Source organism: Tsukamurella sp. M9C, assembly GCF_020169415.1.
Classification (GTDB): domain Bacteria; phylum Actinomycetota; class Actinomycetes; order Mycobacteriales; family Mycobacteriaceae; genus Tsukamurella.
In genome coordinates this window covers 1-101,932 of record NZ_JAIULG010000009.1, presented here as the reverse complement: position 1 = coordinate 101,932, position 101,932 = coordinate 1, and the positions used below count along the sequence as shown (strand labels likewise).

Sequence of the window (101,932 nt, the reverse complement as noted above, 5' to 3'; positions counted from 1 at the left end):
CCGGTGCCGCGCCCCACGCCCGCCCCGGTGCTCGCCGCGACCGGCCGCTGAACGCCGGGGTGCGATAGTGCTGGGGTGACCTTCGACGAACTCGTCAGCTACAACGCCTCCCTGCCGTTCAACCGGTGGGCCGGAATCGAGGTGCTCAGCGCCGACCTCGACGAGGTCGTGCTCCGGCTCGAGCGCCGCGACGACCTGTGCCAGAACGTCGGCGGCCTGCACGCCGCGCTCATCGCCGGCGTCCTGGAGAACGCGTGCGGCTACGCGCTCGCGATGCACCCCGGTGCGGGTGGCCTCGTGACCCAGATGGACACGCAGTTCCTGCGTCCCGCGCAGGGCGAGGCCTTCCTCGCCGTCGGCCGGGTGATCAAGCCCGGCAGCAAGCAGAGCTTCTCCGAGGCCGACTTCTTCATCGAGGTCGACGGTGCGCGCGGGCCCCGGTTCGCCACGGCCCGCGCGCTCGTCGTCCCCTCCTAGCCGCTCAGGAGCGGGGCCGGAACCGGCGCACCGCCCGGTAGAGGCCGTACAGCACCAGCAGCACCGCGGCCCACGGCAGCACCGCGCCCACGATCACCAAGAGCCACCGTCCGGCGGCGAGGAGTGCGTCCCAGCCGTTCTGCAGGCCGCCCGTGAATCCCGACCGGTCGGCGGTGACGGTCGGCTTCTCGATGGACACCGTCACCGTCGAGAGGGAGACCCGGTCGCCGATCGACGCGCGCCGTGACTGCAGGGATTCGAGCTCCTGCTGGCGCGACGTGAGTGCGGACTCCGCCGCGATCACCTGGTCGGTGGTGTCGGCCCTGGCGAGGATCGCCGTCAGCCGGTCGACGGAGACCTGGGTCGCGCGGATGCGCGCCTCGAGATCGACGACGGTGCCGGTCACGTCCTCGTGCTCCAGCTGCACGGAGCCGACGTCGCCGAGCCCGCCGATCTTCTCCACCAGCTCGTTCACCTTGTCGTTCGGCACCCGCAGCGTGAGCTTCGCGCGGGCCTTCTCGCCGCCGGTCTCGGTGCGCGCGTCGACGCGTCCGCCGAGGCGCTCCGCGGTCGCGGCCAGCTCCCTGGCCGCCGACGCCGGATCGGCGTTCGTCACGTCGACGGTGCCGGTGGTGATCACCTGACGGTCCGCCGGCGCGTTCGCCGGGGTCGACGGCGCGGCGGGCCCCGTCGTGGGCGCCGCCTTCGGCGCGGGGGCGACCGCGGCCTGGCCGCCCGTGATGGGCGCGGACTCCGCGGCCCCGCGGCCCCCGGCCTGGGGTGCAGGTGGCTGGTAGAAGGCCGAATCGCTCGTGCCCCCCTGGAACTGGCTCGCGACGACGCCGCCCACGGCGACGACCGCGATCGCCGCGGCCGCGGCGATACCCATCGTCCGGTGCTTGCGACGGCTGCGGCGCGCCTGCAGGTCGTCGCCGACCTCGGTCATGACGGCGGCGCGCATGGCGGAGAGCCGGTCGTCGGTGAGGATGTCGTCGGGGGTGATCCGGGTGGTCATGACTGCTCCCTCAGGGTGCTCAGGTCGGCGCGCAGGCGGCCGCGCAGCCGGGAGACGCGGTTGCGCACGGCGGCGTGGGTCACGCCCACCTCCGCGGCGGCCCGCTCGTAGGTCTGTTCGTCCTCCACGCACAGGCGGTAAAGACGCTGGTCGGTGGGGGACAGGGCGCTCACCGCGCCGGCGATGAGCGCGCGGATCTCGGCGGCGAGCACCTCGTCCTCGGGCGACGGAGCCGCCCCCGGTGGCTCGGCGTCGTCGAGCGGCGCCGATCTGTCCCGGACCGCGGAGAGTCGTCTCCCCGCGTTGAGCGCGGTGTACCGCGCGGTGGTCAGCAACCACGGGAGCACCGACTCGTCGACGATCCGCACCGAGTCGATGCGGCGCCAGAGCGTGAGGAAGGTGTCCTGGGCGACTTCCTGTGCGGCGTCGGCGTCGCGCAATACGGTGTACGCCTGCCAGTAGACGGGGCGCACGTGGCGGTCGTGGATCGCCGCGAACGCCGACCCGTCGCCGCCCGCGGCGCGGGCGAGGAGGGTCCGGTCCGCGGACTCGTCGGTTCTCATCGTGGACGTCACACCCCTCTATGTCGCCGGGGCGGCCGACCGTCTCACCCGGATCCGACGGTGCCGGTCAGAGCGTCAGGTGGATGCCCTCGTCGTCGACGGTGACCGCGACCTTCGTCAGGTCGTCGACCTGCGCGTCGGGGGAGAAGCGGGCCGCCCCCGGGCCCACCCCGACCACCCGCATCCCGGCGGCCTTGCCCGCGGCGATGCCGGCCTCCGAGTCCTCGAAGACGATGCAGTCGGCGGGATCGATTCCGAGGAGCGCGGCGCCGCGGAGGAAGCCCTCGGGGTCGGGCTTGCTCGCGCGCACGTCCTCGGCGGTCACGCGCACCGCGGGCAGGGGCAGGCCCGCGGCGCCCATCCGCGCCGTCGACAGCGGGACGTCCGCGGAGGTCACCAGGGCGTGCGGCGCACCGTCGAGCGCGGCGAGGAAGGCGGGCGCCCCGGCGACGGGGACGATGCCCTCGGTGTCGGCGGTCTCCTGCGCCAGCAGTTCGCGGTTCTCCGCGAGATTGACCTCGACGGGGCGGTCCGGGAGCAGCTCCGCCATCGTCGCGTGGCCCTGGCGGCCGTGCGCGACGGCCAGCACCGCCGCGGGGTCGAGCCCCTTCTCCCGCGCCCACCGGCTCCAGCACCGTTCCACGACGGCGTGCGAATCCACGAGTGTGCCGTCCATGTCCAGCAGCAGAGCGCGACCGGTGAGCATGCATGTCCTCCTGAGATGGGCGTGTGGGCCCAACGATACGGACGGCGCGGGGAGCGGCGGTGCGGATCAGCGGGGGACGACGAGGTCCGGCGTGAGCTCGTCGAGGCGGACGGCGCCCGCCAGCCCCATCGCGTGCCGGAGCTCCTCCTGCAGGCCGGCCAGAATCGAGCGGACACCGTCGGCGCCGGAGACCGCCAGGCCCCACAGGATCGGCCGGCCCACGAAGACGGCGTCCGCGCCCAGGGCGAGGGCGGCCAGCGCGTCGAGACCGTCACGGACGTCGCCGTCGACGAGCACGGTCGCGTCGGCGCCGACGGCCGCCGCGATTCCGGGCAACGCCTGCGCGGGCGCGACGGTGCGCCCCAGCTGCCGACCGCCGTGATCGCTCACCCACACCCCGGCCGCGCCGGCGTCGACGCACCGTCGGGCCTCGTCGGCGCGCAGCACACCCTTGACGATCACCGGGAGCCCCGTCAGGTCGGCGAGCCGCCCGATGTCCTCGAGGACGGCCCCCGCGTCCTGCTCGATCGCGGCCCACGCGTCGGCCCCGGGCGGCAGGTGCTGCGCGACGTTGACCAGGGCCACGTCGTCGCCCAGCGGCGGCAGCCCGCGGCCGCCGGAGCGGCCCACGTAGGGGGTGTCGCCGGTGAGCACCAGCGCCGTCGCGCCGGCCGCCGCGGCCCGCTGCACCAGCGCGTCGGTGATGGATCGGTCGCGCATGAGGTAGACCTGCTGCCACCACGGGCCGCCCACCGCGGCGGCGACCTCCTCGATCCGGGTGGTCGCGCGTATGGACAGGACGAACGGGGCGCCGCACTCGGCCGCGGCGCGGGCGGTCGCCGCCTCGGCGCCGGGGTGGACGAGGCGGTGGAAGGCCGTCGGTGCGACGCCGATGGGGGAGCGCCAGTCGCCGAGGACGGTGGTCGTGGTGTCGATGGACCTCACGTCGCGCAGCACGCGCGGCGTGAATCGCCATCGCTCCCAAGGGGACTCGCCGACGGTCGCGCCGCGCATCAGGTACGCCCACACGTCGGGCGGGACTACCTGCTCGGCCTGCTGCGCGAGTTCGATCATCCGGTCGTTCCCCCTGATTTGTGGCACTGAGGCCGCGCGGTGTCCGGCACGCTGGCGCGGCCGGGCGGGGCTTCACGATCTCACAGTCGCTTCGAATGTGTTACGGCGCACAGTGTCCCCGATCACACTTTAGGTCATCACTTAAAGATTGGCGGCGCGGCGGCGCGGCCGGGAGACTCTTGGTCATGACCAATTACCGTGATTTCAAGAGCCTCACCGCCGACCCGACCGCCGGCACCGTCTACGCCCGCCTCGCGGACATCCACGAGGACGCCGCGAAGCCCACCGCCGCTCCGCGCTCCGGATTCGCCGCCGCCGGCCTGCGTGCCGCCCTGCAGCGCTTCGTCACCGCCAACCCCGAGTACACCGGCCCCGCCGCGCTGCGCTTCTGATCCTCCCCGCTCGATCTCAGGCGCGGTGGCCGCGTACCAACCGGTCACCGTCCGGCGTGCGCCGATAGAGCACCTCGCGCCCGCTCCGGGCCCGGTCGACCAGTCCGTTCTCGTGGAGCACGCGCAGGCTCTGGGACGCCGCCGACGGCGTGACCTCCAGTCGCCGCGCCAACTCGCTGACCGCCATCGGCTCGACCAGGGCGTGCAGCACGTCCGCCTTCGCTCCGCCGATCAGCCGCCGCAGTGCGCCCGGCGGAACCTCCCGCATCGACTCCATGAGGGTCGCGCTGCCGCGCGCCGGATAGCCGGCGTGCGGCGTCGCCGTCTCCGGTGAATGCGCGCTGACCAGACGTGTCAGGAAGACGCTCGGAATCAGGATGAGCCCCCGGCCCGCGGAGGCGTACTCGCCGGATCGCGTGTATGCCAGATCCAGGCGCAACCGTCCGTCGCGATCCCACGCCAGGTTGGGGTTGAGCGAGGCGAACAGCTGGGTCGGCCCGCCGATCGCCAGCTCCCGCCCGCGGAACGTGATGTCCGACTCCAGGATCCGGTTCACCGACGGCCAGATCGGTGCGATGACCACCCGGTGGTAGCGCTCCAGTGCCCCGGCGATCCGCGGCCCCGCCCGCTCGGGGTCGTCGAGCAGGCGCGCCAGCGCGGGCGACGGATCGTCGCCCTCCCGCAGGTCGTCCAGTTGCGCATGGATCAGCGCCGGATCGGTCGCCGCGATCGCGGCGAGTCCGTCGTCGAGCGACGGCCGCGCGTTGCCGGGCTCCGGCATCGGCGTGAGGAAATCCGGGATCGCGTTCCCCGACGGTGCCACCAGTGCGCTGACGAGCCGGTGGTCGTACCGGTCCCGCTGCGCCTGCGCGTTGCTGCGCCACCGGTTCAGGTGGGCGGAACTCTCGTGCGTCGTGTTCAGGTGGAACAGGCTCAGCGAGGTCTCGTTCATCGGCGCCAGGACGAAGCGCACGTCCGAGAGATCGCGGACGTCCAGCACGTAGGTGAGCATGAGACGCCCAGCTTAGGGTCGCACCGGCCCCGCCGCCCCCGGTTCACGACTTAACAGCGTTAGCCCGGAGGGCTTCCTGGGGATTCGCGGGGAGCGAGTGCGTGCTACTCGCGGGTAACCGCGTTCGTCATTGCGCCCTGCTCATCAGCCGCAGCAGTGCGGGGCCCACGAGCGGCGCCGTCAGCGCTCGGATCATCAGGTTCTGCACGCCGAGATGCAGCCTGCTCGGCGGCGCGAACCGCGCCATCCCGGCGCGCGCCTGTCGCCGGCGCTGCGCGACCTCCGGGCGCAGCCCGGCCTCCCATGCATGCAGTGCCGCGCCGATGTCCCCGGGGTGCTCCGCGAGCGCGCGCCCCAAACGATCGGCGCCCGCGAGGGCGAGGCCGGCGCCGTGGCCGGCGAAGAGGGAGACGCACCACGCGGCATCGCCGACCAGCACCACGCGCCCGCTGCTCCACGCGTCCATGACCACCTGGGACACGGAATCGAAGTAGCCGTCCTCGGCGCCGGCGGCCCCGCGGATCGCCTCGTGCACCGGGCCGGTGAGATCGCCGAAGTGCGCCGCGAGGGCGTCGGCGGGCGAGCCCGCCGCGTCGGCCTCGGCGGTCGGGGTGCGGTAGGTGAAGAAGGCCGACGGTGCGTGCTCACGGGGCCGGAATACCGCCGCGGTGCGGCCCACGTCGATGAAGGTGCTGGCGGTCTGCTCCGGAAGGCCGTTCGGCGCGGCGTCCAGTGGGAAGGCCGCCACGGCGTGCTGTAGATCGCGGACGAACTCGGGCGCCGGCCCGAAGGCGAGGTCGCGGACCCCGGAGTGCAGGCCGTCAGCGCCGACCAGCAGGTCTGCGTCGTGGACGGTGCCGTCGCTGAGCGTGACGCGGAGCCCGTCGGCCTCGTCGGCCCCGGTGACCGTCGTGCCGAACCGGATCTCGACCGCCCCGTCGAGGGCGTCGTGCAGCGCGTCCTCCAGGTCGCCCCGGAAGACGGTGAGCGCGCGGGAGCCCAAGGACTGCTCGGCGAGCGCCGCGGGCATGGTGAGCTTCGTCGAGCCGTCGGCCCGGACCAGGAGCGAGGTGAAGACGCCCTGGTCGCGGGTGCGCAGGGCGGGCACCAGGCCGAGCGCATCGGCCGCGTCGAACCCCGCGCCGAGGAGGTTCACGAGGTAGCCGCCGGTCCGGCGGGCCGGCGCGCGCTCGACGACGACGACGCGGTGCCCGTCGCGGTGCAGCCGGAGCGCGGTCGCGAGGCCGGCGATCCCCGCGCCGGCGATGACGATCCGCAGGGGGCGTTCGATGTGGTCCGGCATGATTCCCTCTCGGTATGAGCGTGCGTTCATACCGAGTATGAGCGATTGTTCATACTCGGCGCAAGGACGCGGGCGCGACTCGTAGAATCGACGCATGCCCAGAGGAGTCGCGATCGACGGCGCGCGCCAGCGCCTGTTCTCGGCCGCCGAGGCCGTGATCCTCCGCGACGGGGTGGTCGGCCTGAAGGGGCGTGCGGTCACCGCGCAGGCGGGCGTCGCCACCGGACTGCTGCACGCCCACTTCGGCGACTTCGAGGGCTTCCTCGCCGCCTATGCGGTCGACCGCAGTTTCCTGCTCGCTGCAGAACTCGGGGATGCGACGCGGTCAGAACCGGAAGCGTCGGTGGCGGAATCGATCTGCGCGCAGCTCGACGCGCTGCCGCAGCCCACCGCCACAGCCTTCGCCCGACTGCTGGCCGCCCGACCGGACCTGCGCGAGCGCGCCGCCGAGGTGCTGGGCGCGGACGCAGCCGGCTTCGAGGGGGTGACGGCGGCGGTCGCCGACGAGCTCGCGGCCGAGGTGCGTGGGGGCCGGCTGCGGGCCGGAACGCACGCCGGCGATCTCGCCTACGTCGCCGTCGGGGCGGCGCTGCGCGCCTGGTGCGCCGGCGACCCCGACGAGCGGTGGCACGCTGCAGTGGCTGCGGTCGTGGCCGCCGCGGTCGAGACCGGGTAGTACGACAGCGGCGACGATCCGGTGGTCCGGATCGCCGCCGCTGCGGGGAGTGCCCCTGTTAGGACTCGCGGAACTCCGCGGAGGTCAGGCCCTGCTCCTCGGCCTTGCGCAGCTCCACGCGGCGGATCTTGCCGCTGATCGTCTTCGGCAGGTCGGCGAAGGCGATGCGGCGCACGCGCTTGTAGGGCGCGAGGTGCTCGCGGCTGTAGTCGAAGATCGACTGCGCCGTCGCCTCGTCCGGCGCGTGGCCGTCGGCGAGCACGATGTACGCCTTCGGCACCGCGAGGCGCAGCTCGTCCGGCGCCGGGACGACGGCGGCCTCGGCCACCGCATCATGCTCCAGCAGAACCGATTCCAGCTCGAACGGGCTGATCTTGTAGTCGCTCGACTTGAAGACGTCGTCGGTGCGGCCGACGTAGGTCAGGTAGCCGTCCGCGTCCTTCGAGGCCACGTCGCCCGTGTGGTAGACGCCGCCCTCCATCACCTTCGCGGTCTTCTCGGCGTCGCCGTGGTAGCCGACCATGAGGCCGAGCGGCCGCGGGTCCAGGCGCAGGCAGATCTCGCCCTCGTCCACGCCCTGCTCGCCGGTGGCCGGGTCGACCAGCACCACGTCGTAGCCGGGGCACGGGCGGCCCATCGACCCGTCCTTGAGCGGCTGGCCCGGCGTGTTCGCCACCTGGACCGTGGTCTCGGTCTGGCCGAAGCCGTCGCGGATCGTCACGCCCCACGCGTTCCGCACGCGGGTGATCACCTCGGGGTTGAGCGGCTCGCCGGCGCCCACGACGACGCGCGGCGGCGTGGCCAGGGCGCTGAGGTCGGCCTGGATCAGCATGCGCCACACCGTCGGCGGCGCGCAGAAGCTGGTGACGCCGGCCCGCTCCATCTGCTTCATCAGGGCGGCCGCGTCGAACCGGTTGTAGTTGTAGATGAAGACGCAAGCCTGGGCGATCCACGGCGTGAAGACGTTGCTCCACGCGTGCTTCGCCCAGCCCGGCGAGCTCACGTTGAGGTGCACGTCGCCGGGGCGCAGCCCGATCCAGTACATCGTCGACAGGTGGCCCACGGGGTAGCTCGCATGCGTGTGCTCGACCAGCTTCGGCGCGCTCGTGGTGCCGGAGGTGAAGTACAGCAGCAGGGTGTCGTCGGCGTGCGTGACGTGCGAGGGGGTGAAGTCCGACGGTGCCGTGTACGCCGCGGCGAAGGACTCCCAGCCCGGCACCGGATCGCCGATGGCGATCCGGGTGACCTGCGCGTCCGCGGGGACGCGCTCGGCGAGCTCGCTCCGCACGATGACGTGCTTCGCGCCGCCGCGGGCGATGCGGTCGGCGATGTCGCCCTCGGCGAGCAGCGTGGTCGCGGGGATGACCACGGCGCCGAGCTTGATCGCGGCGAGCATGACGTCCCAGAGCTCGACCTGGTTGCTGAGCATGAGCAGGATCCGATCGCCCGGATTCACGCCGCGCTCGCGCAGCCAGTTCGCGACCCGGTTGCTGCGCGCGCTCATCTCCGCGTAGCTGAACTTCGACTCGGAGCCGTCCTCCTCGACGATCCACAGGGCGGGGGCGTCGTTGTTCTCGGCCACCCGGTCGAACCAGTCGAGCGCGAAGTTCCACTCGTCGAGCTGCGGCCAACTGAAGCGCTCCCGCGCCGCGTCGTAGTCGTCGGCGAGCTCGACCAGCAGGTCGCGCGCGGCAAGGAAGTCTCGATACCCCTGTGTGCTAGCCACTTTCAGATCCTCCGGTTGATTACTTGGATATCCAAGTATATAGTGATGGGCAACACATCGCGCAAGGGCTTCGCGATGGACCTCGATCGAGAGAGAAGGACACACCATGGCTGACGTGCGCACCATCCCGCATTTCATCGACGGTCGTCGCGTGGAGGGCACGGGCCGCACCGCCGACGTCTTCGACCCGAGCACGGGTCAGGTGCAGGCCACCGTCCCGCTGGCGAGCACCGCCGAGGTCGACGACGTGGTCGCGCGGGCGAAGAAGGCTCAGGTGCAGTGGGCCGCCTTCAACCCGCAGCGCCGCGCCCGCGTCTTCATGAAGTTCATCGACCTGGTCCACCAGAACGTCGACGAGCTCGCCTCGCTGCTCTCCAGCGAGCACGGCAAGACCGTCGCCGACGCCAAGGGCGACATCCAGCGCGGCATCGAGGTCATCGAGTTCTCGATCGGCATCCCGCACCTGCTCAAGGGGGAGTACACCGAGGGCGCCGGCACCGGCATCGACGTCTACTCGATGCGCCAGCCGCTCGGCGTCGTCGCCGGCATCACGCCCTTCAACTTCCCGGCCATGATCCCGCTGTGGAAGGCCGGCCCCGCGCTGGCCTGCGGCAACGCCTTCATCCTCAAGCCCTCCGAGCGCGACCCCTCCGTGCCGGTGCGCCTGGCCGAGCTGTTCATCGAGGCCGGCCTGCCCGAGGGCGTCTTCCAGGTCGTCCACGGCGACAAGGAGTCGGTCGACGCGCTGCTGAACAACCCGGACGTCAAGGCCGTCGGTTTCGTCGGCAGCTCGGACATCGCGCAGTACATCTACGAGACCTGCGCCAAGAACGGCAAGCGCAGCCAGGCCTTCGGCGGCGCCAAGAACCACATGGTGATCCTCCCGGACGCCGACCTGGACCAGGCCGTCGACGCCCTCATCGGCGCCGGCTACGGCTCCGCCGGCGAGCGCTGCATGGCGATCTCCGTCGCCGTCCCCGTGGGCGAGGAGACCGCGAACCGCCTGCGCGAGCGCCTCGTCGAGCGCGTGCAGCAGCTGCGCGTGGGCCACAGCCACGACCCGAAGGCCGACTACGGGCCCCTCATCACCCCGGCCGCGGTCGAGCGCACCAAGAGCTACATCCAGCAGGGCGTGGACGCCGGCGCCGATCTCGTGGTCGACGGCCGCGAGCGCACCAGCGACGAGCTCACCTTCGGCGACGCCGACCTCTCCGGCGGCAATTACCTCGGCCCGACGCTGTTCGACCACGTCACCAAGGACATGTCGATCTACACGGACGAGATCTTCGGCCCCGTGCTGTGCATCGTCCGCGCGAACACCTACGAGGAGGCCCTCGCACTGCCCACCGAGCACGAGTACGGCAACGGCGTGGCCATCTTCACCCGCGACGGCGACGCCGCCCGCGACTTCGTCGCCCGCGTCGAGGTGGGCATGGTCGGCGTCAACGTGCCGATCCCGGTTCCCGTGGCGTACCACACCTTCGGCGGCTGGAAGCGGTCCGGCTTCGGCGACCTGAACCAGCACGGCCCGCACTCGATCCTGTTCTACACCAAGACCAAGACGGTGACCTCGCGCTGGCCCTCGGGCATCAAGGACGGCGCGGAGTTCTCCATCCCGACGATGCACTAGGAGAGGCACGTGCCCTACCCGAACCTGACGGGGGACGACCTCGCCATCGTCGAGATGGCCCGCGACTTCTCCCGCAAGCGCCTCGCGCCCTCCGCGCTCGACTGGGACGCCACCAAGCACTTCCCGGTGGCGGAGATGAAGGAGGCGGGCAGCCTCGGCATGGCCGCCATCTACACCCGCGAGGACGTGGGCGGATCCGGCCTGCGCCGGCTCGACGGCGTCCGCATCTTCGAGGAGCTCGCCAAGGGCGATCCCGTGACCGCGGCGTTCATCTCGATCCACAACATGTGCACGTGGATGGTCGACACCTACGGCTCCGAGGAGCAGCGGCAGGAGTGGATCCCCAAGCTCGCGCCGATGGACGTGATGGCCAGCTACTGCCTCACCGAGCCGGGTGCCGGCTCGGACGCGGCGTCGCTGACCACCAAGGCCGACCGCGACGGCGACGACTTCGTGCTCAACGGGACGAAGCAGTTCATCTCCGGCGGCGGCGCGTCCGACCTGTACGTGGTGATGGCGCGCAGCGAGGGCGAGGGTGCGCGCGGCATCTCGACCTTCCTGGTGGACAAGGGAACCCCCGGCCTCTCCTTCGGGCCGCCCGAGGTGAAGATGGGCTGGCACAGCCAGCCCACCACCCAGGTGATCTTCGAGAACGTCCGGATCCCGGCCTCGCGCATGCTGGGCGGGACCGACGGTGCCGGCAAGGGCTTCGGCATCGCCATGAACGGACTCAACGGCGGCCGGCTCAACATCGCCGCCTGCTCCCTGGGCGGCGCGCAGGCCGCGTACGACCTCGCCCTGCGCTACATGACGGAGCGCGAGACGTTCGGCCGCAAGCTGATCGACGAGCCGACCATCCGGTTCACGCTCGCCGACATGGCCACCTCGCTCGAGGCGTCCCGTCTGATCCTCTGGCGCGCGGCCACCGCGCTCGACGAGAACGACCCCGACAAGGTCGAGCTCTGCGCCATGGCGAAGAAATTCGTCACCGAGACCTGCTACCAGGTCGCCGACCAGGCGCTGCAGCTGCACGGCGGCTACGGCTACCTGCACGAGACCGGCGTCGAGAAGATCGTCCGCGACCTGCGGGTGAACCGGATCCTCGAGGGCACCAACGAGATCATGCGGATGGTGATCGGCCGCGCCGAGGCCGCCCGCATCCAGGGCAAGTAGGAGGCACACCTTCATGAGCACGATCGCATTCCTCGGCCTCGGCCACATGGGCGGCCCGATGGCGAAGAACCTGGTCGCGGCCGGCCACACGGTGCGCGGTTTCGACCTCGTCCCCGCGGCGCAGGACGCGGCCCGCGCGGCCGGCGTCACCGTGATCGACACCGCCGAGGAGGCGGTGACCGGCGCGGACGCCGTGGTCACCATGCTGCCCAACGGCGGCATCGTGAAGGCCGTGTACGAGTCGGTCCTCCCACACGCTGCGCAGGGCACGCTGTTCATCGACAGCTCCACCATCTCCGTCGACGACGCCCGCGCGGTGCACGCGCTGGCCGAGGCCGCCGGGATGAAGCAGGTGGACGCGCCCGTCTCGGGCGGCGTCAAGGGTGCCGACGCCGGCACCCTCGCCTTCATGGTGGGCGGCGACGACGCCGCCTTCGCCGCGGCCCAGCCCGTGCTGGATCCGATGGCGGGCAAGGTGATCCACTGCGGCGGATCGGGCAACGGGCAGGCCGCCAAGGTCTGCAACAACATGATCCTTGCGGTCCAGCAGATCGTCGTGGGCGAGGCCTTCGTCCTCGCCGAGAAGCTGGGCCTGGCGGATCAGGCGCTGTACGACGTGGTCACCGGCGCCACCGGCAACTGCTGGTCGCTGCACACCAACTGCCCCGTGCCGGGGCCGGTGGCGGGGGCACCGTCGGGCAACGAGTTCAAGCCCGGCTTCGCGACCGCCCTGATGAACAAGGATCTGGGGCTGGCCATGGACGCCGTGGCGTCCACCGGGTCGAGCGCGCCGCTCGGCACGCACGCCGCCGAGCTGTACTCTGCGTTCGCGCAGGACAACGGCGGCCTGGACTTCAGTGCGATCATTCAGACGCTGAGGTAGCGATTCACAACGAGGAAGGCGGGCGCGATGGCTGAACCGGACCCCCGGGACCCGATCGCGCGTGCCCGCCGTAACTGGGAGGACGCGGGCTGGGGCGGCGACGTCGCCTCCGGCATGGAGGCGGTGACGTCCGTGATGCGGGCGCACCAGATCCTGCTCGCGCGGATCGAGACGGCCCTCAAGCCCTTCCGCCTGTCGTTCTCCCGGTTCGAGCTGCTGCGGCTGCTCGCCTTCACCAAGCGCGGCGAACTGCCGATCTCGAAGGCGAGCACCCGGCTGCAGGTGCACGTCTCGTCGGTGACCCACGCGATCGACCGGCTGGGCGAGGCCGGGCTGGTCGAGCGCAAGCCCCACCCCACCGACGGCCGCACCACCCTCGTCGCCATCACCCCGGACGGCCGGGAACTCGTGGAGAAGGCGACGGTCGTGCTCAACGACGTCTTCTCCGACATCGGCATGCCCGACGACGAGTCCGCCGCGCTGGTGGGCGCGATCCGCTCGCTGCGCCGCTTCAACGGCGACTTCTGACCGCCGCCGCCGGAACCGGGGCCTCCGTGTCGCCGGTCGACGGTGCGCGGTGCAGGCTCCGCGCACACGCCGCGAAGGCGATCGCGAGTCCCGCGTGCACCAGCAGGATCAGCGCGAAGGCGTACTGCGCCGGCATGCCGCCGGCCAGCGCCGTGTAGCCCGTCCCGAGCGTCGCGACGCCGAGTGCGAACGCCGCCTGCTGCGCCGTCGACACCAGCCCGCCGGTGAGCCCGGCGATCCGGTCGGGCACCGCCCCCATGATCGCTCCGACCAGCGGCCCGAACTGCATCGCCTGGGCGGCGCCCACGAGGATCAGGGCGGGCTGCACCGTCCACGCCCAGACCTGCGGGGCCGCGAGTCCGCTCGCCGCGAGCGCCACCAGCCCCGCGGCGTTGAGCAGTGCCCCCACCGGCATCGTCCGCGCGCCGAGGCGGCGATGGATCCCCGGCTGCGCCAGCGAGACGGCCACGAAGGCGGCGCCGTACGGAACCAGTGCCACGCCCGACGCCAGCGGGCTCATCCCCAGTGCGTGCTCGCTCACCAGCGCGTACTCGAAGACCAGGGCGCCGTAGCCGGAGAAGAACAGCAGCGCCATGAGCAGGCCGACCCGGATCGGCCGGTGCGCGAACACTGAGGGCGGCAGCATCGGCGCACCGCCCGCGGCCTCCCCGCGCCGCTGCGACGACCAGAACGCCGCGCCGGCCCCGACGGCGACGACGAGCAGCACCCACGAGACCGGCGGCCAGCCCAGCGTGCCGCCGACCGAGAGCCCCACCAGCAGCGCGAGCAGTGCCACTGTCAGCAGCGCCGTGCCGCGGTAGTCCAGCGGCAGCCGACGCTCGGCGCGGGTCTCCGGCACCGCACGGGCGGCGGCCGCGGCGAACCAGGCGATGACCGCCGCGGACCACCACACGGCCCGCCAGCCGAGCCCCGCCGGATCCCATGCCAGCAGCGCGCCGCCGAGCACCTGCCCGCCGCAGAAGCCGAGCCCCGCGGTCGCCGCGATCACGGCGATCGCCCGGCGCCGTGCCTCGCCCGCGGCGGTGGCCTGCACCGTCGAGAGAACCTGCGGGGTGAAGGCCGCCGCGCCGATGCCCTGCACCGCGCGCAGCACGATGAGCGAGGTGATGTCCGGCGCGAAGCCCGCAGCGACGGAGGCGATCCCGACGGCGACGAGGCCCGCGACGAAGACCCGTCGCCGCCCGCGGTTGTCGCCGAGGCGGCCGAACAGGATGAGCGCGGTCGCGAAGGTCGCCGAGAACGCGGCCAGGATCAGCGTCTGCTGCGCCGGGGAGGCGGCGAGTCGCCGGGCCACCTCCGGGACCGCCACGTTCGCCGACGCGAACAGGAACGTCGTGAGGAAGTAGGCGACGCCGAGGACGGCGAGCCCCGGGCGGGTCAGGCGGGGGTGGGGAGCGGAGGTCATGGCTCGACGGTGCTCCACCGCCATCCGGGTATCCAGACCGTGCGGATCCTAGTAGTGATACCACCGGGCTGGCGGCGCCGCGACGGCCTCGCGGCGGGGGATACTCGGTGCATGGGCACCCGCAACAACGCCGAGCTGGCGCGCTTCCTGCGCACCAGGCGCGAGCAGGTGACGCCGCAGCAGGTGGGGCTGGCGGCCGGCGGGCGGCGGCGCACGCCCGGGCTGCGCCGGGAGGAGGTCGCGGCGCGAGCCAGCGTGGGTACCACCTGGTACACGTGGGTCGAGCAGGGGCGCGATGTCAACCCCAGCCCGGAGGTGCTGTGCGCCGTCGCCGACGCGCTCCTGCTGGATCCGGGGGAGCGGGACCACGTCCTGCGCCTGGCCGGGCATCAGCCCGGGCCTCCGGCGGCGGATACCGTCGCGGACACCGTCCAGCCCGTCCTCGACGCGCTCCTGCCCAACCCCGCCGTGGTGCTCAACGCGCGCGGCGACATGGTCCGCTACAACCGTGCCTTCCGCTTCCTCATCACCGACGTCGAGGAGTTCGCCCCGGAGGACCGGAACTGCCTGTGGCTCGACTTCACCGACGAGCTCTGGCTCGGCGCCTACGCAGCGGACCGGCAGGAGCTCGAGGCCGTTGTGGCCCGGACTCGCGCGATCTACGCCGGCAGCCACGCCGACCCGTCGTGGAAGCCGCTGCTCGACCGGCTGCAGGCGGCCTCGCCGCTGTTCGCGCAGCTGTGGCATGCGGGCCTGGTGCTCGACGCCGCCGACTGGGAGAAGACGATCCGCAATCCGCTGGTGGGGGAGCTGCGCCTGCAGGTGAGCACGTTCAATCTGCGCGACCGGCCCTCACTGCGGATGCTGACCTACCTCCCGCGCGACGAGCAGACGCGCGAGCGGCTCACGCGGATCGTCCCGCCGCGGTATCGCGATGCATGACGCTCGCGGCTCCGCTCAGCTGAGCTGAGTCGACCTTGGGCGCGTAAGTGGGAGCAGCCCCCTGACGGTGTACTGGGGAGTGTCGTGGTCACAGATCTGCCTCTCGGAGAGAGGTGTACGAAATTTCAAGTGAGTCGGCAGAGTCCGTTGACGATTCCGTTGTGCTGCGCGCAGCGATCCATACGATGACGGACGCCGCGACCGCGATCAGCGATCCGGCCAGCAGGGTCGGCGCCAGTGCGCCTGTCCCGTAGACACCGATGAGTGCTCCGAGGAGAGGCGGGCAGAAGACCGCGCCGGCCATTGCGCCGGCGATGACGTAGGCGAACGTAGATCCCTGGGCGTAGCCGGTGGTCATGAGCCAGTTGAGGCCGTTCGGGAAGATCGGTCCGATGAACAGGCCCGCGAGCAGGTAGGCCCAGATCGTCACTGGATCGTAGAAGGCGAGGGCGACGGCGACGGTCATACCGACGGAGCTGACGATGACCACCGTCGCCGGTGAGACACGGTGCGCGATCGGTGCGACGGCGAAGCGGCCGATGACCATGGCTAGCCAGTAGCCGGATGTAGCCAAGCCGCCGACGGTGGCGCTGTGTCCGAGGTCGAGTAGACGGCTCGGTTCCCAGCTGCCGATACTTGATTGCACCGCGAAGTGCGCGATGTAGAGCACGAGGAGCCCACCGACCACGCCGACGACGACAAGGCGAGGGGCCTTGGCCGCGGCGGTTGGGGAAGCCGACTGGGCGGCGTCTGCCGGTGTGGGCCGCGGCGCCAGACCGCGCATGGTCACAGCCGCACCGAGCCCAAGGACGGCGACGCCGGCGAAGACGAGGCGATAGTTTTCTGCACCGATTCCGGCGATCACCGCTGGTGCGACGACAGTTCCGATGCCGAAGCACGCGTGGGCGACATTGACGAGCGCTGGTCCGCGTTCACCATGTCCGATCAGGAAGAGCTGCGTGATCAAAGCGTCGCAGCCGCCCAAACCGAGTCCGGCGATCACGGCACCGGTCAAGGTCAGTGACCAGGTCGGCGCGCCCGCGATCAAGCACGACCCGACGACAATCAAAAGCAGAGAGCTGGCAACGGCGAACTGGTTTCCGCGACGGCGAAGAACCGGCTGAGCCGCCAGCACCCCCACCACGGCGCCGACGGACTGTACCGCCAGGCCGCTTCCTGCGGCGGCATCAGAGAGTCCGAACTTGTCCTTGAGCTCCGGGATGGCCGGGCCGTAGGCGGCGAGCAGTCCTCCCACTCCGACCATCGCGACGCACGCGCCGGCAGTCGCGGATCTGGTGAACAACTGAGTCATTCATTCCCCTAACATCATGTAACCTTATGAACTTAAGACCTTAAGGACTGCCCTTTGAACCTAAACGATGTCGCCGGTGATGGCGACCTGTGTGGCTCGAGTGACTGGTCCAGAAGTGGGCTCGTCTGGTTGGGTCCCACGGGGTGATACCTTCAGCCGGCGACGACTGCAGGAGGTGGCCAATGACCGCGATGCCGGCAATGCCGCAGCGAACCGCCCTTGTCGGGCAGGTAATCAACATTCTTCGGTCCGAGATCGCCCGCGGCCGTTGGCTCGTCGGCTCCAAGCTCCCGGTCGAGTCGGAACTCGCCACCGAGTACGGGATCAGCAAAGCAACGCTCCGGCAGGCAGTGCAAGCGCTTGTTCACGTAGGTGTGTTGGAGACCATCCAAGGCAACGGCACCTTCGTTCGCGCTTCCGACGAGCTAGGGCCAGTGTTATCGCGATACCTCGCGGAGGAAGACGACGTCACAGTCCTCGAAGTCCGCGAGGCGATCGAAGCCACGGTTGCGGCCCTGGCTGCAACGCGTGCCACTGACGAAGAGATAGCCGCGATGGAAGAGCTGATCGACCGCGCGGATGCAGCGGTCGCTGTGGACGATCTCGAAACATCGAACGCACGGTCCGTGGACTTCCACGCCGCGGTGGTCAGTGCTGCTCGCAATCCGGTCCTCCACCACTTCTACGACGCGATCGAGGCTGCGACTGTGCGGACGATCCGGTCGTGGACTACGACTCAAGCGCCGCAAGACTTCCAGCGGGAACACCGGGCCATCTTGGCCGCGATCAGCGACCGCGACCCTGAGCGCGCACGCGCCCTATCCAGAGAGCACCTGGCTCCGGTGCTTGCGGCAGCGCGCACGTCAACGGAGCAGTTTCACGAAACGTAAACCCCGGCGCTTCACGCCGGTCACCGGTTCCCCGCGCTAGGTGTACTGACCCCGACCGTTGTTGATGCGGTCGATCGGTGAGTGGCCTTCGATGCCGAGGTGGGGTCTGTTCAGGTTGTAGTAGTCGAGCCATGCTGGCAAGGCTTCGGTGCGGGCGGTGTTCGATGTCCAGGTCCTGCTGTAGGCCCATTCGGTGGCGAGAGTGCGGTTGAGGCGTTCAACTTTTCCGTTCGTCCAGGGGCAGTGCGGGCGGATGAACTTCTGCGTGATGTTATGCGCAGCAGCGATTTCCCGGAACGCAGCGCTTTTTGCGGTAGGCGAAGGCGTTGTCGGTGATGACTCGTTCAACGGTGACGCCGAGGCCGCGGTAGAACCTGGTCGCGCGGTCGAGGAACCCGGCGCAGGTGGTGCCCTTCTCGTCGGGGTGGACCTCCAGGTAGGCCAGGCGGGAGTGGTCGTCGATCGCGGCGTGGATGTAGTCGTAACCGGCGCCGCGGCCGCGGACCTTCTCGCTGCGGCCGTGTGCACGCCAACCGCCGCCGTCAGGGATTCGACCGAGCTTCTTGACGTCAACGTGGATCAGTGAGCCGGGATAGTCGTGCTCGTAGCGTCGAGCGGACCGGCGGGCGGAGCGGATCACCGTCCCGGTCACTGGGTCGAGCTCCCGCAGCAGTGGGGCTCGGTGGCGGCGCAGCACACGGCCGACAGTGGAGGCGTGCATGTCGAGCTTGTTCGCGATGAACACCGGACCGCGGCGCGATAGGTGTCGCATAATCCGGACCCTTGTTTCCGCGCATGGGCCGGTCCGTGATGGGTGGGAGTGGGCGACGCTGGAGCGGTCGACCAGACCCGCATTTCCCTGCTCACGGAAGCGTCGCCACCACCTCCACGCAGTCGTCCGCGAGATCCCCATTTCGGCAGCCACATGGGCGACCGCACGCCCGGATTGGATGCGTTGAACGAGTATCAGCCTGCCGGCCGGAGTCAGCCGGGCGTTACCGTGGGACACGAGAGGCCTCCGTGTGTTCGAGCTGAAGAACTAGACAGCTCCAACTCGACCGCGGAGGTCTCTCCTAAGTCAACAACGATCCTGGTCAGTACAGCTAGGGAGCCGACCCGATCGAACGGGCGGTCATCTCCGTTAGTCATCCACAGCCTCGGCGGTCTAGCCGTTGCGGCGTACCTCGGAGGCCTGGACGTGACCTCACACTCGGCGGCTTCCTCGCTGTGGCACTCGCTCTCCGAGCCCTTGTCTACCCCTGTCTCTTGCCTCATGCCCGTGATCTGAATTCAGTGCGCTGCTCGCCGGGTGAGCATGCCGGACAGGTGTTCCCGGCTCAGCCGTGCGGCCGCGGCGGCGTCGCCGCGCTCGACGGCGGCGAGCAGGTCCGCGTGCGATTCCTGGTCGTCGTCCCCGCCGTAGGGCTCGGGCCGGGACCGCAGCATGTCGACCATCGCGCGCCGCAGGTGCGCGGCGATGCCGTCGAACATCTCCAGTAGCACCGGGTTGTGGGCGGCCGCGATGACCGCGCGGTGGAAGTCGGTGTCGGTCTCGACGTGGCGCACCAGATCGGCGCGGTGGGCCGCGCGGATGGCGAGCGCGGCGCGGATCGCGTCCAGGTCGCCCTCGGTGCGGCGCCGGGCGGAGAGGGCCGCGGCCTCCACCTCGACCGCGATCCGCGCCTCGAGCACCGCGTCGATCGCGGCCCCGTCGAGCATCGTGTCGAGGCCGGACGGGGCGTCGAGCCTGGTCACGAACACCCCGGCGCCCTGCCGCGTTGCGAGCACACCGATCCCCGCGAGTCGGCGGATCGCCTCGCGCACCGTCGAGCGCCCGACGCCGAGCTGCGTGGCCAAGGTGGTCTCGCCGGGGAGCTTGTCGCCGACCGCCCACTCGCCGGATCGGACGCGGGCGAGCAGCGCGTCGGCGGCCTGGTCGGCGAGCGAGGTGCGGCTGAGCGGGGGCATGCATCGAGAATACTTCTCAGCTTGTCTGAGGAGTTGTGCTAGGGTCGTCGGCATGACACAGCGGGGCCACCTCCTTCTCCTTCCGCGCCACGGCGGGGCCTGAATCCCGGGCCGGCATCCCGCCGTGGGGAATCCGTGCCGGCCGCCCAGGAACCGACGAAGGAACCGTCATGCCCTTCCCCACGATCGACACGCCCCGCGGCCCCGTCCCCGCCTCCGCGCCCGCCTGGAATCGCCAGCGCGGCTCCCAGATGCCGCACCACCGCTACCGCGACGTCCACGCCCGCGTCGACGTCCCGCTCACCGACCGCACCTGGCCTTCCCGGCGCCTGACCGCGGCGCCGCTGTGGGTCCCCGTCGACCTGCGCGACGGGAACCAGGCCCTACCCGAACCGATGGATCCCGCACGCAAGCGCCGGCTATTCGAGCTCATGGTCGCCACGGGCTACAAGGAGATCGAGGTCGGCTACCCGTCGGCCTCGCAGACCGACTACGACTTCGTCCGGCTCATCGCCGAGACCGACATCGCCCCGGAGGATGTCACCATCGTGGTCTTCACGCCCGCGCGCCGCGACCTGATCGAGCGGACCGTCGAGTCCGTGCGCGGGATCCGCAACGAGGTGGTGATCCACATGTACACCGCGACCGCGCCGACCTGGCGGGACGTGGTGCTCGGCCGGGACCGCGCGGAGCTGCGCTCGCTGATCCTCGACGGCGGCCGCGACCTGCTCGCCGCCGCCGGCGACCACGACGGCGTGCGGTTCGAGTTCTCGCCCGAGGTCTTCAACCTCACGGAGCCCGACTACGTGCTCGAGGTCTGCGACGCGATGACCGCGCTGTGGGACGCGACCGTCGAGCGGCCGGTGATCCTCAACCTGCCCGCGACGGTCGAGGTGGCGACGCCGAACGTCTACGCCGACCAGATCGAGTACATGCACCGCAATCTCGCCCGCCGCGACGCGGTGATCCTCTCGGTGCACCCCCACAACGACCGCGGGACCGGTATCGCCTGCGCCGAGCTGGCCGTGCTCGCCGGGGCGCAGCGCGTGGAGGGCTGCCTCTTCGGCAACGGCGAGCGCACCGGCAACGTGGACCTGGCGACGTTGGCGCTCAACATGTTCGCGCAGGGGATCGACCCGATGGTCGACTTCTCCGACATCGACGAGGTGCGGCGCACCGTCGAGGCGTGCAATGGGATCGCCGTGCCCGACCGGCACCCTTACGTCGGGGATCTCGTGCACACCGCGTTCAGCGGCACCCACCAGGACGCGATCAAGAAGGGCTTCGCCGAGCACCGCATCCGCGCCGCGGCGGAGGGGCTGCCGGAGCGGGCGATCGAGTGGCGCGTGCCCTACCTGCCCGTCGACCCGGCCGACATCGGCCGGACCTACGACGCCGTCATCCGCGTCAATTCCCAGTCGGGCAAGGGCGGCATGGCGTACCTCCTGGAGCGGGACCTGGGCCTGGAACTGCCGCGGCGACTGCAGATCGACTTCGCCCGCCACGTCCAGGCACACGCCGACGAGCACGGCGCGGAGATGGACACCGCCGCGTTGTGGACCGTCTTCGAGCGGGCCTACCGGGCCGCGGGCGGGCGGTTCGAGCTCGTCGACTGCGTCGCGGAGGAGGGCGCGGCCGGCAGCCGGGTCACCGTCGGGCTCCGGGTCGACGGTGCGCCGCACCGCACCGTCGTCGACGGCGTGGGCCCGGTCGAGGCGATCGTCGCGGCACTCGCCGAGCACGACGCGAAGATCGACGTGCTCGCGCTGCACCAGACCGCGCTCGGCCGCGGCGACGACGCGGAAGCGCTCACGCTGATCGAGTACCGGCGCGACGGCGAGGTGCGGTGGAGCATGGGGCGCGACCGTTCCGTGCTGGCCGCGACGGCCGCCGCCGTGATCGGCGCGGCCCAGGCCACGTGACCCGCCGGTAACGTCGCGGGCGGCGCGGGCAGGCAATAGGGTCGGTAGGCGTGCACGCAGAAGGAACCTTCACCGTCGAGCCCGCCTACCCCGAGTCGCTCGCGCCGCTCGCCGACCTCGCGCGCAACCTGCGCTGGGTGTGGCACGGCCCCACCCAGGACCTGTTCGCCACCGTCGCGCCCGAGGTGTGGGCGGCGACCCGTGACCCGCTCGAGGCGCTCCGCGGCGCCGATCAGGCGCGGGTGGCGGCCCTCGGCGACGACGCGGAGTTCGTCGCGCTGGTCCGCGCCGTCCACGCCGACCTGAACGACTACCTCACGCGGCCGTCCTGGGCCGACGAGCTCACGGACGGCGCGAAGGGGATCGCGTACTTCTCGATGGAGTTCGGCGTGAGCCAGACGCTGCCGAACTACTCGGGCGGGCTCGGCGTCCTCGCGGGCGACCACCTCAAGGCAGCGTCCGACCTCGGTCTCCCGCTGATCGCGCTCGGCCTGCTGTACCGGCACGGCTACTTCCAGCAGTCGCTCTCCGCGGACGGCTGGCAGCTCGAGGCGTACCCCGAGCTGGACCCGGCGCAGCTGCCGCTACGGCCCGTGACGCTCTCCAGTGGGCAGCAGCTGGTGGTTTCGGTGCCGCTCGAGGGCCGCGTGCTCAGCGCCGCCGTGTGGCGGGCCGACGTCGGACGGATCCCGCTGCTGTTCATGGACACCGACATCGAGAACAACGACCCCGATCTCCGCGGGGTCACCGACCGGCTCTACGGCGGCGACGCCGAACACCGCCTGCGGCAGGAGATCCTGCTCGGCATCGGCGGCGTCCGCGCCGCCCGCGCCTTCTGCGACCTGACCGGCCACCCCGGCGTCGAGGTCTTCCACGCCAACGAGGGCCACGCCGGCTTCCTCGGCCTGGAGCGGATCCGCGAGCTCATGGCGACCGAGGAGCTCAGCTACGCGGAGGCCCGGACCCTGGCGCGCACCGCCACCGTGTTCACCACCCACACCCCGGTGCCCGCCGGGATCGACCGGTTCCCCGTGGACCTCGTGCGCCGCTACTTCGGCGACGGCAGCCAGATGTGCTCGCTGCTGCCCACGGTGCCCCTCGACGAGATCATCGCCCTCGGCGCCGAGGCCGACGCCGGCGTCTTCAACATGGCCCACATGGGATTCCGGCTCGCCCAGCGCGCGAACGGGGTCTCGAAGCTGCACGGCGCCGTGAGCCGCGAGATGTTCGCCGGCCTGTGGCCGGGCTTCGAGCCGGCCGAGGTGCCCATCGGCTCGGTCACCAACGGCGTGCACCACGGAACGTGGGCCGACCGCCTCGTCGCCGAGCGCGCCGCCGACCCGCTGTCCATGCCTGACGAGGCCCTCTGGCGCCTGCGCACCACGCTGCGCCACCGCCTCGTCGACGAGGTGCGCACCCGCACCCGGGCGGCGTGGCGCGAGCGCGGCGCCGTGGACGCCGAACTCGGCTGGACCGAGCGGATGTTCGACCCCGAGGTGCTCACCATCGGCTTCGCCCGCCGGGTCTCGACGTACAAACGGCTCACCCTGATGCTGCGCGATCCCGAGCGGCTGCGCGCGCTCCTGTTGGACCCGGACCGACCCGTGCAGGTGGTGATCGCCGGGAAGAGCCACCCGCATGACGACGAGGGCAAGCGCCTGCTGCAGCAGCTGCTGCATTTCACCGACGACCGCACCCTGCGGCACCGGATCGCCTTCCTGCCCAACTACTCCATCGGCATGGCCGGGTACCTGTACCACGGCTGCGACGTGTGGCTGAACAACCCGCTGCGGCCCCTGGAGGCCTGCGGGACCTCGGGCATGAAGAGCGCGATGAACGGCGGCCTCAACCTCTCGGTGCTCGACGGCTGGTGGGACGAGCTCTACGACGGGAACAACGGCTGGGCCATCCCGTCGGCCGTGGGCGTGGACCCGGGCCGCCGCGACGACATCGAGGCCGACGCCCTGTACGACCTGCTCGAGCACGACGTGGTGCCCGCCTTCTACGACCGCCGCGACGCGGACGACGCGCCCCCGCGCTGGCTCGCCAAGGTGCGGCACACGTTGTCCGCCACCGCGCCCGAGGTCGCCGCCGACCGGATGGTCCGCGAGTACGCCACCGCCTACTACCGCCCCGCCGCCCGCTCCGCCCGGGCGACCAGGCCCGCCATCGGCGACCTCGTCGAGTACATCGACAAGGTCCGCTCCGGCTGGGACGCGGTGCGCGTCGGCGAGTCCACCGCCACCGTGCTCCCCGAGGGAGTGGAGATCGCCGCCGCCGTCGCGTTGGGGGCGCTGGAGGACGGCGACATCCGCGTCGAGGCCGTCATCGGCGGCGTCGACGAGGCCGGGGACATCGTGGAGGGCAGGGCCGTCCGGCTGCACTTCGACGGCGAGCGCTACCGGGCCGTGCTGCCCGGGCAGGTGGGCCGGTTCGGCTACGCGGTGCGGGTGCTCCCGCAGCACCGCCTGCTCACCGGCCCCGCCGAACTCGGTCTGGTCCGGTACGCGCGATGACCGTCCTCGCGGTGGACCTCGGCGGCACCAAGGTGGCGGCCGGGCTGGTGGAGGCGGACGGCACCGTCGTCGAGGCGTCGCGGCACCGCGCACCCACCGGGCCCGAGGCGACGACCGCCGAACTCGAGGCAGCGATCACCGGCGTCGTGCGCGACGCCCTCGCCGCCGCGGACGGGCCGGTCCAGGGAGTGGGCTTGGCCGCGGCCGGGCCGGTCGACGACGCGGCGGGCACCACCTCGCCGATCAACCTCGAGGCGCTGCACGGCTTCCCGCTGCGCGACCTCGTGGCGGACGCCGCCGGCGGCCTGCCCGTCGAGTTCCGCCGGGACGGCGTCGCGATCGTGCTCGGCGAGCATTGGCTCGGGGCGGCGCGCGGCCATGACGACGCCCTCGGCATGGTGGTCTCCACCGGCATCGGCGGCGGCTTCCTCGTGGGCGGCCGCGCGCTCGTCGGCAACGCCGGGCACATCGGTCAAGTCGAACTGTCGGGGTACACCGGCAGCGAATCCCTCGGCCGCACCACCATGCTCGAGTCCGTCGCCTCCGGTCCGCACACCGTGGAATGGGCGCGCACGCAGGGCTTCGATGGCTCCACCGGAGAGGAGCTGGGGGAGGCGTACCGCGCCGGGGACGCCGTCGCGGTCGCCGCGGTCCGACGGTGCGCCGCCGCCGTCGGCCAGGGGATCGGCAGCGCCGTGGCGCTGGTCCCCGCCTCGGTCGTCGTCCTCGGCGGCGGATTCACCCGCGTCGCGGACGATTTCGTGGACCTCGTGCAGGCCGCGGTCGCCGCGCACCCGCTGCCCTACGTGGCCGCCGCGCGGGTCGTCCCCGCCGGCCTCGGCGCCGACGCGCCCCTCATCGGTGCCGCGGCGCTCGTCTACCGGCGCGCCGTTCTTGCCTGATCGGCGTCGTCACGCCAGGCGGAACGGCGAGCGGGCGCCCGGGGTGGAGGCGAGTCGGGCCAGCAGCTCGCCCAGCGCGGGCAGGAACTTGAAGCCGTGGCCCGAGAACCCGGCCGCGACCGTGATCGGTCCGACGCTGCCGATCGCGAAGTCCGCCGTCGGGGTCGTCGTGTACGTGCAGCTGATCTCCTCGAACCGGTCCGGGTCCGCGCCGGGGATCCACTCGGCGACGTACCGCCGGAGGGCGAGCAGCTGGGCCGGTTCCGATCGCAGGGTGCGCGCGTCGGGATCGGTGACGGGGCCCACGCCGTGCCACCCGGCCTTGATCCCGACGCCGGGCGTCCAGCCGCCGTAGACGGCCGAGGGCCACCACGCGGAGTCCGCCTCGGGGTGATGGTTGAACGCGGGCAGGTCGGGAAGCGGCGCGGCGAGCGCGAAGTGCGCGGGCTGCTCCTGGGTGACGGTGAGCGGGGGCAGGTCCACGACACCGTCCAGCAGGCGGTTCGACCACGCGCCCGCGGCGACGACGACGGTGCGGGCGGTGATCGGCCCGCCGTCGGTCTCGATGACCACGCCGTCGTCGTTCGCCTGGAGCGAGGTGACCCGGGTGCCCTCGAGGATCCGTGCGCCGCGGGCCTCCGCGACCCGGTAGAGCGCGTCGACGGATCGCTCGGCGTAGAGCCGCCCACCGTCGGGGAGGTGCACGGCGGGGCCGGCGAACCGCAGCTGGGGCCACCGTCGGGAGGCCTCGCGGGCGTCGAGCAGCTCCGCACGCAGGCCGATCGTGGGCAACGCCTCCAGGAGGTCCGCCACGTCCGGCCGCGGCCCGCGGTTGACGACGCCCACCTGGTCGAGGAGGTGTGCGCCCGACTCGGCCTCGAGCTCCCGCCAGAGGGGGAGCGCGGCGCGCAGCAGCGCGAGGTACTCGGGGCGGGTGTAGCCCGGGTTGAAGTTGCGCGTGGCGCCGTGCGAGGCGCCCAGCGCGTGGGCGCGCCGGTACCGCTCGATCAGCACCACGTCGACCCCGGCGCGGGCGAGGGCCCACGCCGCGGCCGCCCCGACACCGCCGCCCCCGATGACCGCGACCCGGTGGTCGGTCCGTCCCATCCGCGTCTCCTTCTCCCGGCCGGCGAGTCCGTGTCGGCCGGGCGTCGTGATCGAAACTACGGGAGACCGTGTGGCGAGGGCTTCTCCTCAGGGGGATCCGATCGTGGTGACGACATGGCTTCCGCCGTCGCGGAGGCCGGGATCCGCGTGCGTTAGCGTGGTGGGCGTGACCGGTGGGCTCCTCTCCCCGCGCGACGCCCGTACCCATTGGGCGTCGGCGGTGATGCCGAGCGACCAGTTCCTGCTCTACTGCTTCGACCACGGCGCCGGCCCGGCACCGTCGGCCGCGGAGGTGGCGGACGTCGTGCTGGCACGCGCACCGTCGATCGCGGACCTGCGGCTGCGGATCGCGCCCGCGCCCGGCGATCTCGAGCACCCGGCGTGGGCGCCGGGCGAGGTGGCCGACGTCCGCGAGGGGATCGCGCACACCTGGGACGCGGTGCCCGCCGCCGTGGCCCGCCTGTTCGCCCGGCAGGTGGATGCGACGGTGGCGCCCTGGCGGCTGCACGTCTTCCCCCGGGTGGCGGGCGCGCCGCGGTGCGCCGGCCCCGCGACCGTGGTGGTGCTGCAGGTGGCCCACGCCCTCGCGGACGGCCGACGGTCCGCCGAGATCGCCCGCGCGCTCTTCGGTTCCGGCGCAGCGGGTGAGGCGCCGGTCTTCCGGCCACTGCCCAGCCCGCTCCGCGCCGCCCGGGGCGTGCTGGGGCTGCCCGTCGCGCTGGCCCGGACGGTGGCGCTCGGCGCGCTCGCCCCGCGGGCCCGCGCCGCGATCGACCGGCGCACCCGGGACGGCGCGCTGCCGCCCGCGATCCCCGGCTGTCCCCGCACCCTGCTCAACACCGCCCCCGACGCCACCCGTGACGTGCGGATGCTGGTGCGCGACACCGCCTCCCTGCACGCCGGACACACCGTCACGGTGACCACGCTCGCCGCGGTCTCGCTGGCCGTGGAGCGGTACCTGCGCCTCCGGGGCGGGGCCGTGCCCGCGGAGCTGTCGGCGGAGGTGATGGTCGCGCGCGAGCGGCGGCACGGCGAGCGCAACGCCTTCGGCAACGTCTCTGTGCCGCTGTACCCCGGCATCCCCGCCGCGGAGCGTCCCGTTCGCATCGCCGCGGCGCTGGCCGCCGCCCGCGAGCGCGCCGCGAGTCCGTTGTGGCGCACCGTCGGGGCGGCGGAGGACGCGGCACCGTCGGCCCTCGCGGTGCTCGGCGTGCGCGCCTTCGACCCCACGATCGTCCCGGACACGATGGCCGGCGCGACGGTGCTGTCGAGCGTGCACCGCGGACCGGCGGACCTGGAGCTGCTCGGCGGGAGATCGGTGTTCACCGCGGGCTTCCCGGCGCTGTCGCCCGCCATGGGGCTCACGCACGGCGTGCACGGACTGGGCGACACGGTGACGGTCTCCGTGACCAGCAGTCGCACCGCCGTGCCCGACCCGGACGCGTACGCGGCTCTGCTGGCGGCCGCGCTCGACGAGGTGGCTCAGGACCGCTGAGGCGCCGGCCCGGTGGTGTCGCCGACGACGAGGTCGACGTCGAGCGCGAGCGTCGGCAGCGGCGCGCCGTCCTGCGCGGCCAGGACCGCCTGCGCAGCGAGCCGGCCCATCTCGACGATCGGCTGCCGGATCGTGGTGAGGACGCGGTCGAAGCCGTCGATGCGGACACCGTCGAAGCCGACGACGGAGAGGTCCTCCGGGACGCGCAGGCCCCGGGACTCTGCGGCGCGGATCACCCCGGCGGCCAACAGGTCCGACTGGGCGATCACCGCGGTGGGGGCGTGGCGGAGTCGATCCGGCCCGCTCGCTGCGCTCCCGGCGCCGTCGAGCAGCTCGCCGCCCGCGCGGAAGCCCTCGTCAATCGTGCTGTCGGCCGAGACGACGACGGCGGAGTCCGGGAAGGCGGCCAGCGCCGCCGCCGTGCGGGCTTTCTCGACGTCGCCGTGGCGCAGCCGCACGACGCCGACGGACCGGTGGCCGAGTGCGCGGAGGTGGCCGGTGAGCAGGGCAGTGGCGGCGCGGTTCTCGACGCCGACGCTGCCGATGTCGTCGACCTGGTTGCCCGCGGTGACGACGGGGATCGCGCGCTTCGCCATCGCCGCGCGCAGCGAGCCGAGGGCGGGGGAGCAGCCGGCGGCGACCACGCCGTCGACGGGGAGCGACCGCAGGCGCTCCTCCGGGAGCGAATCGGGGAGGAGCAGGACCGAGGTGGGGCTCGCGGCCAGCGCGGTCGACACCCCGTCGAGGATGCCGATGATGACCGGGTCGCGGAAGGCGCGGCCCGCCTCGTCGTCCACCTGGACGCCGATAATGTCGGTGCGGCCGCTGCGCAGCGACCGGGCCCGCGGATCGGGCCCCTCGTAGCCCAGCTGGGCGGCGGCCGCGAGGACGCGGGCGCGGGTGGCGTCGCTGATCGGCTTGTCGACGCCGAAGGCGTGGGACGCCGTCGACAGCGAGACGCCCGCCGCCTCGGCGACGTGCACCAGCGTTATCCGGTTTGACCCGCGTGTCATGGGGACCTAGCCTAGCAAGCAATAATCGAAACGTTTCGAAGGGTTGATCGGTGAGCGTGGAGTTCCAGGAGCAGAGGACGGACGCGGTAGGGGGCTCAGTGCTCGCCTGGCGCAATGCCGTCGCGGTGATCTTCGCGCTCAGCGGGCTCACCTTCGCCAGCTACATCGGCCGGCTGCCCCAGGTTCGCGACGATCTGCAGGCCACCACGCTGCAGGTGGCGCTCCTGACCTTCGGCCTGGCGGTCGGCTCGGTCGTGGGCCTCGTCGGCTCGGGGGCGCTGGCCGCGCGGTTCGGCGCGCGCCGGGTCATCGCGGTGACCCTGCCCGCGCTGGGCGTCACGATGATCGCCGCCGCCGCGGGCGCGCAGTCCGGGAACTACGCGCTCACGCTGCTGCCGCTGGTCTTCGTCGGGCTCTCGCACGGCATCACCGACGTCTGCATGAACCTCTCCGGCGCCGAGAACGAGCGGGCGCTGGGGCGCACCGTGATGCCCGCCTTCCATGCGGCGTTCTCGATGGGCACCGTGGCCGGCGCGCTCACCGCCGCCGCGGCCCAGGCCGCGCACGTGCCGCTGCTGCCGCACCTGCTGGTCGTGAACGGCGTCCTGCTGGTGGTCGGCTGGTTCGCGCTGCGGCACGTGCCCTTCCAGGCGCACGACGCCGACGACCACGCCCCGGTCTCCCGCCGCGAGCGGCTCGCGGTGTGGCGCGAGCCCCGCACGCTGCTCATCGGTCTGATGGTGCTCGGGATGGCGCTGACCGAGGGCAGCGCGAACGACTGGCTGGCGCTCGCGATGGTCGACGACCACGGCACGTCGAAGACCGTCGGCACGCTGACCTTCGCGGTCTTCGTCACCTTCATGACGATCGGCCGGCTCGCAGGTACTCGCGTTCTGGACTCCTACGGTCGAGTGCGCACGCTGCGCGCCTGCGGCGCACTCGCCTTCGTGGGCCTCGCGCTCGTCATCTTCGGCCCGACCTGGGCCGCCTACGTGGGTGTCGCGCTGTGGGGCCTCGGCGCCTCGCTCGGCTTCCCCGTCGGCATGTCCGCCGCGGCCGACGAGCCGCGCATGGCGGCGGCGCGGGTCTCCGTGGTCTCGACCATCGGCTACCTCTCGTTCCTCGCCGGCCCACCGATCATCGGTGCCCTGGGCGAGTACGTGACGCTGCTCTACGCGCTGATCCTGGTGCTCGTCGCAGTCGCCGTCGCGGTGGTCGTCGCGCCCGCGGCGCGCGAGCCGGAGGCTTCGGGGCCGGCGGCGGGCTAGCCGCCGGAGTCGGCGCGCGATGTGTCAGGGCGCGGGGAAGTACCGCGCGATCGCGGGGCGCAGGCGCGCCGATTCGAAGTCGTCGACGGGCAGCGCCAGCTGCTCCAGGGCGAGGCCGTTGACCGTCGTGAGGAGATCCGCCGCGTCGGACTCCGGATCGGCGGCCCCGGTGCCGCGCAGCTCGCGCGCGAAGGCGGCGCGCTGCGTGGTGCCCCATTCGTCGAGGCTGGCGCGCAGACCCGGGCGGCGCGCGACCTCGAGGAAGAGTTCGTAGCGAGCGATCGCCGCATCCCGGTCGTCGGTGAGTGAGCCGGTGACGTACCGGGTGAGCCGGTCGATGCGCTCGGGGATCCCGGCGTCGGGCAGCTCCTCCGCGAAGAGCGTGCGCACCTCCTCGATCTGGCGCGCGGCCAGCCGGTGCAGAGCCTCGTCCAGCAGCTGGTCGAGGGTCCCGAAGTAGTAGCGGGCGTTGCCGTGCGTGGTGCCGGCCTCCGCCGCCACGGAGCGGTGCGTGAGCGCCCGGGCACCGTCGCGCGCGACCAGCCGGACCGCCGCGTCGAGCAGCGCCTCGCGGCGCGCGGCGCCCCGGGCCATGCGTGGTTCGCGCACCGGTGAGGACATGGTCGCGATCGTACCGTCGGCCGATTTCCGATCAATTTTCTCCAAATGGAGAAAATTGGGGTTACGGTGGTGGCGTCCGCAGGGGACACGTCTCGGAAGGGCCGCTATGACCACAACACTCATCACCGGTGGGCGGGTGCTCACCCTCGATCCCGATCGTCCGGAGGCCGAGGCGCTCGTCCTCGACGGGGGCCGGATCGTCGCCGTGGGCGACCGCCGCGCCATGGAGGACGCCGCGGGATCCGGCGCGCAGCGCGTGGACGCCGGCGGCGCCACCGTGATGCCCGGGCTCATCGACACGCACCCGCACGTCATGCATTTCGGCATGCTCGCGGGCGGTCTGGTCGATCTGACGGACGCCGTCGACCACTCCGACATCGTCGCGCGGATCCGGGCGAAGGCCGCCGTCACGCCCGCGGGGGAGTGGATCATGTGCACCCCCGTCGGGGAACCGCACTACTTCCTGCGCCGCTCCGAGAAGGACCTGCTCGAGCGGCACCTGCCCGACCGGTGGACGCTCGACGCGGCGACCGCCGACCACCCCGTCATGATCCAGGCCTGGGCGCCGAAGATGCCGAACGTGGTGGCCTTCAACAGTGCCGGGCTCCGCGCCGTCGGACTGAGCGCCTTCATTCCCGATCGCGTGTGCGACGTGGAGATCGAGAAGAACGACGCCGGCGAGCTGACCGGCGTCCTCCGTGGACCGGTCACCAACTACTACACCTACGACCCCTTCTGGGGCCAGATCCTGACCAAGCTGCCGCGGCCGAGCCTCGACACCGCCGCCGCCGGGACCACCGCAGAGATGGCGAGGTTCACCCGGCAGGGCGTCACCACGGGCTACGAGGGGCACGCCATGGAACCCGAGCACCTCGCGCTGTACCGGCACCTGCGCGCCGCGGGCGCCCTCACCATGCGCATCCACGCCACCCTCGACGTCGAATCGGTGATCTTCTACCCCTTCGACCCGCTCACCGACGCCGAATTCGCCGACCGGCTCCCGCAGTTCGCGGCGCAGGTGGGGGAGGCGGGCGACGACCTGCTCCGCACCGGCGGCCTCACCCTGAGCCCCGGCGGCCCGTGCTTCTCCGGCTACTTCGCCACCTACGAGCCCGCCCTCGACCCGTTCGGCAGGCCCACCCGCGGTACCCGGTTCCTCTCCCTGGAGAAGGAGGAGGCCTTCGTCCGCTACTGCGCCGAACAGGGCATCCGCGCCAACCTCTGCCTCGGCGCGTTCCGCGAGCACGACGACTTCCTCGACATCGCCGAGCGCGTCGTCCGCGAGGTCGATTTCCGCGACCGCCACTGGATCCTGCAGCACGCCATCACCATCACGCCCGCGCAGGCGCGGCGCTACGCGGACCTCGGCTTCCAAGTGACCACCAGCGCCGGCTTCGCGTGGGGCAAGGGCGCCATGTACGGCGAGCGCATCGGCGAGCACGCCTGGCGCGACCTCGAACCCCTCCAGCGGCTCGTCGACACGGGGCTCGACCTCGCCGGCGGCTCCGACTGGGGACCCAAGAACCCCTGGGAGCAGATCGAACTCGCGCAGACTCACCGCTTCGCCGGCAGCGACCACCGCAACGACGGCCCCGACCAGAAGCTCTCCCGCGTCGACGCCCTCCGCATGTGGACCACCGGCGCCGCCGCCGTCCTCGACTGGCCCGAGATCGGCTCGCTCGCCGCGGGGAAGCACGCCGACCTGATCCTCGTGGACCGCGACCCGTCGACCTGCCCGATCGACGAGCTCGCCGGAACCCGGGTGCTGCGCACCTACCTCGGCGGCGAGACCGTCCACGACAGCGGCGAGCTCGCCGCCCCGGCGCAGGAGGTGCGCGCATGACCGCCGCCGATCGGGTACTGGGCCGCGTCGACGGCCTGCGCGAGGAGATGATCGCGACGCTCGGCGACGCGATCGCCGTGCGCAGCGTCAATCCCACCTATCCGGACCAGGACTTCGACGACCTGGTCGGCGGCGAGACCGAGGTCGCGCGGCTGCTCGCCGGCGTCTACCGCGAGGCCGGCGCCGAGACCGAGCTGTTCGGCGAGGTTCCCGGGCGCGACAACGTGGTCGGCGTCGTCCACGGCGAGGGCGACGGGCGCTCGCTCATCTTCAACGGGCACGTCGACGTGGTTCCGGCCGGCGATGCCGACGCCTGGACCCACGACCCCTTCGCCGGCTTCCGCGACGAGACCCACGTATGGGGCCGCGGCTCCGTCGACATGAAGGCCGGGCTCGTGGCGCAGGCCTTCGCGGCCCGCGCGCTGCGCGAGGCGGGGGTCCGCCTCGGCGGCGACCTGATCCTGCAGGGCGTCGTGGGGGAGGAGAACCTCGAGCACCACCTCGGCACCTCCGCCGTGCTCGCCCGCGGCTACACCGCCGACGGCGCGATCATCGCCGAGCCCACCGGCGCGCTCGCCCCACTCAGCGTGATGCCCGCGACCCCCGGCGTCCTCGTCCTGCGGATCACTGTGACCGGCCGTACCGGCCACGCCTCGGCCCGCTCCCTGATGCGCGCCCAGCGGCGCGCCGGGGCCGAGGACCCGATCGCCGCGAGCGCCGTGGACGGCGCGCTCGCGATCCACGACGCGCTGCGGCGGCTCGAGACCGAGTGGGAGCGCACCCGCGTCGACCCGCTCTTCGAGCCGGGCCAGTTCACCATCGGCCTCGACGTGATCGACGGCGGCGCCCGCGCAGGCCGGAACGTCGCCTTCATCCCCGATGAGACCACCCTGGACTACGCGATCTTCTACCCGCCCGCGGCGGGCATCGCCGACGTGCAGGCCGAGATCGCCGCCGTCGTCGCCCGGGTCGCCGGCGCGGACCCGTGGCTGCGCCGACACCCGCCGGTACTGGACTGGCCGATGCACTACCCCGGCGGGCGCACCGACGGCGCCGACCCGTTCTGCCGGGTCGTCGTGGCCGCCCGCGAGGACGCCGCTGCCGGAACCGCCTACGCCGGCGCCCCCGACGTCCGGCCCTTCCCGAGCGCGACCGACCTCACCTGGTTCACCGCCGCGGGGATCCCCGCGGTCGGGCTCGGACCGGGCGCCCTCGCCATGGCGCACGCGGTGGACGAACGGTGCGCGATCGACGAGGTCGTCTGCGCGGCGAAGACCTACGCGCTGTCCGCCCTGCGCTGGTGCGGTGTCCGATGACGGCGGCGAACGGGCCGATCGCGCCCTACATGGCCGTGGGCCTCTCGACCTTCGTGCACGGCATCGGCGCGCGCGAGCACATCGCGCGCAACCTCGACGTGATCGAGGAGGCCTTCCACGCCGCGGTCTCCATCGTGGGCATCAACCTCCCGGTCAAGCTGGTAGCCCTGTCCGAGGGGGCGCTCACCGGGTTCACCGACGAGGTCTTCGACCTGCCGCACGCGCGGAGCGCCCGCGAGCTGTTCATCGACATCCCGGGGCCGGAGACCGAGCGGCTCGCCGCGCTGGCGCGGATGTACCGGACCTACGTCGTGGTGCAGTGCAAGGCGCGCTGGCCCGAGGTGATCGAGGACCGGTTCTTCAACGTCATGATCGTGATCTCGCCCGACGGGGAGATCGTGCACCGGGCGGCGAAGAACCACGTCTGGTGCCGCGAGCACTCGTGCACCCCGCACGACGTCTACGACCGATGGGTCGAGCTGTTCGGCGACGGCATCGACGCCTTCTACCCGGTGCTGCGCACGCCCGACATCGGCAACATCGGCACCATCTGCTGCAGCGACGGCGAGTACCCCGAGGCGGTACGGGCGCTCGCGCTGGGCGGCGCCGAGGTGATCTACCGGCCGAGTGAGGCGGTGCCGATGACCGCGGCAGGCCCGGACCCCGGCGGCACCTGGCTGCTGCAGAACCGGGCGCACGCCCACTTCAACGGCGTGTACATGGTGTGCCCCAACACCGGGCCGGTGTACTCGTCGCCGGCGGCGGAGCACCCCGTCGACATCGCGGGCGGCAACGGGCACATCGTCGACTACACGGGGCAGGTGATCGGGCGGGCCCCGTCGGGCGCCAACGCGATCGTCGCGGCCCCCGTCGACGTCGAGGCGCTGCGCCAGTTCCGCGCGATGAACCTCAACTCCAACTGGATGAAGGACCTGCGGACCGAGCTGTTCCGCGGCATGTACGACCGGCCGATCCATCCCGCGAACCTGTGGCTGGACCGCGAGCCGGGCCGGCACGCGGAGGTCGACGAGATCTATCGCGGCAACATCGCGCGGCTCGTGGAATCGGGCGCCTACACCGAGCCCGCGGTGCGGCACCCCGGTGCGCGGCACCTCCCCGGTCCCGCCGACGGCGACTTCGACGCGGTGATCGCGAACTGGGAGTGATGCCCGACGGCGCGGGTCAGCGCAGGAGCTGCCAGGCGAAGGCGGCGGCCAGCGCGCCCGCGCCGTTGAGGCACCAGTGCAGCGCGATGGGCGCGATGAGGGATCCGCTGCGGGAGCGCAGCCACGTGAACACCCAGCCGGCGAAGGCGGTCGCGATCACGGCGCCCGCGATGCCGAGGAACTGGGCGAGGGGGCCGGCGCCGAGGATCTTGGTCAGGCCGGCGTTGCCACTGGTCAGGCCCAGCGACGAGGCGATGTGCCAGAAGCCGAAGAGCAGCGAGCCCGTGACGACGACCCAGCGGAAGTGCATCGCGCGCGACAGTGTGCCGTGCAGCGCGCCGCGGAAGGCGAGCTCCTCGGGGATCACCGTCTGCAGCGGGATGATCACCATCGACGCGATGATCGCGGTCGAGAAGGTGGCGTAGCGGTCGTTGAGGAACAGTCCGCGCGTGACCGGCAGCAGCGCGCCGACCACGATCACCGTCGCCACCACGAAGACGGCCGCGGCCGCGTACTTCGCCCCGGAACGCCAGTGCTCGCGGCCCAGGCCCAGCTCGTGCCAGTCCAGGCCGCGGTGGCGGGCGATGCCGATGAGCAGGACGGCGGACACCGGAACGGCCAGCAGGGCGGCCCAGCTGCCGGTGAAATGAGCGACCAGATTGGTCGCGACCAGCACCGCGACCACGACGCCCACGTCGACGATCGCGCGCGCCCCGGAGACCGCCGAACGCAGGGCGGAATGATCGGGGGCGGTCGTCTCGGCTGTGGTCACCCGCTCCATAGTCCAGACGCGCGGCGGTTCGCGCAACGGGTGTGAGCATGGCTAAGGTGTCCACCCGTGACCAAGGACCGCAGCACGTCGGCCGACGGCGGCCGGTCGAGCGGCCTCCGGCGCGTCGCGCTTCCCCTCTTCCTCGTGGCCCTCGGCGCCCGGATCGTGTGGATCCTCGCCGGGCAGCACAACTTCAACTTCGTCGACCTGCGGGTGTACTACGAGGCCGCGCAGCGGGTGACGTCCGACGGCGGGCTCTACGACTTCGCGCTGCGCGACTACACGCCGCAGCAGCCGCTGCCCTTCACCTATCCGCCCTTCGCGGCACTGTTCTTCTACCCGCTGAAGTTCCTTCCGTTCCCGGTGGTCGCGGTCGGCTGGGTGGCGCTCACCGCGGGGCTGTTGTTCCTGGTCATCCGCATGTGCCTGGCGATCCTGGCCGCGGGGCGCGGCGCGCCGTCGCGCCTGGGCGACGTGCCGCGCGAGCTGCCCCTGGTGTGGACCGCGGCCGCGCTGTGGATCGACCCCGTGCGGACGAACCTCGACTACGGCCAGATCAACGTGGTCCTCATGACCTTCGGCGTGTGGGCCGCCTACCTCGTCGCCCGCGCCGCCCCGTCGCCGTCCCTCGCGCTGAAGCCCGAGAAGGTCGACGGTGCCTCCGGGTTCCTCGTCGGCCTCGCCGCCGGGATCAAGCTGACCCCCGCGGTGGGCGGGCTGTTCCTGCTCGCCCGCGGCCGGGTGTGGGCCGCCGTCTTCTCCGGTGTGACGTTCGCCGCCACCGTCGGGATCAGCTACCTGATCCTGCCCTCGGAGACCCGGCGCTATTTCACGGTGCTGCTCGGCGACACCGGCCCCATCGGCGATCCCGCCAAGCCCGACAACCAGGCGCTGCGCGGCGCGGTCTCCCGGTTCGCCGGCCACGACGTGGGCACCGGGCCGGCGTGGATCATCGCGGTGATCGTGGCCGCCGCCCTGCTGTTCGCCGCCTGGTGGGTCGTCCGCCGCGGCGACGCCCTCATCGCGCTGGTGCTGGTGCAGTTCCTCGGGTTGCTCGCCTCGCCGATCTCGTGGATCCACCACTTCGTGTGGATCGTCCCACTGCTGATCTGGGTGGTGCACGGCCCCCTCGGCCCGGGCGGCGGCGCGGACTTCCGCACCCCCGGCGCGGGCTTCACCCCCTGGGCGACCGCGGTCGCGGGCGTCACCGCGGTCTTCGGCTACATCGGCGTGCACTTCCTGCGCAAGGGCCTCGCCGCGATCGGGATCGACGACGGCCCCGTCTGGGCCCTGTTCATGGCGCCCGGCGTGCTGGCGCCGCTGGTCCTCGTCGCGCTGATCCTCGCGCAGCGGCGGCGGCTGGACGCACTACTCTGAGCGGATGACCACCCTCGGCCGCGTAGGCCTTGCGATCCTCACGGCGGCGACCCTCGCGACCAGCGCCTGCGCGACCAGCACGGCACCGTCGAAGGAGAGCGACGCACCGTCGGCCACGGGCACCGTGACCCTGGTGACCCACTCCAGCTTCCACCTGCCGGCGGACGTCCTCGCCGATTTCACGAAGCAGACCGGGCTCGCGGTCAAGACGGTCGAGCTGGGCGACGGCGGCGAGCTCGCCACCAAGCTGTCGCTGACCCCGGGGAACCCGCCCGGCGACGTCGCCTTCGGCGTGGACAACACCTACGCCGCGCGGCCCGTGCGCGCCGGCGTCTTCGACGAGTACGTCTCGCCCGCCGCGGCGAACGGCGCGCAGGACTACGCCCTCGCGGGCATGCCGCAGCTCACCGCGGTCGACTTCGGCGACGTCTGCGTGAACATCGACACCCGCTACTTCACGGACAAGGGTCTCGCCGAGCCGGTCACCTACCAGGACCTGGCCAAGCCCGAGTACCGCGGCCTGACCGTCGTCCAGAACCCCGAGACCGCCTCGCCCGGCATGGCCTTCCTGGCCGGCACCGTCGCGGCCCTCGGCGAGGGCTGGCAGGACTACTGGCGCTCCCTGCGCGCCAACGAGGTCTCCGTGACCCCGAACTGGTCGACTGCGTACTCCACCGACTTCTCCGGCTCCTCGGGCAAGGGCCCGAAGCCGATCGTCGTCTCCTACGCCAGCTCGCCCGCCGCCGAGGTGGGTAAGGACGGCGCCGCGCCCCCGACCAAGGCCCTGCTCGACACCTGCTTCCGGCAGGTCGAGTACGCCGGCGTGCTGCGCGGCACCAAGACCCCCGACGGCGCGCGCAAGCTCATCGACTTCCTGCTGACCCCCGCGGTGCAGGCCACCATCCCCGACGAGATGTACGTCTACCCCGTGACCCGCGGCGTCGCGCTGCCCGAGTCGTGGGCGAAGTACGCGCCGGTCCCGCCGAAGGCCGCCACGCTGCCCGCCGACCGCCTCGCCGACGAGCGCGACGGCTGGGTGCGGCAGTGGCGCCAGCTGATGGGGCGGTGAACCTCCGCCCGTGATGACCACCTCGCGCGGGCGGATCGCGCTGCTGGCCGCCCCGCTGCTGTTCGTCGCGGTGTTCTTCCTCTGGCCCGTCGCCGCGATCGTCGCGCGCGGGCTCTCGTCCGACGGTGTCGGCCTCTGGGAGGGCTTCACCGGCGCGGGCGGCCTGGGGCTGGTCTGGTTCACGGTCTGGCAGGCCGCGGCGTCGACCCTGCTCACCGTGGTCCTCGGGCTGCCGCTCGCGTGGCTCACCGCGCGGGTGAAGTTCCGGGGGCAGTGGCTCGTGCGCGTGGTGGCGACGGTGCCCTTCGTGCTGCCGACCGTCGTGGTGGGCGTCGCCTTCCGCACCCTCTTCGCGCCCGGCGGGAGCCTCGGCTTCCTCGGCCTCTCCGAGACGGTGTGGGCGGTGCTGCTCGCGCACGCCTACTTCAACGTCTCCGTGGTGGCCCGGATCGTGGGCGGCGTGTGGTCCGCGGTCGACCCGCGCGCCGAACAGGCCGCGCGCACGCTGGGCGCCGGCCCGGTCCGCGCCTTCCTCACCGCCACCGCGCCCGCGCTGCTGCCCGCCATCGCCTCGGCGGCGTCCGTGGTCTTCCTGTTCTGCGCGACGAGCTTCGGCATCGTCCTCGTGGTCGGCGGCAGCCGGCTGCGCACCCTGGAGACCGCGGTCTACCAGGAGGTGGTCGGCGCCTTCGACCTGCGCACCGCCGCGCTGCTCGCGCTGGTGCAGATCGTCATCGTGGTGCTCGCCGTCGCCCTCAGCGGCGCGCTGCGCGTGCGGGTCTCGCGGCCCTCGGCGTCCGCGCGGGTCGAGCCGCCCCGTACCGGGGGCCGCGCCCGGCTCGCGGTGCTCGTCGGCGTGCCCGTGAGCGTCGCGCTGCTGCTCTTCCCGCTCGCTGCCCTGCTCCTGCGGTCGCTGCGCCCCGACCCGTCGGGCGCGCTGAGCCTCGACGCCTACCGGCGGCTCACTACCGACTTCGGCGGCGTCGTCCCGGTGAAGGCGCTGGTGATGTCGCTGGTCACGGCCGCGCAGGCGGGCGCCATCGCCCTGCTCGTCGGCGGGCTCGCCGCTGTGGCGATCGCCCGCTCCCGCGGGCTGCTGAGCCGGTTCGCCGACGCCGTGGTGATGCTGCCGCTCGGCGTGAGCGCCGTGACGCTCGGCTTCGGTTACCTCCTCGCGCTGCAGTCCCTGCCCGCGATCCGCGAATCGCCCGCCGTGCTGCCCTTCGTGCAGGCGCTCGTCGCGTTGCCGCTGGTGGTGCGGGTGCTGGTGCCCGCGCTCGGGGCCGTCGACCCGCGGCAACGGCAGGCCGCCGCCGTGCTCGGGGCCTCGCCGGTCCGCGTCTTCACCTCCGTCGACCTGCCGGTGATCAGCCGGTCGGTGGCCGTGGCCGCGGGCTTCGCGTACGTCGTTACCCTGGGGGAGTTCGGGGCCGCCAGCTTCCTGGTGCGGCCCGAGCAGATGACGCTGCCCGTGCTGATCGGCCGGATCTCCGGCCGCCCAGGCTGGGCCGACGCGGCGCTCGCCGCGTCGTGCTCCGTGCTGCTCATCGCCGCGACGGTGCTGGTGATCGGCGCCGTCGAGGCGCTGCGCCGCGACGACGCCGGGCGGGCGGAGTTCTGATGCGTGTCGGCGGGGGAGAGGAGTCGCGATGCTGACCATCGACCGGGTCTCGGTGCGCTACGGCGACCGGACGGCCGTGCGGGACGTCTCGCTCACCGTCGGGAACACCGCCGCGACGGGCGGGGCGGACTCCGTGACCGCGCTGCTCGGGCCGTCGGGCTGCGGCAAGTCCACCCTGCTGCGGGCCGTCGCGGGCCTTGAGCCCCTGGCCGGCGGGCGCATTCTCTGGGACGGCGAGGACCTCGCGCCCGTGCCCACCCACCGCCGCGGCTTCGGCGTCGTCTTCCAGGACGGACAGCTCTTCGGGCACCGCGACGTGGCCGGCAACATCCGCTACGGACTGCAGCGCCACCACTGGCCGCGCGCCGAGGCGAACGCCCGCGTCGAGGAACTGCTCGAGCTCGTCGGGCTGCCCGGGATGGGCGCGCGGCCCGTCGGGGAACTGTCCGGCGGGCAGCAGCAGCGCGTCGCGCTGGCCCGCGCGCTGGCCCCGAAGCCCCGTCTCCTCCTGCTCGACGAGCCGCTCTCGGCCCTGGACCGGCAGCTGCGCGACCGCCTCGTGGGCGACCTGCGCCGCATCCTCCGCGAGACCGGGACGCCCGCGCTCATCGTGACCCACGACCACGACGAGGCCGTCGAGCTCGCCGACACCGTCGCCGTGCTGGACGCCGGCGAGCTGGCCCAGGTGGACCGGCCCGCCCGGCTGTGGCGGCGCCCCCGCACGCCCGACGTGGCCCGCTTCCTCGGCTACTCCGTCCTGCTCGACGCGCAGGTCAAGGACCTACAGGCGACCTCCGCGCTGGGCCAGGTGCTCGTCGACTGCCCCGACGGGCGGTTCCGGCTCGGCCTGCGCCCCGGCTCCGTCGTGATCCAGGCGCACGGGGTGCCGGCCCGGGTGACCGGCTCCGTCCCCACGGCCGACGGGGTGCGGATCACCGCCGCCGTCGACACCGACGACGGCGAGCTGCTGGTCGACGCGCTCGGCGACACCGCGCCCGCCGACGGCGAGACGGTGCGCGTCGCGCTCAATCCGCGCCGCATCGCCGTGATCGGATAGTCCCGTGACCGACGTCTTCACCCCGCGCCAGGCCCGCGCGCTGCTCTCGATCGCCGACACCCTCGTCCCCGGCGGCGACGGCGTGCCCGGCGCCCGGGACATCGACTTCCTGGCCTCCGTCTCGCGCACCGCACAGCACAAGATGCTGCCGCGCGAGCTGCGCGAACTGAAGCTCTTCCTCGACGTCTGGGACACCCGCGGCTTCGGCCTGGTGAACCGGATCGGCCCCCGCAAGTTCTCCGCGCTCCCGCAGGAGCGGCGCGAGAAGGTCCTACTGGGCTGGGGCAGGCACCCGCGCGCCGAGATCCGGACCGTCTTCCAGGGGCTGCGCTCGCTGCTGATCGGCGCGTACTACATCGCGCCGGACGCCGTGGCCGCGCGCGCCGCGACGGGCTACCCCGAGGCGCCCGGCCCGCTGCCCGACGCCCCCGCACGGCCGCTCCGGCCCCTGACGATCCCCGCGGGCGGTGCGCGCCTCACCGCCGACGTCGTGGTCGTCGGTTCCGGCGCGGGCGGCGGCACCGCGGCCGCCGTGCTCGCCGCCGCCGGCCTCGACGTGCTGGTCCTCGAACGCGGCGGCTACCACGACGACCGCGACTTCGGTCGGGGCGAGCTGGAGTCGCTCACCACCCTGTATGCCGGCGCGCCCGCGATCTCGGCCGAGGGACAGTTCTCGTCCCTCATGGCGGGCGGCACGCTGGGCGGCGGCACCGTCGTCAACTGGACCACGTCGTTCGCGACGCCCGAGCACGTCCGGGCCGAATGGGCCGCGCACGGCGCGCGACAGTTCGCGGGCGACGAGTTCACCCGCTCGCTCGACGCCGTGCAGCGCCGGCTGGGCGTGAACACCGACCACGGCTCGGCCTCCTCGCGCGACGCGATCCTCGAGCGCGGCCTCACCGCCCTCGGCTGGCAGTGCGACGCCATGCCCCGCAACGTGCTCGGCTGCGACCAGGGCGTCGAGTGCGGGCGCTGCGGCTACGGCTGCCGCATCGGCGCCAAGCAGTCCACCGTCAAGACCTGGCTGCAGGACGCCGCCGCCGACGGGGCGCGGATCGCCGTCGGCGTCGAGGTCCGGCGCGTGATCGTGGAGCGGGGCCGGGCGACCGGCGTCGAGGCGATCGGGCCCGACGGTGCCCCGGTCACCGTCGCCGCGAAGGCCGTCGTGGTCGCTGCGGGCTCGCTGCAGACCCCGCCGCTGCTGCGGCGCTCGGGCCTGCGGAACGAGCGGTTCGGCGAGAACCTCCGGCTGCACCCCGTGACCGCGGTGGCCGGCGTGTTCGACGAGGACGTTCGCCCCTGGGAGGGCGGCCTGCAGACCCGCTACTCCACCGAGCACGCCAACCTCGACGGCGACGGCTACGGCGTCATCTACGAGACCGGTCCCGTCAGCCCCGGCGCGATCACCCTGTTCCAGCCCTGGCACTCGGCGGCGCGGCACGCCGCCGACATGCGCGCGATGCGGCACACCGTGCAGGTGGGCGTCATCGTCCGCGACACCGGCAGCGGGCGGGTCACCGTCGGGCGCGACGGCGAGCCCGTCGTGCGGTACCGGCTGAACGAGCGCGACGCCGCGCACATGCAGCGCGGCGTGGTCGGTGCGGCCGAGATCCTCGCCGCCGCGGGCGCGACGTCGGTGCGCAGCTCGCACCAGAACCGCGTCGCCGCCGACCTGCCCGGGTCGCTCGACGGCTTCGCCGCCGCCGCGCAGCGGGAGGGCTACGCGCCCGCGCGGTGCATGATGATCGCGCTGCACATCATGGGCACCGCCGCGATGGGCGGCAGCCGGCAGACCTCGGCGACGGACCCCGACGGCGCGACCTGGGAGGTGCCGAACCTCGTGGTCGCCGACGCCTCGTGCTTCCCCACGCCGAGCGGCGTGAACCCGATGATCTCCATCGAGGCCATCGCGCACATGAACGCCTCGCGGCTGGCGGCGCGGCTCGGGTAGGCGGCGCCGGTGGCGGGCGTGCCGGTCCCGCTAGGCGCGGCGCTCGTCCTCGGGCAGGTACCAGTCGGGGAGGGGCTCGGCGGCCAGCCGGGTGGTGTCGCCGGGGCGGGTGAGGGTGAAGAGGGCCCGCTGGATGCGGGGGATGCGGTTCATGTCGTCCGAGATCGCGGCCAGCCGCGCCGCGACCTGGGACTCCGGCAGGTCGCCCTCGAGGTCGACGGCCGCGACCAGGAACAGCCGGTCGGCGCCGACCCACTCCATGTGCAGGAAGCTCACCTGCTTGACGTCCGGGTGCGACTGCAGCGCCTCCAGCATGCGGTTGCGGGCCAGCGGCGTCGCCTCCTCGCCCGTGAGGAAGTCCATGTTGCGCCGGATCAGGAACACCGCGACGAAGCCCAGCAGGATGCCGACGAGGATCGACCCGACGGCGTCCCACACGGGGTTCCCGGTGATCTGGTGCAGCGCCATCGCGCTCGCGGCGATGACGATGCCGATGAGCGCGCTGAGATCCTCCGCGAAGACCGACCGCAGCACGGGATTCGACGTCACCCGCACGTACCGCAGCGGATGCAGCATCCGCTCCTGCGCGCCCTCCTTGGTCTGGCGCAGCGCCTGCAGGAACGAGATGCCCTCGAGCACGAAGGAGATGGCCAGCACGGCGTAGCCCCAGCCGTAGTCCGTCGCCTCCTCGGGCGCGCCGAGCGCCGAGATCCCGTGCCACACGGACACGGCCGCGCCGACGCTGAACAGGCCGAAGGCCGCGAACATCGACCAGACGTAGCCCGAGCGGCCGTACCCGAAGGGGTGCGTCTCGTCGGCGGGCTTCGCCGCGCGCTTCGCGCCGATGAGGAGGAACACCTCGTTGCCCGTGTCGGCCCACGAGTGCGCGGCCTCGGCGACCATCGCCGCCGAGCCGGTGACCACCGCCGCCACCGACTTCGCCACCGCGATCAGCACGTTCGCGGCGAACGCGACGAGCACCGTCAGCAGGCTCTCGTCCTGGGTTCCGTCCGTCGCCTCGTCGCTCATGCTGCCGATCGTAGGCCCGGCGGCGCCGTGCGCCGGGCATGATGGGGGTATGGGTGCATTCGATCCGTACGTCGCCGCCGATCGCCGCTACGACGGGGTGCCGTACCGCCGGGTGGGGGAGGCGGGGCTCACGCTCCCGGCGGTCTCACTGGGCCTGTGGCACAACTTCGGCGACGACAAGCCGCTGCAGACCCAGCGCGACATCCTGCGCCGGGCCTTCGACCTCGGCGTGACCCACTTCGACCTCGCGAACAACTACGGCCCGCCGCCCGGCAGCGCCGAGCGGAACTTCGGCACGCTCTTCGTCGAGGACTTCCGGCCCTACCGCGACCAGCTCATCATCTCCTCGAAGGCGGGCTGGGACATGCAGCCCGGCCCCTACGGCTTCGGCGGCTCCCGCAAGTACCTGCTCTCCTCGCTGGACAGCTCGCTGCGGCGGATGGGCCTGGACCACGTGGACATCTTCTACAGCCACCGGCCCGACCCCGAGACGCCGCTCGAGGAGACCATGGGCGCGCTGCACACGGCCGTCACCTCCGGACGGGCGCTGTACGTGGGCATCTCGTCGTACAGCGCCGAGCTGACCGCGCGGGCACAGGAGATCATGCGCGGACTCGGCACGCCGCTGCTCATCCACCAGCCCTCGTACTCGATGCTCAACCGTTGGATCGAGCGCGGCGGGGAGGGCGGCGGACCCTCGCTGCTGGAGACCACCGCGGCCGAGGGCATGGGCGTCATCGCCTTCTCGCCGCTCGCGCAGGGCCTGCTCACCGACCGCTACCTCGGCGGCGTGCCCGAGGACTCCCGCGCCGCCGCGGGCAAGAGCCTCTCCGACGGCATGCTGTCCGAGGAGAACCTGGCGCGCGTCCGGGGGCTGGCCGGCATCGCCGCCGACCGCGGCCAGACGCTCGCGCAGATGGCGATCGCGTGGGTGCTGCGGTCGCCGGCGGTGACCTCCGCGCTGATCGGGGCGTCCAGCGTCGCGCAGCTCGAGGACAGCGTGGGCGCCGTCGCGAACCTCGCCTTCACCGCCGACGAGCTGGCCGCGATCGACGAGTTCGCCGTGGACGGCGACGTGAACATCTGGTGGGGCGCCACCGCCTCGACGTCATGACCACCGCGCGGACCGGCGCGACCGGCCGGGGCGCCGCAGCCCGGAGCAGCGCCGCGGGACGGACCGACGCGGGACGGAGCGCGGCCGGACGGAGCGCCGCCGGGCGGGTGTACGGCGGGGCCGACGCCCGTACCCGGCACGCCGAGCGGCTCGCCCGGCTCGAGGACGCCGGGCTGGAGCTGTTCGCCACCGTCGGGTATCAGCAGACGACGGTCGCCGACGTCTGCGAGCGCGCGAAGGTCTCGCGGCGCCACTTCTACGAGCAGTTCGCCGACCGAGAGGCCCTCCTGCGGCACCTCTACACCGGCGTCCACGACCGCGGGCGCGCCGCCGTCGCCGATGCGCTGGCGGCCGGTGCCCCCGCCGCGGGCACCGGCGACGGGGCCGTCGCGGCGCTGGTCGCGTCGGGGCTGACCGCGTACATCGGCGCGGTGCTCGCCGACCCGCGGGGGCTGCGGGTGGCCTTCGTCGAGGTCGTGGGAGTGAGCGCCGAGCTGGAGGCGTTCCGGCTGGCGAACCGCGACCTGTGGGCGCAGACCATCCGGTCGGCGGCGGAGGCGGCCGGCGCGCGGCCCGTGGCGCCGTGGGTGCACGCGGCCTTCATCCCGTCGGTCAACGAGTTCCTCATGGCCTGGTGGCAGCACGGGGGCGACCGGTCGAATCCCGCGGAGCTGGTGCGCGTGCTGACGTCCGTGCTGGTGAACCTGCTGGTGACGGCACCGTCGGACAGGAACTGACCGCATTCCGCACTAGCCTGGCGGGGTGCCCACCACCGCCGTTCCGGTCCTACCCTGCGTCGATCCCGAGGCCACCCGCGACTTCTACACCGCCCTCGGATTCGAGTGCACGGGCTACCAGGTCCGCCCCTACCTCTACCTCGCGTTCACGCGCGACGGTGCGGACGTCCACTTCGCGCGGTTCGCCCGCGACGCCGACGACACCGGGATCTGCCTGCTGCTGGTCGACGACGTCGCCGCGGAGCACGCCGCGTTCAAGGCCGCGATCAAGGGACTCCTCGGAAAGGTGCCCGCCTCGGGGGAGCCGCGGCTGACCCGGTTCCGCCCGGGCGCCTCCCGGTTCACCCTCGTCGACCCGTCGGGGAACCAGCTGCTGATCATCCGCAAGGACGAGGAGGAGTTCGAGTACGGCGGCGCGAAGGAGCTGTCCGGGCTCGCGAAGGCGCTCGACAACGCCCGCATCCTCAGTGGCTTCAAGGGCGACGACGTCGCGGCCTATCGGGCGTTGACCTCGGCGCTGCGGCGCCCGAAGGAGGGCGACACGGATGCCGACCGTGCTTGCGCCCTGGCCTTCCTGCTCGAGCTCGCGCCGGCGGCGGGCCGCGACGCGGACGTGCCGGGTCTGGTGGGGGAGCTGCGGGCACTGCCGGTGACCCCGGAGGAGCTCGACCGCGCCGTCGCGACCGCCGCCGATCCGGGCGCGTTGCGGAAGCTCCTGGAACCGGCGGACTAGGCCACGCGCGTGCGATCGGGGTTGGCGCGCACCGTCTTCAGGGACTTCTCGAGTTCCTTCTTCGAGGCGCCGTGGGCGGCCATCCGGTTGAGCTTGTGGATCACCACGGGGCACTTCATGCACCGCGTCTTCTTGCGGCAGCACTTCTTCTTGGGCTTGCTGCCCACGAGTTTGTGCGCCTTGGTCTTACTCACCTGAATAGGTTAGCGCAACCTAATCGTGGGATGCCAACCGTCACATCCGGCGGTCACGATGCGGCTCCGCGGGCCTCTGGGAAGTAACCTGGTCACGACCAGGCGTGTTCACACGCCCCCTTCGACGCGCCCACGGACCATCGACCGTACTGCGCGCACGACCACCTCCAGGAGAACCACAGTGGCTCAGCCCAGCTTCCGCAACGTCGCCATCGTCGCGCACGTCGACCACGGGAAGACCACCCTGGTCGACGCCATGCTGCGGCAGTCCGGCGCGTTCGCCGAGCGAGCCGAGCTGGTGGACCGGGTCATGGACTCGGGTGACCTGGAGAAGGAGAAGGGCATCACCATCCTGGCGAAGAACACGGCCGTGCACCGTGTGAACGCCGATGGCACCACCACCGTCATCAACGTGATCGACACCCCGGGCCACGCCGACTTCGGCGGCGAGGTCGAGCGCGGCCTGTCCATGGTCGACGGTGTCGTCCTGCTGGTCGACGCCTCCGAGGGCCCGCTCCCGCAGACCCGCTTCGTGCTGCGCAAGGCGCTCGCCGCGTCGCTGCCCGTCATTCTGGTCGTGAACAAGACCGACCGCCCGGACGCCCGCATCGAGGAGGTCGTCACCGAGGCGCAGGACCTGCTGCTCGACCTCGCGTCGGACCTGTCCGACGAGGCCGCGGAGGCCGCCGAGCTCGCGCTCGAGCTCCCCGTCGTCTACGCCTCCGGCCGCGAGGGCAAGGCCAGCACCACGGCCCCCGCCGACGGCACCGTCCCGGACGCCGAGAACCTCGACGAGCTGTTCCAGATCCTGCACGACTACATCCCCGCCCCCAAGGGCGACGCCGCGGCGCCGCTGCAGGCCCACGTCACCAACCTCGACGCGTCGGCCTTCCTCGGCCGCCTCGCGCTGGTCCGCATCCACAACGGCACCCTGCGCAAGGGGCAGACCGTCGCCTGGATGCGTGAGGTCGACGGCGAGCCCGTGATCACCAACGCCAAGGTCACCGAGCTGCTCGCCACCGACGGCGTCGAGCGCAAGCCCGCCGAGGAGGCCGTCGCGGGCGACATCGTCGCCGTCGCCGGCTTCCCGGAGATCATGATCGGCGACACCCTCGCCGACCTCGAGAACCCCGTCGCGCTGCCCCGGATCACGGTCGACCAGCCCGCCATCTCGGTGACCATCGGCACCAACACGTCGCCGCTGGTCGGCAAGGTCTCGGGCCACAAGCTGACCGCCCGCATGGTGAAGTCGCGCCTAGACTCCGAGCTCATCGGCAACGTCTCGCTCAAGGTGCTCGACATCGGCAAGCCCGACCAGTGGGAGGTGCAGGGCCGCGGCGAGCTGGCGCTGGCCATCCTCGTCGAGCAGATGCGGCGCGAGGGCTTCGAGCTCACCGTCGGCAAGCCGCAGGTCGTCACGCGCAAGGTCGACGGCAAGGTGCACGAGCCCTTCGAGCACCTGACCATCGACGTCCCCGAGGAGTACCTCGGTTCGGTCACCCAGCTGCTCGCGAACCGTCGCGGCCGCATGGAGACCATGGCGAACCAGGGCACCGGCTGGGTCCGCATGGAGTTCGTCGTCCCGTCGCGCGGCCTCATCGGCTTCCGCACCGACTTCCTCACCGAGACCCGCGGCACCGGCATCGCCAACGCCGTCTTCCACGAGTACGCGGCGTGGGCCGGCGAGATCCGCGCCCGCCACACCGGCTCGCTCGTCTCGGACCGCCAGGGCAGCGTGACCCCGTTCGCGATGATCCAGCTCGCCGACCGCGGCACCTTCTTCGTCGAGCCCGGCGCCGACACCTACGAGGGCATGGTCGTGGGCATCAACCCCCGCGCCGAGGACCTCGACATCAACGTCACCAAGGAGAAGAAGCTGACCAACATGCGTCAGTCCTCCGCCGACGTGATGGAGACCCTCGCCAAGCCCATCAAGCTGGAGCTCGAGGCCGCGATGGAGTTCTGCGCCGGCGACGAGTGCGTCGAGGTCACCCCCGAGGTCGTTCGGGTGCGTAAGGTGCACCTGAACGCCACCGAGCGCGCCCGTGAGCGTTCGCGCGCCAAGTCGCGGGACCAGTCCGCGGGCTGATCCCGCGGTCGCGGCGACGGGCCCGACGACGACCGTCGGGCGGTGGACTTCCAGCGAGCGTAGGAGGCACGAGCAGTGCGGCACAGGTCCCTGGGGCTGACGGTGGCGTCGGTGCTGCTCGCGACGACCCTCACCGCGTGCGTCGCCGACCCGCCGCCGGCGGTGCCGGGCTCGGAGACCTCCGCGCCGCCGCAGGCCCCGGCCACCACCGGCGCCACCGTGCAGGTGGCGATCGACGGCCTGGGGCCGGGCTTCAACCCGCACCTCGCGTCGAACTCGTCCTCGGCGTCGCGCGCACTCGCCGCGATGACCCTCCCGAGCGTGTTCCGTGAGGTCCGGGGGCAGGACGGGCGGGTGACGCTGCAGCAGAACACCGACCTGATCCCGGCGATCGAGCATCCCGCGCCGCTGCAGATCGCGTACACGATCCGGCAGGACGCGCAGTGGTCCGACGGTGCGCCGATCGCCGCCGAGGACTTCGTGTACCTCTGGCAGTCGATGACCACCGCGCCCGACACGGTCGGCTCCGCGCCGTACCGGCAGATCGAGTCGGTGGCGTCGGGCGCCGGGGGCAAGCGGGTCATCGTCACCCTGAAGGCGCCGCTGCCCGGCTGGCGGACCCTGTTCCAGAACCTGCTGCCCAGCCACCTGATCAAGGGCTCGCCGGGCGGCTTCAACGGCGCCATGCGGGAGAAGATCCCCGCCTCGGGCGCCGGCTACCTGGTCAAGAAGGTCGACGTGGCGCGCGACGAGGTCACCCTCGAGCGCAACGACCGCTACTGGATGAAGCCCGCCCGCGTCGACCGCATCGTGCTCCGCAAGGGCGGCACCGACACCCAGCTCGCCAACTCCGTCCGTACCGGCGACGTGCAGGTGGTCTCGGTGCACGGCGGACCGTCGCTGCTGGCGCAGCTCACCTCGATCTACCAGGTGCGCGCCGTGGAGCAGGTCGATCCCCGGGTGCTGTCGCTGACGCTGAACACCCGCTCGAAGTTCCTCGCCGACGTCGAGGTGCGCCGCGCGCTGCTCGACGCCGTGAACGTGGACCTGCTCACCACCGTCGGGTCCGGTGGCGACGCCGCGCGCCCCGCCCGCGCGCAGGTGCTGGCACCGTCGGATCCCGGCTACGTCCCGACGATGCCCGCGCGCCCCGCGCCCGCGGAGGCGAAGGCCCGCCTGGAGCAGGCCCTCGCCGGCGCCGGCTACACGCTGCAGAACGCGCCGATCCCGCCCAGCCAGAGCGTGCCGCCCACCCCGCCGCCCGCGACGACCGAGCCGGCCGGCCCGAGCACCAGCGCCGACCCGTCGGCGCTCCCGGTGCCGCCGTCCCCGTCGCCGGGCGAGAACGTGCAGCAGTACGTCCGCGACGGGGTGCCCATGTTCCTGCGGATCGGCGTGCCGCAGGGCAACGTCGCCGCGTTCGCCGTCGCCAGCAACGCCACCGACCAGCTGCGCGCCATGGGCGTCTTCGCCTCGGTGGTCGCTCTCGAGCCGCAGGTGGTCGCCGGGACCGCGCTGCTCGACGGTGCCGTCGACGCGGTGGTCGGCTGGTCCAGCTCCGGCCCCACGCCGGCCGAGCGGTTCGCCTCCCGCGTCGAGTGCCCCGCGCCCCCGTCCGAGGGCGGCCAGCGGCCCACGACCACCAGCACGCCGCAGGCGCCGAACCTCGAGAACGACCCCGCCGCCACGACGGTCGGCGGCAACCTCTCCGGCCTGTGCGACGCGGACCTGCAGGGCCTCGCGCTCGACGGCCTGCGCGGCGGCCCCATCGACCTCGCGGCGATCGACGCGCAGCTGTGGTCGCGCGCGACGGTCCTGCCGATCCTGCAGGACGTGACGCTGACGGCCGTCGGCCCGACGGTGCAGGGCGTGACCCTGGAGGGCCCGCCGCGCGACGGCGTCTTCACCGGCGTGGAGGGATGGGCCCGGCAGTGACCGACGCGAGCGGACGGCGCCTGCTGCTGGTGCACGCGCACCCCGACGACGAGACCATCACCACCGGTGGGACGATCGCGCGCTACCTCGCCGAGGGCGCCGAGGTCACCGTCGTGACCTGCACGCTGGGCGAGGAGGGCGAGGTGATGGAGCCGCCCTTCGCGCAGCTCACCGCCGACAACGCCGACCAGCTGGGCGGCTACCGGGTCGGCGAGCTGACGGGCGCGCTGGCCGCGCTGAGCGACCCGACGGGGCCGGTGCTGCGGCCCCGCTTCCTCGGCGGCATGGGCCGCTGGCGCGACTCCGGCATGGCCGGCACGCCCGCCGCGGAGCACCCGCGGGCGTTCGCCTCGTCGCCCTACCTGGAGTGGGTCGACGGCAGCCCCCTGCAGGCGCTCACCCACGTCATCCGGGAGACCCGGCCGCACGTCGTGATCACCTACGACGAGGTCGGGGGCTACGGCCATCCCGACCACATCGCCGCGCACCTGCTCACGCACGCCGCCGTCGATGCCGCGGCGGACCCCGGCGTCCCGGGGGAGCCCTGGGAGGTCGCGAAGCTGTACTGGACGGTGACCGCCCGCGACGACCTCGACGCCGGCCTCGCCGCGTTGCGGGGCACCGACCTGCCGGACGGCTGGCGCGTCCCCGCGGCCGCCGAGCTGCCCGCCCACGACGCCGGCGCGATCACCACGCGGATCGACGTCTCCTCCGTCCTCGACCGCAAGCGCGCCGCGCTCCGCGCCCACGCGACCCAGCTCGGCGTCAGCGCGGACGGCGCCGCCCTCGCCCTGACCAACCGGATCGCGCAGCCGGTGTTCGCCGAGGAGGCCTACGTCCTGGCCCGCGGCACCGCCGCGCCCGGCCCCGACGGGGTCGAGCGGGACCTGTTCGCGGGGGTGGCGTGATGGAGCCGCTGGACCGGATCCTGCTCGGCGTCGCGACCGTGGGCGGCGCGGTGTGCGCGGTCGGCGCCACGATGTACCTCTACCTGTACTCCGGCGCCGTGCCCCTTCCGCTCTCCGCGGTTCTCTTCGGCGCGCTGCTCGCGGGGATCTCCGTCGCGGCCCGCCGGCTGGGCGGCGAGCCGGTCCACGGTGCCCTGCCCGTGATCGCGTTCCTCCTGGTGATCGCGGCCTTCCTGCTCGGCGGGCCGGGCGGCGACATCGTCCTCTACGCCGACTGGCGGCTGCTCCTGCTCCTGCTCTGTGGAATCGGGATGCCGATCCTCGCGGGACACCTGGCATCATCGGTGGAGTGACGGACGCTTCAGAGCAATCTCCCGCTCTCCTCCCGGTGCCCTCGGTGCCGAAGCGAGCCGCGGAGCCGTACGTACCGACGGCGTCGGCGATGCGCCGCGCCCTGCGCCGGGCGCGGGACGGGGCGGTGCTCAACGTCGACGAGGCGCAGGTGCTCCTCGCGGCCCGCGGCGACGACCTGGACGACCTGTGCCGCTCCGCGGCGCGGGTGCGCGACGCCGGGCTCCTCGAGGCCGGGCTGACGGGGGCCGACGGTACGCCGCAGGTCACCTACAGCAAGAAGGTCTTCATCCCCATCACGCGGCTGTGCCGCGACAAGTGCCACTACTGCACCTTCGTGACGGTGCCCGGCAAGCTGGCGGCCGAGGGGCACGGCGCCTACATGGAGCCGGACGAGATCCTCGAGGTCGCGCGCCGCGGCGCCGAGCTGGGCTGCCACGAGGCGCTGTTCACGCTGGGCGACCGGCCCGAGGACCGCTGGGAGGCGGCGCGCACCTGGCTCGACGAGCGCGGCTACGACTCCACGCTGGACTACGTGCGGGCCATGGCCATCCGGGTGCTGGAGGAGACGGGGCTGCTGCCGCACCTCAACCCGGGCGTCATGAGCTGGGAGGAGCTCTCCCGGCTCAAGCCCGTCGCGCCGTCGATGGGCATGATGCTCGAGACCACCTCCGAGCGCCTGTTCACCGAGAAGGGGCAGCCGCACTACGGCTCGCCCGACAAGGACCCGGCGGTCCGGCTGCGCACCCTCACCGATGCGGGCCGCCTCTCGGTGCCCTTCACGACGGGCCTGCTCATCGGCATCGGCGAGGACGAGCGCGAGCGCGCCGAGTCGATCATGGCCATCCGCAAGGTGCACAAGGCCTTCGGCCACGTGCAGGAGGTCATCATCCAGAACTTCCGCGCCAAGCCCGACACCGCCATGCGGTCGGTGGAGGACGCGGACCTCGAGGTCTACCGCGCGGCGATCGCCGTGACCCGGATGGTGCTGGGGCCCGCGATGCGGGTGCAGGCGCCGCCGAACCTGGTCTCCGCCGACGAGTGCCGGCTGCTGCTGGAGGCCGGCGTCGACGACTGGGGCGGCGTCTCGCCCGTGACCCCGGACCACGTCAACCCCGAGCGCCCCTGGCCGGACCTCGACGCGCTCGCGACGATCACCGCCGACGCGGGATTCGAGCTGCGGCAGCGGCTCACGGCGCAGCCCAAGTACGTGCGCGCCGGCAGCCCGTGGATCGATCCGCGGGTCGCGCCGCACGTCGCGGCCCTCGCCGACCCGGAGACGGGGCTCGCGGACCCGGACGCGATGCCCGTCGGCGTGCCCTGGCAGGAACCCGACGAGGAGTGGGCGTCCTCGGGCCGCACCGACCTGAACACCGCCATCGACGTCGACGGCCGCAACACCGACACCCGCTCGGACCTCGGCTCCGCCTTCGGCGACTGGGAGTCCGTGCGCGAGCAGGTGCTCTCGCTGTCGGCGCCGGAGAAGGTGGAGTCCGACGTGCTCTCGGCCCTGCGCGCCGCGGAGAAGAACCCGGGCGGGCTGTCCGACGACCAGTACCGCGCGCTCGCCTACGCCGACGACGCCGGGCTGGAAGCGCTGGTGGCCCTGGCGGATCAGCTCCGCAAGGACGTCGTGGGCGACGTGGTGACCTACGTGGTCAACCGGAACATCAACTTCACCAACATCTGTTACACCGGCTGCCGGTTCTGCGCCTTCGCACAGCGCAAGGGCGACGCCGACGCCTTCACGCTCTCCATGAAGGAGGTCGCCGACCGCGCCGAGGAGGCGTGGCAGGTGGGCGCCACCGAGGTGTGCATGCAGGGCGGCATCGACCCCGACCTGCCCGCCACCGGCTACGCCGACCTGGTGCGCGCCGTCAAGCAGCGCGTCCCGGGTATGCACGTGCACGCGTTCAGCCCGATGGAGATCGTCAACGGCGCGGCCCACTCGGGGGAGTCGGTGCGGGACTGGCTGATCGGGCTGCGCGAGGCCGGCCTCGACACGATTCCCGGCACCGCCGCCGAGATCCTCGACGACGAGGTCCGCTGGGTGCTCACCAAGGGCAAGCTGCCCACGTCGGCGTGGGTCGACGTGGTCACCACCGCCCACGAGGTGGGCATCCGGTCGAGTTCGACGATGATGTACGGCCACGTCGACAACCCGTCGCACTGGGTGACGCACCTCAACGTGCTGCGCGACATCCAGGACCGCACGGGCGGCTTCACCGAGTTCGTGCCGCTGCCCTTCGTGCACCAGAGCGCCCCGCTGTACCTCGCGGGCGCCGCCCGCCCGGGGCCGACCAAGCGGGACAACCGCGCCGTGCACGCGCTGGCGCGGGTCATGCTGCACGGCCGCATCGACCACGTCCAGACGTCGTGGGTCAAACTGGGCACCGCGGGCACGCAGGCCATGCTGCAGGGCGGCGCGAACGACCTGGGTGGCACCCTGATGGAGGAGACGATCTCGCGGATGGCGGGATCGGCGCACGGATCGGAGAAGACTGTGGCCGAACTGCACGCGATCGCGAACGGCATCGGGCGCCCGGCGCGCGAACGCACCACGACGCACGCCCAGCGGGGTGCCGCATGAACGCGCTGGAGCCGCGCGGCGGCGCGGTCACGGGCACGGTGACGGACCTGGAGCTGGCGCGCACCGTCGGCGTCTTCGTCACGGTCGCGCGGCCCGCGGTGGCCGGCGTGCGGGTCGTCTCCACGTTGGCCGGGCTCACCCCGATCCCGCTGGTCAACGGCTACCTCAAGCGCGACGCCGACGGCCGCTCCCGCTGGTGGGTCATCCCCGTCGGCGCGGTCTCGACGGTGGCGGTGGCCTGGCCCGGCGCCCTTGGCTTCGTCGCGCGCCTGCTGCCGCTGCAGACCTACCTGGGCTTCGCTAACCAGACGCTCGTCGTCGTGGGCGTGGCGGGGGAGCATGGCGTCGACCAGGTGCCCGAGCAGATCGACCTCGTCGCGCGGGTCCTCTCCCGCCGCCAGATCGACGCCCGCGCGCTCCTCGGGGATCAGCCGGGCTTCCAGGACCTCGTGCCCGTGCGCGAGACGACCGAGAAGCTGCGGGGCGGCGTCTTCTCGGCGTTCGGCGCGGTCCGCGACGTGCTGCACACCGTGAAGTCGGCGCGCTCGGCGCTCGAATCGCGCCCGCGCCCGGGCGGGGTCTTCGACACGGTGGGCAGGCTGCCGGTCGTCGGCGCGGCCGCCGGCTACGTCGGCGAATTCGCCACGCTCCGCATCGTCGAGGCCCGCGCCTCCGACGGCGCGAAGATCCTCGGCCTGGAGGCCGCCTTCGCCGGAAACGCGGCCCCGTCGGGCGTCGAGGCCGACCCCGAACCCGAGAACTGACGCGTCGGGCGCGGCTAACCTGATGCCATGACCGCGGTTCAGCGAGTCGAGCTACTCACGCTCGAGGCGTGGAATCTCCTCGGCGAGGACGAACTGTGGCGTTCGGAATTGCAGGAGGGCGTGTACCTGCGCTTTCCGAATCCATCACTGAGGCATCAATCGGCGCTGATGGAGCTGGGCGTCGCGCAGCTCCATCAGCAGATTCCGGCGCCGCTGCGGCTGATTCCGTCCGTCGACGTGATCGTGGACGGATCGTTTCCGCCGACCGTGCGCCGCCCGGATCTGATCGTGGTGGCGGACCATCCCGGCGACGACGCCATCACCGTGGATCACGTCGTGCTCATCGTCGAGATCCTCTCGCCCGGCACCCGTCGCCAGGATCTGGTGACCAAGCGCAGCGAGTACGCCGACGCGGGCATCCCGCACTACTGGATCGTCGACCTCGACGGTGGCCCGAGCATCGAGGCCCTCACACTCCGCGACGGATCGTACGAAGGTGCCGTCCACTCGGGCGAGTTCACGACCACGGTGCCTTTCGAACTCCGCGTGGACCTGACCGCACTGACGTGACGAGGGACCCGTGCCGGCCGGGTCCGGAGCGCGCCGTCGGGAACTACGAGATGAGCCCGACGACCGTCGCGGAGATGAACGAGACCAGCGTGGCGCCGTAGAGCAGCTTGAGGCCGAACTTGGCGATCTGGTCGCCCTGCTCCGGTGCCAGGGACTTCGCGGCGCCGGCGATGATGCCGATGGAGCTGAAGTTCGCGAAGGAGACCAGGAAGGTCTGCACGATCGCGGTGGCGCGCTCGCTCATCACGACGGGGCCGTTGCCGGACGGGTTCATCTCGGTGAACGACATCATGGCGACGAACTCGTTGCTCACCAGCTTGGTCGCCATGATCTCGCCCGCCTGCACGCTCTCGGACCACGGCACGCCCGTGAGCCACGCCAGCGGCGCGAACACGTAGCCGAGGACGTCCTGGAACGTGGTGCCACCGAAGACCCAGGCGAAGAGACCGTTGACGAGCGCGAGCAGGGCGACGAAGCCGATCAGCATCGCGGCGACGGTGAGCGCCACCTTCGCGCCGTCCATGATGTACTCGCCGAGCATCTCGAAGAACGACTGCTTCTTCTGCTCGGGCGCGGCGAAGACGTCGTCCTCGGGGGCGACCTCGTACGGGTTGATCAGCGAGACCACGATGAACGCGCCGAACAGGTTGAGCACGATGGCCGCGACCACGTACCGGGGCTCGATCATCGTCATGTACGAGCCGACGATCGACATCGACACGGTCGACATCGCGGACGCCGAGAGCGTGTACAGGCGGTTCGGCGGCAGCGTCGGCAGGATCTTCTTGATCGCGATGAAGTTCTCGGACTGGCCGATGATCGCCGAGCTCACCGCGTTGAAGGACTCCAGCTTCGGCATGCCCGTGACCTTCGACAGCGCCAGTCCGAGGTACTTGATGATCAGCGGCAGCAGCTTGAGGAACTGCAGGATGCCGATCAGGGACGAGATGACGATGATCGGCAGCAGCACGTTCATGAAGAACGGGCCCGGGCCGCCGGGATCCTTGCTGTAGTCGACGAGGCCGCCGAATACGAACGCCGTGCCCTCATGGGCGAATCCCAGCAGGTTCTTGAAGCCCCGCGACAGCCAGTCGATGACGTTCTGCCCGACCGGGGTCTTGAGCATGATCAGGCCCAGCACGAACTGGATCGCGAGCATGCCCAGGATGTACGGCGCCTTCTTCTTGAGCAGGGCGACGTTCCGCGTGGGCAGGTACGCGAGGAGGAGGAAGACGACGAGTCCGAACACACCGACGATTACGTGCACTGGTGAATGAAATCACACACCGGCAGGTTAGGCGACACTTCTTTGTGACACGTTCCAGCGGCGCGGAATACTGTCGGGTGGAAGCAGTCGGTGCGAAGGAGATGACAGGTGACGTACACCATCGCAGAGCCCTGTGTGGATGTGCTCGACAAGGCATGTATCGAGGAGTGCCCCGTCGACTGTATCTACGAGGGCAACCGGATGCTGTACATCCAGCCCGATGAGTGCGTGGACTGCGGCGCCTGCGAGCCCGTGTGCCCCGTCGAGGCCATCTTCTACGAGGATGACGTGCCGGACGAGTGGGCCGAGTACGTGAGCGCGAACATCGATTTCTTCGACGAGATCGGTTCGCCCGGCGGCGCCGCCAAGCAGGGGAAGATCGACTACGACCACCCCTTCATCAAGGCGCTCCCGCCCATGAACACCGACACCGAGCACTGATCGTGCCGCGCGTGCCCGTGGCGTCCGGCCTGCCGAACTTCCCGTGGGACACCCTGGCGGGCGCGAAGGCGAAGGCCGCGGCGCACGTCGGCGGCATCGTCGATCTCTCCGTCGGCACCCCCGTCGACCCGGTCGCCGAGCCCATCCGCCGCGCCCTCTACGAGGGTTCCGCGTTCCCCGGCTACCCGGCCACGATCGGCACCCTCGCGCTGCGCGAGGCCGCCGCGGAGGCGCTGAGCCGCCGGTACGGCACCGTCGCGCTGCCGGAGAACGCGATCCTGCCCGTGATCGGGACCAAGGAGGCGATCGCGCAGCTGCCGTCGCAACTCGGGCTCGGAAGCGATGACGTCGTCGTGATCCCCGAGGTCGCGTACCCCACCTACGAGGTGGGCGCGCTGCTCGCCGGGGCCCGGCCGGTGCGGGCCGACGGTACCGCCCAGCTCGGCCCGGAACGGCCGGCGCTGGTCTTCGTGAACTCCCCGTCGAACCCGACGGGCAAGGTGCTCGGCGTCGACCACCTGCGCAAGGTGGTGCAGTGGGCCCGCGAACGCGGCGCGATCGTCGCGTCCGACGAGTGCTACCTGGGCCTGGCCTGGGAGGCCGAGCCCGTCTCGGTGCTCGATCCGCGCGTCTGCGACGGCGACACCACCGGTCTGATCGCGATCCACTCGCTGTCGAAGACCTCGAACCTCGCGTCCTATCGCGCGGGCTTCCTCGCGGGCGATCCCGCGCTCATCGCCGAGCTGGCCGCGGTGCGCAAGCACGCCGGCGCCATCGTTCCCTTCCCGGTGCAGGCCGCCATGACCTACGCCCTCTCGGTGGACGAGCACGAGGCCGAGCAGCGCGCCCGCTACGCCGCCCGCCGCGCGGTGCTGCTGCAGGCGGTCCGCGGCGCGGGCTTCACGGTGGACCACTCCGAGGCCGGGCTGTACCTGTGGTCGACGCGCGGCGAGCCCTGCCGCGACACCGTCGACTGGCTGGCCGAGCGCGGCATCCTCGCCGCGCCGGGCGAGTTCTACGGCCCGCAGGGCGCGCAGCACGTGCGGATCGCGATGACCGCGACGGACGAGCGGATCGCCGCCGCCGCCCAGCGCCTGGCCTGATGGGGATCTCCGGCGTCTCGGCCGCGTGGCGGCCCGAGCTCGCCGGGATGCTGCTCGACGGTGCGCGGTCGGGCTCCGTCGCCTTCACCGAGATCGTGGCCGAGAACGTCGACCCGGCCGCCCTCCCCGCCGAGCTGACGGAACTGGCGGGCCTCGGCGTCACGGTGGTGCCGCACGGCGTCACGCTCGGCATCGCGGGCGCCGACCTCCCCGATCCCGCCCGGCTGCGTCGGCTCGCCGACCTCGCGGTGGCGCTGGACGCGCCGCTCGTCAGCGAGCACGTCGCCTTCGTGCGGGCGGGCACCGTCGGGCTGGACGACGATCCCGCAGAGGACGCGCCCGGGCCCCACGACGATGTCCTGGAGGCCGGCCACCTGATGCCGGCCCCGCGCACCGCCGAGGCGCTCGACGTGCTCGTGGAGAACGTGCGCGCCGCGCAGGCGGCGCTGCCCGTGCCGCTCGCGCTGGAGAACATCGCCGCCCTGTTCGCGTGGCCCGAGGACCACTACGACGAGCCCGCGTACCTGCGGGAGCTGGTCGACCGGACCGGGGTGCGCCTGGTCCTCGACCTCGCGAACGTCTACGCCTCGTGCACGGCCCGCGGGGCGGACGCCGCCGCGGAGCTGCGGCGATACCCGCTGGAGGCCGTCGCCTACGTGCACATCGCGGGCGGACGCTTCGACAAGGGGCTCTACCTCGACACCCACGCCGACCCGATATGTCCGGAAGTTCTGGATCTGCTTGCGGTCTGGCGCGATTCACAGCGTTCTCTTGGGGGCGTTTCCGCAGGTGGGAGCACGTTGCCCGGAGTGTTGCTGGAACGTGACGAGTCCGTGATCGAATCCGCCGTTCGGCACGAGATGCTGTGCCTACGAGAGGTTCTCGAGATCGACTGAACGACGATCGGGAGGTGCGAGATGGAAGCAGTGGTGGTTCTCTTCGTGCTCTTCGCGGTGATCGCGGTGTGCGTCTCCGCCGCGGGAGGCCAGAGCGGCGGGCGGCGCGGCGGGCGGTCCCGCCGGCGCGGCGGCTCGTCGGGCGACGGCGGCGGCTCGGCCTGGTTCTTCGGCGGTTCCGACGGCGGCTCGCACCACTCGGGCCACGATTCCGGCTCCAACTGCAGCGCGAGCAGCTGTGGCTCCAGCAGCTGCGGGTCCAGCTCGTCGAGCAGTTCGAGCAGCTGTGGTTCCTCCTGAGGCGCGGGGCCGGCTGCGGCACCGCCAGGCGGCGGTGCTCACCGATCTGCTCGCCGGCCGGGTGCCGGCGGGCTTCGACGCCGGCGGCGCGGCCCTGACCGCCCGGGTCCTCGCGGTGAAGCGCGCGGGCTCGGCGGCCAGGGCGCTCCCGGCGCTGAAGACCCTGCCGGGCTGGCCGGGCGGCTTCGTCGGCTACGCCGCGGCGCACCCGAAGGCGGACTGCTCCGCCCACGACGCCCGCGCGTACGTCGATCACCTGCGAGCCCACGGCACGGAGACCGAGCGCGCGTGGGTCGCCGTCGAGTCGGTGCGCAGCGGCGCGCGGCGCTGGGCGGTGGCGCGCGGCCGCCCCGTCGTCCGGGTCGGGTCCCGGGTCTACGGCGCCTGACGCGCTACCGTGCGGCCCGGAGGAGGTCCAGGAGCAGCGGGTCGAAGAGCTCGGGCGTCTCCAGCGACGGGCTGTGCCCGGCGCCCGGGAGCACGTGCGGGTCGACGGTGCCGAGCGCCGCGGCCAGGCCCGCGCCCAGGACGCCGGCGTCGAAGACGTCCTCCGCGCCCACCACGACCCGAGCCGTGCCGCCGAACCCGCCCGCGACCGCGGTGAGGTCGCGCCGTCCGGCCCGGCCGCGCAGGGCCGCCGCCGCACCGGCCGGGGGCGCCGCGGCGATCATCGCGCGGGCCAGCTCGCACACCTCCGCCCGCGTCGCGACGGTCGTCGGCCCGAGCACGGCGGGCAGGAACTCCTCCCCGTACCGGACGGTGCCCTCGGCCTCGAGCCGGTCCGCGAGGGCGTACCGTGCGGCCCGGACCTCGGGGGCGTCGAGCCCGGCGAAGGTGTCGCTGAGCAGGAGGCGTTCGAGCCGTGGGCCGGCGAGGTCCACGAGCTCGAGCGCCACCTGGCCGCCCATCGAGTAGCCGACCGCCGTGAATCCCTCGGCCCCGAGCGCGTCGAGCACATCGAGCGCGGCCTCGGCGTGGTGGTGCAGCGGGATCTCGCCACCCGGCGGCGCGGGGGCGGTGTCGCCGAAGCCGAGCAGATCGGCCGCGACGCCCCGGAAACCGGCGTCCGCGAGCGCGGCCAGCTGCGGGGCCCACATGGCGCGGGAGAACAGGAAGCCGTGCAGCAGCAGCACCGTCGGACCCTCGCCCGCCACGGTGGCGCCGACGGGGCCGTGCCGGGTCTGCAGGACCCGCTCAGCCATCGAGCGCGATGTCCGACGGGTGGCCGGCCAGCGGCGTGACCTCCACCGTCATCCACTTGAACAGCGGCAGGCCCCAGAGGATCTCGTGCAGCCGCTCGTTGTCGGCGACGTCGAAGACCGAGATGTTGGAGTACTGACCCACGATGCGCCAGATGTGGACCCACTCGCCGCCGCGTTGCAGCTCCTGGCTGTAGGCCTTCTCGGTGGCGATGGTCTCGGCCCGGACCGCCGGGGCCACGTCGTCGGGGATGGCGACGTCCATGCGCACCGCGAACAGCGCCATCAGCGGGTCTCCGGATCGAGCACGAAGTCGTAGACCACGGTCTCGCCGTTGCCATCGGCGGCGGGCTGCGGGTCGAGCACCAGCTCCGGCTTCACGGCCGAGGCGATGTCGTCGTCGTTGTGCGCGTCGCCGGGGAAGTATAGCTGCGCGGTGAGCAGGTCCTTGCCGGGCGCGGACACCTTGAGGTGCAGGTGGGCGGGCCGCCAGGCGTGCCAGTCGGCGGCCGCGATGAGCTTGCCGCACGAGCCGTCGGTGGGGATCTGGTACGGCGCGGGGCGGATCGTCGTGATCTCGAACCGGCCCTCGTCGTCGGCGACGAAGCTGCCGCGCAGGTTCCACTCGGGCAGGCCGGGGGCGTACTGCGAGTAGAAGCCGTCGGCGTCGGCGTGCCAGATCTCGATCTTCGCGCCGGGCAGGGCGTTCCCGTCGAGGTCGCGGACCTGGCCCGAGAAGACGAGCGGGGTCCCCGACTCGTTCTCGCGCATGGGGAGTGCGCCGCGGGCGCCGATCACGGGGGAGTCGGGCACGTAGTACGGGCCCTCGATGGTGCCCTTGTTGCCCTGGTGGTGCGCGTTGGCGACCTCCTCGACGACGTGCTCGATCCAGACGTCCAGGAACAGGGGCCATTCGCCGTCCTGGCCGACGTTGATGAGCCAGGACTTCACGGCGTCGTACTCGGCGTAGGTCACCTGATGGCGCCGGACCACGTCGTGCACGGCGGTGATGACCTCGGTGGCGAGCTGGGAGACGCGCTCGGGCGGGGTGTCCGCGCCGGCGCCCTGCTTCTTGAGGAAGGCGGCGGTGGCGCCGGCTCCGGAATCGGCGGCCTTGGCGTCGGATTCGGTGGTGGTCATGGTCTTCTCCTCGGGTGGGCTGATGTTCTGGCTGAGGCTTCAGGGGGACGGGGCTATCCGTCGAGGCGGTAGTGCGCGAGCTTGTCGGGGTCGACGGTGACGCCGAGCCCGGGACCGGAGGGAACGGCCAGTTCGCCGTCGACGATGCGGAGCGGCTCGGTCAGCAGGTCGTCGGCCATGTCCAGGAAGTTGGAGAGCTCGCCGGCGCGGGCGCTGGTGGCGGCGTGGGCGGCGCCGAAGGCCACGGTGCAGGCGGTGCCGAGCTGGCCGTCGATCTGGTTGCCCATCACGACCTCCACGCCGAGGCCGGTGGCGAGGTTCAGGATCTCCTGCGAGCCGGTGAATCCCGTGCGGGCGGTCTTGATGGAGACGGCGGTGGCGCCGCCGCCGAGCAGCTCGCGGGTGATCTCCGCCGGGGTGGTGACGGATTCGTCGCCGACGAACGGGATGCGGCAGTTCGCCACCAGCCGCCGCCGGCCGAGCACGTCGTCCGCGGGGCACAGCTCCTCGGCCAGGGTGAGGCCGGCGTCGGCGAGCATGTCCAGGGCGCGGAGCGATTCCGAGGCCGTCCAGCCGCGGTTGCCGTCGATGTACAGCTCGGCCTTGTCGCCGAGGGTGTTCCGCAGCGCGCGCACCACGTCGACGTCGAGATCGACGGGGCGGCGCCCCACCTTCACCTTGAACGTGGTGATGCCGTAGCGGTCCCGGACGGCGGAGGCCTCCTGGGCCATGGCGGCGGGCGCGTCGAAGCCGAGCATGTGGCACACCCGCATGCGGTCGGTGTGGCCGCCGAGGGCGCGGCTGACCGAGGTGCCCCAGGCCTGCGCGAGGACGTCCCACACCGCCATGTCGACGGCGGCCTTCGCCGCGGGATTGCCGACGGTGCGGTGCATCCGGGCGTGCAGGACGGCGCGCCGGTCGGCGTCGAGCCCGACGAGCTGCGGGGCGAAGATCCCGTCGATCACGGCGACGATCCCGGCCTGCGTCTCGCCGTAGGTGAAGGGCCGCGGCGGCGCGTCGGCGTGGCCGACGAGGCCGCCCGCCGTGTGCACCCGCACCAGCACGTGGTCGGCGTGGGTCACCTCGCCGGAGGCGAACTTCAGCGCCTTGACGTAGGGGATCCGGTACGGGATCGCCTCGATGGCGGTGATGCGCAGGTCGGTCATGCGGCCGTCTCCCGTTCGTCGGTGAGGTCGGTCCCGCCCAGCGCCTCGAGGACGCGGGCGAGGAGGGGCGAGTCGTCGGCGGCACGCCACGCGAGGGCGAGCTCGACGCTCTCGGTGGCGGGCAGGTCCACGAAGTGCACGCCGGGGAGCTGGATGGAGCTGGCGGTGCGGGGGACCAGGGCGATGCCGAGGCCCGCGGCCACGAGGGCGAGCAGGGTGGAGGTCTGCGGCACCTGGTGGGCGCGGCGCGGGGTGAAACCCGCCGCGGCGCATGTCCGGACCACGGCGCCGTCGACGACGGAACCGGTATCGGCCGGGTAGGTCACGAAGGCCTCGTCCTGCAGGTCGGCGACGGTGACGTCGGGGTCCCCGTCGAACCGGTGCCCCTGCGGCAGCGCGAGGATCAGCGGCTCCGCGAAGAGCACCCGGTGCGCGATGCCCTCGACGGCGACCGGGGTGCGCAGCAGCGCGAGGTCCAGCCGGCCGTCGATGAGGGCGGCGGCCTGCACCGGCGTCAGCATCTCGGTGTCGATGGTGAGCTCGACGTCCGGGAGGACCGACTTCACCCGGCGGACCACGCGGGGGAGCACGCCGTACGAGGCGGAGCCCGTGACGCCGACCCGGAGCACGCCGCTCGCGCCCTGCCCGATCAGCCGGGCGCGGCCGACGGCACCGTCGAGCTCGGTGAGGATCCGGCGGACCTCCCCGGCGAAGACCCGGCCGGCCTCCGTGAGCTCCACCTGGCGGGTGGTGCGCTCGAAGAGCGGGGTGCCGAGGGAGGTCTCGAGCTGCCGGATGGTGCGCGACAGCGCGGGGCCGGCGATGTGCAGCCCGTCCGCGGCGCGGCCGAAGTGCTCGGTCTGCGCGACGGCCAGGAACTGGCGCAGGTGTCGCAGCTCCACGGCGTCCTCCTCGGTGGTCGATGTGATGTGCATCTCACGGTAGGAGCATCGATTGGGAAAGACCAGGACCTATTACGTCCTGATTGGTGCCCGAGCGGCAGCAAAAGCACCCTGGTGGGTTGCTAGCGATATGCCCGGCGCGCGGGCCGTACGCCGCGCGGCACGGTGATGGGGATCACAGCCACCCAGTCGACCGGAGGTCTCCCATGACCGTGACCGAACCCTCACCCACACCGTCCCCCGACGTGCTCGATCGGGCGATCGACGAGCGCCCCGCGGACGGTGTCTACCGGGTGAACCGCAACATCTTCACCGACGAGGAGACCTTCGAGCTGGAGATGAAGTACATCTTCGAGGGCAACTGGGTCTACCTCGCGCACGAGAGCCAGGTCCCCGAGGTCGGCGACTACTACACGACCTACATCGGCCGGCAGCCCGTGGTGATCACCCGCGGCGCCGACGGCGAGCTGAACCTGCTCATCAACGCCTGCGCGCACCGCGGCGCGATGCTGTGCCGCAAGAAGAGCGACAACCGCAAGACCCTCACCTGTCCGTTCCACGGCTGGACCTTCCGCAACGACGGCCGGCTGCTCAAGGTCAAGGATCCCGACGGCGCCGGCTACCCGGCCCAGTTCGACAAGGAGGGCAGCCACGACCTGACGAAGGTCGCGAAGTTCGGGAACTACCGCGGCTTCCTGTTCGGCTCGCTGAACCCGGACGTGCCCTCGTTGGAGGAGCACCTCGGCGACACCACGGCCATCATCGACATGCTGGTGGACCAGTCGCCCGACGGGCTCGAGGTGCTCCGCGGTGCGTCCACGTACACCTACGACGGCAACTGGAAGGTGCAGGCGGAGAACGGCGCCGACGGCTACCACGTGACCGCCACCCACTGGAACTACGCGGCCACCACCAGCCGCCGCAACACGGGCGACTCGGGCAACACCACCAAGACGCTGGACGCGGGCCAGTGGGGCAAGTCCGGCGGCGGCTACTGGTCGTACCCGAACGGCCACCTGTGCCTGTGGACCTGGGCGGGGAACCCGCAGGACCGCCCGCTGTGGGACCGGCTCGACGAGCTGAAGGAGCAGTTCGGTGAGGCCAAGGGCGACTTCATGGTCCGCGGCTCGCGCAACCTGTGCCTGTACCCGAACGTCTACCTGATGGACCAGTTCTCCACGCAGATACGGCATTTCCGCCCGATCAGCGTGGACAAGACGGAGGTCACCATCTACTGCATCGCCCCGAAGGGCGAGTCGAAGGAGAACCGCTCCTGGCGGATCCGCCAGTACGAGGACTTCTTCAACGCCTCGGGCATGGCGACGCCGGACGACCTCGAGGAGTTCCGCAGCTGCCAGAAGACCTTCCTCGCGACCGCTGCGCAGTGGAACGACATGAGCCGCGGCGCCGAGCACTGGCTCACCGGCCCGGACGAGGTCGCGACGACGCTCGGCATGACCGGCGTCGTCTCCTCCGGCGTCAAGAACGAGGACGAGGGCCTGTACCCCGTGCAACACAAGTACTGGCAGGAGGCCCTCCAGGCCGGCCTGCAGGCCGACGCCGCGAAGGGAGTCGTCCGATGAGCGCCGCGGCCGGCTCGCGCGCCATCGATCAGCACGTCATCGAGCAGTTCCTCTACCGCGAGGCGCGGCACCTGGACGACCGCGAGTTCGAGAAGTGGCTGGACTGCTACGCCGCCGACTGCGAGTTCTGGATGCCCGCCTGGGCCGACGACGACAAGCTCACCGATGACCCGCAGACCGAGATATCGCTGGTCTACTACCCGGACAAGGGCGGCCTGACGGACCGCGTCTTCCGGATCCGCACCGAGCGCTCGTCTGCGACTTCGCTGCCGGAGCCGCGGACCAGCCACAACATCACCAACGTCGAGGTGATCGAGCGCCGCGGCGACCTGGTGGACGTCCGATTCAACTGGCACACCATGTACTTCCGGTACGACACGATCGACCCGTACTACGGCACCACCATGGCGACGCTCGACTTCTCGGGCGAGCAGCCCCTGTTCCGCCGGAAGACCGTGGTGCTCAAGAACGACTACATCCACCACGTCGTCGACATCTACCACGTCTGAACGGGCGGAAGGGATCTCATCATGGCGCATCAGGTGGCGCTCGCCTTCGAGGACGGGGTGACCCGGTTCATCTCCGTCGACCCCGGGCAGACGGTGGCGGACGCCTCGTACCGGCAGCGGATCAACATCCCGCTCGACTGCCGCGACGGGGCGTGCGGAACGTGCAAGGCGCTCTGCGAATCCGGGACCTACGACGGCGGCACCTACGTCGAGGACGCGCTCACCCCGGACGAGGCGGAGCAGGGCTACTGCCTGCCCTGCTCGATGTCGCCGACCTCCGACCTGGTGCTGCAGATCAACAGCACCTCGGCGGTGGCGAAGACGCAGGTGGGCGAGTTCGCCGCGACCGTGACCGGGCTGGAACGCCTCACCCCGAGCACCGTCGGGCTGCGGCTGCGCGCCGACGAGCGCGAGCGCCTCGCCTTCCTCCCCGGGCAGTACGTGAACATCGCGGTGCCCGGATCCGGGGTCGACGGTGCGCCCGACGCCGAGCGGTCCTACTCCTTCGCCTCGCACCCCGACGACGAGGAGCTGGAGTTCCTGGTCAAGCTCATCCCGAGCGGCGGCGCGATGTCGGACTGGCTCACGGGGCGGGCGAAAGTCGGCGACCGGGTGAGCTTCCGGGGGCCGCTCGGCTCGTTCTTCCTCCGCGAGGCCGACCGGCCCGCGTTGCTCGTCGCCGGCGGGACCGGGCTCGCGCCCATGCTGTCCATGCTGCGGTCCATGCGCACCCGGGATCCGGGGCGCTCCGTGCAGCTGCTCTACGGCGTCTCGCAGGACCAGGACGTCACGCAGCTCGACGTGCTCTCCGGCCTCCGGGAGGAGCTGGGGGCGTTCGACTTCGAGCATTGCGTCTCCGCCGCCGACAGCACCGCCGCCCACCGCGGGCACGTGACCGACATCCTCCGCACCGCGCACCTGCACGGCGGCGACGTGGCGGTCTATCTCTGCGGGCCGCCGCCCATGATCGACGGCTTCCGCGCGGAGCTGGACAGGCTCGGTATCACCCCCACGGGCTTCTACTACGAGAAGTTCCTCCCCGCCGTCGCCGCTGCCCCCGCATCCGCCGTTCCGGCGGCCGCACCCGCGACCGAGGCCCCGGTGTCCGTCGCGTCGAGTCCCGCGCCCGCGGCGTCCACGTCCGTCGAACCCCCGGCCCCGCTGCCGGCGGCCGCAGCACTGGAACCCGATGCCGCGGAGGCTCTGTCGTTCGACGGGCTGCTCGTCGGCGCGGGCGGTGCGCTCGTGGAGAATCCGGACGCGCGCGGCGTGGCGGGCCAGCCGCTCCTCGCCACGAGCGACCTGCAGCCGCTCGTCCTGCACGCGGATCCCGCCGCGCGGGCGGACGGCTACGAGATCGGCGAGGAACACCCCGACATCCGCAAGTCCGACGCCGTCTTCGAGGCCCGCAAGGCCCTCGAGCTCGGCGCCCTGGAACTCGTGCTGGGGCGGCTCGGCTCGCCACAGCTCGCCGGCTACCGGCTGCTCGCGGAGGCCACGGTGCCCTACCTCGACGGCGACCGGCTCACCGACGCCGCCGGGTACACCGAGGCCAACGCCGCCTTCCACGACTACCTGTTCACGCTCACCGGGAACGAGCACCTGCTGGCCGCCTACCAGCGGCTCGGCGTCCGCAGCCACATGGACACCACCCTGCGCAGCGCCACCTGGATCCACCCGCGCTGCGCGCAGGACCATCTCGACATCGTCGAGGCGATCGCCGCCGGGGACCGGGAGGCGGCGCGCACCCTGGTCGCCGACCACGCCGAGCGGTCCATGGAGACCACGCGACGCGCGATGCACGAGCAGGAGCTGGCCCGCACACCCGCCTTCGTCCATCCCGGGCGGTTCGCCGGCCGGGTCGTCGTGGTCACCGGCGCCGCGCAGGGCATCGGCGAGCGCGTCGCCCGCCGGGTGCACGCGGAGGGCGGGCAGGTCGTGCTCGTCGACCGGTCCGACCTGGTCCGCGAACTCGCCGACGAGCTCACCACCCACGGGGCGCAGGCCGTGGCCGCCGTGGCCGACCTCGAATCGCTCACCGGCGCACAGGACGTCGCCGCGCAGGCGCTGGAACGCTTCGGCCGGATCGACGTGCTCGTCAACAACGTGGGTGGCGCGATGTGGTTCAAGCCCTTCACCGAGTTCACGGAGGCGCAGATCGGCGCCGAGGTCACCCGGTCCCTGCTCACCACGCTGTTCTCCTGCCGGGCCGTGCTGCCGTCGATGCAGCGACGGGGTCACGGGGTCATCGTCAACGTCTCGTCCGTCGCGACCCGCGGCGTCCACCGCGTGCCCTACTCGGCGGCGAAGGGCGGCGTGAACGCGCTCACCGCGTCGCTCGCGATGGAGTACGCCGACAGCGGGATCCGCGTCGTCGCCGCGGCCCCCGGCGGCACCGAGGCGCCCGCCCGCCGCATCCCCCGGGGCGGGGACGTCCCCGAGACCGAGGTCGAGCGGGCGTGGTTCCAGGCGCACATCGACCAGACGCTGGAGTCGAGCCTGATGCACCGGTACGGGACGCTCGACGAGCAGGCCGCCGTGATCTGCTTCCTGGCGAGCGACGAGGCCGGCTACCTCACCGGCTCGGTCCTGCCGGTCGGCGGCGGGGATCTCGGCTGAACCGGCGTCCCGCCGCCGCCCCGCCCGCCTATCGTGGGGCGATGGACCCCTGGTCGGTGCGGCGCATCCGTGGAGCCCGGTCGGCCGTGATCGGCGACCCGACGGGCCGCGGGGCGCGGGCGCTGGCGACGCTCGCGCGACCGGAGGCGTCCGTCGTGCAGGCCCTCGGCGCCCTCGCGCCGGACGACGGTGCGCGGGTGCGCGAGGCCCTCGCCGCCGGTGCCGGCGTGATCGTCGCCGACGCGCAGCGGCTCGATGACCGTGAGCTCGGTGAGCTCGCGGCCGCGGCGCAACGGGGCACGCCGGTCGTACTGGCGCGGGCGACGGCCGAGCCGCCGGTATCCGGCCTGTGGAACGACGACGCGCGCGCCCTCGGCGCCGACGTCCACCTCGCGCTGGACGCCCTCTCCGCCGACGAGATCGCCGCCCTGGCTCGCGGCCTCGGGCTCGAGCTGTCGGGCGCGGCAGCGGTGCGGCTGCACCGCCGGACCGGGGGCGCGATCGAGGCGACGCTCGCCGCGCTCGACGAGGCCGCGCGCTCCGGCGGGCAGCCCTCGGACGCGGTGCCCGCGGGCGAACGGCACCGGATCGCCGCGGCGCTGGCGGAGGTCGGGGAGCCGGCGGCCGGCGTCGCCCTCGCGGCGGCGGTCCTGGGCGGCGCGGCCCCGACCGACCTCGCCGCCGTGGCCGGCACGGAGGTGACAGCGGAACTGCTCGACGCGCTCGCGGCCCACGGGCTGGTGATCGCCCGCCGGGACCGGGACGGCCCATGGATCGCGCCGCCCGCGCCGATCGTCGCCCGCGCGGTGGAGGAGGCCTCCGCGTGGACGGACAGGGCGCGGCTGCACGCCGCAGCCGCCGAGGTGGTCGATCCGCACCGCGCCCTGCGCCACCGCGCGGCCGCGGTCCTGCGGAGCGACGCGGCGCTGGCGAGAGCGCTCGCCGACGACGGCGGTGCGCTGGCCGCCCGCGGCGAATGGTCCTCGGCCGCTGCTGCGTTCGCCGCGGCCACCGGCGTCGCCGCCGACGCCGAAGCCGCGCGCGAGCTGCGGATCGCGGCCGTCGACGCGTACGTCAGCGCCGGCGACCTCGGCGCCGCCCGCGAGCTGGTGCCCGCCATCGAGGCACTTCCGGCCAGTCCCGAGCGGGACTCGGTGCTGGGCTACGTCGCGATCCAATCGGGGCGGCCCGCCGAGGCGCTGGACCGGCTGGAGCGCGCCTGGAACGCGGTGAACCCCCGCCTGAACCCGCTCCCCGCCGCGCGGATCGCGCACCGTCGGGGCCTGGACGCCCTCGTGCGCTGGGACGGCCCGGCGCTCATAACCTGGGCCGACCGTGCCATAGCCCTCGGCGGCGACGCTCCGCCCGCCATCGAGTCCCGGGCATTCCGCGGGCTCGGCGCCGCTGCGGCCGGCGACGTGGTCGGTGCGGCCCGCGCGGTGGAGGTGGGGCTCGCCGAGACCGGCCTTCCCGTCGCGGTGTCCCAGCGGCTCATGCTGGGCGTGGGCTGGATCCAGTACGGGCTCGGAGACCTGGACCGGGCGCGGACCGCGCTCACCGCCGCCCGGGAGGCCGTGGGCGGCGCGCACCGGGTCTCGCTGTGGGCCCTCGGTTGGCTGGCGCGGGTGCAGTTCGAGATCGGCGACTGGGACGCCGCGCTGGACAGCGCGCGCGAGGCAGTGGAGCTCGGCGACAGCACGGGGATCGTGCTCTGCTCGCCGCTCGCGCACTGGACCGCGGCCGAGATCCTCTCGCTGCGCGGTGACGCCGACGGCGCGGACCGGCACGCGGCGGCCGCGCGGGTCGCCCCGACCGGCTATCTGACGCAGCGGATCCCGGCGGCGCTGGCGCAGGCCGCGGCGGCCCGCGGCGGTCCGCGCGCCGTGCTGGCGGCCGTCCAGCCCCTCCTCGCGGACCCGGCCGCCCGGACGGTGGGGCCCGATTTCTGGCCCTGGCACCACGTCGCCGCCCGCGCGCTCGCGGACGCGGGGCGCGGCGACGAGGCCGTCGCCCTGCTCGACGGCGCGCCGGCACCGCAGAGCACGCCCGCGCGGATCCGGATGGGTGCGGCCCGCGCGGCGGCGGATCCCGATGCCGACGCGGCGGCGGACGCGCTGCGGGATTGTCTGGCGGAGGCCGAGTCCTTTCCCGTCGCGGCGGGCGGCCTGCACCTCGACCTGGGAATGCTGCTGCGGCGCACCGGGCATCGGAGGGACGCGGCCCACCACCTCGGCGAGGCCGCGGCGGCCTTCGAGTCACTCGGGGCGCACGCCCGGTTGCGGACGACCGACCGCGAGCTGGGCCGGACGAGCGGCCCGTCAGCCGCGGACGTCGCGACGCTGACCCCGCACGAGCTGAACGTCGCGCGCCTGGTGGTGGCGGGGGATACCAACCGGCGCGTCGCGGAGCAGCTGTACCTCTCGCCGAAGACGGTGCAGTTCCACCTGACCCGGATCTTCGCCAAGCTGGGCGTTCGGACCAGGGGGGAGCTCACCGCCCGGTACGGCGGCGAGCTCACGGACCGCGGCCCGGCGGGCCTCGGCGGCTAGCGGCGCACCCAGCTGATGATTGCCTCTGCGAATCATCGCGGGGTCGAGTGCTACGCTATTGCAAAGAGGAGTGAGGTTCAGTTGTGGGAAGGCGGTGAAGATGACATTCACGAAAGTCAGGGTCGCCCTGGTCGCTGCGCTGTGCGCGGCGGTGGTGCTGTGCGGCGTGGGGTTGTGGATGGTCGAATCCCGCCTGGTGTCACACCATCCGGAGTGTGTGGGCACCGGCTCGCCGCGCGTGTCCGTGACCGAGCCCGTGGGCGAGCAGCCCGTCCTGCATCGTGCGCTCGACCGGGTGTTGGGCGGGCTGGGGTGCTCCGTGGGGCCCGCCGGCGACCTCTCCGCGAAGAGTATTCACTGACGGTGGACGAGAACGGCGGCCGGGTCAGGCACCGGCCGCCGTTCTCGTCGCGTCCGGGTCAGTTCTTGTGCAGCGCGGCGTTGAGCTCGACGCCCTCGCTCTTCCACGGCACGACCTCGACCGCGCCGGTCACCGAGTTGCGGCGGAACAGCAGGTTGCTCTGCCCGGCCAGCTCGCGCGCCTTGACCTGCGTCCCGTCCGGGCCGGTCACCTTGGTGCCGGCCGTGAGGTAGAGGCCGGCCTCGAGCACGCAGTCGTCGCCGAGCGGGATGCCCAGGCCGGAGTTGGCGCCCAGCAGGCACCGCTCGCCGAGCTTGATGATCTCCTTGCCGCCGCCCGACAGCGTGCCCATCGTCGAGGCGCCGCCGCCCACGTCGGAGTGATCGCCGATGACGACGCCCGCCGAGATGCGGCCCTCGACCATCGCGGTGCCGAGCGTGCCGGCGTTGAAGTTCACGAAGCCCTCGTGCATGACGGTCGTGCCCTCGGCCAGGTGCGCGCCGAGGCGGACGCGGTCGGCGTCGCCGATGCGCACGCCGCTGGGCAGCACGTAGTCGACCATGCGCGGGAACTTGTCGACCGAGTACACCGTGACGTGGCCGCGCGGGAACAGCGCCGCTCGCACCGACTCGAAGTCCACGGGGGAGCAGGGGCCGAAGTTGGTCCACACGACGTTCGCGAGCAGGCCGAACTGGCCGTCGAGGCTGAGGCCGTGCGGCTGCACGAGGCGGTGGCTCAGCAGGTGCAGGCGCAGGTAGACGTCGTGCGCGTCGGCCGGGGCGGCGTCCAGGTCGGCGATCGTGGTCTGCACGACCACGACGCGTACCTTGCGGGCCGCGTCCGCGCCGGCGGAGGCCGTGAGGACCTCCGGCGCACCGTCGGGATCCTGCACGGTGCCGGCGGTGCCGCCGCCGTCGGTCAGCTCCGGCGCGGGGTACCAGGTGTCGAGCACCGTCCCGTCGTCCGTGAGGGTGGCCAGTCCGTACGCCTTCGCTCCACGATTCGTCACGCGATCAGGGTACCGGCAGGGTTCCGGCGGGCGCGGCCCCAGCCGAGGAGGGCCGCCGACGGCAGGGCGTCCTCGACCACGTGAACCAGCCGCCGACGGCGTCCACACCGAGCCCGCTGCGCACCTCGGCGTCGCTCATCCCACGGTGATCTCGCGGGTGAACACCGGTTTGGAGTGGCGGCCCACGATCCGCTCGGGTAACTCCTCCCAGTCGAAGACGTCGCTGACCACGGCCCGCGGGTCGACGGTGCCGGACGCGGCGAGGTCGAGCGCACCGGGGATGGTCGGCCGAACGTTGTCCCGGGCGATGCGCAGGTTCACGCTGTTGAGGTACATCGCGAAGAGTGGCAGTTCGCCCGGCTTGAAGTGATTGCCTGCGCTTTCGACGATGCCCTCCGGCTTCAGGGACAGTGCCGCGATCGACAACTGGTCGACCCGGGCGGTGGCCTCCACCGCGATGTCGAAGCCCTGGTGGACGGGGTCGATCGCCTCCGCCGTCCGCGCGCCATAGGTCTCCGCGAGCGAGCGGTGTGCGGGATCCGGGTCGACGTACAGGACATCGCCCGCGCCGAGCGCCCGTGCGATGTCGCAGACGTAGAGCCCGATGCTTCCCCGAGCGAGCACCAGTACCGAGCCGCCGGGCCGCGTCCGCAGGTGCGGCGCGACCAGCCGGTACGCCAGGGAGAAGTTGTCGCTCGCAGAGGCCATCGCCACCGGGTCGAGCCCGGCGGGCAACGGCACCAGCATGGCGTCGGCGTGGGGCACGCGCACGAGATCGGAGAACAGGCCACCCCAGTTGCCGCCGATCGGGGCGCCGTACATCGCCATGTAGGGCACCGTCGAACAGTGCGCGGTGAGCCCGGCGCGGCACCGGTCGCAGTCGCCGCAACTGATGGACCAGGGCACGACGACGAGATCGCCGGGCGCGACGGTGCGGACCCCGTCTCCCACCTCGAGCACCCGGGCGACGCACTCGTGGCCGAGCGCGAACGGCCCGGGGACGGGGGAGTGCCCCGCGAGGATCTGGGTGTCGACGTCGCACGTGGTGGCCGCGACCGGCGCGACGATCGCCTGCTCGTCGCCGCTGATCCGCGGGTCCGGCGCTTCGCGCCACTCCGCGGTCCACCGCTCCACGTAGGTCAGCTCACGCATCGGCTGCCTCCGCGCGCTGGGCGGCGGCGATCTGCTTGAGCTCTGCGAACCGGACGATCCCACCGCCCGCGCCCCAGGTGCCCTCCGGCTGCTCATGGACGAGCACCCACACCTGGAGCGCGCTCTCCGGCGAGAGTCCGGCGGTGTGCAGCACCACCCGGGTCGCCTCGTCGACCAGGCCGACGAGGCGCCGCTCCGAGAGCGCGCCCTGCGGCACGGTCACGTCGACCCGGAACCGCGGCAGCGCATCCTCGGAGCTGCCGAAGTCGGCCTCGGCGACGCTGCTCCACGCCTGCGCGCGGAAGAACGGCGTGTCGGGCGCGCCCTCCCAGCGCAGCAGCGTCGACTCGAGGGTCGCGCGCAGCGCGGCGCGGTCGACCCCGGTGAGGGCGCCGGCGGACGCGGTCAGCTGGATCATCGGCATAGCAACTCCTATGACAGTCGTTATAGAACGAATCGGACGGTACGCTATGACAGTCGTTAGAACAAGAGGAGGTCGGGCGATGGCACGTGAATCGTCGGAGGTGCGCGCCCGGGTCGTGGCGGGGGCCGCGGACCTGTTGCGGCGGCGTGGATTCACCGCCGCCTCGGTTCGCGAGATCGCGAAGCACTCGGGGGCGCCCCTCGGTTCGACCTACCACTACTTCCCGGGCGGCAAGTCCGAGCTGGCCACCGAGGCGGTGCGATTCGCCGACGGCCTCACCCGGAGCGCCCTGGCCTCCCGCATCGAGGACGACCCGCGCGCCGGACTCGCCGCCTTCATCGAGACGTGGCGGACGATCCTCGAGGACAGCGATTTCGGCGCAGGCTGCCCGGTGCTCGCCGTCGCCGTCGACGAGCACCCCGACGCCGGCGCGCCGCGCGCGGCGGCCGCGGAGGCCTTCGCCGCGTGGCGGGAGCTGCTTGCAGAGTCCCTCCGCGGACACCGTGTGCCGGAAGCCCGCTCGCGGTCGCTCGCTGCGCTCGCGGTGGCGGCGGTGGAGGGCGCTGTCGCGATGTGCCGAGCGGAGCGCTCCACCGCCCCGCTCGACGAGGTGGCGACCGCGCTCGATGTCGCGCTCGCGGGTGCGCTCGAGGTGGACGGCGGGTAGCCACCGAGATCGACGCCGCGCCACCGCGCTCGCGCTGCGGAGCCGACGGATTCGGATACCGTGCATTCAGTGACCACGACACTCGACACGGCCAAGCTCGCCAACCGGATCGACGACGCGGTCGACGACGGGGACCTGAGCACCGTCGCATCGCTCATCGCGCCCCTGACCTCGCACGAGGTCGCCGACGTCCTCGAACGCCTCAGCCGGAAGGACCGCGCCGTGGTCTTCCGCCTGCTGGCGAAGGACGAGGCGCTCACCGTCTTCGAATCCCTCGACGCTCCCCTGCAGGGCGAGCTCATCCACGATCTCCAGGACGACCAGGTCACCGGCCTCTTCGCCGAGCTGGACCCCGACGACCGGGTCACCCTGCTCGACGAGCTGCCCGCGACCGTCGCCGGACGCCTGCTCCAGGGCCTCCCGGAGGGCGAGCGCGCCGCGACGGCGGCCCTGCTCGGCTACCCCCAGGGATCCGTCGGCCGCGAGATGACCCCCGAGTTCGTCTCCGTCCACCCCGGCGACACCGCCGAGCAGGCCCTGGAAGCGGTGCGGGCCCGGATCGACGACGTCGAGACCATCTACGGCATCCCGGTCGTCGGGCCCGGGCGCGTGCTCGTCGGCATCGTCGGGCTGCGCGGCCTGCTGCGCAGCGCCCCGGAGACCCCGGTGCGCGAGATCATGAACATCGCGGGCACGGCCCGGGCGCGGGAATCGGCCGAGGAGGCCGCCCGCCGCTGCGCCGAGCAGCGCCTGCTGGTGATGCCCATCGTCGACGACGAGCACCGCCTCGTGGGCATCCTCACCGTCGACGACGCGCTCCGCATCCTCGAGGAGGCGGAGAGCGAGGACGCGGCGCGACAGGGCGGCGTGGAACCCCTGAACCGGCCCTACCTGTCGACGCCCGTGCGGACGCTGGTGCGCTCGCGCGTGGTGTGGCTCCTGGTCCTGGCGATCGGCGCGACGCTGACCGTCAAGGTGCTCTCGGTCTTCGAGGACAGCCTGCAGGAGATGGTGGTGCTCTCGCTCTTCGTGCCGCTGATCATCGGCACCGGCGGCAACACGGGCAACCAGGCCGCCACCACCGTGACCCGCGCGCTCGCCCTCGGCGACATCACCACCGCGGACGTCTTCCGGGTGCTGGGCCGCGAGGTCCGCGTCGGCGCGACCCTGGGCCTGGTCCTGGGCACCCTCGGCGCGGTCATCGCCGGCGCCCTCTTCGGGGTCGACGTGGGACTGGTCATCGGCGCCACGCTGTTCGGCGTCTGCACCATGTCGGCCACCGTCGGCGGGCTCATGCCGATCGTCGCGAAATCCATCGGCGTCGACCCGGCCGTCTTCTCCAACCCGTTCATCAGCACGTTCGTCGACGCGACCGGCCTCATCCTGTACTTCCTCATCGCCAAGGCGATCCTCCCGATCTGAGCACCACCCTGGAGGGGTGACTCTGCCGTCGCGGCCTTGGTGGTGGTCGCGTCCCCGTAGCGCTACTACGCTGGGGCCGTGCCCCTCGACATCGCCTCGGACCCGATCGACCTCACCGCCGCGCTGGTGGACATCCCCAGCGTCAGCCACGACGAGGAACGGATCGCGAACGAGGTGGAGGTCGCGCTCCGCGCGCTGGAGGGCTTCGAGGTGCTCCGCGTGGGCAACAACGTGCTCGCGCGGACGAATCGCGGCCTGCCGCAGCGGGTGATGCTCGCCGGCCACCTCGACACCGTGCCGATCGCCGACAACGTGCCCAGCCGCCGCGAGGGCGGCATTCTGCACGGCTGCGGCACCGTCGACATGAAGAGCGGCGACGCCGTCTTCCTGCACCTCGCCGCCACGATGGCCGAACCGGCGTACGACCTGACGCTGATCTTCTACGAGTGCGAGGAGATCGCCTCGCAGTTCAACGGTCTCGGCCGCATCGAGCGCGAGCTCCCCGAGTGGCTGGCCGCCGACGTCGCGATCCTCGGCGAGCCCTCGGGCGGGCTCATCGAGGCCGGCTGCCAGGGCACGATCCGGGTGCGCATCACCGCGGGCGGCGTCCGCGCGCACAGCGCCCGGTCCTGGTTGGGCGACAACGCGATCCATAAGCTCGGCCCCGTGCTCACGGCCCTCCAGGCGTACACCGCGCGCACCGTCGACATCGACGGCTGCGAGTACCGCGAGGGCCTGTCCGCCGTGAAGATCGAGGGCGGCGTCGCCGGGAACGTCGTGCCCGACGAGGCCTTCGTCGACGTCAACTTCCGCTTCGCGCCGGACCGCACCGTCGACGAGGCCGTGGCGCACGTCCGCGAGGTCCTCGCCGGACCGCTCGCCGACGGTGCCCTCGCCTTCGAGGTGACCGACGCCGCGCCCGGCGCGCTGCCGGGCCTCGGCGCCCCCGCCGCGGCGAAGCTCGTGGCGGCCGCCGGCGGGCGGTTCCGCGCCAAGTACGGCTGGACCGACGTCTCGCGCTTCGCCGCGCTGGGCATCCCGGCGGTGAACTTCGGCCCGGGCGACCCCAACTACGCGCACAAGCGCGACGAGCACGTCGAGACCGCGCAGATCACCGAGGTGGCCGCCGTGCTGCGCGCCTTCCTCGCTGGGTAGGTTGTGCGTCATGGCCTCCGATAAGAAGCCCTCCCACGACCACTACCTGCGCTACCGCGGACCCGTCCGCGTGCAGGGCGCGGCGGCGACGGAATCGTCGACCACCGACCAGCGGCTCCTCGCTAACGCGGACGACGCCGACTGGCTGCACCGCGACCCCTGGCGGGTGATGCGGATCCAGGCCGAGTTCGTCGAGGGCTTCGGGGCCCTCGCGGAACTGCCGCAGGCCGTCACCGTCTTCGGTTCCGCTCGGATCAAGCCGGATTCGCCCGAGTACGCCACCGGCCGAGAGCTGGGTGCGGAGCTGGTGCGCGCAGGCTACGCGGTGATCACCGGCGGCGGGCCGGGCGCGATGGAGGCCGCGAACCGCGGCGCCAAGGACGCCGACGGCCTCTCCGTGGGGCTGGGCATCGAGCTGCCCTTCGAACAGGGGCTCAACGACTGGGTCGACCTCGGCATCAACTTCCGGTACTTCTTCGTGCGCAAGACCATGTTCGTCAAGTACGCGCAGGCCTTCGTCTGCCTGCCCGGCGGTTTCGGCACCCTCGACGAGCTCTTCGAGGCCCTCACCCTGGTGCAGACGCACAAGGTGACCCGGTTCCCGATCGTGCTGCTGGGCTCCGCCTACTGGGGCGGTCTGGTGGACTGGATCCGGGGCACGCTCACCGAACAGGGCATGGTCTCGCCCGGCGACGCCGACCTGATCACCGTGACCGACTCCGTCGCGGAGGCCATCGACATCATCGTGCGCGCCGACGCCGCCCGCGAGCGCGAGGCCGAGGCCAGCGAGGTGGACCCCTCGTGACCGCGATCGCCGTCTTCTGCGCCTCGCGCCCCGTGCCGCAGGAGTACATCGACCTCGCGACCGAGGTGGGCCGGGGCATCGCCGCCGGCGGGGACTCGCTCGTCTGGGGCGGCGGGCACGTGTCCATGATGGGCGCGGTCGCGCAGGCCGCCCGCGACGGCGGCGCTCATACCCTGGGCGTGATCCCGACGGCGCTCGTCGATCGCGAGGTCGCCGACCACGGCGCCGACGAGTTGCTGGTGGTCGCCACCATGCGCGAGCGCAAGCAGCTCATGGACGACAACGCCGGCGCCTTCCTGGTGTTGCCGGGTGGCGTGGGCACCCTCGAGGAGTTCTTCGAGGCGTGGACCGCCGGCTACCTCTCCATGCACGACAAGCCCGTGGTCGTCCTCGACCACGACGGCTTCTACGCGCCGCTGCTCGACTGGATCGACGGGCTCAAGGCCAAGGGCTTCGTGGGTGACGCCGCTCTCGGCAGGCTGCTGCGCGCGACGGACGTCACGGCCGCCCTCGAGGCGTGCCGTGGTACGGCGGTCCCACGGTAGGCTCGCCGCGTGAGCTCTACGCATAAGAACAGCACCGTCGGCATCGCGGATCTGGCGCGCGGCGTCGGCAAGCTGGTGCCCGACCTGCCCCTCCTGATCAAGGAGGGCCCGTCGATCCTGCTGCGCACGCCGAACAGCAAGGAGACCATCGGCACGGTGTTCGCCAAGCGCGCGGCGCAGCACCCGTCGCGCGACTTCCTGCGGTTCCAGGGCGAGGGCATCAGCTACGGCGAGGCGAACGCCACCGTGAACACCTATGCGCGCGTTCTGCTCCAGCGCGGCGTGAAGGTGGGCGACGTGGTCGGCGTCGTCATGCACAACCACCCGCAGATGGTGCTAGTGATGCTCGCCATCGTCAAGGTCGGCGCCACCGCGGGCCTGGTCAACTACAACCAGCGCGGCGCCGTGCTCGCGCACAGCCTCGGCATCCTCGACACCGGCACGATCATCGTGGGCGCGGAGGACCTCGAGGCCTTCGACTCGCTCGACGCCGCGGACCGGCCGTCCGACGGGGTGATCCTCACCGTCGATCGGCTCGCCGAGCAGGCCCGGCAGGCGCGGTCGGAGGACCCCCGGGCCACCGAGAACCCGGCCGTCACCGCCACGCTGCCCGCGAGCACCCGCGCGTTCTACGTGTTCACCTCGGGCACCACGGGCATGCCGAAGGCGTCGATCATGACGCACTACCGCTGGCTCAAGGGCATGGCGGGATTCGGCGCGACCGCCGTCCGCATGCGCCGCGACGACGTCATGTACTGTCCGCTTCCGCTGTACCACAACAACGCCGCGCTCGTGGCCCTCGGCTCGGTGCTGGTCTCCGGCGCCACGCTCGCCATCGGCCGCAAGTTCTCGGCGACGCGGTTCTGGGACGAGGCCAACGAGAACTCGGCCACGATGTTCATCTACATCGGCGAGATCTGCCGCTACCTGCTCAACCAGCCGCCCAAGCCGAGCGATCGGTCGAACACGATCCGGGTGGCCGCGGGCAACGGCATGCGGCCAGAGATCTGGCGGGAGTTCCAGGAGCGCTTCGGGATCGAGCGGATCATGGAGTTCTACGCCGCGAGCGAGACGAACATCGCCTTCGTCAACGTCTTCAACATCGAGGCCACCGTCGGCCTGTGCCCCCTGCCGCACGCGGTCGTCGAGTACGACATCGACACCGCCGGACCGCTGCGCAACGCCAAGGGCCGGCTGCAACGGGTCAAGAAGGGCCAGAACGGTCTCCTGCTCACCAAGATCACCAAGTCCGCCCCCTTCGACGGTTACACCGACGGGAAGGCCGGCGACGCCAAGCTGATCCGCGACGGCTTCAAGGACGGCGACGTCTGGTTCAACACCGGCGACGTGGTCACCAACCAGGGCTTCGACCACATCGCCTTCGTCGATCGTCTCGGCGACACCTTCCGGTGGAAGGGCGAGAACGTCGCGACCACCGAGGTCGAGGGCGCGCTCGACGAGGCTGATCAGGTGGAGGGCGCGATCGTCTACGGCGTCGCGATCCCCGGCGCCGACGGCAAGGCCGGCATGGCCGCCGTCAAGCTCGCCGAGGGCCGCGAGTTCGACGGTGCCGCGCTCGCGACGCAGCTACGGAACGAGCTGCCCGCCTATGCGATCCCGCTCTACGCGCGCGTCGTGCCGAGCCTGGAGGTCACCTCCACCTTCAAGAGTCTCAAGGGCGAGCTGCGCAAGCAGGGCTTCGCGGAGACCGGCGACGACCCGCTGTACGTCTTCGTCGGCGGTGCGGACGGCTACGTGCCCGCCTACGACGGGTACGCGGCGGACGTCGCGGCCGCCAAGGTCCCGGATCTGCGCTCCTAGGATGACCGCACCGTCGGTGGGCCCGATCCCCGTGCGCCCCACCTTCTGCGGCCGCCCGGTGCCCGTGGACCGGGCGCTGGTGATGGCGATCATCAACCGCACGCCGGACTCCTTCTACGACCGCGGCAGCTACTTCGCGGTGGACGCCGCGCTCGAGCGCGTGGACGCGGCGGTCGCCGAGGGCGCCGACGTGGTGGACGTGGGCGGCGTCAAGGCCGGCCCCGGCCAGGAGGTCGACGCGACCGAGGAGATCGCGCGGACGGTGCCCTTCATCGCGCAGGTGCGCGACCGGCACCCCGATCTGCTGATCAGCGTGGACACCTGGCGGGCGTCCGTCGCCGAGGCCGCCGTCGACGCCGGCGCCGACCTCATCAACGACACCTGGGCCGGCGCCGACCCCGACCTGCCCCGGATCGCAGCGGCGACCGGCGCGGGCCTCGTCTGCTCGCACACCGGCGGCGCGGTGCCCCGCACCCGCCCGTTCCGCGTGCGCTATCCCGACGTCGTCGCCGACGTCCGCGACTCGCTCGCCGCCGCCGCGGAGGCCGCCTTCGCGGCGGGCGTGCGCGAGGACGGCATCGTCATCGATCCCACCCACGACTTCGGCAAGAACACCCACCACGGGCTCGCACTGCTGCGGCACCTCGACGAGCTCGTCGGCACGGGCTGGCCGGTGCTGATGGCGCTGTCCAACAAGGACTTCATCGGCGAGACCCTGGATGCCGGGCTCGAAGAACGGGTGGCCGGGACCCTTGCCGCGACCGCGCTCGCCGCGCACGCCGGGGCCCGCATGTTCCGCGTGCACCAGGTGGCGGACACCCGCCGGGTGGTCGAGATGGTGGCCTCGATCGACGGCACCCGCCCGCCGGCCCGCGTCGTGCGGGGGCTCGCGTGAGCACCGCGCACCGGTTCTTCGAGGAGCCCCGCTGGAGCATCGACGAACTCGTCGCCGCGAAGGCCGGACGCACCGTCTCCGTGGTACTCCCGGCGCTGAACGAGGAGGCCACCGTCGGCGCCGTGGTGGCGACGATCGCGCCGCTCCTCGGCACCCTCGTCGACGAGCTGATCGTGCTCGACTCGGGTTCGACCGACGCCACGGCGGAGCGGGCCCGCGCCGCCGGCGCCACGGTGATCAGCCGCGAGGAGGCGATCCCCGGGCTGCCGCCGGTGCCGGGCAAGGGCGAGGCCCTCTGGCGCGGGGTCGCGGCCGCGTCGGGCGACCTGATCGCCTTCGTCGACTCCGACCTGATCGAACCCGACCCGCGGTACGTGCCGCGGCTGTTGGGGCCCATGCTGTTCCACCCCGAGGTGCACCTCGTCAAGGCGTACTACCGACGCCCGCTGCGCGTCTTCAAGCAGGGCGAGGACCCCACGGGCGGCGGCCGCGTGACGGAGCTCGTCGCCCGGCCGCTGCTGGCGGCGCTGCGGCCGCCGCTGCGCGCGATCCTGCAGCCGCTGGGCGGCGAGTACGCGGGGACGCGGGACTTCCTCACCTCTGTGCCCTTCGCGCCCGGCTACGGCGTGGAGATCGGGCTGCTGCTCGACGCGGAGGCTCGCTACGGCATGGCGGGAATCGCCCAGGTGAACCTCTCCGTGCGCAAGCACCGCAACCGCGACCTGCGCGACCTGGGCGTGATGAGCCGCCAGATCCTCGGGACGGCGTTGCGGCGCTGCGGGATCGAGGACTCGGGGGAGGGCATCACGCAGTACCTGGTGGATCCGGGGCCGGAGGACCGCTTCACCGAGGTCACCACGGAGCTGTCGCTGCAGGACCGGCCGCCGGTGGCCTCGCTGCCGTAGAGACAACTACTTGACGTTGTGGAAAGTACTTTCTATGGTTGGGGGGCCGATCACGGAGAGGGCTTCGTCATGACCGAGCACTTCGCACACCCGACCCCCGAGGAAGCGCGCCGCGCCCTCGCCCAGGCCGAGGGGGCGTCCGTCGCGACCCCGGCCGATCGGGCCCGGCTCGAGCGCGGTCTCATCGCGATCGGGCTCGCCGTCGCCGCGTTGGTACCCGCGCTGCGGCTCACCGTGGGGAATCCCGACGCGCCGCAGTGGTTCCGCGTCGGAGGGCTGGTCGTCGTCCTCGCGCTCTACCTGGTCGCGATCGCCGTGGCGACGATCTCCATGCGGCGAGCGTCCGCCGCCCCTCGGGGCTTCACCCTGCGCTACAACCTCGGGCTCGGCGCCACGATGCTGCTCTACGCCGTGTACGTCATCGTCCAGTCCGTGCGCGGCGACGCCGCGCTGCCGTGGCCGTGGACGTTCACCGCGGCGATGCTCACTCTGACGCCCGCTCTCCTGGGCGCGCGGGCCATCTCGACGCTGGCGCTGCGATGACGGCGACCGGCGGCCACGCGCGCCACCGTCTCGACGATGCGATCCATGCCCCCGTGAGGTTCTCCATCGTCGCGGCGCTGTCGAAGGTCGAGAACGCCGAATTCGCCGCCGTGCGCGACGCGGTGGAGCTCTCGGACTCGGTGCTGTCCAAGCAGGCCGCACAGCTCGAGGCGGTGGGGTACGTCGCGATCAAGAAGGGGTACGTGGGCAAGCGGCCGCGCACCTGGTTGTCGCTGACGGCGGAGGGGCGCAAGGCCTTCGAGGCGCACCTCGCCGCGCTGCGCGCGATCGCCGAGGGGTAGACGCTCAGCCCAGCAGGGCATCGAGCGCCGCGGCGCCGGAGACGAGGGCGCGGCCCCGTCGGACCAGGTTCGCGTGCCAGCCGTCCAGCGTCGCGCGCAGCGGCTCCACGCCGCCCGCGTCGCGCAGGCGGTCCGCGAGCTCCGCGATCCGAGCGAGGCCGTAGCCGCCGCGCCGCAGCTGCTCGGCCATCCGGGCATCGCGGACGTCGGCGGGGGAGTACACGCGGTATCCGGTGGCGCGGTCCCGCTCCGGCCGGACGATGCCGGCCCGCTCCCACGAGCGCAGCGTGGCCGGGACGACGCCCAGGCGGTGGGCGACCTCGCCGACGAACAGGGCGGGGCCGCCGCCGTCGCCGGGGTCGCCCAGGTCCGCGAGCGCCGCGCGCACCCGGCGGAAGGTGTCGCGGTCGCCGGCCAGCTCCTCGTGCGCCTGGTCGAGCAGCGCGAACGCGGCGTCGGGGTCGTCGCGGTGCACGGCGCGCAGGATCGAGCCCGCCCGTGCGTGCCCGCACCCGGGGATCAGTGCGAGGAAGGCGTCGAGCGCGCGGCGGTGCCGCTCGGTGTAGGCGCGGTAGCCCGACGGGGTGCGCCCGGCCGGCGGGAGGACGCCCTGCTCCTCGTAGTTCCGCACCGCCTGGGTGGAGAGCCCGTGCGGGCGCGCGAGGTCGACGGGGCGGAGCATGGATTGAAGGTTATCGGGCATGCTCCACGGATTCCTGCGATCAAGTTTCAACGGACGCTTCAACGATATCGTTGAGGGAATGATTCCGGACCAGGTAGACCTCGTTTCCTTCCTCGACGCCCAGCCCACCCCGACCCGCCTGTTGGCCCTCGGCGAGCCCATGCACGGATCGGAGGAGACCCTCCGCGCCCGTAACGCCGTGATCGAGGACCTGGTGCTCCGCGGCGGCTACCGCTCGATCGCCGTCGAGTCCGACCTGCACCGCGCGCCGCTGGTGAACGACTACCTCGCGGGCGCGGAGATCGACCCGCAGCGGGTCCTCGACGAGGGCTTCAGCCACCCGTACGTCCACGCACTGGAGGCGACGGGTGAACTGTTGCGCACCCTCCGCGCGCTCAACCGGACGCTGGAGACGCCGGTGCGGTTCTACGGCTTCGACGGGCCGATGGAGATGGCAGCGGCCCCGAGCCCGCGCGCGTACTTCCGGCGGCTGAGGGAGGCGCTGGCCGAGGTCGTCCCGGGCGTCGTCGCCGAGCGGGAGCTCGAGGCGCTGCTCGGCGACGAGGCGCGGTGGACCGAGGAGCGCGCGATGTACGAGGCGGACCGGGGCGTCGGGCGCACCGTCGACGCCGATCGCTTGCGCCTGCTGGCCGACGACCTGTTCGCGGTCCTCGACGCGCACGCGCCGGAACTGGCCGAGCGGGAGGACGATTGGTGGTGGCTGCGCGCCGACGCCGCGACCGCCGTCGGCCTGCTGCGGTACCACGCGATCATGGCGTCCGAGACCCCCGACCGGCTCGGCCGGCTCAGCGCCCAGCGGGACGTGATGATGGGGCGGAACCTGCTGGCGATCGTCGACCGCGAGGCTCCCCGCGGCGGTACCCTCGCCTTCGCGCACAACCTGCACCTGCAGCGCGGGGTGAGCGAGATGCGGATGGGGCCGCACGTCGTGCGCTGGTTCAGCGGCGGCGCGCAGGCCGCGGCGCGCCTCGGCGACGGCTACCGGCACGTGGCGATGGCCATCGGCGCCGCGCCCGCGCACGGGCTCGCGGCGCCCGCGCCGGGCACCGTCGAGGGCGAGCTGTCGCGGGAGCAGGCCGACCCGGCCCACCTGTACGCGGGGCCGGAGCTCGGCGCGCGGCTGCGCGGCGCGCCCGTGCGGGCCGATCGGGACGCGCTCGGGGCGTACTTCCCGCTGGACGCCGACCGCCTGGCGGAGACCGACGGTGTCCTCTTCCTTAAGGAGGTTCGGGCATGATGGCCTCATGGTGATCGTGTTGTACGCCCTGGGACTGCTGGCCGTCGCGGCCGTGCTGTACGGCGTGGCGGCGCTGGTCTTCGGGCGGGGCGACGACACTCCGCCGCTGGAGACGGGTGCCACGCCGACCGTGCTGCCCGCGGAGGACGTCGCGGGCGTGGACGTCCGCGCGCTCCGGTTCCAGCAGGTGGTACGCGGGTACAAGCCCGCCGAGGTGGACTGGGCGCTCGAACGACTGGCGCGGGAGATCGACGTCCTGCGCGCGCGCCTGGCCGCCGAACAGGCGCCCGCCTCCACCGCGACCGGGGCCTCCGGCGAGGACGACTAGGCCCGCATTGCCAGCGGTCCGCGCCGATCGGTGCAGCGCACAGGCTAGAATGTACAGCGGACCCGCTGCGGGCTGCGCTCGGGCGGGTGAAGGATTTGAAGGGAGCAACGGATGGCGGCTATGAAGCCACGTACGGGGGACGGCCCCTTGGAAGCGACCAAGGAGGGGCGCGGGATCGTGATGCGCGTACCCCTGGAGGGTGGTGGACGACTCGTGGTGGAGCTCACGCCGGACGAGGCCGCCGCGCTCGGCGAGGAGCTGCGCGGCGTCACGTCGTAGCCGGTTGAACTGCTTTCCCTGAGATCCCGCGCGGTGCCACCGTGCGGGATCTCCTCGTTCCGGGGGTGTCCCATGGTGCAAGTCCCGCCCGGCCTGGTCGCTGCGCTGCCCGCGCTGGCCTGCCCGCACTGCGGCGGCGGATTCGACGTCGACGGCGGCACGCTGCTGTGCCCCGCGGGGCACGCCTTCGACGTGGCGCGGCAGGGCTACGTCTCCCTTCTCGCCGGCGATGCGAGCGGCCTCATCGCCGACGACGCCGCGATGATCGCCGCCCGCGAGCGCTTCTTCGCGACCGGCCACTACGAGACCTTCCACGCCGCGGTCGCGGCCGCCGCCACCGGCGCGCCCGCCGGATCCGTCCTCGACTGCGGCGCGGGCGAGGGCGAGTACCTCGCGCGGGCCTGTGCCGCGCGCGACGCGAACGGGCTCCGCGGCACCGGCATCGGGCTGGACCTGTCGAAGCCCGCGGCTCGGCGCACCGCCCGGCGGGGGCCGGCGATCGGTGCCGTGGTCGCGAACGGGTGGGCGCGACTGCCCCTCGCCGACGGTGCGGTCGCCGCAGTGCTGTCGGTCTTCGCACCCCGCAACGCCGCCGAGTTCGCGCGCGTCCTCGCGCCCGGCGGCCGCCTCGTGGTGCTCACGCCGGGGCCGCGGCACCTGCGCGAGATCGTCGAGCCGCTCGGCATGATCTCGGTCGAGGAGGGCAAGGTGGCGCGGCTCGACGGTGCGCTGCACGACTTCTCGCTCGTCTCCCGCGAGAAGCACGAGTGGGTCATGGATCTCACCGCCGAGGCCGCGGCCGACCTCGTCGCGATGGGGCCCAGCGCGCACCACGGCGCGCCCGAGGCCCGCGCCGCCGCGATCGCGGAACTCACCGCCGGCGGCACCGCGGCCGTGACGGCGTCCGGCACCGTCAGCGTCTACGAGGTGCGGTAGCGGCGGGTCCTCGCGCTATCCGCGGGCGGCGATCGCCTGCCGGTAGACGTCCAGGGTCTGCGCGGCGATGGACTCCCAGCTGAAATCGGCGACCGCCCGCGCGCGCCCGGCCGCGCCGTACGCGGCGGCCCGCGCGGGATCCGCGCACAGCGCGTTCACGGCGTCGGCGAGGCCGGCCTCGAAGACGTCGGTGTGCGCCTCGTCGTAGTGCACGAGGGTGCCGGTCTCGCCGTCGACGACCACCTCGGGGATGCCGCCCACGTCCGATGCGACGACGGCGGTGCCGCAGGCCATGGCCTCGAGGTTGACGATGCCCAGCGGCTCGTACACGGACGGGCAGACGAACACCGTCGCGGCGCTGAGGATCTCGCGCACCTTCGGGGTGGGCAGCATGTCCTGCACCCAGTGCACGCCGTCCCGCGACTCGGCCAGCGCGGCCACCGCGTCGGCGGTCTCCGCGGCGATCTCGGGGGTGTCCGGGGCGCCGGCGCACAGCACGAGCTGGACGTCCGGATCGAACCGGTGTGCCGCGGCCACCAGGTGTTTCACGCCCTTCTGCCGCGTGATGCGGCCGACGAAGGCGGCGATGGGACGGTCCGGGTCGACGCCGCGCTCGACCAGCGGGGAGTCCTCGCCGAAGGTGGGGGCGGGGTGCCACACCTCCGAGTCGATGCCGTTGAGCACCACGTGGACCCGGGCGGGGTCGAGGTTCGGGTAGGCGTCGAGCACGTCGCGCGCCATGCCGCGGCTCACGGCGATCACCGCGTCCGCGTACTCGACGGCGTTGCGCTCGGCCCAGCTGGAGAGGCGGTAGCCGCCGCCCAGCTGCTCGGCCTTCCACGGGCGGTGCGGCTCGAGCGAGTGCGCGGTGAGGATGTGCGGGACGCCGTAGAGCTGCGCGGCGACGTGCCCGGCGAAGCCGGTGTACCAGGTGTGGCTGTGCACGACCTCGGCCTCCGCGGCGAGGTTCGCCATCCGCAGGTCGGTGGAGAACATCTCGAGGGCGGTGTTCGCGCCGGCGAGCTCCGGGTCCGGACCGGAGACGGTGACCCCGTCCATGTCCGGGCGCGGGGCGCCCATGCAGTGCACGTCGACCTCGCAGAGGCTGCGCAGTCGCGCGACGAGTTCGGTCACGTGCACGCCCGCGCCGCCGTAGACCTCCGGCGGGTACTCCCTCGTCATCATCGCTACACGCATGGGCACCACGCTAGAGCGTGCCGGGGCCGCACGCAGGCGGTTCGACGGAGCCCGAACGGTGCGGTTCACCTGTGGTTCTCCGCCCGGACGCCTGTGCATCGCCGTGGAACAGGATGCACTGTCGCAGAACGCTGCACGGGTGCCCGGATTGGGGTTAGCGTGGACCCCGTGAGCAACCAGCCTCGAGTCCTGGGAATCGTCCTCGCCGGTGGCGAGGGCAAGCGCCTGTATCCGCTGACCGCGGACCGCGCGAAGCCCGCCGTGCCCTTCGGCGGTTCGTACCGCCTCATCGACTTCGTGCTGTCGAATCTGGTGAACGCCGGGTACCAGAGGTTGTGCGTGCTGACCCAGTACAAGTCGCACTCGCTGGACCGGCACATCAGCCAGACCTGGCGCATGTTCGGCTTCCGCGGCGAGTACATCACCCCGGTGCCGGCGCAGCAGCGCGTGGGCAAGCGCTGGTTCACGGGCAGCGCCGACGCGATCTTCCAGTCGATGAACCTCATCACCGACGACGACCCCGACTACATCGTGGTCTTCGGCGCGGACCACGTGTACCGGATGGACCCGTCGCAGATGGTGCAGGCGCACATCGAGTCCGGTGCGGGGGTCACCGTCGCGGGCATCCGCGTGCCGCGCGCCGAGGCGAAGGCCTTCGGCTGCATCGAGTCCGACGACTCCGGTCGCATCACCCAGTTCCTGGAGAAGCCGGCCGACCCGCCCGGCACGCCCGACGACCCCGAGGTCACCTTCGCGTCGATGGGCAACTACGTCTTCAGCCGGCAGGCCCTCGTCGAGGCGATCATCGCCGACGCCGAGAACCCCGACTCCGACCACGACATGGGCGGCGACATCATCCCCGCGTTCGTGGCCCGCGGGGAGGCGGCCGTCTACGACTTCAGCGACAACCAGGTACCCGGCGCCACCGAGCGCGACGCCGGCTATTGGCGCGACGTCGGCACCATCGACGCCTTCTACGAGGCCCACATGGACCTCGTCTCGGTGTACCCGATCTTCAACCTCTACAACCGGCAGTGGCCCATCCGGTGTGAGAACGACAACCTGCCCCCGGCGAAGTTCGCCCGCGGTGGGCTCGCGCAGGAGTCCATGGTGGGCGCCGGGAGCATCATCTCGGGAGCGACGGTGCGCAACTCCGTCATCGGCGCCAACGTCACCATCGGCGACGGCGCGACCGTCGAGGGATCCGTGCTCATGCCCGGCGTGAAGATCGAGGCGGGCGCCGTGGTCCGGAAGGCGATCCTCGATAAGAACGTCGTCGTCGGGCGCGGTGAGATCCTCGGCGTGAACCTCGAGCGCGAGCGCGAACGGTTCAACGTCTCCGCCGGTGGTGTGGTCACCGTCGGTAAGGGCATCCGGATCGGCTGAGTCCGGTCCTGTCCGGGGCTTGCGTTCGAGCGCGCTCGAAGGCCTAGCTTCGCAGTCATGACGACGAACAGAGAATCGAACTGGCTGATCACCGGCGCTTCGCAGGGCTTCGGCCGGTGCCTGGTGGAGGACGCGCTGCGGCGCGGCGACGCCGTGACGGCGGTGGTCCGCGACGGGGCGTCCGTGCACGACCTCGTCGCCGCCCATCCGGGGCGGCTGGACGTGATCGAGGCGGACCTGCGCGACGAGCGGGCGGTGGATCGGGTCGCCGACCGGATCGCACGGTCGCCGATCGACGTCCTGGTCAACAACGCCGGGCGCGCGATCAGTGGCTCGGCGGAGGACCTGGGGATGGCGCAGTTGCGGGAGCAGCTGGAGCTGAACTTCTTCGCCGCTGCGGCGCTGACCCGCGCGGCGCTGCCGGGGATGCGGCACCGTCGGACGGGAACGATCGTGCAGATGAGCAGCCAGGGCGGCAGGTTGTCGTTCGCCGGCGTCGGCGCGTACTCGGCGAGCAAGTTCGCTCTCGAAGGATGGTCCGAGGCGCTGGCCGCCGAGGTGGCGGAGTTCGGCATCCGCGTGCTCCTCGTGGAGCCCTCACGGTTCCGCACCGGCTTCAACACGACGCACTCGCTGGCCGTCGCGGCACCGTCCGCCGCGTACGGGGCGACCGTCGGGGTGGCACAGGAGCGCCTGACGTCGGGCGACGGCCGTCAGGAGGGTGATCCGGTGCGGGCGGCGTGCATCATCGGCGACGTCGTCCGGTCCGGTCGCGTGCCGCTGCGGCTGCCGCTCGGTGCGGAGGCGGTCGAGCGCCTGAGCCGGGCGTACACGACGGCGCTCGCCGACGTCGCGGAGTGGAGTCAGATCGCGCGGTCGGCGGACCATCCCGCGGATGCGCCGTGACGCGGCGCGACGCGGTGTGACTGTTCGCCCCGGAGAGCGTTCGCGGGGCGGCGTCAGGCGGCGTCGGCGCGGGCCAGCAGGCCGCCCGAGGAGCCGCGCAGGATGATCTCGACGACGGCGTCGGCATCGTCGGACATGGGGACGTGCCCGCTGCCCGGGAGCCAGATGTGCTCGGCCTCAGGGAGCAGACGGCGGGCCCGCCGGCCCTGGTAGGGCAGGAGCACGCGGTCCTGCGTGCCCCACGCGATGGTGACGGGGACGTCGGCGGCGATGTCGGCCTCGAACGGGAAGGCACCGCCGATGATGTCGCGGAGCGTGTGCCGGGCGCCGACCATGTTGCGGAGGTCACCGAGCACGCGGTCGGCGGTCAGGCGCTCGCCGTGCGTCATCAGCGAGGCGAGCATCAGGCGCCGGCCGATACCGCTGCGGGTGAGAAGCGGTGCGAGGGGCGCCGCCACCCGACCCGCGGTGATCAGCGCGGCGAAGTGCGCGCGGATCAGCTGGAAATCCTTGTCGTCGCGCCAGAAGCCGGCGGGGGAGAGGCCGGTCGCGCTGCTGACGATGCCGCTGGCCGCCGCCTCGAGCGCGATGCGCCCGCCCAGCGAGTTGCCGGCGATGTGCGGGCGGACGAGGCCGAGCTCGTCGAACAGGTCCTCCAAGTGCTGCTGCAGCGCCTCCTGGACGGAGCGGCCGGCGAGGTCGAGCGCGGGGGACTCGCCGTGGCCGGGGAGATCGAAGAGGACGACCTCGCGGTGCTCCGCGAGCCGCTCGGCGACCGGGTACCAGGCCTGCCGCCGGTGCGCGATCCCGTGGACCAGGACCAGCGGCTCACCCGAGCCGAATCGTTCGTACGCCAGCATCTCGTGCCACCTCGTCGTGGTCGGGCGGGCCGGGCCCGCGGGGTCCGACGGTGCGCCGGACGGACTGTTCGGAGCGTACGGATTGATAGATGTGGGCGCAATACCTCTCAGAAAAGTCGCAGATGATGGGTTTCGGTGGCGCGGGCGTCCTTGCGTCGATCGAGCGGCCCCGCTCGCGCGCCCCCAACGAGCCCTGCGGTCAGTCCCGGGCGAGGGCGGCGCGCACCTGGTGGGCGACGGTCGTGTGCTCCGCCGACTCGGGGAGGGCGTCGACGGGCCACCAGCGCAGGTCGTTCGACTCGTCGCTGATGGCGAGCTCCGGGGTGCCGGCGCCCACGGCGAAAGCGCGGAAGCGCAGGTCCAGGTGGCGGGTCGGGACGCCGAGCGAGCACCGGATCGGGTGGGTGTGCAGCGTGAGCAGGTCGGCGTCGAGGACGAGATCGGCGAGGCCGGACTCCTCGTGCCCCTCGCGGAGCGCGGCGGACGCCACCGTCGAATCGGTGTCCTCGCAGTGCCCGCCCAGCTGCAACCACTCGCCGACCCGGGGGTGGTGCGTGAGCACCACGTGGGTGCGGGCCTCGTTGAGGATGACCACCGACGCCGTGATGTGGCCGGGCACGTTCGCGCGGGCGCAGGCGTTCGGCTGGGCATCCAGGAACGCGAGCACCGTGTGGCGCAGGGCGTCGTCGCCATCGGTGCGGGCGTCGAACCGCGCGAGGACGTCGATCGCGGAGGCGTGCAGGGAGGCGAAAGTCACTCGGCTACCGCCCTTCCCGCGAGTCGGGCTCCGCGGTGCCCGCGCTGGGCCCGACCTCGATGAGCATCTCGCCCGGCGGGAGCGGCGGCCGGGGCGAGGACAGCACGGACGGATCCGCCGGGTAGCCGACGGCGATCGCGCCCGCGGGGCGGTAATCGCCGGGCAGTCCCAGTACCTCGCGCACGGTGTCGGCGGCGAAGATCGTCGATCCCACCCAGCAGCTGCCGATCCCGCGCACGGCCAGCGCCACCAGCATCGACTGCACGGCGGCGCCGACCGCAACGGTGAACATCGTCTCCTCCGCGGCGGTGCGCCGGGCGTCGGGGTAGGCGTGGGCGCCGTCGGGGACCATGAACGGCAGGATCAGCTCCGGGGCGTCGTAGAGCAGCTGCCCGCGTCGCACCCGCTTCGCGACGGAGTCGGGCGTGCGCCCGTCACCGTCGAGGTCCGTCGCCCACTGCGCCTTCATGGCGTCCAGCAGCGCCGTACGCCGCTCCGCGTCCCGCACCCACACGAACCGCACGGGATGCGTGTGGTGCGGCGCAGGGGCCGTCAGAGCCTCCGCCACGGCGTCGCGCACGTCGTCGGCCGGCACCGGCTCGTCGGCGAAGGCGCGGACGGAGCGTCGCACGAGCAGCGCCTGCCGGCGCGCGAGCTCGACGCCCGTGTGGAACAGGTCGTCCTCGCCGGGGCGCACCAGGCCGCGGGCGGTCGCGAGGGGCGAATCCGCCTCGGGCGCACGGACCGCGAAGCCGCGCACCACGGCGACGGGGACGCCGCCAAGCTTGCCCTTGACCAGGTCCGCCGCGGCGGCCAGCTCGTCGGCGACGGCGATCTCGGTGACCACCAGGTCGTTGCCGTAGGCGTCGACCGCGCCCGCGTAGCCGTGCAGCACCTCCATGCCCGCGGCGCCGATCGCGGCGTCCGTCTGGCCGTTGCGCCAGGCGCGGCCCATGGTGTCGGTGACCAGTACGGCCACGTCGACGCCGAGACGCTCGCGCAGGCCGGCGCGCACGGCGGACGCGCTGCCGTCGGGGTCCTCGGGTAGCAGGGCGACGGTGTCGGAGGCCACGTTCGAGGCGTCCACGCCCGACGCCGCCTGCACGATGCCGAGCCTGTTCTCGGTGATCCAGGTGCGGCCCTTGGTCGCCAGGACGCGCACCGACTCCTCCGCGATGAGACGGCGCCGGAACGCGTCCCGCTCCTCGGGGTCCGACGGCGCGGCGAGCACCCGGCCCTCGGCCTTGGAGAAGACCTTCGAGGTGATCACCACGACGTCGCCGTCCGCGAGCCACGGTGCGGCGTCGGCGAGCAGCGCCGCCACGTCGTCACCGGGCGTCACCTCGGGCACGCCGAGGACGGGGAGGATCTCCAAGGACGCGGCGCCGTGGTCGCGCTCGGGGCGGGAGCTCACAGGCCCACCAGCTCGAGGCCGGCGTCGATCATGGCTGCGGTGGCCTGCGGCGAGCTCATGAGCAGCGGCACCGCCGCGACGGGCAGGCCGTCGATCGCGACGCCCGCGTCCTCCTCCGAGACGAGCCAGCCGTCGAGGATGCCGTTGCCGCTGCGGGCGCCGAAGTGCTCGCCGATCGCCTGGGCGCTGGTCTCGATGCCGAGCACGTCCAGGCAGCGATCGGCCATGCCGCGCAGCGGCGCGCCGCCGATCACGGGGGAGACGCCGACGACCCGGGCCTTCGTGGTGCGCAGCGCGGCGCGGATCCCGCCGACGGAGAGGATCGCGCCGATCGACACGACCGGGTTCGACGGGGCGAGGAAGACGACGTCGGCGTCCTCGATGGCGGCGATCGCGGCCCGCGACGCCTGCGCCTTGCCGGAACCGCCGCCGTCCGCGCCGCCCACCTGGGCGAAGCCGAAGGTCTCGATGTCGGCGCGGTACCGCACCCACCACTCCTGGAAGTGGATGGCCTTCTTCGCGCCGTCGGTGGAGTCGGGGTCCGCGACCACCACGTGCGTCTCGTGCCGGCCGTCGGTCGCGGGCAGCAGCCGGACGCCCGGCTGCCAGCGGTTGCAGAGCGCCGCGGTGACGTCCGTGAGGGGGTATCCGGAGGAGAGCATCTGGGTGCGGATGAGGTGCGTGGCGAGGTCGCGGTCGCCGAGGCCGAACCAGTCCGGATCGGCGCCGTACTTCGCGAGCTCCTCCTTGGCGTGCCAGGTCTCGTTGCGGTGGCCCCAGCCGCGTTCGGTGTCGATTCCGCCACCGAGGGTGTACATGCAGGTGTCCAGGTCGGGGCAGATGCGCACGCCGTGCATCCAGGCGTCGTCGCCCACGTTCACCACGGCGGTCACGGAGTCGCCGACGGCGCCGTCGGGGGCCGGTCCGTCCTTCTCCGGGAACGGCGTCACCCCGAAGCGCTCGCGTGCGCCCTCGAGGAACCGCGCACCGCCGACACCGCCCACCAGCACCGTCACCTTCACTCCTCCGAGGGTAGTGGTCGCCCGGCGGAGGCTCTCGGGACGGGTCGAGGTGCTCGAGGAGGTCGCGCGGACGCCCTCCTTCCTGGCATGATCGAAGGCACGACGGGCCCGGGTGGTGCGTCGGCGAGCGCGTGTGAAATATGACGCGGATCACATCTCAACCACGTGTCGAGGGCTCGCATTCGGGCATCCAGGTGGTATTAGCTAATTTCCCGGTTCAGCTTGACGTGGCAGCTTTGCACGTGTGTAATCACAACCGTGTCATTCAGTGCGGCGATCTCTTCGCCGGCGCGGGGCATGCAGACAGAAAATCCATCGAACACCACGAAAGCAACGAGGGAGGCGGGCCGATGACGATCGACGCTCATCGTGAACCGTTCGGAAGCTTCTCCGGTGGGTCCAGCCGCGCGCACTTGAGTGTCGTGCCCGCGGGTTTCGAGGAACTCTACGAGGCCGTCGAGGATCAGTGGCAGGACCGCGCACTGTGCTCGCAGACGGATCCCGAGGCGTTCTTCCCCGAGAAGGGCGGCTCCACTCGCGAGGCCAAGCGCATCTGCCTGGGCTGCGAGGTCCGCAACGAGTGCCTCGAGTACGCCCTCCAGAAGGACGAGCGATTCGGCATCTGGGGCGGCCTGTCCGAGCGTGAGCGCCGGAAGCTCAAGCGCGGCATCATCTGACCGTTCGTCGAGCCCAGGCCGCTGCTGTTCAGAGCGCGTCCGGGCCGGCGAGCAGAGTCTCTTCGGTCACGCCGAGGTAATCGCTGATCTGGTGCACGAGGATCGCGAGGATCTCATCGAGTAGATCCGCCTCCGTCTTCGCGCGACGCTGCAGCGGGCGGCGGAACAGGATCAGCCGCGCCCGCGTGCGATTGCCGCGGCGGTCGATGCCCGCGGGCACCATGCGCGCCAACGGGATCGGGCCGTCCGCCTCCACCTCCGCGGGCCACGACACCGCGTCCGGATCGTGCGGCAGGATGCCGGGAACGTCGTCGACCGCGATGTCCAGGTCGGACAGCTTGTCGTGCCACAGCGAGTCGATCTCCGCGAAGGCGTCGAGCACCACCTCGTCGAAACCCTGCGCCCGCGTCCGGTGCGCCGGGAGATCGCGGGGCACCAGCGGCCCGCGCAGCCCGTGGCCGCGCCGGTCCCGCGACACACGGCGCCGCATCCGCGCGCCGCCCTCGGGCGTCCTTCTCCTGCTTCTCATCGTGTTCTCAGTCTAGGTGGAACGGCCCGAGACGGCCGCCGCGCGGCCCCGTCCGGTGTGTCGGAAGCGCGCCGCCAGAGCCAGGGGTTAACCTTCTTGCTGTGAACCCCGTCCGTCAGTGCTGCCGCCCCGGCTGCAGGAACATCGCCGTGGCGACGCTGACGTTCGACTACCGCCAGTCGATCGCGGTGTTGGGCCCCCTGGGGACCACCAGCGAACCCCATTCCTGGGACCTCTGCGAGTTCCACGCCACCCGCATGACCGCGCCGCGCGGCTGGGAGATGCTCCGCAACCTGCCCGCGTACAGCGCGGCCTCCGTCGGCAACGCCGCCCTCGACGACGACCTGACCGCGCTGGCCGACACGGTCCACGAACGCGCCACCCGGGACCAGGGGCGCCACGCCCCCGAACCCGCCGACGGACCCCTGCGCTCCCTCCCGCCGATCGGTGCCATGCGCCCCGTCCACGACGGCCTCGGTGGGCCCCAGGTCACGCCCTCGGCCCAGCCTGGGGGATCGGCGCCCAAGCACGCCGCCCGGCCCGGTCGCCGCGGCCACCTGCGGGTGCTGCCCGACCCCGTCGACTGAGAGTCGCCAGAGAAGCCGTCACGTCCCCGCGCCGAATGCCGGTCCGCGCCCTGATTGCCGATAGGGTGGGGCGTCCGCACGGAGCCCGCCGGGTTTCCGCATGCCGTTTCACAGGAGGTCGTCGAGCGTGGTTCGAGCGCTGGAGTCGGTGCAGGCTGTCATCAAGGCGTACGACGTGCGCGGCCTGGTCGGGGAGCAGATCGACGAGGCCTTCGTCCGCGACGTGGGCGCCGCGTTCGGCGCGCTGATCCGCGGCGAGGGCGCGACCGACGCCGTCGTGGGCCACGACATGCGCGACTCGTCGCCGTCGCTGTCCGCGGCCTTCGCCGAGGGCGTGACCGCGCAGGGCGTGAACGTCACCCTCATCGGCCTCGCCTCCACCGACGAGCTGTACTTCGCCTCCGGCCTGCTCGACTGCCCGGGCGCGATGTTCACCGCCTCGCACAACCCCGCCGCCTACAACGGCATCAAGCTGTGCCGCGCCGGCGCCAAGCCCGTCGGGCAGGAGACCGGGCTGAAGCAGATCACCCAGCAGGTGGCCGACGGCGTCCCGTCGTACGACGGTGCCGCGGGCCGCGTGTCCGAGCGGGACGTGCTCGACGAGTACGGCGACTACCTCCGGAAGCTCGTCGACCTGTCCGGCTCGCGCGCGCTGCGCGTCGCCGTCGATGCCGGCAACGGCATGGGCGGCTTCACCGTGCCCTCGGTGCTCGGCCCCGTCGACGCGCTCGACGTGCGGCCCCTGTTCTTCGAGCTGGACGGCACCTTCCCGAACCACGAGGCCAACCCGCTGGACCCGAAGAACCTCGTCGACCTGCAGAAGTTCGTCGTCGAGCAGGGCGCCGACATCGGTCTCGCGTTCGACGGCGACGCCGACCGCTGCTTCGTCGTCGACGAGAAGGGCGAGCCGGTCTCGCCGTCGGCCGTGACGGCCCTCGTCGCCGAGCGCGAACTCGCGAAGAACCCGGGCGCCACCGTGATCCACAACCTGATCACGTCCAAGGCGGTGCCGGAGATCATCGTCGAGAACGGCGGCACCCCCGTCCGTACCCGCGTCGGCCACTCCTTCATCAAGGCGCAGATGGCCGAGACGGGCGCCGTCTTCGGCGGCGAGCACTCCGCGCACTACTACTTCCGCGAGTTCTGGGGCGCCGACTCCGGGATGCTGGCGGCGATGCACGTGCTGGCCGCGCTCGGCGAGCAGAGCAAGCCCTTGTCGGAGCTGATGGGCGTCTACGACCGGTACGCCGCGTCGGGCGAGATCAACTCGACGGTGGCGGACCAGGGCGAGCGCACGCGTGCCGTACTCGATGCTTTCGCAGACGAAATCCAGAGCACCGATGAACTGGACGGCGTGACGGTACAGTTGGATTCGGGCGCCTGGTTCAACCTGCGCGCTTCCAACACCGAGCCGCTGCTCCGGCTGAACGTCGAGGCGGCGACCACGGACGAGGTGCGCGCGCTGACCGAGCGGATCCTGGCGATCGTACGTGCCTGATCGCGCGATGTGCCCCGGCGGTCGGAACGGTGCCGACGGGACGCGGCGCCGATGGGACGGGAGGAAGCCGTGACCGAGATTGCCGATCTCGATGATCCGGCGGGTCTGATCGCGGCCGACGTGGGCGGTCATCTGCGCGCCGCCGCACTCGCGGGCGCGCAGGCGCGCGCCGTCGCCACCGCCGTCGACGAGGGCGCGCTCGCCCAGCTCGACGGCCTCACGCCGCGCGCCGTCGTCGTGGTCTGCGGCGCGGGCCCCGCGGCCGCCGCAGCGGGTTTCGTCGAGGCCCTCACCGCCGGCCGGTTCGACGTCCCGCTCGTCCGCTCCACCGAGCTGCCGCCCTGGGTGGGCGCGCTCGACGTGGTCGTCGTCTGCGGCTTCGACGCGGGCGATCTCGTGCTCGCCCGGGCCATCGCCACCGCCGCGCGCCGTGGCGCCGTCGTCGTGGTCGCAGTCCCGATGGAGGGCCCCGTCGCCGAGGCGGCCGCGGGCCGCGCCGTCGACCTTTCGCCCCGCCTGCGGGTGCCGGAGCGGTTCGGCTTCGTCGGCGTCGCCGCCGCGCTGCTCGCCGTCCTCGGTCGGCTCGCGGGCACCGACCGCGGCGACGCTCCCGGGGAGGGCTTCCTGCACACGCTCGCCGAGACCCTCGACGACGAGGCCGTGCGCGGCGCGCCGGACCGCGACGTCGAGTCCAATCCCGCGAAACGCCTCGCCGCCCGGATGACGGGCCGGCGGGTCGCGCTCACCGCCGACACCGCGCCGGGCCTCGCCGTCGCCGAACACGCGGCGTCGCAGGCGCTCACTCTCGGTGGCCAGGTCGTCGCGGCGGTCGGCCTCGCCGACGTCGAGCTGGCCACGCCCGAGTTGGCGGCCGCGCCGTCCGGCGGGGCGCTGGAGACGGGCGCGGCGGTGGATCCGCTGTTCCACGACCCGTTCCTCGACGGCCCGGCGGCGCAGACGCCGTTGCGGGTCCTGATCCTGACCACGGAGCAGCGCGCGCCCCTGGTGGAGGCGCGGCTGCGCGCCCTGCCCGACGTGGAGTCGCTGCCCGTCGACGAGGGTGCGGAGCGCGCGCCGGAGACGACGGGGCCGCGCGCCGACGCGCTGGATCTCCTGGCGCTGGCGGTACGGTTCGATCTCGCGTCGGTCTACCGGCGCCTGACGGGGGAGGCGTGATGCAGCGGATCGAGGGAGTCATCCGGCCGTACGCCTGGGGCTCGCGGACGGTCCTGGCGACGATGCAGGGACGGCACGTGCCGTCCAACCATCCCGAGGCCGAGCTGTGGTTCGGCGCGCACCCCGCGGACCCGGCCAAGCTGTACGACGCCGCCGACACCGCGTCGGACGGCGATCTGCTGTCCGCGATCGGCGCCGACCTCGACGGCCAGCTCGGATCCGCCTGCCGCGGCGAGTTCGGCGACCGCCTGCCCTACCTGGTGAAGGTGCTCGCGGCCGACGAGCCGCTCTCGCTGCAGGCCCATCCCTCGCGGGAGCAGGCCGAGGAGGGCTTCGCCCGGGAGAACGCCGCGGGGATCCCGCTCGACGCCCCCGAGCGGAACTACCGCGACGCCGCGCACAAGCCCGAGGTCGTCATCGCGCTGAGCCGGTTCGAGGCGCTCGCCGGCTTCCGCGACCCGGCGGTCACCGTCGAACTGCTGCGCGTGCTGGCGGTCCCGGAGCTGGACAGCTACCTGGGCCTGCTCGCCGGGCAGCCGGATTCGCAGGGGCTGCGCGCGCTGGTCACCACCTGGATCACGCTGCCGCAGCCCGCGCTGGCGGTGCTGGTGCCCGCGGTCCTAGCGGGCTGCGTGCGCTACCTGGAGAGCGGCGCCGAGCAGTTCAAGGGCGAGGCGCAGTTGGCGTTGACCCTGGGGGAGCGCTACCCGGACGACGCCGGGGTGCTGGCGGCGCTGCTGCTCAACCGGATCGTGCTCGATCCCGGGCAGGCGCTGTACCTCTCGGCGGGCAATCTGCACGCCTACGTGAGCGGCGCGGCCGTCGAGGTGATGGCGAACTCCGACAACGTGCTGCGCGGCGGCCTCACGCCCAAGCACGTCGACGTGCCGGAGCTGCTGCGGGTGCTGGACTTCACGCCCCGGGCACCGTCGGACCTGGCGCCCCGCACGGCGACGGTCGGCCCGGAGGTCGTTTTCTCGACGCCCGCGCCGGAGTTCCGGGTCTCGCGCGTGCGGCTGGACGGGACCGCGCTCAAGCGCGCCGCGTCGGTGGAGCTGGACGCACGCGGCCCGCAGCTGCTGGTGGTCACCGAGGGAACGGTGACGGTGCGCAGTGCGGGCCGGGCGATCGACGTGCCGGCGGGCAGCGGCCTGTGGATGGCCGCGTCCGATCCGGGCGTCGTGGTGACGGCCCACTCACCGGCGGCGGAGTTCTTCCGCACCCTGGTGGGCGGGCACTAGGTCACCGACGGATCAGACGCCGCCGAGGTTCTCGTAGAACGTCTCGGGGATGTCGAAGGTCTGCATGTCACCTACGGCGACGGCCGTCGGCTGCGCCTTGCTGAGCACGGCGAGCGGCTTGCCGTCGCGCGTGAGCAGCACGTCGTCCCCGCCCTCGACGATGTTGAGGAGCTGGGCGACCGTCTGGTCGGTGGTGTGCGCGAAAGTCTTGGTCATAGGCCCGACGGTAAGTGTTACTTGCCGGTACGCCAACAGTTTTCGCCTACCAACGAGTAACACTCGTCGGTAACTTCGGCGCTCCCATGGGACTGCCAGCCGCGCGGCAGAGTCCGCCCAGGCGGAGCCGCGAGAGTGGTCCTTGCAACGGAAAGAACGGCCGACGAGGCCACGACGCAAGGAGATGAACACATGGCAGCACCGGGACAGGGCAACGGTCAGGGACAGCGACCGGGACAGCCGAAGCCGCAGCAGCCCCAGCGCCGCCGCGTGCGTCGCTGGAACCCGCAGGCCCGCCGCTGGGACTGGGTCTGGCAGTGACCCGAGGAGTCCGATGACGTCCACGGACATGCTGCGGCTGCTGTGGGCCCACACGCCGGGCCACCGACGATCCCTCGTCGGTGGCCTGGCGCTGTTGGTCGCGGCGGCCCTGGTCGAGGTGGCGTCGGTGCTGGTCATGGCCGACGTTCTCACCGCGGTCCTCGGCTCCGCCTCGCTCGTGGGCGCCGCACGCGGGGTCGCCGCCTGGATCGGCGCGACCCTCCTGGGTGCGCTGTTGACCTACGCCGGCACCCTCGCCACCTGCCGCGCCGCCGACGGTACCGTCCTCGCCCTGCGTGACGAGGTGCTCGCCCGCGTCCTGCGGCTGCCGATGGACGAGGTGCACCGCCTCTCCACCGGCGACGTGGTGGTCCGGCTGACCGAGGACGTCGTGGTGCTCGAGACGGCGCTATCGGTCTCGGTGGTGCAGGCCGTGGTCGCGGTACTGACGACCGGCGGGTTGGTCGCGGTGGCGTGGTGGCTGAGCTGGCAGCTCACGGTGATCGCGCTGGTCGCGGTGCCGGTCCTGACCGGGCTGGCGCGCGCCTTCCGCGGCGCGCAGGAGCGGGCGACCGCGCGGGAGCGGGCGGCCCACTCCGCGCTCGGGACGGTGATCGCGGAGGTGACCGGCACCGTCGAGCTCGCGCGCCTGCACGGCATGGAGGACGCGGAGGCGGCCGAGGTCCACCGGCGGGGTGCGGCGCTCTTCCGCGCGCGGATGCGCGAGGCGCGGGTGCACGCCACCTTCGGTGGGGTGCTCGGCTCGGCGCAGGCGCTCACGCTGATCGCCGTCTCCGTCGCGGGCGTCGCGCTCGTGCGCACGGGGAACCTCACCTACGGCGCGCTGATCGCGCTCACCGGCTACCTCGGTTACCTCTATCCCCGGGTGCAGGACGTCGCCGAGAGCCGGCTCGCCCTCGTCGGCGCGCGCATCAGCGCCGAACGCCTCGTCGAGCTGGCGGGGCCGCTCGGTCGGCCGGTTCGGAGTCTCGGGGTCGACGGTGCCTTGTCCGGGCCTGTCGATGACGCCCGCCCCGACGGGACGCGGCTGGTGCCGACCGGCGTGCCGGTGCGGGTGACCGGGCTCCGCGCGCGGCGCGGCGACTTCGTGCTCGAGTGCCCCGAGTTCACGGCCGAGCCCGGCGTCCTCACCGCCGTGACGGGCCCGTCCGGCTCGGGCAAGTCGACGCTCGCGCACGTGCTCGCGGGACTGACGGCGGCCGAGGGCACCGTCGAACTGGGGGAGCGGGCGGGCC

General features: G+C 72.6%; 99 protein-coding genes and 2 pseudogenes. 66 read left to right on the top strand and 35 right to left on the bottom strand.

The window, feature by feature from the left end:
* The first annotated feature begins 75 nt into the window (after positions 1 to 75).
* Entirely contained in the window at positions 76 to 477 is a 402-nt protein-coding gene (locus LB823_RS24010; RefSeq protein ID WP_224646128.1) for a PaaI family thioesterase, read from the top strand.
* A 4-nt stretch (positions 478 to 481) separates the two neighbouring features.
* Here LB823_RS24010 and LB823_RS07455 read toward each other — a convergent pair whose 3' ends face one another.
* The 4 genes from LB823_RS07455 to LB823_RS07440 all read right to left on the bottom strand — a co-directional run bounded on the left by LB823_RS07455 (position 482) and on the right by LB823_RS07440 (position 3,835).
* Positions 482 to 1,492, bottom strand: coding sequence for a DUF4349 domain-containing protein (locus LB823_RS07455; protein ID WP_224646127.1), 1,011 nt, complete (start codon positions 1,490 to 1,492; stop codon positions 482 to 484).
* Positions 1,489 to 2,055 (bottom strand): RNA polymerase sigma factor, encoded by a 567-nt coding sequence (locus LB823_RS07450; RefSeq protein WP_224646126.1) that lies wholly within the window; start codon positions 2,053 to 2,055, stop codon positions 1,489 to 1,491. Before LB823_RS07450 ends, LB823_RS07455 begins: the two co-directional genes overlap by 4 nt.
* A 67-nt stretch (positions 2,056 to 2,122) precedes the next feature.
* Positions 2,123 to 2,761, bottom strand: coding sequence for an HAD-IA family hydrolase (locus tag LB823_RS07445; protein ID WP_224646125.1), 639 nt, complete (start codon positions 2,759 to 2,761; stop codon positions 2,123 to 2,125).
* 66 nt (positions 2,762 to 2,827) lie between these two features.
* Positions 2,828 to 3,835 carry an alpha-hydroxy acid oxidase gene (locus LB823_RS07440; RefSeq protein WP_224646124.1) on the bottom strand — a complete coding sequence of 336 codons (1,008 nt, stop codon included), beginning with the start codon at positions 3,833 to 3,835 and terminating at the stop codon, positions 2,828 to 2,830.
* 185 nt (positions 3,836 to 4,020) lie between these two features.
* Here LB823_RS07440 and LB823_RS07435 point away from each other — a divergent pair, with 185 nt between their 5' ends.
* Entirely contained in the window at positions 4,021 to 4,227 is a 207-nt protein-coding gene (locus tag LB823_RS07435) for a hypothetical protein (RefSeq protein ID WP_224646123.1), read from the top strand.
* Positions 4,228 to 4,243: 16 nt separating this feature from the next.
* On the opposite strand, the gene LB823_RS07430 is transcribed toward LB823_RS07435, so the two are convergent.
* Together LB823_RS07430 and LB823_RS07425 are read right to left on the bottom strand one after the other, a co-directional pair.
* Entirely contained in the window at positions 4,244 to 5,239 is a 996-nt protein-coding gene (locus LB823_RS07430) for an ArsR family transcriptional regulator (protein ID WP_224646122.1), read from the bottom strand.
* A gap of 127 nt (positions 5,240 to 5,366) precedes the next feature.
* Complete coding sequence (locus tag LB823_RS07425) at positions 5,367 to 6,542, bottom strand: FAD-dependent oxidoreductase (protein ID WP_224646121.1); 1,176 nt, start codon at positions 6,540 to 6,542, stop codon at positions 5,367 to 5,369.
* Between the two features lie 94 nt (positions 6,543 to 6,636).
* Here LB823_RS07425 and LB823_RS07420 point away from each other — a divergent pair, with 94 nt between their 5' ends.
* Complete coding sequence (locus LB823_RS07420) at positions 6,637 to 7,218, top strand: TetR/AcrR family transcriptional regulator (RefSeq protein ID WP_224646120.1); 582 nt, start codon at positions 6,637 to 6,639, stop codon at positions 7,216 to 7,218.
* Positions 7,219 to 7,276: 58 nt separating this feature from the next.
* Here the strand turns inward: LB823_RS07420 and LB823_RS07415 are convergent, their stop codons facing one another.
* Positions 7,277 to 8,944 (bottom strand): AMP-binding protein, encoded by a 1,668-nt coding sequence (locus tag LB823_RS07415; RefSeq protein ID WP_224646119.1) that lies wholly within the window; start codon positions 8,942 to 8,944, stop codon positions 7,277 to 7,279.
* 106 nt (positions 8,945 to 9,050) lie between these two features.
* Between LB823_RS07415 and LB823_RS07410 the strand changes: the two genes are divergently transcribed.
* Genes LB823_RS07410 through LB823_RS07395 form a run of 4 tightly spaced genes read left to right on the top strand, consistent with a single transcriptional unit; the run spans position 9,051 to position 13,158 of the window.
* Positions 9,051 to 10,574: a CoA-acylating methylmalonate-semialdehyde dehydrogenase gene (locus LB823_RS07410; RefSeq protein ID WP_224646118.1), complete on the top strand. Its 1,524-nt coding sequence runs from the start codon at positions 9,051 to 9,053 to the stop codon at positions 10,572 to 10,574.
* Positions 10,575 to 10,583: 9 nt separating this feature from the next.
* Positions 10,584 to 11,747: an acyl-CoA dehydrogenase family protein gene (locus LB823_RS07405; protein WP_308011426.1), complete on the top strand. Its 1,164-nt coding sequence runs from the start codon at positions 10,584 to 10,586 to the stop codon at positions 11,745 to 11,747.
* 13 nt (positions 11,748 to 11,760) lie between these two features.
* Complete coding sequence (gene mmsB, locus LB823_RS07400; RefSeq protein ID WP_224646117.1) at positions 11,761 to 12,630, top strand: 3-hydroxyisobutyrate dehydrogenase; 870 nt, start codon at positions 11,761 to 11,763, stop codon at positions 12,628 to 12,630.
* A gap of 27 nt (positions 12,631 to 12,657) precedes the next feature.
* A complete protein-coding gene (locus tag LB823_RS07395; RefSeq protein WP_068524523.1) occupies positions 12,658 to 13,158 on the top strand; it encodes a MarR family winged helix-turn-helix transcriptional regulator in 501 nt (166 codons plus the stop codon).
* On the opposite strand, the gene LB823_RS07390 is transcribed toward LB823_RS07395, so the two are convergent.
* Positions 13,142 to 14,584, bottom strand: a complete 1,443-nt coding sequence (locus tag LB823_RS07390) for an MFS transporter (protein WP_224646116.1) — start codon at positions 14,582 to 14,584, stop codon at positions 13,142 to 13,144. The genes LB823_RS07395 and LB823_RS07390 overlap by 17 nt on opposite strands.
* Before the next feature lie 111 nt (positions 14,585 to 14,695).
* Between LB823_RS07390 and LB823_RS07385 the strand changes: the two genes are divergently transcribed.
* Positions 14,696 to 15,526, top strand: a complete 831-nt coding sequence (locus tag LB823_RS07385) for a helix-turn-helix transcriptional regulator (protein WP_224646115.1) — start codon at positions 14,696 to 14,698, stop codon at positions 15,524 to 15,526.
* Between the two features lie 88 nt (positions 15,527 to 15,614).
* Here LB823_RS07385 and LB823_RS07380 read toward each other — a convergent pair whose 3' ends face one another.
* The gene (locus LB823_RS07380) at positions 15,615 to 16,838 is read right to left on the bottom strand and encodes a sugar MFS transporter (RefSeq protein ID WP_224646114.1); all 1,224 of its coding nucleotides are present in this window, start codon (positions 16,836 to 16,838) and stop codon (positions 15,615 to 15,617) included.
* A gap of 182 nt (positions 16,839 to 17,020) precedes the next feature.
* On the opposite strand from LB823_RS07380, the gene LB823_RS07375 reads away from it, so the two are divergent.
* Complete coding sequence (locus tag LB823_RS07375; RefSeq protein ID WP_224646113.1) at positions 17,021 to 17,728, top strand: FadR/GntR family transcriptional regulator; 708 nt, start codon at positions 17,021 to 17,023, stop codon at positions 17,726 to 17,728.
* 36 nt (positions 17,729 to 17,764) lie between these two features.
* Here the strand turns inward: LB823_RS07375 and LB823_RS07370 are convergent.
* Positions 17,765 to 18,737: pseudogene (locus LB823_RS07370) on the bottom strand (IS481 family transposase).
* Positions 18,738 to 19,018: 281 nt separating this feature from the next.
* On the bottom strand, positions 19,019 to 19,696 hold the full coding sequence (locus LB823_RS07365; protein WP_224646112.1) for a FadR/GntR family transcriptional regulator: 678 nt from the start codon (positions 19,694 to 19,696) through the stop codon (positions 19,019 to 19,021).
* Between the two features lie 170 nt (positions 19,697 to 19,866).
* Here LB823_RS07365 and LB823_RS07360 point away from each other — a divergent pair, with 170 nt between their 5' ends.
* Genes LB823_RS07360 through LB823_RS07350 form a run of 3 tightly spaced genes read left to right on the top strand, consistent with a single transcriptional unit; the run spans position 19,867 to position 25,036 of the window.
* Positions 19,867 to 21,618, top strand: a complete 1,752-nt coding sequence (locus LB823_RS07360) for a 2-isopropylmalate synthase (RefSeq protein WP_304941271.1) — start codon at positions 19,867 to 19,869, stop codon at positions 21,616 to 21,618.
* Positions 21,619 to 21,668: 50 nt separating this feature from the next.
* Positions 21,669 to 24,134: an alpha-glucan family phosphorylase gene (gene glgP / locus LB823_RS07355; protein WP_224646111.1), complete on the top strand. Its 2,466-nt coding sequence runs from the start codon at positions 21,669 to 21,671 to the stop codon at positions 24,132 to 24,134.
* On the top strand, positions 24,131 to 25,036 hold the full coding sequence (locus LB823_RS07350; protein WP_224646110.1) for an ROK family protein: 906 nt from the start codon (positions 24,131 to 24,133) through the stop codon (positions 25,034 to 25,036). The genes glgP and LB823_RS07350 overlap by 4 nt, the downstream gene beginning before the upstream one ends.
* 9 nt (positions 25,037 to 25,045) lie before the next feature.
* On the opposite strand, the gene LB823_RS07345 is transcribed toward LB823_RS07350, so the two are convergent.
* Complete coding sequence (locus LB823_RS07345) at positions 25,046 to 26,143, bottom strand: FAD-dependent oxidoreductase (RefSeq protein ID WP_224646109.1); 1,098 nt, start codon at positions 26,141 to 26,143, stop codon at positions 25,046 to 25,048.
* A 166-nt stretch (positions 26,144 to 26,309) separates the two neighbouring features.
* Here LB823_RS07345 and LB823_RS24005 point away from each other — a divergent pair, with 166 nt between their 5' ends.
* A complete protein-coding gene (locus LB823_RS24005) occupies positions 26,310 to 27,638 on the top strand; it encodes a WS/DGAT domain-containing protein (RefSeq protein ID WP_224646108.1) in 1,329 nt (442 codons plus the stop codon).
* Here LB823_RS24005 and LB823_RS07335 read toward each other — a convergent pair.
* Complete coding sequence (locus tag LB823_RS07335) at positions 27,626 to 28,651, bottom strand: LacI family DNA-binding transcriptional regulator (RefSeq protein ID WP_224646107.1); 1,026 nt, start codon at positions 28,649 to 28,651, stop codon at positions 27,626 to 27,628. The genes LB823_RS24005 and LB823_RS07335 overlap by 13 nt on opposite strands.
* A gap of 50 nt (positions 28,652 to 28,701) precedes the next feature.
* Between LB823_RS07335 and LB823_RS24000 the strand changes: the two genes are divergently transcribed.
* Positions 28,702 to 29,919 carry an MFS transporter gene (locus LB823_RS24000; RefSeq protein ID WP_224646106.1) on the top strand — a complete coding sequence of 406 codons (1,218 nt, stop codon included), beginning with the start codon at positions 28,702 to 28,704 and terminating at the stop codon, positions 29,917 to 29,919.
* 24 nt (positions 29,920 to 29,943) lie between these two features.
* On the opposite strand, the gene LB823_RS07325 is transcribed toward LB823_RS24000, so the two are convergent.
* Entirely contained in the window at positions 29,944 to 30,540 is a 597-nt protein-coding gene (locus tag LB823_RS07325) for a TetR/AcrR family transcriptional regulator (RefSeq protein ID WP_224646105.1), read from the bottom strand.
* 106 nt (positions 30,541 to 30,646) lie between these two features.
* On the opposite strand from LB823_RS07325, the gene LB823_RS07320 reads away from it, so the two are divergent.
* From LB823_RS07320 to LB823_RS07305, 4 genes and pseudogenes are all read left to right on the top strand, one after another.
* Complete coding sequence (locus LB823_RS07320) at positions 30,647 to 32,383, top strand: amidohydrolase (RefSeq protein WP_224646104.1); 1,737 nt, start codon at positions 30,647 to 30,649, stop codon at positions 32,381 to 32,383.
* The gene (locus tag LB823_RS07315; RefSeq protein WP_224646103.1) at positions 32,380 to 33,699 is read left to right on the top strand and encodes a M20/M25/M40 family metallo-hydrolase; all 1,320 of its coding nucleotides are present in this window, start codon (positions 32,380 to 32,382) and stop codon (positions 33,697 to 33,699) included. Before LB823_RS07320 ends, LB823_RS07315 begins: the two co-directional genes overlap by 4 nt.
* Positions 33,696 to 34,586, top strand: a pseudogene (locus LB823_RS07310) (nitrilase-related carbon-nitrogen hydrolase); the annotation flags it as partial. The gene LB823_RS07315 and the pseudogene LB823_RS07310, both read left to right, overlap by 4 nt.
* A 99-nt stretch (positions 34,587 to 34,685) precedes the next feature.
* Positions 34,686 to 34,865, top strand: coding sequence for a hypothetical protein (locus LB823_RS07305; RefSeq protein ID WP_224646133.1), 180 nt, complete (start codon positions 34,686 to 34,688; stop codon positions 34,863 to 34,865).
* Positions 34,866 to 34,881: 16 nt separating this feature from the next.
* Here the strand turns inward: LB823_RS07305 and LB823_RS07300 are convergent, their stop codons facing one another.
* Positions 34,882 to 35,598, bottom strand: coding sequence for a lysostaphin resistance A-like protein (locus LB823_RS07300; protein ID WP_374201286.1), 717 nt, complete (start codon positions 35,596 to 35,598; stop codon positions 34,882 to 34,884).
* Between the two features lie 105 nt (positions 35,599 to 35,703).
* Here LB823_RS07300 and LB823_RS07295 point away from each other — a divergent pair, with 105 nt between their 5' ends.
* The 5 genes from LB823_RS07295 to LB823_RS07275 are packed head-to-tail and all read left to right on the top strand — an operon-like array spanning position 35,704 to position 42,712.
* Entirely contained in the window at positions 35,704 to 37,014 is a 1,311-nt protein-coding gene (locus LB823_RS07295) for a glycosyltransferase 87 family protein (protein WP_224646101.1), read from the top strand.
* A 4-nt stretch (positions 37,015 to 37,018) separates the two neighbouring features.
* Positions 37,019 to 38,083 carry a thiamine ABC transporter substrate binding subunit gene (locus LB823_RS07290; RefSeq protein WP_224646100.1) on the top strand — a complete coding sequence of 355 codons (1,065 nt, stop codon included), beginning with the start codon at positions 37,019 to 37,021 and terminating at the stop codon, positions 38,081 to 38,083.
* Positions 38,084 to 38,096: 13 nt separating this feature from the next.
* Positions 38,097 to 39,704, top strand: a complete 1,608-nt coding sequence (locus LB823_RS07285; protein WP_224646132.1) for an iron ABC transporter permease — start codon at positions 38,097 to 38,099, stop codon at positions 39,702 to 39,704.
* Positions 39,705 to 39,732: 28 nt separating this feature from the next.
* Positions 39,733 to 40,761 carry an ABC transporter ATP-binding protein gene (locus tag LB823_RS07280; protein WP_224646099.1) on the top strand — a complete coding sequence of 343 codons (1,029 nt, stop codon included), beginning with the start codon at positions 39,733 to 39,735 and terminating at the stop codon, positions 40,759 to 40,761.
* A gap of 4 nt (positions 40,762 to 40,765) precedes the next feature.
* Positions 40,766 to 42,712, top strand: a complete 1,947-nt coding sequence (locus LB823_RS07275) for a GMC family oxidoreductase (protein ID WP_224646098.1) — start codon at positions 40,766 to 40,768, stop codon at positions 42,710 to 42,712.
* A gap of 30 nt (positions 42,713 to 42,742) precedes the next feature.
* On the opposite strand, the gene LB823_RS07270 is transcribed toward LB823_RS07275, so the two are convergent.
* Positions 42,743 to 43,741 (bottom strand): cation diffusion facilitator family transporter, encoded by a 999-nt coding sequence (locus LB823_RS07270; protein WP_224646097.1) that lies wholly within the window; start codon positions 43,739 to 43,741, stop codon positions 42,743 to 42,745.
* Between the two features lie 49 nt (positions 43,742 to 43,790).
* Between LB823_RS07270 and mgrA the strand changes: the two genes are divergently transcribed.
* From mgrA to LB823_RS07255, 3 genes are read left to right on the top strand one after another with little or no spacing between them, the layout of a single operon-like run.
* The gene (mgrA, locus tag LB823_RS07265; protein WP_224646096.1) at positions 43,791 to 44,855 is read left to right on the top strand and encodes an L-glyceraldehyde 3-phosphate reductase; all 1,065 of its coding nucleotides are present in this window, start codon (positions 43,791 to 43,793) and stop codon (positions 44,853 to 44,855) included.
* Positions 44,852 to 45,592, top strand: a complete 741-nt coding sequence (locus tag LB823_RS07260; RefSeq protein ID WP_224646095.1) for a TetR/AcrR family transcriptional regulator — start codon at positions 44,852 to 44,854, stop codon at positions 45,590 to 45,592. Before mgrA ends, LB823_RS07260 begins: the two co-directional genes overlap by 4 nt.
* Positions 45,593 to 45,617: 25 nt before the next feature.
* Positions 45,618 to 46,325, top strand: a complete 708-nt coding sequence (locus tag LB823_RS07255) for a glyoxalase (protein WP_224646094.1) — start codon at positions 45,618 to 45,620, stop codon at positions 46,323 to 46,325.
* On the opposite strand, the gene LB823_RS07250 is transcribed toward LB823_RS07255, so the two are convergent.
* The gene (locus LB823_RS07250; protein WP_224646093.1) at positions 46,322 to 46,519 is read right to left on the bottom strand and encodes a hypothetical protein; all 198 of its coding nucleotides are present in this window, start codon (positions 46,517 to 46,519) and stop codon (positions 46,322 to 46,324) included. The two genes, LB823_RS07255 and LB823_RS07250, sit on opposite strands and share 4 nt — an antisense overlap.
* 181 nt (positions 46,520 to 46,700) lie before the next feature.
* On the opposite strand from LB823_RS07250, the gene typA reads away from it, so the two are divergent.
* The 7 genes from typA (at position 46,701) to LB823_RS07215 (ending at position 55,726) form a co-directional block, all read left to right on the top strand.
* Positions 46,701 to 48,608 carry a translational GTPase TypA gene (gene typA, locus LB823_RS07245; RefSeq protein WP_224646092.1) on the top strand — a complete coding sequence of 636 codons (1,908 nt, stop codon included), beginning with the start codon at positions 46,701 to 46,703 and terminating at the stop codon, positions 48,606 to 48,608.
* A 75-nt stretch (positions 48,609 to 48,683) separates the two neighbouring features.
* Positions 48,684 to 50,543 carry an ABC transporter family substrate-binding protein gene (locus LB823_RS07240; RefSeq protein ID WP_224646091.1) on the top strand — a complete coding sequence of 620 codons (1,860 nt, stop codon included), beginning with the start codon at positions 48,684 to 48,686 and terminating at the stop codon, positions 50,541 to 50,543.
* On the top strand, positions 50,528 to 51,451 hold the full coding sequence (gene mshB / locus LB823_RS07235) for an N-acetyl-1-D-myo-inositol-2-amino-2-deoxy-alpha-D-glucopyranoside deacetylase (protein WP_224646090.1): 924 nt from the start codon (positions 50,528 to 50,530) through the stop codon (positions 51,449 to 51,451). The genes LB823_RS07240 and mshB overlap by 16 nt, the downstream gene beginning before the upstream one ends.
* A complete protein-coding gene (locus LB823_RS07230; protein WP_224646089.1) occupies positions 51,451 to 51,804 on the top strand; it encodes a hypothetical protein in 354 nt (117 codons plus the stop codon). The genes mshB and LB823_RS07230 overlap by 1 nt, the downstream gene beginning before the upstream one ends.
* Positions 51,801 to 54,392 carry a bifunctional FO biosynthesis protein CofGH gene (locus LB823_RS07225; RefSeq protein WP_224646088.1) on the top strand — a complete coding sequence of 864 codons (2,592 nt, stop codon included), beginning with the start codon at positions 51,801 to 51,803 and terminating at the stop codon, positions 54,390 to 54,392. The genes LB823_RS07230 and LB823_RS07225 overlap by 4 nt, the downstream gene beginning before the upstream one ends.
* Positions 54,389 to 55,156, top strand: a complete 768-nt coding sequence (locus LB823_RS07220; RefSeq protein ID WP_224646087.1) for a hypothetical protein — start codon at positions 54,389 to 54,391, stop codon at positions 55,154 to 55,156. Before LB823_RS07225 ends, LB823_RS07220 begins: the two co-directional genes overlap by 4 nt.
* Before the next feature lie 27 nt (positions 55,157 to 55,183).
* Entirely contained in the window at positions 55,184 to 55,726 is a 543-nt protein-coding gene (locus tag LB823_RS07215; RefSeq protein ID WP_224646086.1) for a Uma2 family endonuclease, read from the top strand.
* A 43-nt stretch (positions 55,727 to 55,769) separates the two neighbouring features.
* Here LB823_RS07215 and LB823_RS07210 read toward each other — a convergent pair whose 3' ends face one another.
* Positions 55,770 to 56,993 (bottom strand): nucleoside transporter C-terminal domain-containing protein, encoded by a 1,224-nt coding sequence (locus LB823_RS07210; RefSeq protein WP_224646085.1) that lies wholly within the window; start codon positions 56,991 to 56,993, stop codon positions 55,770 to 55,772.
* Positions 56,994 to 57,101: 108 nt separating this feature from the next.
* On the opposite strand from LB823_RS07210, the gene fdxA reads away from it, so the two are divergent.
* Genes fdxA through LB823_RS07185 form a run of 5 tightly spaced genes read left to right on the top strand, consistent with a single transcriptional unit; the run spans position 57,102 to position 60,121 of the window.
* Positions 57,102 to 57,434 carry a ferredoxin gene (fdxA, locus tag LB823_RS07205; protein ID WP_224646084.1) on the top strand — a complete coding sequence of 111 codons (333 nt, stop codon included), beginning with the start codon at positions 57,102 to 57,104 and terminating at the stop codon, positions 57,432 to 57,434.
* Positions 57,435 to 57,451: 17 nt separating this feature from the next.
* The gene (gene dapC / locus LB823_RS07200) at positions 57,452 to 58,537 is read left to right on the top strand and encodes a succinyldiaminopimelate transaminase (RefSeq protein ID WP_224646131.1); all 1,086 of its coding nucleotides are present in this window, start codon (positions 57,452 to 57,454) and stop codon (positions 58,535 to 58,537) included.
* Complete coding sequence (locus LB823_RS07195; protein ID WP_224646083.1) at positions 58,537 to 59,433, top strand: DUF692 family multinuclear iron-containing protein; 897 nt, start codon at positions 58,537 to 58,539, stop codon at positions 59,431 to 59,433. Before dapC ends, LB823_RS07195 begins: the two co-directional genes overlap by 1 nt.
* Positions 59,434 to 59,454: 21 nt before the next feature.
* On the top strand, positions 59,455 to 59,733 hold the full coding sequence (locus LB823_RS07190; protein ID WP_224646082.1) for a hypothetical protein: 279 nt from the start codon (positions 59,455 to 59,457) through the stop codon (positions 59,731 to 59,733).
* Positions 59,720 to 60,121 (top strand): hypothetical protein, encoded by a 402-nt coding sequence (locus tag LB823_RS07185; protein WP_224646081.1) that lies wholly within the window; start codon positions 59,720 to 59,722, stop codon positions 60,119 to 60,121. The genes LB823_RS07190 and LB823_RS07185 overlap by 14 nt, the downstream gene beginning before the upstream one ends.
* Positions 60,122 to 60,125: 4 nt before the next feature.
* Here the strand turns inward: LB823_RS07185 and LB823_RS07180 are convergent, their stop codons facing one another.
* Genes LB823_RS07180 through LB823_RS07160 form a run of 5 tightly spaced genes read right to left on the bottom strand, consistent with a single transcriptional unit; the run spans position 60,126 to position 64,173 of the window.
* On the bottom strand, positions 60,126 to 60,935 hold the full coding sequence (locus LB823_RS07180) for an alpha/beta fold hydrolase (protein WP_224646080.1): 810 nt from the start codon (positions 60,933 to 60,935) through the stop codon (positions 60,126 to 60,128).
* Positions 60,928 to 61,218: a muconolactone Delta-isomerase gene (gene catC / locus LB823_RS07175; protein ID WP_224646079.1), complete on the bottom strand. Its 291-nt coding sequence runs from the start codon at positions 61,216 to 61,218 to the stop codon at positions 60,928 to 60,930. The genes LB823_RS07180 and catC overlap by 8 nt, the downstream gene beginning before the upstream one ends.
* Entirely contained in the window at positions 61,218 to 62,072 is an 855-nt protein-coding gene (gene catA / locus LB823_RS07170) for a catechol 1,2-dioxygenase (RefSeq protein ID WP_224646078.1), read from the bottom strand. The genes catC and catA overlap by 1 nt, the downstream gene beginning before the upstream one ends.
* A 53-nt stretch (positions 62,073 to 62,125) precedes the next feature.
* Positions 62,126 to 63,229 (bottom strand): mandelate racemase/muconate lactonizing enzyme family protein, encoded by a 1,104-nt coding sequence (locus LB823_RS07165; RefSeq protein WP_224646130.1) that lies wholly within the window; start codon positions 63,227 to 63,229, stop codon positions 62,126 to 62,128.
* Between the two features lie 5 nt (positions 63,230 to 63,234).
* A complete protein-coding gene (locus LB823_RS07160) occupies positions 63,235 to 64,173 on the bottom strand; it encodes a LysR substrate-binding domain-containing protein (RefSeq protein ID WP_224646077.1) in 939 nt (312 codons plus the stop codon).
* 173 nt (positions 64,174 to 64,346) lie between these two features.
* On the opposite strand from LB823_RS07160, the gene benA reads away from it, so the two are divergent.
* The 5 genes from benA (at position 64,347) to LB823_RS07135 (ending at position 71,761) form a co-directional block, all read left to right on the top strand.
* On the top strand, positions 64,347 to 65,723 hold the full coding sequence (benA, locus tag LB823_RS07155) for a benzoate 1,2-dioxygenase large subunit (protein ID WP_224646076.1): 1,377 nt from the start codon (positions 64,347 to 64,349) through the stop codon (positions 65,721 to 65,723).
* Positions 65,720 to 66,232, top strand: a complete 513-nt coding sequence (gene benB / locus LB823_RS07150; protein ID WP_224646075.1) for a benzoate 1,2-dioxygenase small subunit — start codon at positions 65,720 to 65,722, stop codon at positions 66,230 to 66,232. Before benA ends, benB begins: the two co-directional genes overlap by 4 nt.
* A gap of 21 nt (positions 66,233 to 66,253) precedes the next feature.
* Positions 66,254 to 68,851, top strand: coding sequence for a benzoate 1,2-dioxygenase electron transfer component BenC (gene benC, locus LB823_RS07145; RefSeq protein ID WP_224646074.1), 2,598 nt, complete (start codon positions 66,254 to 66,256; stop codon positions 68,849 to 68,851).
* A 41-nt stretch (positions 68,852 to 68,892) separates the two neighbouring features.
* Positions 68,893 to 71,400 carry a helix-turn-helix transcriptional regulator gene (locus LB823_RS07140; protein WP_224646073.1) on the top strand — a complete coding sequence of 836 codons (2,508 nt, stop codon included), beginning with the start codon at positions 68,893 to 68,895 and terminating at the stop codon, positions 71,398 to 71,400.
* 100 nt (positions 71,401 to 71,500) lie between these two features.
* Positions 71,501 to 71,761, top strand: a complete 261-nt coding sequence (locus tag LB823_RS07135; protein WP_224646072.1) for a hypothetical protein — start codon at positions 71,501 to 71,503, stop codon at positions 71,759 to 71,761.
* A 58-nt stretch (positions 71,762 to 71,819) separates the two neighbouring features.
* Here LB823_RS07135 and dapD read toward each other — a convergent pair whose 3' ends face one another.
* The 3 genes from dapD to LB823_RS07120 all read right to left on the bottom strand — a co-directional run bounded on the left by dapD (position 71,820) and on the right by LB823_RS07120 (position 74,346).
* The gene (gene dapD, locus LB823_RS07130; protein WP_224646071.1) at positions 71,820 to 72,770 is read right to left on the bottom strand and encodes a 2,3,4,5-tetrahydropyridine-2,6-dicarboxylate N-succinyltransferase; all 951 of its coding nucleotides are present in this window, start codon (positions 72,768 to 72,770) and stop codon (positions 71,820 to 71,822) included.
* 135 nt (positions 72,771 to 72,905) lie between these two features.
* A complete protein-coding gene (locus LB823_RS07125; protein ID WP_224646070.1) occupies positions 72,906 to 73,922 on the bottom strand; it encodes a zinc-binding dehydrogenase in 1,017 nt (338 codons plus the stop codon).
* Positions 73,915 to 74,346, bottom strand: coding sequence for a tautomerase family protein (locus LB823_RS07120; protein ID WP_224646069.1), 432 nt, complete (start codon positions 74,344 to 74,346; stop codon positions 73,915 to 73,917). Before LB823_RS07120 ends, LB823_RS07125 begins: the two co-directional genes overlap by 8 nt.
* Positions 74,347 to 74,425: 79 nt before the next feature.
* Here LB823_RS07120 and LB823_RS07115 point away from each other — a divergent pair, with 79 nt between their 5' ends.
* From LB823_RS07115 to LB823_RS07070, 10 genes are all read left to right on the top strand, one after another.
* The gene (locus LB823_RS07115; RefSeq protein ID WP_224646068.1) at positions 74,426 to 75,013 is read left to right on the top strand and encodes a TetR/AcrR family transcriptional regulator; all 588 of its coding nucleotides are present in this window, start codon (positions 74,426 to 74,428) and stop codon (positions 75,011 to 75,013) included.
* A 69-nt stretch (positions 75,014 to 75,082) separates the two neighbouring features.
* Positions 75,083 to 76,435, top strand: a complete 1,353-nt coding sequence (gene mgtE, locus LB823_RS07110) for a magnesium transporter (protein ID WP_224646067.1) — start codon at positions 75,083 to 75,085, stop codon at positions 76,433 to 76,435.
* 78 nt (positions 76,436 to 76,513) lie between these two features.
* The gene (dapE, locus tag LB823_RS07105; RefSeq protein WP_224646066.1) at positions 76,514 to 77,590 is read left to right on the top strand and encodes a succinyl-diaminopimelate desuccinylase; all 1,077 of its coding nucleotides are present in this window, start codon (positions 76,514 to 76,516) and stop codon (positions 77,588 to 77,590) included.
* A gap of 10 nt (positions 77,591 to 77,600) precedes the next feature.
* Positions 77,601 to 78,395 carry a TIGR00730 family Rossman fold protein gene (locus LB823_RS07100; protein ID WP_224646065.1) on the top strand — a complete coding sequence of 265 codons (795 nt, stop codon included), beginning with the start codon at positions 77,601 to 77,603 and terminating at the stop codon, positions 78,393 to 78,395.
* Positions 78,392 to 78,940, top strand: coding sequence for a TIGR00730 family Rossman fold protein (locus tag LB823_RS07095; protein ID WP_068524574.1), 549 nt, complete (start codon positions 78,392 to 78,394; stop codon positions 78,938 to 78,940). The genes LB823_RS07100 and LB823_RS07095 overlap by 4 nt, the downstream gene beginning before the upstream one ends.
* A gap of 9 nt (positions 78,941 to 78,949) precedes the next feature.
* Positions 78,950 to 80,761, top strand: coding sequence for a long-chain-acyl-CoA synthetase (locus LB823_RS07090; protein WP_224646064.1), 1,812 nt, complete (start codon positions 78,950 to 78,952; stop codon positions 80,759 to 80,761).
* A gap of 1 nt (position 80,762) precedes the next feature.
* Positions 80,763 to 81,656: a dihydropteroate synthase gene (gene folP, locus LB823_RS07085; protein WP_224646063.1), complete on the top strand. Its 894-nt coding sequence runs from the start codon at positions 80,763 to 80,765 to the stop codon at positions 81,654 to 81,656.
* Positions 81,653 to 82,561: a glucosyl-3-phosphoglycerate synthase gene (locus LB823_RS07080; protein ID WP_224646062.1), complete on the top strand. Its 909-nt coding sequence runs from the start codon at positions 81,653 to 81,655 to the stop codon at positions 82,559 to 82,561. Before folP ends, LB823_RS07080 begins: the two co-directional genes overlap by 4 nt.
* A 69-nt stretch (positions 82,562 to 82,630) precedes the next feature.
* Positions 82,631 to 83,104, top strand: coding sequence for a hypothetical protein (locus tag LB823_RS07075; RefSeq protein ID WP_224646061.1), 474 nt, complete (start codon positions 82,631 to 82,633; stop codon positions 83,102 to 83,104).
* A complete protein-coding gene (locus LB823_RS07070) occupies positions 83,101 to 83,406 on the top strand; it encodes a transcriptional regulator (RefSeq protein WP_224646060.1) in 306 nt (101 codons plus the stop codon). The genes LB823_RS07075 and LB823_RS07070 overlap by 4 nt, the downstream gene beginning before the upstream one ends.
* Positions 83,407 to 83,410: 4 nt before the next feature.
* Here the strand turns inward: LB823_RS07070 and LB823_RS07065 are convergent, their stop codons facing one another.
* Positions 83,411 to 84,088, bottom strand: a complete 678-nt coding sequence (locus LB823_RS07065; RefSeq protein WP_224646059.1) for a MerR family transcriptional regulator — start codon at positions 84,086 to 84,088, stop codon at positions 83,411 to 83,413.
* A gap of 79 nt (positions 84,089 to 84,167) precedes the next feature.
* On the opposite strand from LB823_RS07065, the gene LB823_RS07060 reads away from it, so the two are divergent.
* From LB823_RS07060 to LB823_RS07045, 4 genes are all read left to right on the top strand, one after another.
* Positions 84,168 to 85,346 (top strand): erythromycin esterase family protein, encoded by a 1,179-nt coding sequence (locus LB823_RS07060; RefSeq protein WP_224646058.1) that lies wholly within the window; start codon positions 84,168 to 84,170, stop codon positions 85,344 to 85,346.
* Positions 85,347 to 85,353: 7 nt separating this feature from the next.
* Positions 85,354 to 85,674: a DivIVA domain-containing protein gene (locus LB823_RS07055; protein WP_224646057.1), complete on the top strand. Its 321-nt coding sequence runs from the start codon at positions 85,354 to 85,356 to the stop codon at positions 85,672 to 85,674.
* A gap of 111 nt (positions 85,675 to 85,785) precedes the next feature.
* Positions 85,786 to 85,953: a DUF3117 domain-containing protein gene (locus LB823_RS07050; protein WP_068532479.1), complete on the top strand. Its 168-nt coding sequence runs from the start codon at positions 85,786 to 85,788 to the stop codon at positions 85,951 to 85,953.
* Positions 85,954 to 86,025: 72 nt separating this feature from the next.
* On the top strand, positions 86,026 to 86,889 hold the full coding sequence (locus LB823_RS07045; protein ID WP_224646056.1) for a putative RNA methyltransferase: 864 nt from the start codon (positions 86,026 to 86,028) through the stop codon (positions 86,887 to 86,889).
* Positions 86,890 to 86,904: 15 nt separating this feature from the next.
* Here LB823_RS07045 and glgA read toward each other — a convergent pair whose 3' ends face one another.
* Complete coding sequence (gene glgA, locus LB823_RS07040; RefSeq protein ID WP_224646055.1) at positions 86,905 to 88,086, bottom strand: glycogen synthase; 1,182 nt, start codon at positions 88,084 to 88,086, stop codon at positions 86,905 to 86,907.
* Between the two features lie 168 nt (positions 88,087 to 88,254).
* Here glgA and glgC point away from each other — a divergent pair, with 168 nt between their 5' ends.
* Positions 88,255 to 89,472, top strand: coding sequence for a glucose-1-phosphate adenylyltransferase (glgC, locus tag LB823_RS07035; RefSeq protein WP_224646054.1), 1,218 nt, complete (start codon positions 88,255 to 88,257; stop codon positions 89,470 to 89,472).
* Between the two features lie 57 nt (positions 89,473 to 89,529).
* On the top strand, positions 89,530 to 90,378 hold the full coding sequence (locus tag LB823_RS07030; RefSeq protein ID WP_224646053.1) for an SDR family NAD(P)-dependent oxidoreductase: 849 nt from the start codon (positions 89,530 to 89,532) through the stop codon (positions 90,376 to 90,378).
* A gap of 53 nt (positions 90,379 to 90,431) precedes the next feature.
* On the opposite strand, the gene LB823_RS07025 is transcribed toward LB823_RS07030, so the two are convergent.
* The 5 genes from LB823_RS07025 to LB823_RS07005 form a co-directional block, all read right to left on the bottom strand.
* Complete coding sequence (locus tag LB823_RS07025; protein ID WP_224646052.1) at positions 90,432 to 91,238, bottom strand: alpha/beta fold hydrolase; 807 nt, start codon at positions 91,236 to 91,238, stop codon at positions 90,432 to 90,434.
* A gap of 199 nt (positions 91,239 to 91,437) precedes the next feature.
* The gene (locus tag LB823_RS07020) at positions 91,438 to 91,995 is read right to left on the bottom strand and encodes an NUDIX hydrolase (protein WP_224646051.1); all 558 of its coding nucleotides are present in this window, start codon (positions 91,993 to 91,995) and stop codon (positions 91,438 to 91,440) included.
* Between the two features lie 4 nt (positions 91,996 to 91,999).
* Positions 92,000 to 93,409, bottom strand: a complete 1,410-nt coding sequence (locus tag LB823_RS07015) for a coenzyme F420-0:L-glutamate ligase (protein WP_224646050.1) — start codon at positions 93,407 to 93,409, stop codon at positions 92,000 to 92,002.
* The gene (cofD, locus tag LB823_RS07010) at positions 93,406 to 94,431 is read right to left on the bottom strand and encodes a 2-phospho-L-lactate transferase (RefSeq protein ID WP_224646049.1); all 1,026 of its coding nucleotides are present in this window, start codon (positions 94,429 to 94,431) and stop codon (positions 93,406 to 93,408) included. Before cofD ends, LB823_RS07015 begins: the two co-directional genes overlap by 4 nt.
* A 200-nt stretch (positions 94,432 to 94,631) precedes the next feature.
* Positions 94,632 to 94,799 carry a hypothetical protein gene (locus LB823_RS07005; protein ID WP_224646136.1) on the bottom strand — a complete coding sequence of 56 codons (168 nt, stop codon included), beginning with the start codon at positions 94,797 to 94,799 and terminating at the stop codon, positions 94,632 to 94,634.
* Here LB823_RS07005 and LB823_RS07000 point away from each other — a divergent pair.
* Positions 94,782 to 95,108, top strand: a complete 327-nt coding sequence (locus tag LB823_RS07000) for a WhiB family transcriptional regulator (protein WP_068524587.1) — start codon at positions 94,782 to 94,784, stop codon at positions 95,106 to 95,108. The genes LB823_RS07005 and LB823_RS07000 overlap by 18 nt on opposite strands.
* Before the next feature lie 28 nt (positions 95,109 to 95,136).
* Here the strand turns inward: LB823_RS07000 and LB823_RS06995 are convergent, their stop codons facing one another.
* Positions 95,137 to 95,637, bottom strand: a complete 501-nt coding sequence (locus LB823_RS06995; protein ID WP_224646048.1) for a metallopeptidase family protein — start codon at positions 95,635 to 95,637, stop codon at positions 95,137 to 95,139.
* 101 nt (positions 95,638 to 95,738) lie between these two features.
* Here LB823_RS06995 and LB823_RS06990 point away from each other — a divergent pair, with 101 nt between their 5' ends.
* The 4 genes from LB823_RS06990 to manA all read left to right on the top strand — a co-directional run bounded on the left by LB823_RS06990 (position 95,739) and on the right by manA (position 100,139).
* A complete protein-coding gene (locus LB823_RS06990) occupies positions 95,739 to 96,224 on the top strand; it encodes a DUF3499 domain-containing protein (RefSeq protein ID WP_224646047.1) in 486 nt (161 codons plus the stop codon).
* Between the two features lie 127 nt (positions 96,225 to 96,351).
* Positions 96,352 to 97,722: a phosphomannomutase/phosphoglucomutase gene (locus tag LB823_RS06985; protein WP_224646046.1), complete on the top strand. Its 1,371-nt coding sequence runs from the start codon at positions 96,352 to 96,354 to the stop codon at positions 97,720 to 97,722.
* A 69-nt stretch (positions 97,723 to 97,791) separates the two neighbouring features.
* Positions 97,792 to 98,898 carry a tobH protein gene (locus tag LB823_RS06980; RefSeq protein ID WP_224646045.1) on the top strand — a complete coding sequence of 369 codons (1,107 nt, stop codon included), beginning with the start codon at positions 97,792 to 97,794 and terminating at the stop codon, positions 98,896 to 98,898.
* Entirely contained in the window at positions 98,898 to 100,139 is a 1,242-nt protein-coding gene (manA, locus tag LB823_RS06975; RefSeq protein ID WP_224646129.1) for a mannose-6-phosphate isomerase, class I, read from the top strand. Before LB823_RS06980 ends, manA begins: the two co-directional genes overlap by 1 nt.
* A 12-nt stretch (positions 100,140 to 100,151) precedes the next feature.
* On the opposite strand, the gene LB823_RS06970 is transcribed toward manA, so the two are convergent.
* Positions 100,152 to 100,355: a hypothetical protein gene (locus LB823_RS06970; protein WP_224646044.1), complete on the bottom strand. Its 204-nt coding sequence runs from the start codon at positions 100,353 to 100,355 to the stop codon at positions 100,152 to 100,154.
* 192 nt (positions 100,356 to 100,547) lie between these two features.
* Between LB823_RS06970 and LB823_RS23705 the strand changes: the two genes are divergently transcribed.
* Positions 100,548 to 100,676, top strand: a complete 129-nt coding sequence (locus tag LB823_RS23705; RefSeq protein WP_255603085.1) for a hypothetical protein — start codon at positions 100,548 to 100,550, stop codon at positions 100,674 to 100,676.
* A 13-nt stretch (positions 100,677 to 100,689) separates the two neighbouring features.
* On the top strand, positions 100,690 to 101,932 hold a 1,243-nt coding region (locus LB823_RS06965; protein ID WP_224646043.1), incomplete at its 3' end, for an ABC transporter ATP-binding protein.

Excerpts from the sequence above, each read along its gene's own strand:
- folP (WP_224646063.1), top strand. The coding sequence starts at position 80,763 with ATGACCGCACCGTCGGTGGGCCCGATCCCCGTGCGCCCCACCTTCTGC.
- LB823_RS07120 (WP_224646069.1), bottom strand. The coding sequence starts at position 74,346 with ATGCCGATGATCCAGCTGACCGCGTCCGCCGGCGCCCTCACCGGGGTC.
- LB823_RS07030 (WP_224646053.1), top strand. The coding sequence starts at position 89,530 with ATGACGACGAACAGAGAATCGAACTGGCTGATCACCGGCGCTTCGCAG.
- LB823_RS07325 (WP_224646105.1), bottom strand. The coding sequence starts at position 30,540 with ATGTCCTCACCGGTGCGCGAACCACGCATGGCCCGGGGCGCCGCGCGC.
- LB823_RS06970 (WP_224646044.1), bottom strand. The coding sequence starts at position 100,355 with ATGACCAAGACTTTCGCGCACACCACCGACCAGACGGTCGCCCAGCTC.
- LB823_RS07220 (WP_224646087.1), top strand. The coding sequence starts at position 54,389 with ATGAACGCGCTGGAGCCGCGCGGCGGCGCGGTCACGGGCACGGTGACG.
- LB823_RS07060 (WP_224646058.1), top strand. The coding sequence starts at position 84,168 with ATGATTCCGGACCAGGTAGACCTCGTTTCCTTCCTCGACGCCCAGCCC.
- LB823_RS07365 (WP_224646112.1), bottom strand. The coding sequence starts at position 19,696 with ATGCCCCCGCTCAGCCGCACCTCGCTCGCCGACCAGGCCGCCGACGCG.
- glgA (WP_224646055.1), bottom strand. The coding sequence starts at position 88,086 with ATGCGTGTAGCGATGATGACGAGGGAGTACCCGCCGGAGGTCTACGGC.
- LB823_RS07420 (WP_224646120.1), top strand. The coding sequence starts at position 6,637 with ATGCCCAGAGGAGTCGCGATCGACGGCGCGCGCCAGCGCCTGTTCTCG.
- LB823_RS07375 (WP_224646113.1), top strand. The coding sequence starts at position 17,021 with ATGACCGCGATGCCGGCAATGCCGCAGCGAACCGCCCTTGTCGGGCAG.
- manA (WP_224646129.1), top strand. The coding sequence starts at position 98,898 with ATGCAGCGGATCGAGGGAGTCATCCGGCCGTACGCCTGGGGCTCGCGG.
- LB823_RS07195 (WP_224646083.1), top strand. The coding sequence starts at position 58,537 with ATGGGGATCTCCGGCGTCTCGGCCGCGTGGCGGCCCGAGCTCGCCGGG.
- mshB (WP_224646090.1), top strand. The coding sequence starts at position 50,528 with ATGGGCCCGGCAGTGACCGACGCGAGCGGACGGCGCCTGCTGCTGGTG.
- LB823_RS07285 (WP_224646132.1), top strand. The coding sequence starts at position 38,097 with ATGACCACCTCGCGCGGGCGGATCGCGCTGCTGGCCGCCCCGCTGCTG.
- LB823_RS07215 (WP_224646086.1), top strand. The coding sequence starts at position 55,184 with ATGACCGCGGTTCAGCGAGTCGAGCTACTCACGCTCGAGGCGTGGAAT.
- LB823_RS07045 (WP_224646056.1), top strand. The coding sequence starts at position 86,026 with ATGGTGCAAGTCCCGCCCGGCCTGGTCGCTGCGCTGCCCGCGCTGGCC.
- LB823_RS07455 (WP_224646127.1), bottom strand. The coding sequence starts at position 1,492 with ATGACCACCCGGATCACCCCCGACGACATCCTCACCGACGACCGGCTC.
- LB823_RS07350 (WP_224646110.1), top strand. The coding sequence starts at position 24,131 with ATGACCGTCCTCGCGGTGGACCTCGGCGGCACCAAGGTGGCGGCCGGG.
- LB823_RS07055 (WP_224646057.1), top strand. The coding sequence starts at position 85,354 with ATGGTGATCGTGTTGTACGCCCTGGGACTGCTGGCCGTCGCGGCCGTG.
- benC (WP_224646074.1), top strand. The coding sequence starts at position 66,254 with ATGGCGCATCAGGTGGCGCTCGCCTTCGAGGACGGGGTGACCCGGTTC.
- LB823_RS07380 (WP_224646114.1), bottom strand. The coding sequence starts at position 16,838 with ATGACTCAGTTGTTCACCAGATCCGCGACTGCCGGCGCGTGCGTCGCG.
- LB823_RS07190 (WP_224646082.1), top strand. The coding sequence starts at position 59,455 with ATGGAAGCAGTGGTGGTTCTCTTCGTGCTCTTCGCGGTGATCGCGGTG.
- LB823_RS07385 (WP_224646115.1), top strand. The coding sequence starts at position 14,696 with ATGGGCACCCGCAACAACGCCGAGCTGGCGCGCTTCCTGCGCACCAGG.
- LB823_RS07065 (WP_224646059.1), bottom strand. The coding sequence starts at position 84,088 with ATGCTCCGCCCCGTCGACCTCGCGCGCCCGCACGGGCTCTCCACCCAG.
- LB823_RS07180 (WP_224646080.1), bottom strand. The coding sequence starts at position 60,935 with ATGGCTGAGCGGGTCCTGCAGACCCGGCACGGCCCCGTCGGCGCCACC.
- benB (WP_224646075.1), top strand. The coding sequence starts at position 65,720 with ATGAGCGCCGCGGCCGGCTCGCGCGCCATCGATCAGCACGTCATCGAG.
- LB823_RS07360 (WP_304941271.1), top strand. The coding sequence starts at position 19,867 with ATGCCCTTCCCCACGATCGACACGCCCCGCGGCCCCGTCCCCGCCTCC.
- LB823_RS07100 (WP_224646065.1), top strand. The coding sequence starts at position 77,601 with ATGGCCTCCGATAAGAAGCCCTCCCACGACCACTACCTGCGCTACCGC.
- LB823_RS07320 (WP_224646104.1), top strand. The coding sequence starts at position 30,647 with ATGACCACAACACTCATCACCGGTGGGCGGGTGCTCACCCTCGATCCC.
- LB823_RS07450 (WP_224646126.1), bottom strand. The coding sequence starts at position 2,055 with ATGAGAACCGACGAGTCCGCGGACCGGACCCTCCTCGCCCGCGCCGCG.
- LB823_RS07440 (WP_224646124.1), bottom strand. The coding sequence starts at position 3,835 with ATGATCGAACTCGCGCAGCAGGCCGAGCAGGTAGTCCCGCCCGACGTG.
- LB823_RS07025 (WP_224646052.1), bottom strand. The coding sequence starts at position 91,238 with ATGCTGGCGTACGAACGATTCGGCTCGGGTGAGCCGCTGGTCCTGGTC.
- LB823_RS06995 (WP_224646048.1), bottom strand. The coding sequence starts at position 95,637 with ATGAGAAGCAGGAGAAGGACGCCCGAGGGCGGCGCGCGGATGCGGCGC.
- LB823_RS07070 (WP_224646060.1), top strand. The coding sequence starts at position 83,101 with ATGACGGCGACCGGCGGCCACGCGCGCCACCGTCTCGACGATGCGATC.
- LB823_RS07425 (WP_224646121.1), bottom strand. The coding sequence starts at position 6,542 with ATGCCGGACCACATCGAACGCCCCCTGCGGATCGTCATCGCCGGCGCG.
- LB823_RS07280 (WP_224646099.1), top strand. The coding sequence starts at position 39,733 with ATGCTGACCATCGACCGGGTCTCGGTGCGCTACGGCGACCGGACGGCC.
- LB823_RS07140 (WP_224646073.1), top strand. The coding sequence starts at position 68,893 with ATGGACCCCTGGTCGGTGCGGCGCATCCGTGGAGCCCGGTCGGCCGTG.
- mmsB (WP_224646117.1), top strand. The coding sequence starts at position 11,761 with ATGAGCACGATCGCATTCCTCGGCCTCGGCCACATGGGCGGCCCGATG.
- LB823_RS07125 (WP_224646070.1), bottom strand. The coding sequence starts at position 73,922 with ATGCGTGAGCTGACCTACGTGGAGCGGTGGACCGCGGAGTGGCGCGAA.
- LB823_RS07335 (WP_224646107.1), bottom strand. The coding sequence starts at position 28,651 with ATGACACGCGGGTCAAACCGGATAACGCTGGTGCACGTCGCCGAGGCG.
- LB823_RS23705 (WP_255603085.1), top strand. The coding sequence starts at position 100,548 with ATGGCAGCACCGGGACAGGGCAACGGTCAGGGACAGCGACCGGGACAG.
- LB823_RS07395 (WP_068524523.1), top strand. The coding sequence starts at position 12,658 with ATGGCTGAACCGGACCCCCGGGACCCGATCGCGCGTGCCCGCCGTAAC.
- LB823_RS07315 (WP_224646103.1), top strand. The coding sequence starts at position 32,380 with ATGACCGCCGCCGATCGGGTACTGGGCCGCGTCGACGGCCTGCGCGAG.
- mgrA (WP_224646096.1), top strand. The coding sequence starts at position 43,791 with ATGGGTGCATTCGATCCGTACGTCGCCGCCGATCGCCGCTACGACGGG.
- LB823_RS07135 (WP_224646072.1), top strand. The coding sequence starts at position 71,501 with ATGACATTCACGAAAGTCAGGGTCGCCCTGGTCGCTGCGCTGTGCGCG.
- LB823_RS07230 (WP_224646089.1), top strand. The coding sequence starts at position 51,451 with ATGGAGCCGCTGGACCGGATCCTGCTCGGCGTCGCGACCGTGGGCGGC.
- LB823_RS07160 (WP_224646077.1), bottom strand. The coding sequence starts at position 64,173 with ATGCACATCACATCGACCACCGAGGAGGACGCCGTGGAGCTGCGACAC.
- benA (WP_224646076.1), top strand. The coding sequence starts at position 64,347 with ATGACCGTGACCGAACCCTCACCCACACCGTCCCCCGACGTGCTCGAT.
- LB823_RS07115 (WP_224646068.1), top strand. The coding sequence starts at position 74,426 with ATGGCACGTGAATCGTCGGAGGTGCGCGCCCGGGTCGTGGCGGGGGCC.
- LB823_RS07050 (WP_068532479.1), top strand. The coding sequence starts at position 85,786 with ATGGCGGCTATGAAGCCACGTACGGGGGACGGCCCCTTGGAAGCGACC.
- LB823_RS07000 (WP_068524587.1), top strand. The coding sequence starts at position 94,782 with ATGACGATCGACGCTCATCGTGAACCGTTCGGAAGCTTCTCCGGTGGG.
- LB823_RS07435 (WP_224646123.1), top strand. The coding sequence starts at position 4,021 with ATGACCAATTACCGTGATTTCAAGAGCCTCACCGCCGACCCGACCGCC.
- LB823_RS07345 (WP_224646109.1), bottom strand. The coding sequence starts at position 26,143 with ATGGGACGGACCGACCACCGGGTCGCGGTCATCGGGGGCGGCGGTGTC.
- LB823_RS07410 (WP_224646118.1), top strand. The coding sequence starts at position 9,051 with ATGGCTGACGTGCGCACCATCCCGCATTTCATCGACGGTCGTCGCGTG.
- LB823_RS07075 (WP_224646061.1), top strand. The coding sequence starts at position 82,631 with ATGACCGAGCACTTCGCACACCCGACCCCCGAGGAAGCGCGCCGCGCC.
- LB823_RS07290 (WP_224646100.1), top strand. The coding sequence starts at position 37,019 with ATGACCACCCTCGGCCGCGTAGGCCTTGCGATCCTCACGGCGGCGACC.
- LB823_RS07270 (WP_224646097.1), bottom strand. The coding sequence starts at position 43,741 with ATGAGCGACGAGGCGACGGACGGAACCCAGGACGAGAGCCTGCTGACG.
- LB823_RS07445 (WP_224646125.1), bottom strand. The coding sequence starts at position 2,761 with ATGCTCACCGGTCGCGCTCTGCTGCTGGACATGGACGGCACACTCGTG.
- LB823_RS07260 (WP_224646095.1), top strand. The coding sequence starts at position 44,852 with ATGACCACCGCGCGGACCGGCGCGACCGGCCGGGGCGCCGCAGCCCGG.
- LB823_RS07005 (WP_224646136.1), bottom strand. The coding sequence starts at position 94,799 with ATGAGCGTCGATCGTCATCGGCCCGCCTCCCTCGTTGCTTTCGTGGTG.
- catC (WP_224646079.1), bottom strand. The coding sequence starts at position 61,218 with ATGGCGCTGTTCGCGGTGCGCATGGACGTCGCCATCCCCGACGACGTG.
- catA (WP_224646078.1), bottom strand. The coding sequence starts at position 62,072 with ATGACCACCACCGAATCCGACGCCAAGGCCGCCGATTCCGGAGCCGGC.
- LB823_RS07430 (WP_224646122.1), bottom strand. The coding sequence starts at position 5,239 with ATGCTCACCTACGTGCTGGACGTCCGCGATCTCTCGGACGTGCGCTTC.
- LB823_RS07390 (WP_224646116.1), bottom strand. The coding sequence starts at position 14,584 with ATGACCTCCGCTCCCCACCCCCGCCTGACCCGCCCGGGGCTCGCCGTC.